The organism is Pseudomonas sp. MSSRFD41, assembly GCF_014230245.1.
GTDB classification, from domain to species: domain Bacteria; phylum Pseudomonadota; class Gammaproteobacteria; order Pseudomonadales; family Pseudomonadaceae; genus Aquipseudomonas; species Aquipseudomonas piscis.
In genome coordinates this window covers 56,885-171,458 of the sequence record NZ_JACKZK010000002.1, presented here as the reverse complement: position 1 = coordinate 171,458, position 114,574 = coordinate 56,885, and the positions used below count along the sequence as shown (strand labels likewise).

The window sequence follows — 114,574 nt, the reverse complement described above, 5'->3', positions numbered from 1 at the left end:
CGGCATCTTCCAGCAGCTTGCCGTGATCGAAGAACAGCACCCGATCCGCCACTTCCCGGGCAAAGCCCATTTCATGGGTCACGCAGACCATGGTCATGCCTTCCACGGCCAGGGTCTTCATCACATCCAGCACCTCGCCGACCATCTCCGGGTCCAGGGCCGAGGTCGGCTCGTCGAACAGCATCACCTTGGGCTCCATGGCCAGGGCCCGGGCGATCGCCACCCGCTGTTGCTGGCCGCCGGACAATCGCGAGGGGAACTCGTGGGCCTTCTGCGCAATGCCGACCTTCTCCAGCAGGGCCAGGGCCTTGGCCTCGCGCTCGGCCTTGCCACGCTTGCGCACCACCTTCTGCGCCAGGCAGAGGTTGTCCAGCACGGTCATGTGCGGGAACAGGTTGAAGTGCTGGAACACCATGCCCACCTCGCGGCGGTAGGCGTTCACATCGGTCTTGGGATCGGCCAGTTGCAGGCCATCGATGCTCACCGAACCGGAGTCGAAGGTCTCCAGGCCATTGAGGCAACGCAGGAAGGTCGACTTGCCGGAGCCGGACGGCCCGATCACCACCAGCACTTCACCCTTGGCCACCTGGGTGGTGACGTTATCCACCGCGCGCACCACTTGGCCACGGGTGTCGAAGACTTTTACCAGATCGCGGACTTCAATCACTTTGCGCGAGCCTCCGCTCAAGCCGGCTGGCCATCTTCGACAGCGGCAGGTTGATCAACAGGTACAGGGCCGCCACGCAGAACAGGATCTCGAACGGCGAAAACGAAGTGGTGATGACTTCCCGGCCGCTCTTGAGCAACTCGGTGATGGCGATCACCGACACCAGCGAAGTGTCCTTGACCAGACTGATGAACTGCCCGGCCAGCGGCGGCAACACTCGCTTGAAAGCCTGGGGCAGCACCACATGGCGCATCGACTGGCTGGCGCTCAGGCCCAGGGAGCGGGCCGCTTCGTTCTGCCCCCGGGCAATGGACTGCACCCCGGCACGGACGATTTCCGCCACATAGGCCCCGGTGAACAGCGACAGCGCGGCGATCCCGGCGAACTCCCGGGACAGGTTGAGCACGGTGCCGATGAAGAAATAGAAGATGAAGATCTGTACCAGCAGCGGCGTGCCGCGCACCAGCTCGACATAGAGGGTCGACAGATCCCGCAGGGTCGGGTTGCTGGACAGCCGGCACAGGCCGGTGGCCAGGCCGATCATCAAGCCCAGCACGCCGGACACCACCGACAGCCACAGGGTGGTCCACAAGCCCCACAACAACGGCCCCGCCGCCCAATGCCGGGTCACCCCGACCACATCGCCTTCGGCCACGTCGTCGCCGCTGGCCACCTGCAGGCTGCTCTCGTCGACGCTCAGGTGCTGCTCGTTGCCAGAGTCGCCCTTGAGGATGACTTCAGCCTTGCCGCCCTTGCGCACGACCTCGGCGACGGTGGAGATTTCGGCCGCGCGCAGGGATTCCTCGGCCTGGTAGGCGAAGTACTGCGGGACGCGGTTCCAGCGCCATTCATAGGACATCAGCGAGGTGGCGTAGTACAGGGCGCCAGCCAGGCCGACCAGCACCAGCACGGTCAACACGTGCCAGGGCCATTGGGCTTTGTTCTGTTTCATTGGGTTTGCGGATTCCGAATGCTGGGTCGCCAGGGACGCCGCCTTGGCCGGCAAGCCTCGCGCCTACATGGATTGCGCAAGTCTGTAGGAGCGAGGCTTGCCCGCAAGCGGGGCAACCCGGTCTGTCTGAACGAGTGTTATTCCATGTCCTTGAGCCACTCGGAACTCTTGAACCACTTGTCGTGGATCCGATCGTAGGTCCCGTCTTCGTGGATCTGGTGCAGGAAGTTGTTGATGAAGTTGATGCTGTCGTAGTCGCCCTTCTTCAGGCCGAAGGCCAGCGGCTCGTAGGTGAACGGCTTGTCGAGGAAGACCAGCTTGCCGTTGCCGACCTTGTTGACCGCCACCACGTTGTACGGGGCGTCGTAGATGAAGGCATCGGCCTTGCCGTTGACCACGTCCAGCACCGCTTCCTGCTCGTTGTCGTAGCCGTGGTACTTGGCCTTGGCGATCAGCTTCTTGGCGACCATTTCCCCGGTGGTGCCCAGCTTGGACGTGATGCGGTAGTCGGCGCTGTTCAGGTCCTTGTAGGACTTGATGGTGCCTTCCAGGTCCTTGCGAATCAGCAGGGTCTGGCCGACCACGATGAACGGCTCGCTGAAGTTCAGGCGCAGGTTGCGCTCCTGGGTCAGGGTCATGCCGCTGCCGATCATGTCGAACTTGTCGGTGAGCAGGGCCGGGATGATACCGTCGTAGCCGGTGGAGACCATCTCCAGCTTGACCCCCATGGACTTGGCCATGGCCTTGAGCAGGTCGACTTCGAAACCGATGATCTCGCCGCGCTTGTTGGTCATCTGGAATGGCATGTAGGTCGGGTCCATGCCCACCTTCAGCGATCCACGCTTGACCGCGTCGTCGATGGCGCCGGCCTGGGCCGTGCTGACCGCCAGCATGGCTGCGGCCCCCGCCAGCAGCAGCGAAAAATACTTCTTCATCTCAAGTCCCCTGAAAGCCATTTTATTGTGGTGTCTGCGCGTCGCAGTCCATTGTTGGCGAACCTTCGGATACCAGTTCGTGGTCGATCACGCACCGAAATTTGCGGGTGCGATGCTAACGCACTCGGGTATTTGCACAAGGTTTTTATTGTCGGACGAAAGCGCCGGGGACGAGCGGGGGGCGCAGAAAGCAAAACGCCCCCGGGCATGAACCCGGGGGCGTTGGCATCACGCCGGTTGTGGCGTCGCGGCTAGCGGCTGCAACGGCAATAGCGGGGCATGGGGATCGGCGGTCACCGACTCGCGCCAGGCACCCAGCCATGGGCTGTGGCCTTCGCTCCAGACCAGCTGGTGCAGGCGCCCCAGGGCCACCGGATCGCTCAACAGCGCCAGGCGCTCGCTGTTGTTCAAGGCCGCAGGACCGACCTTGAGAGCATGGCGCACCCGTTCCTGGCGCAACCATTCGATCGGCTCGGCCTGGGTGTGGCGGGAGGTAGCCAGGGCACAGGCCAGGGCGTTCTGCTGCGGATCAACCACGGCCCGGATGAAGCCGTCGTTGAGCGCGTGCCAGCGGTTCTCGTGGGTGTACTGGTCCGTGGCCAGCAGCGCCTGGGGCGGGGCGTACTCCTCGGGAATCAGGAACAGGTTCTCGTCACGAGTCTTCAGGCCCAGGCCGACGCGGCTGGAGATCACCGACACCGGGATCGACAGCATCAGCGAACCGACGATCGGCACCAGCCACCAGAGGAAGCTGGGGTTCAGCCAGATCACCAGCAACGCCCAGCAGAAGCCCAGCAGGGTCTGCGGGCCATGGCGGCGCACCGCCTCGCTCCAGGGGGTGGAGTCGTCGTCACGCTGTGGCGAGTTCCAGGTCGCCGCCCAGCCGAGGAACGCAGCCAGCACGAAACGGGTGTGGAAGATCATTCGCACCGGCGCCAGCAGCATGGAGAACAGCATCTCCAGGAGCATCGACAGGGTCACCTTGAACTTGCCGCCGAACTCCTTGGCGCCCTTGGCCCAGATCAAAATGATGCTGAGCAGCTTGGGTAGGAACAGCAGCACGATGGTGGTGGAGAACAGCGCGATAGCCTTGTCCGGATGCCACTGCGGCCACAGCGGATACAGCTGCCGCGGCTCGAGGAAGTACTGCGGCTCCATCAGCGTGTTGACCGCCAGCAGGGCCGTGGACAACACCAGGAAGAAGAACCACAACGGCGCCGACAGGTAGGACATCACCCCGGTGAGGAACACCGCGCGGTGCACCGGATGCATGCCCTTGACCAGGAACAGGCGGAAGTTCATCAGGTTGCCGTGGCACCAGCGGCGGTCGCGCTTGAGCTCGTCCAGCAGGTTCGGCGGCAGCTCTTCATAGCTGCCCGGCAGGTCGTAGGCGATCCACACGCCCCAGCCGGCACGGCGCATCAACGCGGCTTCGACGAAGTCGTGGGAGAGGATCGCACCGGCGAACGCGCCCTTGCCCGGCAACGGCGCCAGGGCGCAGTGCTCGATGAACGGCTTCATGCGGATGATCGCGTTATGGCCCCAGTAGTGGGATTCACCCAGCTGCCAGAAGTGCAGGCCGGCGGTGAACAGCGGACCATAGACCCGGGTGGCGAACTGCTGCATGCGCGCATACAGGGTGTCCATGCCCGAGGCCTTGGGCGCGGTCTGGATGATCCCCGCGTCCGGCGTGGCTTCCATCAGGCGCACCAGGCTGGTCAGGCATTCGCCGCTCATCACGCTGTCGGCGTCCAGTACCACCATGTACTTGTAGTCGCCGCCCCAGCGACGGCAGAAGTCGTCGAGGTTGCCGCTCTTGCGCTTCACCCGGCGGCGACGGCGGCGGTAGAAGATCTTGCCGAAACCCTTGGTCTCGCGGCAGACATCCAGCCAGGCCTGTTGCTCGGCCACGCAGATATCGCTGTCGTTGCTGTCGCTGAGGACGAAGAAGTCGAAACGGTCCAGGTCACCGGTGGCCGCCACCGACTCGAAGGTGGCGCGCAGGCCGGCGAATACCCGGGGCACGTCCTCGTTGCAGATCGGCATCACCAGTGCGGTGCGCGCGTTCTCGGCGATCGGCTCGTTGCCGGCGCTGGCGCCGGAGATGCGGTACTTGTCGCGACCGGTCAGCAGTTCCAGGAAGCCCATCAGCGCAGTCCAGAAACCTGCCGAGACCCAGCAGAACAGGATGCCGAACAGGATCAGGATGCTGGTCTGCAGCGCATAGGGCAGTACTTGCTGCGCGGTCTGCATCAGCGGCTGGTGCACCACTTCTTCCAGGTCGACGAAGGCCCAACCCTGGTACGGCATGATGCCTTTCATGTACCAGCCGGCGACGATGGTCTGGCCAAGCATCAGTATCAGCAGGATATAGCGGCGGATCGAACCGACGGTGCGCCAGCGGGCAGCCGGCAGCACTCGCTCGTCCTTCTTCGGTGCCGGCGGGTTGGTGCGCCCGGTCAGGCGCCGCCAACCCCGTACCAGGATATTGGTACGCCATGGTTCGGGCACGACCCGGGTACGCCGGATGGGCGGTGCTGCCTTGAGGCAGATCCGCCCCTGGGCATCGACACCCAGCATCTCGGCAGCGCTGAGTTCGTCCGCGGTGCTCAGGGCCAGGCGCTCGCCCACCGAAGCCTGGGCGGCATCGGCGGGTTCATCGAAGGCCTTGGACGACAGGCGCTGGTGCAACTCGCTGAAGGATTGGCAGCTCGCGAGTTCCGCGCGCTGCTGGTCCGACATGGGCAGGTGGGCCAGGTACTCGGCAAACGACTCTGGCTGTAGTTGAGAGTTACTCATCGGCAGGCAACTGGTAGCTCCAGGTCTCGGTCAGGACTTGTTCGGTCTTGGCCGGTTCCGGCGTGGCAGGGGCCGCTTCGGCAGCAGCAGGCTGCTTGGCGTCTTTAGAATCCTTGTCCTTGGAATGCTTGGCCTCTTTGACATCCTTGACCGGTTTGGCTTCAGGCTGCTTGGTTTCAGCTTGTTTGGCCGCCGCGGCAGCGGCTTCCTTCTCTTTCTTCTCCTGCTGCTTGGCGGCGACCTTGTCGGCCTTGGCCACGGAGGAACTGGAGTTCGGCGTCGAGGCCTTGGCGGGTTCGGCTGCCGGGATGTCGCGCACCAGGGCGGCACGCAGCTCGGTGGCCTTGCTCGGGTCCTTGACCTTCAAGCGCAGGGTCAGGCGCCAGCCTTTGGTTTCCGGATTGTAGCGAACGTTGTTTTCCACCAGCTCGGCGTTGTCGCCGACGCTGACCTGGCTGCGTACTTCGGTGCTCCCAGGCAGGGCCGCCAAGGATGGGCCCTCGAAATCCACCAGGTAGGCAACGCTGCCATCGGGCTGGCGAATCAGGTTGGACTGCTTGACGTCACCGGTGGAACGCAGGGTCTGCTCGACCCAGGCGCTGTCAGGAGAATGCAGGGACGCTTCGTCCATGGTCCAGTGCAGGCGGTAGGCGAAATCCAGCGGCTGGCCAGGCTCTGGCTGCTTCTCCGGGTTCCAGAACGCCACGATGTTGTCGTTGGTTTCGTCCGCAGTCGGGATTTCCACCAGGTCGACGGTGCCCTTGCCCCAGTCGCCCTTCGGCTCGATCCAGGCGCTTGGGCGCTTGTCGTAGCGGTCGTCGAGGTCTTCGTAGTGACTGAAGTCGCGGCCACGCTGCAGCAGGCCGAAACCGCGCGGGTTCTCAACCGAGAAGTTGCTCACGGCCAGGTGTTTCGGGTTGTTCAGCGGACGCCAGATCCACTCGCCGTTGCCGGCGTGGATCGACAGGCCGCTGGAGTCGTGCAGCTCGCGACGATAGTTGAGGACCTTCGACGGCTGGTTGGCGCCGAACAGGTACATGCTGGTCAGCGGGGCCAGGCCCAGCTTGCCCACCTTGTCACGCAGGAACACCCGGGCCTTGACGTCGACGATGGTGTCGGCGCCCGGCCGCAGGGTCAGGCGATAAGCGCCGGTGGCCCGTGGCGAATCCAGCAGGGCGTAGATCACCAGGTGCTTGTCGGTAGGCTTGGGTTGCTGGATCCAGAACTCGCTGAAGCGCGGGAACTCTTCACCGGACGGCAAGGCGGTATCGATCGCCAGGCCACGGGCGGACAGGCCATAGACGTGGCCCTTGCCGACGACGCGGAAATAGCTCGCGCCCAGCATGGTCATGATCTCGTCTTGCTTATCGGCCTTGTTGATCGGGTACAGAACGCGGAAACCGGCATAACCCAGCTTCTCGGTGGCTTTTGGATCGAACGTGAGGTCACCGAAGTCGAAACGACTGGGATCGTACTTGATCTCGGAAACGCTGTTGGCGCTGATCTCGTTGATCTTCACCGGCGTGTCGAAGTGCATGCCCTGGTGGTAGAACGACAGCTTGAACGGGGTCTTCTGGTCGGCCCATTCGGCTTTTTCGCTGAGGAAGCGGATTTTCTGGTAGTCCGCGAACTTCATGTCGCGGAACTCGGCTGGCAGGTTACTGCGCGGAGCCTCGTACTTCTGCCCGGCCAGGTCCTTGGCCTTGGTCGATACGTCATCCAGGTTGAATGCCATGAGTGGACCGGCGCCGAGCAGGCAGACCAGAGCAGAGCCCGTCACCAGTACGTTTCGTAACCTCTTGGCAAACAAGTTTGGTGCATTACAGGGACTAACAATCACGAGCAACCCTCGCCGAAAACAGATCAAAAAACCAACGGCCAGCTATCTACATGCCAGGTTGGCGAGCATTGTTCCGACTCCGATGGGGCTAAATGATTCCCCAAACGGCCGTGGACAAGTCTCTACTTAAGTCAAAATGGACCAACGAACGCTGATCCCCGTAGCGCGCGATTATCTAGTAGGCCGCGTTACAACGCATCAGGGGTAACAAAGTATTTATCGTGAAAAACAGCGGTTTCCAGCCGAAATCGGTGGAAAAAGCTGTTTCGGACACCTTCAGGTCTGTAACAGGAAGGTCACTGGCCCATCGTTGACCAGATGTACCTGCATGTCCGCACCAAAGCGTCCTGATGCCACTTTGCCATGCAACTGCTGCGCCTTCACTACCAAGTAGTCGAAAAGCTCCTCGCCAAGGGCCGGAGGCGCCGCCGTGGAAAAGCTCGGGCGCAACCCGCTCTTGGTGTCCGCCGCCAGGGTGAACTGCGAGACCAGTAGCAGGCCGCCCTGCACATCGGCCAGGGACAGGTTCATCTTGCCCTCGGCATCACTGAACACCCGATAGTTAAGCAGCTTATGCAGGAGTTTGTCGGCGTTGGCCCGGGTATCCCCAGGCTCCACCGCCACCAGCACCAGCAGGCCCTGGTCTACCGCACCGACGATTTCACCGGCCACTTCCACGCGCGCGCCGGCCACGCGCTGCAACAGCCCCTTCATGCTTCTTCGGGCGGCAGGTCGAGCAGGCGCCGGGCCAACTGGTCGGTGGCCCGCACCAGGGCGTCGGTGATACCCGGTTCGGAAGCGGCATGGCCAGCATCGCGAATCACCTGCAGCTCGCTGTTGGGCCAGGCCTGGTGCAGCTCCCAGGCGTTATCCAGCGGGCAGATCACATCGTAGCGCCCATGGATGATGATCCCCGGCAGGTGGGCGATCTTGCCCATGTCGCGGATCAGCTGGTCAGGTTCGAGGAAGGCGTTGTTGATGAAGTAGTGGCACTCGATCCGGGCGATCGACAAGGCGCGCTGCGGTTCGGAGAAGCGGTCCACCACCAGCGGGTTGGGGCGCAGGGTCGCGGTGCGCCCTTCCCAGCCGGACCAGGCCTTGGCCGCGTGCATCTGGGCGATCTGGTCGTTGCCGGTCAGGCGCTTGTGGAAAGCGCTGACCAGGTCGTGCCGCTCCTCCAGGGGAATTGGCGCCACGTAGTCTTGCCAGTAATCGGGGAACAGGCGGCTGGCACCGCACTGGTAGTACCACTGGATTTCCTGGGGACGAGCCAGGAAGATCCCCCGCACGATCAGGCCAAGCACTCGATCGGGATGGGTCTGGGCATAGGCCAGGGCCAGGGTCGAGCCCCAGGAGCCGCCGAACAGCACCCACTTGTCGATCCCCAGGTGTTCGCGGATGCGTTCCAGGTCGGCCACCAGGTCCCAGGTGGTGTTGTTCTCCAGGCTGGCATGGGGACTGGAGCGTCCGCAGCCGCGCTGGTCGAAGGTGACGATGCGATACAGGGTCGGATCGAAGTAGCAGCGGCTCGCGCCGTCGCAGCCGGCCCCCGGGCCGCCATGAAGGAACACCACCGGCAAGCCTTCCGGCGAACCGCTTTCGTCGACATACAGCACATGGGGTTCGTCGACGGCCAGATCGTGCCGGGCATAGGGTTTGATCTGTGGGTACAAAGTCTTCATTACGCGCTCCGTGGAGGTCGGGATCATCCCTGAAGGGACTTCATTCATGCTGCCGTCCGGCATCATAAACCCGAATCACGCAATGAGCATGTCCTTGAGAAAAATGGGGTTGTTGGCCTTACCCACAGCTCGAGCCCGGCGCCGGGCCGGGCTCGCTCATGTCCTGGCAGCTCAGCGGCCGTAGCGCTCCCGGCCCCAGGCCAGCAGGCCTTGCAGCAGCTCCTTGAGCACCATCTGGGTCGGCGCCGCCAGGTCCTCGCGGTAACGGAAGGGTTCGCACTCCTCCATGTAGGTGCTTTGCGCCAGCTCCAGTTGCACCGCATGCACGTGCTCCGCCGGATCGCCGTAGTGACGGGTGATATGCCCGCCCTTGAAGCGTCCGTTGAGCACATGGGTGTAGTCGCCATGGCCGGCGCAGATGCCCTCCAGGCGCCCGGCCAGTTGCGGATCGCAGCTGGCACCGTTGAAGGTACCGAGGTTGAAGTCCGGCAGCTTGCCCTCGAACAGGTGCGGGATCAGCGAACGGATCGAGTGGGCATCGAACAGCAAGGCATAGCCGAATTCGGCCTTGAGCCGCGCCAGCTCGTCTTTCAAGGTCCGATGGTATGGCCCCCAGATCTGCTCCAGGTACTCGCCGCGCTCCGCCTTCGACGGTGCCTGGCCCTCGACGAACAGCGGCTCGCCATCGAACAGGGTCGCCGGGTACAGGCCGGTGGTGGCGCCGACATACAGCGGCTTGTCGTCGCACGGCCGGTTCAGGTCGATGACGAAACGCGAGTACTCGGCCGCCAGGACGCTGGCCCCCAATTCCAGGGCGAACTCGTACAACCGCGGGATGTGCCAGTCGGTGTCCGGCAGGCTCTGCGCCTGGGGTACCAGCCCGGCGGCCACCGCCGGGGTCAGGCGCGTACCGGCATGGGGCATGCTGATCAAGAGTGGCACTCGACCTTGTTTGAAGCTCAGAACCTTTTCCACAAGCCTTCTCCTACACAGTCACTTCGACGCCGTGGCGCACCACGCGCTTTTCCAGGTCGCCGCCCAGCCAGTAGGCCAGGTCGGCGGGACGATCTATTTGCCAGGCGACGAAATCCGCCACCTTGCCCACCTCCAGCGAACCGTGGGTCTTGTCCATTCCCAGGGCCTTGGCCGCGTGCAGGGTGACCCCGGCCAGGGCCTCCTCCGGCGTCATGCGAAAACAGGTGCAGGCCATGTTCAGCATCAGGCGTAACGACAGCGCCGGCGAGGTCCCTGGGTTGAGGTCGCTGGCCAGGGCGATCTTCACCCCGTGCTTGCGCAGCGCCTCCATCGGCGGTAGCTGGGTCTCGCGCAGGAAGTAGAACGCCCCCGGCAACAACACCGCCACGGTGCCAGAGGCGGCCATGGCGATGGCGTCGTCTTCGGTCATGAACTCCAGGTGATCGGCGGACAGGGCCTGGTAGCGCGCCGCCAGGCTCGAACCATGCAGCGAGGACAATTGCTCGGCATGCAGCTTGACCGGCAGGCCGAGTTTTTGCGCGGCGATGAACACCCGCTCCACCTGGGCCGGGGAGAACGCCAGGTATTCGCAGAAGGCATCCACGGCGTCCACCAGCCCCTCGGCCGCCAGGGCCGGAAGCATCTGGCTGCAGATGTGCTCGATATAGTCGTCGGCACGCTCGGCATACTCAGGCGGCAGGGCATGGGCCGCCAGGCAGGTGCTGCGCACGCTGACCGGCAGTTCCTCGCCGAGCCGGCGGATCACCCGCAGGATCTTGCGTTCGCTGGAAAGGTCCAGGCCATAACCGGACTTGATCTCGACGCTGGTGACGCCATCGCGCATCAGGCTCAGCAAGCGCTTGCGGGCACTGGCGAACAATTCGTCCTCGCTGGCCGCCCGGGTTGCGCGCACGGTGCTGGCGATCCCGCCACCGGCGGCGGCGATCTCGGCATAGCTCACCCCTTGCAGGCGCTGCTCGAACTCGCCGCTGCGATTGCCACCGAACACCGTGTGGGTGTGGCAATCGATCAAGCCGGGGGTCACCCAGGCGCCCGCCAGGTCGTGGACCTGCTGGTAATCGCTGGCCGGCAGCTGTTCGCGCCGGCCGATCCACTCGATGTGCGCCCCTGACGTCACGATGGCCGCATCCTCGATGATCGAGTAGCTACCCAGGGCCATGCTGGCGACGTTGCAGTGTTGCCAAAGAGTCTTCATCCAAGGCCTCCGTCAATGATCAATAGTTAAAGAAGACTGGCCGTCGCCGGAACGCGCCTGGCCAGCCACCGGCTTGACCCAGAGCTTGTAGGCCAGCACCAGCAGTACGATCCACACCACGCCCACCAGCAACGCCGCCTGGGTCTTGGGGAAGTAGCCCAGGACACCGAAGATGAACAGCATGAAGGCGATGGCCGCCGCCGGCGCCCAGGGCCAGAACGGTACCTTGAACTGCAGCCCGGCCACCTGCTCGGCGCTCATGGAGCGGCGCATGGCCACGTGGGTCAGCAGGATCATCAGCCAGACCCAGACCGTGGCGAAAGTGGCCAGGGAAGCGATCAAGAGAAAGATGTTCTCTGGAATCAGGTAGTTGAGCACCACGCCGATCAGCAGGGTCGCCGCCATCACCACCACGGTCATCCACGGCACCCCATGCCTGGAGACCTGGGCAAAACCCTTGGGCGCCTGTCCCTGCCGGGCCAGGCCATACATCATGCGGCCGGCACCGAAGATATCGCTGTTGATGGCCGACACCGCCGCGGAAATCACCACGATATTGAGAATGGTCGCCGCCGAGCTGATCCCCAGGCTATCGAAGATCTGCACGAAGGGGCTGCCCTGGGTGCCGATCTGCGGCCAGGGGAAGATCGCCATCAGCACCAGCAGCGTTAGCACGTAGAACAGCAGGATGCGCATGGGCACGGCATTGATGGCCTTGGGAATGACGCGCTGCGGGTCCTTGGCCTCGCCAGCGGTGACCCCGATGATCTCGATGCCGCCGAAGGCGAACATCACCACCGCGAAGGAGGCGATCACCCCGCTGACGCCATTGGGCATGAACCCGCCATGGCTCCAGAGGTTGCCGAGCCCTGTGGCCTGCTCCTGGCTCGCGCTGCCGATCCCGAACAGCATGATACCGACGCCGCCGAGGATCATCGCCACGATGGCCCCGACCTTGAGCAACGACAGCCAGAACTCCATCTCGCCGAAGACCTTGACGTTGCACAGGTTCAGCGCGCCGATGAATAGCACGATGGACAGCACCCAGATCCAGCGCTCGACCTCGGGAAACCAGAAGCCCATGTAGATGCCGAAGGCGGTCACGTCCGCCAGGCAGACAATCAGCATCTCGAAGGCATAGGTCCAGCCCAGGATGAACCCCGGCAACGGCCCCAGGTACTGGCTGGCGTAGTGGCCGAACGAGCCGGACACCGGGTTGTGCACCGCCATCTCTCCCAGGGCGCGCATCACCATGAATACCGCCGCGCCACCGATCAGGTAGGCCAGCAGCACCGCCGGCCCGGCCATCTGGATGGCCGAGGCGGAACCATAGAACAGCCCGGTGCCGATGGCCGACCCCAAGGCCATGAAACGTATGTGGCGCGCCGTCAGGCCGCGCCGTAATCCTGTTTCTTGCGATTGCATGTCTTCGTCCCTTTTATTGTTATGGACAGCCACCGCGCACCATGGTGCGCGATGGCTGAAGCAGACGTTCCGCGTCGGGCTGGACAGCGGCCCAGAGCCGCTGGCCGAGGTTACAGGCTCGGCAGCAGGCCAGCCGGCAGCAAGCCGGTCAGGCAGCGCGAGGCCAGCAAGTCACTGGCGGCATTGATATCCGGCGCGAAGAAGCGGTCCTTCTCGTAGTAGGCCACCTGCTCGCGCAGGGTGGCGCGGGCATGCTCCAGGGCCGGCGAGGACTTCAGGCCTTCGCGCAGGTCCAGGCCCTGGCAGGCGGCCAGCCATTCCACGGCGAGGATGCCGCGGGTGTTCTCGGCCATTTCCCACAGGCGCTTGCCCGCAGCCGGAGCCATGGACACGTGGTCTTCCTGGTTCGCCGAGGTCGGCAGGCTGTCCACCGAATGCGGATGGGCCAGGGCCTTGTTCTCGCTGGCCAGGGCCGCGGCGGTGACCTGGGCGATCATGAAGCCGGAGTTGACCCCGCCATTGGCCACCAGGAACGGCGGCAACTGCGACATGTGCTTGTCCATCATCAGCGAGATACGGCGCTCGCTCAGCGAGCCGATCTCGGAAATGGCCAGGGCCAGGTTGTCGGCGGCCATCGCCACCGGCTCGGCGTGGAAGTTGCCACCGGAGATCACGTCGCCTTCGGCGGCGAACACCAACGGGTTGTCGGATACGGCGTTGGCTTCCACCACCAGCACCTCGGCGGCCTGGCGCAACTGGGTCAGGCAGGCGCCCATCACCTGGGGCTGGCAGCGCAGGGAATACGGATCCTGGACCTTGTCGCAGTTCTGGTGCGAAGCGGACACCTCGCTGTGCTCGCCCAGCAGCGCGCGATAGGCCGCAGCGGCATCGATCTGCCCACGCTGGCCCCGGGCGGCATGAATCCGCGCATCGAACGGCGAACGTGAGCCCAACACCGCTTCCACGGTCAGGCCGCCACAGACCAGGGCCCCGGCGAACAGGTCCTCGGCTTCGAACAGGCCACGCAAGGCGAAGGCGGTGGATACCTGGGTGCCATTGAGCAGTGCCAAGCCCTCCTTGGCCGCCAGGGTCAGCGGCGCCAGGCCGGCGACTTTCAAGGCCGCCGGAGCGTCCAGCCACTGCCCCTTGTAGCGGGCCTTGCCTTCGCCCAGCAGCACCAGGGACATGTGCGCCAAGGGCGCCAGGTCGCCGGATGCACCCACCGAGCCCTTGAGCGGGATATGCGGGTAGACCTCGGCATTGATCAGTGCGATCAGGGCATCGATCACCTGGCGGCGGATACCGGAATAACCACGGCTCAGGCTGTTGACCTTGAGCACCATGATCAGGCGCACCAGGTCGTCGCTGATAGGCTCGCCGACGCCCGCGGCATGGGACAGCACCAGAGAACGCTGGAGGTTCTCCAGGTCGGCGCTGGCGATACGGGTCGAAGCCAGGAGGCCGAAACCGGTGTTGATCCCATAGGCGGTGCGTTTCTCGGCGAGGATCTGCTCGACACAAGCCACGCTGGCGTCGATCTGCGCCGAGGCGCTGTCGTCCAGGGTCAGGCTCAGCGGCTGCTGGTAGATGGCCCGCAGTTGGGCCAGGCTCAGTTGACCGGGAATCAGGTTTAGCGCAGTCACATTCATGCTCCTTTTGAGAGTTTTGTAATAACTACCAGTCGCTCCGGAAACATCCGTTATCCGTCGTCCCCCACCAAGTCGGGCAGGTGGCGCCTTGGCACGCTGGCTATGGGAAGAATCTTTTATTGCGTCTTGGAACAGTCTCCGGGAAGCGCTGCGGGCCCTGGAACAGGCTATCGCGCAAACGGCGCTGCCGACCATCCATCGAGCTGGAAGTGGCCAGGAGCGCCGGGCTTCGGTCACGTTGCATGCGGACTCAAACGGTAGCAGCGTGCCGGGTTGTCGCGGTTTTCTGCTCGTCGGGCAGGCCCTGCTCCGGCGGCAGGATCAGTTTTTCGGGCACCGCGCCATGCCATTTCCTGGCACAGACGTAGTACAGCGCCGCCGGCACCACCAGGCCGATGATCCAGGAGATATCCACGCCACCCAGCACCTCCACCAGTGGACCGGTATAGAACTTGGTGCTGATGAACGGCAGCTGTACCAGCACGCCGATCACATAGACGCTGATGCCCAGCATGTTCCACCGGCCATAGCGGCCATTGGGATCGGCCAGCGCCGGCACGTCGTAGTTCTCGCGGGTGATGCAGTAGTAATCCACCAGGTTCACCGCGCTCCACGGGGTGAAGAAGGCCAGCAGGAACAGGATGAAGGACTTGAACGCCCCCAGGAACGAATGCTGGCCGAGCAAGGCGATCAGGGTCGCGGCGCCGACGATGGCCAGCACGAACACCAGGCGCTGCAGGCGCGTCACCTCCAGGTGGCCACGCAAGCCGCTGATGATGGTGGCGATGCACATGAAGCTGCCGTAGGAGTTCAGCGTCGAGATGGTGATCTTGCCGAAGGCGATGCTGAAGTACAGCAGCGCCGCGGTGGCGCCACTGCCACTGAGGCCGACGATGTAGGCCACTTCGCGCCCGGCGAATTGCCCGTTGGCCATGGCCGCGGCGAACACACCGAGGATCATCGCCACCTGGGCGCCGATCACCGAACCGGCGCCCACGGCAAGGAAGGTCTTCACCGAGGAAGTCTTGCTCGGCAGGTAGCGCGAGTAGTCGGCCACGTAGGGGCCGAAGGCGATCTGCCAGGAAGCGGCGAGGGATACCGCCAGCAGGAAGCTGCTCCAGCTGAAGTGACGGATCTCCAGGAGCGCGCCGACATCGGTCTGGCCCATGAGGCGGCTGAACAGGTAGACGAAGGCGATGACGCCGATGACGCTGGCGACCCGACCGATGAAATGGATGACCCGGTAGCCGAGCACGGTGACCAGGACGATGACACTGGCGAAGATCAGGATACCGAGGCTGTCGCTGACGCCGAACAGCTGGCCCAGGGCCTGGCCGGACAGTACCGTGCCGGTGGCGGTGAAGCCCAGGTACATCAGGCATACCAGCACGATCGGGATCGCCGCGCCGTAGACGCCGAACTGCACCCGGCTGGAGATCATCTGCGGCAGGCCGAGCTTGGGCCCTTGCGCCGCATGCAGGGCCATGACGCCGCCACCGAGCAGCTGGCCGACGAACAGGCCGATCAACGACCAGAACACGTCGCCGCCCAGCACCACGGCCAGGGCGCCGGTGACGATGGCGGTGATCTGCAGGTTGGCTCCCAGCCACAGGGTGAACTGGCTGTAGAGCTTGCCGTGGCGTTCGGCTTCGGGAATGTAGTTGATCGACCGCCGCTCGATCAGGGGTTTGGAGCTATCACTGGCCGTGGACATCGTTATTGTTCTCCCGGGGGATTCTTGTCATGTCAAAGCTCTGCTACATGGACCGAACCGCCGCACTGCGAGGTGCGGCGGCTCCTTCCCTGGCCCTGGCGGCGAACCGCCGGAATGTCACTTGCCGGTGATCATCGGCAGGTTCAGGCCCTGTTCCTTGGCGCAGTCGATGGCGATCTGGTAGCCAGCGTCGGCATGACGCATGACGCCAGTCCCTGGGTCGTTGGTCAGCACCCGAGCGATACGCTCGGCGGCTTCGTCGGTACCGTCGCAGACGATGACCATGCCCGAGTGCTGGGAGAAACCCATGCCCACGCCACCACCGTGGTGCAGGGAAACCCAGGTCGCGCCACTGGCGGTATTGAGCAGGGCGTTGAGCAGCGGCCAGTCGGACACAGCATCGGAACCATCCTGCATCGCTTCGGTTTCACGGTTCGGGCTGGACACCGAACCGGAGTCCAGGTGGTCGCGACCGATGACGATCGGCGCCGACAGCTCACCGCGCCGGACCATCTCGTTGAACGCCAGGCCCAGCTTGGCGCGCTGGCCCAGGCCGACCCAGCAGATACGCGCCGGCAGGCCCTGGAAACTGATGCGCTCGCGAGCCATGTCCAGCCAGTTGTGCAGGTGGGCGTCGTCCGGGATCAGTTCCTTGACCTTGGCGTCGGTCTTGTAGATGTCTTCGGCGTCGCCGGACAGCGCCGCCCAGCGGAACGGGCCGATGCCACGGCAGAACAGCGGACGGATGTAGGCCGGAACGAAGCCCGGGAAGTCGAAGGCGTTGGCCACGCCTTCTTCCTTGGCCATCTGGCGGATGTTGTTGCCGTAGTCGAAGGTCGGGATGCCCTGCTTCTGGAAATCGAGCATGGCCTGCACGTGCACGGCCATCGACTGCTTGGCGGCTTTCACCACGGCAGCCGGTTCGGTCTGCGCGCGGTCGCGGTATTGCTCCCAGCTCCAGCCGGCCGGCAGGTAGCCGTTCAGCGGGTCGTGGGCGCTGGTCTGGTCGGTGACCATGTCGGGGCGCACGCCACGCTTGACCAGCTCGGGGAGGATTTCGGCGGCGTTACCGTGCAAGGCGATGGAGATGGCGCGACCTTCGGCGGTGTACTTGGCGATACGCGCCAGGGCGTCGTCCAGGTCCTTGGCTTGTTCGTCGACGTAGCGGGTCTGCAGGCGGAAATCGATGCGGCTCTGCTGGCACTCGATGTTCAGCGAGCAGGCGCCGGCCAGGGTCGCGGCCAGGGGCTGGGCACCGCCCATGCCACCGAGGCCCGCAGTCAGTACCCATTTGCCTTTCAGGCTGCCGTTGTAGTGCTGGCGGCCGGCTTCGACGAAGGTTTCGTAGGTGCCCTGGACGATGCCCTGGCTGCCGATGTAGATCCAGCTGCCGGCGGTCATCTGGCCGTACATGGCCAGGCCCTTGGCATCCAGCTCGTTGAAGTGCTCCCAATTGGCCCAGTGCGGCACCAGGTTGGAGTTGGCGATCAGTACGCGCGGGGCGTTGGCGTGGGTCTTGAACACGCCGACCGGCTTGCCGGACTGCACCAGCAGGGTCTCGTCATCATTCAGATGAGTGAGGCTCTCGACGATCTTGTCGTAGCACTCCCAGTTGCGCGCCGCGCGCCCGATGCCACCGTAGACCACCAGCTCCTTGGGATTCTCGGCGACTTGCGGATCGAGGTTGTTCATCAGCATGCGCAGCGGCGCTTCGGTCAGCCAGCTCTTGGCGGTCAGCTTGTTGCCACGCGGAGCACGGATTTCTACGTTCCGGTATTTGGTGAATTTGTTGTCAGCCACGGAAAACCTCCTCGACGATGAGCCCAAGGTGCGAAGAGGATGGCATCGACTCTTACGCACACATATTTACTTGTACATACAAGCATATGCAATCAAGCGGCCAACTCTGTCCAAGCCACCTGAAAAAATCCCCGAAAAAAGCCTGTAAACCTTCTAGACCGGGCTCCTCGGCCTTGAATGAATTTTCCCTCGGGCATCAATCGACGCTCCCGCTGATTGTTACCAGAGGCAGGTTTTGCCCACTGCTGGGGCATTCGGTAACAGATTGGTGCGCCGTCAGGAACAGGGACCGCTCCGAGGAACGGACAAGGGCCAGCCGCCTTGAGCAGGACGCCGAAGCGCGGATAAAAGAGTGATGGAGACTAGAAGGAAGCTGGCAGGCCACGCCCTGGCCCGCCAGCAAGGATGACTCAGATGCGGGTGAGTTCGATCACGCAGCAGCGCCCGTCGAGGGCGATTTCCAGCAGGCCGGCATTGTCGTCCAGGCGCAGGCAATCGTAGCGGCCCAAGGCCTGGACCGCGGCGCCGGCCACATCGACCCAGGCCTGTTCGGCGGCACTGAACACCAGCACCGTATGGGCCTGGGTGAAGAAGCGTTGCTGGCCATCGAACCACTGCAACCGCGCCATATAGCGCTCGGGGCTGTAGATCAGGTTGAAATCCCGGATGGCACCGTCCAGCAGGGTGCAACCGACCTGGCTGGCACCACTGAAGGCAAAGGGGTCCAGGGGCAGCAGCGGCCGCACATCCTGGCCGTCCACGCAAAGCTGCATGCCAGCGCCCTGCAGTACGGTGATGACCCGCTGGTAGCCGGCAAAGCTGGAAAAACCGCCGGATTCGCCGATGTCGGCGATCGACAGGCGCCAGCCGAAGCCTTCCAGGCCGGTCCCGCTGTCCCGGGTGATTTCCTCGGTACTGCCGCCGCCGTTCTTCCAGGGCATGCGCGGATAGTCGGCGGCGCGTAGCAGGCTAGACCGGATCATTTGTGAAAGCGTCCTTCCAGGCGATGACGGGAACCGGGGTGGATCAGCCGCGCGGCGGTCACCGGCTGGCGCCCGGACCAGGTGCGGCGACGGATCAGCAGGCAAGGCTCGCCACGCTCGATCTGCAGCAACTTGCATTCTTCAGGTTCGGCGAGGATCGCCTCGACCACATGTTCGCCCTCGGTCAGGGGTGCGACCTGGGACAGGTAGGCATAAGGCGTCTGCAGGGTGAAGTCTTGCTTGAGGTATTCCGGCGCCACCAGGGCGTTGACGAAGCGATCCTCGATCTGCACCGGGATGTCGTTCTCGAAATGCACGATCAGCGAATGGAAGACCTTCTGCCCTTCGCGCATGTCCAGGGCCAGGGCGCGCTCGGAACCCGCGGCCTCCTCGCCCAGGGTGATGACCTGGCAGGTGTGGCGATGACCACGGGCGGCGATCTCGTCGGCGATGTTGTGCACCTCGAACAATGCCGACTGGGTCTTGGGCTCGGCGACGAAGGTACCCACGCCCTGCATGCGCACCAGCATGCCTTCGGCGGTCATCTCGCGCAGCGCACGGTTGATGGTCATGCGGCTGAAGCCCAGCTGGCTGACCAGTTCGCTTTCCGAGGGCACGCGATAGTGCGGCGGCCAGTTTCCGCTCTCGATCTGCTGGGTAATCATCTGTTTGACGCGGGCATACAAGGGCGCCGGACTATCGCTCAGGTGGGCGGCCAGCGGCGAGTTGGCAGTCGGGGTCGGCACGGGAAATCCTTGAGGGTCGGTGAAAGTGGTCAGGGTCGGTCGACGCCTGGCGACGAAAGCCTAGCTTGCCGGAGTTTACCGGGCAGGCAAACGTCTGTATATGTATATACAAATAACACACAATGGGGTAATCGAACCATGTCCGCCTTCTTTGCCGAACGCGCGCTGCTGCCTGACGGATGGGCCAATGATGTACGTCTTGAAGTCGATGCCGACGGCCAGCTGACCCACATCCAGGCCAACGCAGGCGCAAAGGGCGCGGAACGACTCAAGGGCCCGCTCTTGCCGGGCATGCCCAACCTGCACTCCCATGCCTTCCAGCGGGCCATGGCCGGCCTGGCGGAAGTGGCCGGCAACCCCAATGACAGCTTCTGGACCTGGCGCGACCTGATGTATCGCCTGGTGGGCAAGATCCGCCCCGAGCAGCTGGAAGTCATCGCCCGCCAGCTGTACATCGAAATGCTCAAGGCCGGCTACACCTCGGTGGCCGAATTCCACTACGTGCACCACGACACCGACGGCCAGGCCTACGCCGACCCGGCCGAGCTGTCGCGCCGCATCAGCCAGGCCGCCACCGACACCGGCATCGGCCTGACCCTGCTGCCGGTGCTGTACAGCCATTCGGGCTTCGGTGGCCAGGCGCCCAACGACGGCCAGCGCCGCTTCATCAACAGCACCGAGCACTACCTCGAGCTGCAACGTCAACTGCGTCCCCTGCTGGCCAAACAAGCCAACCAGCACCTCGGGCTGTGCTTCCACTCGCTGCGCGCGGTCACGCCACAGCAGATCAGCGAAGTACTGGCCGCCAGCGATCCGGACTGCCCGGTGCACATACACATTGCCGAACAGCAGAAGGAAGTCGATGACTGCCTGGCCTGGAGTGGCCGCCGGCCCTTGCAATGGCTGTATGAAAACGTCGCGGTGGACCAGCGCTGGTGCCTGGTCCACGCCACCCATGCCACCCCCGAGGAAGTCAGCCTGATGGCCAGGAGCCGGGCCATCGCCGGTCTGTGCCTGACCACCGAGGCCAACCTCGGCGACGGTATCTTCCCAGCGGTGGATTTCCTGGCCCAGGGCGGCCGCCTGGGAATCGGTTCCGACAGCCATGTCTCGTTGAGCGTGGTGGAGGAATTGCGCTGGCTGGAATATGGCCAGCGCCTGCGGGATCAGCGCCGCAATCGCCTGTACCGGGCAGACCAGCCCATGGTCGGCCGCACCCTCTACGACGCAGCCCTGGATGGTGGCGCCCAGGCCCTGGGACAAGCGATCGGCGCGCTGGCGGTAGGCAACCGCGCCGACTGGCTGGTGCTCGACGGCAACGACCCTTACCTGGCCACCGCCAATGCCGACGGGATTCTCAACCGCTGGTTGTTCGCCGGTGGCGATCGCCAGGTGCGGGACGTGATGGTTGGCGGGCGCTGGGTGGTGCGCGAAGGCCGACATGCCGCAGAGGAAACCAGCAGCCGGGCCTTCGCCCAGGTCCTGCGCGACTTGCTGGGCTGAGTCCCGGCGGCTAACCACCAGGCAGCAGGCCCGCCTTGCGGGCCAATGAGCGAGGCGCCTGCTCACCACGGCACCTTGCCAACGGGGATCTTGTCACAGCGAGCCCCGCCTCGATGAAACCGGACTACCTGGAGGTCTTGGCCATGGCCGAGTCCGAGACCCGCCAGATCAACCGCGTGGTGTCGTAGCCCTGCTGGCGGGCCTTGCTCAGCAACTCCTCGCGTACCGTCTCGTTGACTTCCTTGGTCCGCGACAGCAGCCACAGATAGCGCCGGTTCGGGTTGCCGACGATCGCCGTCTTGTAGTCATCGCTGACATACAGCACCCAGTACTCCCCCTTGGCCACTCCCGGCAGCAAACGCGTGAACCAGTTGTCGAAGCGCACCCAGAGCTTGTCGGTCTGGCCCGGCACCTGGGGCGTGGCGGTGCCTCGGGCTTCTTCCCACGTCCATTGCGGAGTCAGGCAGCGGTTGAGCACCGCCATCGTCGCATCCGGCAACAAGGTGTAGCGGGCTTCGGATTGCGCACAATTGCGCTGGAAGTACATCGGCAGGCGCGCCAACTCGTACCAGGTCCCCTGGTAGCGCTTGAGTTCGACATGGCTAGCGGTCTTGGGCGCCAGCGAATCGTCCCGGGACGTGGCGCAGCCGACCAAGAGCAGGCCGGCCAGAAGAGTGACAACGAAACGCATCATTATTTTTCTCCCGTGGGCCCCAGGCCCCGGTCTTTACTTCAGGCCTTGCCCGGAAAACATCAGGACCTTGTCACCGGCATACTGCACGCTGATAAAGCTGTTCTTGTCGCCCCAGGTGCAACTGGACATACCCAATGCGCCCGAACAGTCGGTCGGCGTGCCCAGGAGTTTTTCGACATCGGCCTTGGGCATGCCCGTCGAGAGCTTGGAATAGTTTTCCTGATTGACCTTGCTGCATGCGGCCAGCAGCACGCAGAACGACAACAGAGCGATGGAACGCAGGGACATGGTGAACTCCTGAACGAAAGGGGGAAGGCCTGTCAGCCAACCAGAAGCTTAGAAGAGAAAAGCCCCTTCTGGTTCCCCGCCAGGCTGGGTATTTCTTGCCGATCCACGAGGCATTTCCCTCGCAAATCAATCACCTTCGCACGGCATCCGGTTATTCGTCGGTTTTGTGCCGGTGGGGCTCATTTTCACTGATGGCCAGTCGACATAACTGCAGCGCAAAGACCACCACTGTGGCAAATTGACGCCCCTCGTTGACCACCCCCTCGCGGTAGTTCACTTAATGACCAGTCATATGAAGTTCAGCCACAAGATCCTGCTTGCTGCCGCCCTTGTGGTCGCCGCCGCGTTCGCCTGTTTCATTCTGTTCAACGACTACCGCCAGCGCGAAGCCTTGCGCGGCAGTACCGAATCCTCGATGCAGGAACTGGGCGGCCTGAGCGCCAGCAACATCCAGACCTGGCTGGAAGGCCGCATCCAGCTCCTGCAATCCCTGGCCCAGCAGATCACCGTGGACGGCAGCGGCGCCGACAGCCTCAAGCGCAGCGTCGGCCTGCCCGCCTACACTGGCAATTTCCAGCTCACCTACTTCGGCGGCCAGGACGGCATGATGTTCTCGGTCCCGGCCGGTAACCGCGCGGCCGACTACGACCCCCGCAGCCGTGGCTGGTACAAGGCGGCCAACGCGGCGCAGCAGACCATCGTCACCGAGCCCTACGTCGCGGCCTCGTCGGGCAAGCTGGTGATCACCGTCGCCACTCCCGTGCAGCACCAGGGCCGGATGATCGGCGTCGCCGGTGCCGACATCGACCTGTCGAGCATCAGCGCCATCATCAACTCGCTGAACTTCGGCGGCCATGGCCACGCCTTCATCGTCGGCGCCGATGGCAAGATCCTGATCCACCCCGACAACAAGCTGGTGCTCAAGAGCCTGGCAGAAGCCTACCCGGACGGCGCACCGCGGGTGAGCCCCGGGTTGCAGGAAGTACAGCTGAACGGCAAGACCCAGTTCATCTCCTTCACTCGCGTCAACGGCGTGAACTCGGCCAACTGGTACGTGGCCCTGGTCCTGGACCAGGACGCGGCCTTCGCCATCCTCGGCGAGTTCCGGACCTCGGCGCTGATCGCCATGGCGATCGCCGTGGTGAGCATCATCGGCCTGCTGGGCATGCTGATCCGCTTGCTGCTGCAACCCCTGCACCTGATGGGCCGGGCCCTGCACGATATCGCCGAAGGCGAAGGCGACCTGACACGGCGCCTGGCGATCCACAACCACGACGAATTCGGCACCCTGGGCGTGGCCTTCAACCGCTTCGTCGAACGCATCCACAGCTCCATCCGCGAAGTTTCCTCGGCCACCGGCCAGGTCAACGAAGTGGCCCTGCGCGTGGTCGCCGCCTCCAACTCGTCGATGCTCAACTCCGACCAGCAAGCCTCGCGCACCAACAGCGTGGCCGCGGCCATCAACCAGCTGGGCGCGGCCGCCCAGGAAATCGCCCAGAACGCCGCCCTGGCGTCGCAGCATTCCAGCGAGGCGCGCAACCTGGCACAAGATGGACAGCAAGTGGTGGACCGGACCATCGACGCCATGCACCAGCTGTCGGCCAAGATCAGCAACTCCTGCGAGCACATCGAGACCCTCAACAGCAACACGGTGAACATCGGCCAGATCCTCGAAGTGATCACCGGTATCTCCCAGCAGACCAACCTGCTGGCGCTCAACGCCGCCATCGAGGCCGCCCGCGCCGGCGAGGCCGGACGTGGCTTCGCCGTGGTCGCCGACGAGGTGCGCAACCTCGCCCACCGCACCCAGGACTCGGCGCAGCAGGTGCAGAAGATGATCGAGGAGCTGCAAGTAGGCGCCCGCCAGGCAGTCGGCACCATGACCGAAAGCCAGCGCGAGAGCGAAAGCAGCGTCGGCATCGCCAACCAGGCCGGCGAGCGCCTGGGCAGCGTGACCCAGCGTATCGGCGAGATCGATGGCATGAACCAGTCGGTGGCGACCGCGACGGAAGAACAGACCGCCGTGGTGGAGTCGATCAATGTCGACATCAACGAGATCAACACCCTGAACCAGGAAGGCGTGGAAAACCTGCAAGCCACCCTGCGCGCCTGCGCCGACCTGGAACAGCAGGCCCAGCGCCTGCAGCATCTGGTGGGCAGCTTCCGGATCTAAAAAGCATCGCGGGCAAGCCTCGCTCCTACAGATGCAGATGCGCGCATACCTTTGTAGGAGCGAGGCTTGCCCGCGATAGCGATCTGCAGGATATAGAAGGATTAAAAGCTGGAACCCGGCTCACGCAGGAACGCCAGTTCTTCCGGCGTCGATTCGCGCCCGAGGATCCGGTTGCGATGGGGAAAGCGCCCGAAACGAGCGATGATCTTCTGGTGCCGCTCGGCATAGCCCAATTGGCTGGCGAAGACCGGACGGTCCTGCTCCGGCTGTTCGTCATGCAGGGCCACGAAACGTGAAACGGCTTCGTTCTGCACCGCCAGGTGCTCGCAATGCTCGAACACCAGGTAGATGAAGCTACGTTGCATGGGGGGCAGGCGCCGGTCGAGATCCGCCGCGATGCCTTGGGCCACCAGGGCCTGGGCCCGGGCATCGCCGGAGAATGCCCTGGGGGTGTCGCGGTGGATCATGCGCGGCAGCTGGTCCAGCAACAGCACCAGGGCCAGCCAGCCTTGGGGGCTTTGCGCCCACTCGGTCAAACCACCAGCCAGGGCCTGCTCCACCAGGTCGCCAAAACGCTCCTGCGCTTCACGATCCTGGCTGTCGCGCTTGCCGAACCACAAGCCACCCTTGGCAGCGACGATCCGTGCCGGCGTCTCGGCGTCGCCGAACCACCAGTCGAGCAGGGGCTGCCAGGGTGCGCTCATGAACTTACTCCTGGTGGTAGGCGGTAACCCGGGCCACTTCTTCCTTGGAGCCGAGGAACACCGCTACGCGCTGGTGCAGGCCTTCAGGCTGGATATCGAGGATGCGCTGGTGGCCGTTGGTGGACGCGCCGCCCGCCTGCTCCACCAGGAACGACATCGGGTTGGCTTCGTACATCAGGCGCAGCTTGCCGGGTTTTTCCGGCTCGCGGCTGTCGCGTGGGTACATGAACAGGCCGCCACGGGTCAGGATGCGGTGCACGTCGGCCACCATCGCGGCGACCCAGCGCATGTTGTAGTTCTTCTGCAGCGGACCGGTATCGCCGGCCAGCAGCTCGTCCACGTAGCGCTTGACCGGTGCTTCCCAGTGACGCTCGTTGGACATGTTGATGGCGAATTCCTGGGTGCTTTCAGGAATGGTGATGTTCTCGTGGGTCAGGACGAAGCTGCCCATCTCGCGGTCCAGGGTGAAACCCTTGACGCCGTCGCCCAGGGTCAGCACCAGCATGGTCTGCGGGCCGTAGATCGCATAGCCGGCGGCCACTTGCTTGGAACCAGGCTGCAGGAAGGCCTTTTCATTCAGCGCTTCGTTCTGGCTCAGGTATTCGTTGGGGCAACGCTGTACCGAGAAGATGGTGCCGACCGGGGCGTTGATGTCGATGTTCGACGAGCCATCCAGTGGGTCGAATACCAGCAGGTAGGCACCCTTGGGGTACTTGCCGGGGATCTGGTAGGCGTTGTCCATTTCTTCGGACGCCATGCCGGCCAGGTGGCCGCCCCATTCGTTGGCCTCGAGCAGGATCTCGTTGGAGATCACGTCGAGTTTCTTCTGCACTTCGCCCTGCACGTTTTCCGTGCCCATGCTGCCCAGCACGCCGCCCAGGGCGCCCTTGGAAACGGCATGGCTGATTTCCTTGCAAGCACGCGCCACCACTTCGATCAGGAAGCGCAGATCGGCAGGAGTGTTGTTGCTGCGGGTCTGCTCAATCAAATAGCGACTCAGGGTAACGCGGGACATGGAAGGCTCCGGAAGGATGGGGGGGCTTGAAAAACCCGCGCAGTTTAACGCGAGTCGAGGCGCATTTCCTCCTCTGAGACAGGGAACGGGCAGATAGAGTTCAGGCGCCGGGTTCAGCGTAGTCGCAAAACCACGGGCACGGGTGGCGAGGGAGCGAACCCCCTCGCGCCGGGTTCAAGCCTTGGCTTGAGGCTTGCGCAGGAGACTGAAGGCCATCCCGCCCAGGGCCAGCACGCCCAGCAGCAGTACCGCCCACAGGCCGATCTTCTTCCAGTCCGGCCCGGGGGCTGCGGGCGCCGCGGCATCGCCAGGAGCGGATGCGCTCGGTTGCACATCACCCTCGATCCGGGCCTGGCCCAACTGCTTGAGGCGCTGTGGGCTGTAGTCGGGAATCAGGGTGGACAACGGCAGGTTGGCCGCGCTCACCCCGGGGTTGCCCAGCGCCAGGGTGTAAGGACCGTCCCCACGCGCCAGGAACACCAGCTGCGCGCCACGCACGGCGAACTCCAGGGCCGGCGCCGCCGCTCCCAGGCCACCACCACGCTCATCCACCACCAGCTTGAGTTGCTGTACGGTCTGCCCGGGTAATTGCAGTTCGTTCTGCTGCACGTCCTGGCCGTTCTGGGTCAGGCGATACAACAGGCCATTGCCCAGCGGCTGCCAAGGCAGGCTGCTGTCGCCGCGCCCGTAGAGTCGGGCCGGAGCCAAGCTGTTGGCCTGCTTGAGTTCGACCCGTACCCGCTCGACGTTCAGGCCCATGGGCAATTGCCAGCTGTACTCGCCCGCCTTGGCCGCAGTGCCGGCCAGCGGCTGCGACCAGACCAATGGCGATGGCTGGTTGCTGGTGGTGCTGCTCTGCAACTGCGCGGAAGTCAGCGTCGGCGCCACCTGCGCAGACGTCCACAACAAACGCAGGTAACGCGCCGACTGCCCGGGCAACGCCACCTCATGCTGCTCGACCCGCTCGTCGGCGAACGACAAACGCGCCACCTGCCCTTCGCCCCAGGCCTGCCAGTGCCGCAGGTCGTCGCTGGCCTCGATGCTGAAACGCTGGAAACCGTCCTGCTCGCTGCGCCAATCCAGGACCAGCTGCTGAAGCGGTGCCTTGATCGCGCTGGCATCGAGCAACCAGCCGCGCAGCACCTGCTGCTCCGCTTGCGCCCGCGCATCGGGTTGCACCTCCACCAGGGTGCCGTTGGTGCCCGACTGCACCCGCACGCTGGTCGGGCTGTCGCCGGCCTGGGTGGAGCTGTACAGCGGGAACCACTTCACCGCGCTGAGGCTGCGCTGCTCGCTGACCTGGGCCTGTTGGCGGGCCAGGGCATAAGCCTGGGGCTCGCCAGCGGCATTGAAGACCCGGATGTCCCGCAGGTCGGTCTGGCTGGCGCGCATCTGCACCGCCAGGGGCAACTCCAGGCGGTACCAGGGGCCCTCGCCGCTCAGGCTCAACGGCACCCGGGACTTGAAGTCCCCCGGTTGTTCCTGGGCCACGGCGGACAGCGCCACACACAGGCCCATGGCCCCCCACCAGCGCAGGTTCAGCTTATGACTCAAGGCGACACTCCTTCATTCAACGACTTGCCGGCCTCAGGCTCGGCCTCCGCCCGCTTGGGCGGCAATGGGGCGAAATAACCCACCACCAGCAGCAACGCCCCGACCCCGATGAACGAGACGATCCGCGCCAGGCCGCCACGGTTGCTCAGTTCCACCAGGAACAGCTTGGCCACCACCACCGCGATCAACGCCGCGCCGATCAGCCAGATCTCGCGGCGATGACGCAGGTGCCCGCCGATCATCAGGCCCAGGGCGATCAAGGTCCAGACGATGGACAGCCCGGCCTGGACCATCATCGAGGCCAGCAGGGCATCGGGATGGAACGGCACCCCGCTCCAGTGATGGGCAGCGCGCATCACCATGACGGTGAAGAAGGCGAACAGCGAGGCCCCGGCCACCCACTGCGTGCCACGCTCGGCGTAGTCACTGCGAATCGCCAACTCCAGTGCCGCGCTACGGGACCAGACGTAGACCCCGAACAGGGCGAACAGCAGCCCCAGCTCCAGCGGGTTGAGCAACGGCAGGTAGGGCAGCGGATCGGCGCGTCCGTCGCTGAACAGGTTGGCCAGCCAAAACCAGCCAAGCATCAGCGCCGCCAGGGGCAGCGCGGCATACAGGCGATACTCCCGGGAGTGGCCGGCCACCGGCCACGGCCAGTTGCGCGGCGCGGCCATCGCCACCAGGTACAGGCTCGGCAGGATCGCCCAACCCAGCCAGCGCCAGGCGTTGTACTGCTCGGACAACAGCAGCAGGCCATAACGCAACTGCAGCGCCAACACGCCAATCAACAACCAGCAACCCAGCACATGGGCGACGCTTGCCACCCGCGCCGGCAGCAGCGCAGCCAGGCGCCGCAGGCTGAAGAAATGCACGGCGAACAGCGCCGTCCAGGCCAGCCAGCCGAAATCTGCCGCCGGGTTATAGCGGCTGGTCCAGCAAGCCACCAGCACCAGCCCGCCAGCCGGGATCAGCAGGCTCCCCAGCAAGCCCAGGGACTTCCATTGCAAACGTACCGCCAGCAGCGTAGCGAGCAACACGCTGGCCGTGGCCAGCGCCAACAGCAACGCCGGCTGCCAATGCACGGGAGCGAAACGCAGTACTTCCTTGATCCAGGTGAACGCCCACCAGCAGGCGCCCCAGGCCAGCAGCAAATCGGCCAGGTGGCCCAGGGCCAGGGCGTCGAACGCCGAGCCATGGTTGCCCCGCTGCAGGCGCCAGGCCCCCACCAGCGCCGCCAGGGCCAGCACCATCGGCGTCCAGAAGTCGCCATTGGCCAGGGGCCGCACGCCTTCGGCCACTGCGCCATGGAACCAGTCCGAACCGACCAGCAGGAAGGCGCTGCCGCCGATCACCTGCAACGCCAGGCCGAAGAAGAAACTCACCCGCTGCTGCAGGTACAGGCTCAACCAGATGATCAACAAGCCACTGGCGGCCCAGACGCCGCTGGCGGTGCGCCACGGCAGGACGAACAACACCGCCAGGTTGATCAGCACCAACCCCGCCAGCAGCACCAGCGACAGGCCACGCAACAGGCGCGGATCGTCGCGCACCATGGCATCGCGCGAGGCCACCAGCATGCCGCCGATCAGCGCCAGGCCGATCAGCGAAGCGCTCATCAATCCGCTCCAGCCACTACCGAACACCCCATCAGCCCCGGCATCCGCACCTTTGAGGCCCGTCAGGAACAATGCCCCACCGAGCAACTGGATGGCGAATGCGCTGAACAGGAACGTCCGCGATTGCAGGCGCAGGCCGACGAACAGCGTCGCCAGCCCTGCCAGGGCCCAGGCGATGGCCGTGCCCTGGACGGCGAAGAACAGCGGCGCCAGCAGATACAGGAAGCCCAGGCCTGCCACCGCCAACAGCGGGCGGATGCCTTCCTTCAGCCAGTTCGGCAGTTGCTCCTGCGGCGTGCGCCGCAACTGGTCGAAGCTGAACAGCAGGGCCCCACCGAGCAGCAACGCCCCCAGGGGCGCACCGGACAGCAGGCTGGTACTAGCAAAGCGCAGTTCATTGAGGAAAGCCGCGGCAGAACCTGCTTGCAGCAGCAGGGCGAAGGCCTGGGCCAGCGAGCGCCGCTGGCGCATGCCGAGCCAGAAGATCCCGGCGCCCTCCACCGCCCAGGCGGCGGTGGTCCAGCGCGCATCCAGGCCCAGGGGAATGGCCAGGCTGGCGAAGATCACGCCCAGGGCCAGGCAGGTCTCGCCCAGCAGCAGGGCCCGGCCGCCCATCAGCAAGCGGGCCAGCAGCATGTACACCAGGCCCAGGGCCAGGGCGCTGAAGGACGCGGCCAGCTCCAGGTGCTGGACCAACGCCAGTTGCAGGCCGAAACCCACCAGTGGCGGGCCGAAGAGCATGCTGCCGTCGACGTAGTCGCCCTTGCGCGCCGACCATTGCAGCAGCGCCTGGCGATCACCGTCGGCCGGTGCATCGGTCATGTCCAGCAGCTTGCGCCGGGTGAACAGCAGGCCGATGGCCAGGTACATGAGGAAGAACAGGACCAGGAACGGCTCGGTGCTCCACAACAGTTCCGGGGTGTAGGAACGCATGCCCCAGGCGAAACCGATGCCGAAGGTACCGACGAAACCGATCAGGTTGAGCAGGCGCCAGGCCTTGAACCAGGCGATGGCGAGGATGCCGGCGTTGAGCAGGGCGAAGTAACTGAACAACGCCACGTGACTGCCTGCGCCGGTGGAGGTGAGGATCGGCGCCGCGAACCCGCCTAGCGCCGCCGCGGCGGCCAGGCCCAGGGCATCCTGGGTGATGGCCAGGATCGCCGAGAACAGCGTCACCGCCACCAGCAGGCCCAGGGCCGCGGAAGGATCGAGCAGCGGGTGCAGGCGCATGGCCGCGAACACGGTCAGGTACAGCACCGCGATCCCCGTGCCCTGGAGCATCAGCGCATAGGCACCGTTACGTCGGCGCAGCCACCAGCCCAGGCCCAGCAAGCCCAGGGAACAGGCCGCGACCCCGGCATAGCGCAACTCGATGGGCACCACCACGCCTTCGGTGGCGTAGCGCAGGAGGAATGCCAGGCCGAGGAACAACAGCACCACCCCGACCCGCAGCACGGTGTTGCCCCCGAACAGCCAATTGCGCGCACCGCTGATAGCGCGCTCGATCAGGCTCGGCTCGTACTCCACGGGTGCTGCCGGCGAAGGTGCCGGCTGCGGTTCGGCTTGCCGCTGCGGCTGCGAACGCCAGGCCGAGTCCGGCAGCGGCTCGCTGACGGCAGCCGGGGTGGCGGCGGGAGGCAGTTCCCAGACCAGGTCCGTAGCGGCGGGCGCCGGCTGCACGGGGAGGATCTCGTCGAGGACGAACCGCGGCGGCGCGACCGGCTCGGGAACCGGAGCACTGGCGACCTGGACCTCGGGAACCGGGGCGCTGCCGGCCTGGGGCTGGGCCACAGGTTCGGCCAGCGGGCCGCTGCCGGCTTCCAGCAGTTCCAGGCGCTGGCCCAGCCGGGACAAGTCCTGCCTGGCTTGCTGCAGCTCAAGCTGCTGGCCAGCCACCTGCTTGTGCAGCAGGCCGAGACGAACAGCCAGGCCAACCGCCAGGCCGAGGAAAGCGCCAATCAGCGCATCGCTGAAAGACTCATCGACAATCCACCCCAGCACCGCGCCCAGCAGCATGAACATCCATTGCATGTGTCGACATCCCTAAACAGTCCGGTAACGGACAGGTCCAGCTGTTGTTTTACCGTTTCGGCTGCGGCCCTGCCTGTGCGGGGCCGTCATTGCCATTGGAAGCCGGGCACGAGCGACGAGGCACGGGCCGGGACAAAAACGCCGCCCAGTATATCGACAAGGCCCGGCGAACGCCGGGCCTTGCTCACAGTTCCAGCGCTTGGCCGGCGGGCTTACTCCAGGGCCTTCCAAATGTCCGTGGCGTACTCGCGAATGGTCCGGTCCGAGGAGAACCAGCCCATCCGCGCACTGTTGAGCACCGCCGAGCGCCACCATTCCTTGGAATCGTGCCAGTGCTCCTCGACCCGCGCCTGGGCGTTCCAGTAGGCATCGAAGTCGGCGCAGACCAGGAACCGGTCATGGTCCACCAGCGAATCCACCAGGCCGGTGTAGCGCGACGGATCGTCCGGGGAGAACACCCCGCCACGGATCGCCTGCAGGACATCGTTGAGCCGGTGGGAGGCGGCGATATCCGGCGCCGCGCTGAACTCGCCGTTGCGCTTGCGTGCCTCCACCTGCTGGGCGGTGAGGCCGAAGATGAACATGTGCTCGGCACCGACCCGCTCGCACATCTCGACGTTGGCGCCATCCAGGGTGCCGATGGTCAAGGCGCCATTGAGGCCGAACTTCATGTTGCTGGTACCCGAGGCCTCGAAACCGGCAGTGGAAATCTGCTCCGACAGGTCCGCCGCGGGAATGATGCTTTCCGCCAGGCTGACGTTGTAGTTGGGCAGGAACACCACCTTGAGCAAACCACGCACCGTAGGGTCGTTGTTCACCGTGCGGGCGATATCGTTGGCCAGCTTGATGATCAGCTTGGCCTGGTGATAGCTGGCGGCGGCCTTGCCGGCGAAGATCTTCACCCGCGGCACCCAGTCGGTTTCCGGCTCGGCGCGGATCGCCTGGTAGAGCGCCACGGTATGCAGCAAGTTGAGCAACTGGCGCTTGTACTCGTGGATACGCTTGACCTGCACATCGAACATCGCCGCCGGGTTGACCGCGATCCCCAGGCGCTCATGGATGATCGCCGCCAGGGCCCGCTTGCTGTGCAGGCGCTGCTCGGCGAACTGCTTGCGAAACGCCGGCTTGTCGGCCAGGGGCTCGAGCGCCAGCAGCCGGTCCTCGGGGCTGTCGAGCAACTCGGGGCCCAGGGCGTCCACCAGCATCTGGGTCAGTTGCGGGTTGGCCTGGTACAGCCAGCGGCGGAAGGTGATGCCGTTGGTCTTGTTGTTGATCCTTTCGGGATACAGCTTGTGCAGTTCGGAGAACACCGTGCTGCGCATCAGCTGGGTATGCAGGCCGGAAACGCCATTGACGCTGTGGGAGCCGAGGAATGCCAGGTTGCCCATGCGCACCCGGCGGCCGTTGTCCTCTTCGATCAGCGATACCGCCCGCAGCACGTCGAAATCATGCAGGCCCTTGGCCCTGAGCGAATCGATGTGCTGGGCGTTGATCAGGTAGATGATCTGCATGTGCCGTGGCAGCAGGCGCTCCATCAGGCCCACCGGCCAGGTCTCCAGGGCCTCGGGCAGCAGGGTGTGGTTGGTGTAGGCCAGGGTTTCCACGGTGACCTGCCAGGCCGCATCCCAGGCGATGCCGTGCAGGTCCACCAATTGGCGCATCAGCTCGGCCACCGCGATCGACGGGTGGGTGTCGTTGAGCTGGATGGCCGCATGCTCGCCGAGGCTGAGCACCGAGTCGTGCATGTTCTTGTGCCGGCGCAGCAGATCCTGCAGGGACGCCGAGACGAAGAAGTATTCCTGGCGCAGGCGCAGCTCCTGGCCGGCCTCGGTGCTGTCGGCCGGGTACAGCACCCGCGAGATACTCTCGGCCCGCGCCACTTCGGCGACGGCTCCCAGGTGGTCGCCGGCGTTGAAGCGCTCCAGGTGCAACTCTTCCATGGCCCGCGCCCGCCACAGGCGCAAGGTGTTGACGCTGGCACCGCGCCAACCCACCACGGGGGTGTCATAGGCCACCGCCCGCACGGTTTCCGCCGGCCACCAGACCTGGCGGGTCGCGCCGTTCTCGTCGACCAGGGTCTCGACACCGCCGCCGAAACCTATGGAGTAGATCACCTCGGGACGCTCGAACTCCCAGGGGTTGCCGAAGTCCAGCCAGTGCTCGGTCTGCTCCTGCTGCCAGCCGTCGACTATGGCCTGGCGGAACAACCCGTGTTCATAGCGGATGCCATAGCCATGGCCGGCAATCCCCAGGGTCGACATGCTCTCCATGAAACAGGCCGCCAGGCGCCCGAGGCCACCATTGCCCAAGGCCGCGTCGGGCTCCAGCAGGCGAATGCGCTCCAGGTCCACGCCCAGGTCCGACAGGGCTTCGCGGGCCACATCCAGCAGCCCGAGGTTGCTCAGGCTGTCGATCAGCAAACGGCCGATCAGGAACTCCAGGGACAGGTAGTACACCCGCTTCTGGCCCCGGCGGTAGATCTGCCGGGTGTGGTCCATCCAGTGATCGACCATGCGGTCCCGGGCCGCCAGGGCGATGGCTTCGAACCAATCATGGTCGAAGGCGTGGTCCGGGTCCTTGCCGACCGCGTAGGTGAGTTTGGTCAAGACGGCTTCACGAAAAGCCGCTACCTCCGTGTCGCGAACATGGGATTCCTGAGTCATCGTTAAGACCTCTGACGAGATACACAGTGAGCATGGAATTGACTGAGCCTAGTCGGTCTGACACGAGGTAAAGGCTCTGGTTCGGCCCTGATTCAAATGACCGGGCAAAAGGCGCTGTCCCCGCTCCAGCAGGGAAAAAACAAGCAGAGGTCGTACCAGCATGAAATTACTGGCACGTCAGCGCGAAAAATCCGACGCAAAGTTGTTCAAAAATCCAGCAGTCCCGGTATGATCGCGCGCCCCCGAAAACATGCCGGAACCCCCTCGATGAAGTCCAACCTGATCGCCGCCGCGGAAATCGACCGTCTCGATACCTGGGCCAAGTACTCCGCGCCCATGTGCGGCTCCTGCATGTCCAGCTGCTGCACCCTGCCGGTGGAGGTGAAACTCAAGGACCTGATCCGCATCGGTGTGGTCGATGAGTTCGAACGGGGCGAACCGGCGAAGAACATCGCCAAGCGCCTGCAAAAGGAAGGCATCGTCGAACGCTACAATCAGAAGTCGGAAATCTTCACCCTGCAGCGCATGAGCAACGACGACTGCCTGTACCTGGATCGCAAGAGCCGCCTGTGCACCATCTACGACAAGCGTCCCGACACCTGCCGCAATCACCCGAGGGTCGGCCCGCGCCCGGGCTATTGCGCCTACAAGCCCAAGCCGCTGGAACGCCCGAGCAACACCAGCAGCCGGACCCTGGAACGCTTCTGATCCCATCCCCCGTAGCGCTGTAGCCCCCTGGCCACTGCCGGGCCCCGGCGAGGCTGCGGCTACAGGCGGTCATATCAGGCAGCAGCTTTTTCGCAGGCGAAAAAAACGCCCCCGGCCTTGCGACCGGGGGCGTTTTTCATTCAGCCAGCCTTAGTTGGCCTTGGCTTTCTTGGCAGCGCGGGTACGCTCGCCTTCGTCGAGGATCTTCTTGCGCAGACGGATCGACTTCGGAGTCACTTCGCACAGCTCGTCGTCCTGGATGAATTCCAGGGCCTGTTCGAGGGTGTGGCGAACTGGCGGTACCAGGGCGATGGTCTCGTCCTTGCCGGAAGCACGCATGTTGTCGAGCTTCTTGCCTTTGGTCGGGTTCACGCCCAGGTCGTTGTCACGGCTGTTCAGGCCGATGATCTGACCGTTGTAGATCTCCTGGCCGTGCTCGACGAACAGCTTGCCGCGCGCTTGCAGGGTTTCCAGGGAATAGGTCAGGGCCTTGCCGGTTTCAACCGATACCAGAACACCGTTCAGGCGGCCGGACATGTGGCCGGACTTCATGGTGTCGTAGCGATCGAAGATCGAGGTCAGGATGCCTGCACCGTTGGTCAGGGTCAGGAACTGGTTACGGAAGCCGATCAGGCCACGGGCCGGAATGTTGTATTCCAGGCGTACACGGCCCTTGCCATCCGGCGCCATGTTGGTCAGGTCGCCCTTACGCAGGCCCATTTCTTCCATGACCTTGCCCTGGGATTCTTCAGGGATGTCGATGGTGACGTTTTCGAACGGTTCCTGCTTGGTGCCGTTCACTTCGCGAATGATCACTTCCGGACGGCCTACAGCCATCTCGAAGCCTTCGCGACGCATGGTTTCGATCAGGACCGACAGGTGCAGCTCACCACGGCCGGAGACCTTGAACTTGTCGGCCGAGTCGCCTTCTTCAACGCGCAGGGCAACGTTGTACAGCAGTTCCTTGTCCAGACGCTCCTTGATGTTACGGGAGGTCACGAACTTGCCTTCTTTACCGCAGAACGGCGAATCGTTTACCTGGAAGGTCATGGAAACGGTCGGCTCGTCGACGGTCAACGGCTTCATCGCCTCGACGTTGTTCATGTCGCACAGGGTGTCGGAGATGAACAGCTCGTCGAAACCGCTGATGCAGACGATGTCGCCGGCGGCGGCTTCTTCAACGTCCACGCGGTGCAGGCCGTGGTGGCCCATCAGCTTGAGGATACGACCGTTGCGCTTCTTGCCTTCGGTGTCGATGGCCACTACCGGGGTGTTCGGCTTGACGCGGCCACGAGCGATTCGGCCAACGCCGATCACGCCCAGGAAGCTGTTGTAGTCCAGGGCCGAGATCTGCATCTGGAACGGACCGTCACGGTCGACGCTTGGCGCAGGTACGTTGTCGACGATCGACTGGTACAGCGGGGTCATGTCCTCGGCCATATCGGTGTGGTCCAGACCGGCGATGCCGTTCAGGGCCGAGGCGTAGACCACTTTGAAGTCCAGCTGTTCTTCGGTGGCGCCCAGGTTGTCGAACAGGTCGAAGATCTGGTCCAGAACCCAGTCAGGACGCGCGCCCGGACGGTCGACCTTGTTGATCACCACGATCGGACGCAGGCCGGCTTCGAAAGCCTTCTTGGTCACGAAACGGGTTTGTGGCATCGGGCCGTCCTGGGCATCGACCAGCAGCAGCACGGAGTCGACCATGGACATTACGCGCTCAACTTCGCCGCCGAAGTCGGCGTGGCCGGGGGTGTCCACGATGTTGATGTGGTAGCCGTTCCAGTTGATGGCGGTGTTTTTGGCCAGGATGGTAATGCCGCGCTCTTTTTCCTGGTCGTTGGAGTCCATCACGCGCTCGTCGTTGAGCTCGTTGCGCTCCAGGGTGCCGGACTGGCGCAGGAGTTTGTCTACCAGGGTGGTCTTACCATGGTCAACGTGGGCGATGATGGCGATGTTGCGTAGATTTTCGATCACTTGTGTATCTCGATCAGAGGATTCGGTGTGCTGACCCATGCGGTCAGCGATGGACAGTAGATTCAGGCCTTGCCATTACAGCTTGACGGCGGCGTCGGGGGGCCGATGACGCAAGCCACAGGCGAACAGCCCCGGGCATTTAGCTCGGTCTATAAACGCGCACATTGGCATGTCCCTCGCTGAGCAGATGGTGAGCATGCAGGCGACTCATGACGCCTTTGTCGCAATACAGCAGGTACTGGCGGTTGGGGTCCAGTTCCTTGAAACGAGCGTTCACCGCATAGAACGGCAGCGCTTGCACCTCGATCCCCGGCAGCTCCAGCGGATCGTCTTCCTGGGCATCCGGATGACGGATGTCGATGACGATCTGGCCGGCCAGGGCTTCGTTGACTTCCTCGACCTTGAGGTCCTGGCCCAGCTCGTCGATCACGCGATCGATCGGCACCAGCTTGGCCCGCTCGATAGCCCGCTCGAGCACGGCCATGTCGAATTCTTTCTCTTCATGCTCGACGCGGTGGCGCTTGGCATTGGTCTTGGGGTTGACCGAGATGACCCCGCAGTATTCCGGCATGTGCCTGGCGAAATCGGCGGTGCCGATCTGGTTGGCCAGGTCGATGATGTCCTGCTTGTGGCTGGCGATCAGCGGTCGCAGCACCAGCTTGTCGGTCACGCAGTCGATCACCGACAGGTTCGGCAGGGTCTGGCTGGAAACCTGGGAGATCGCCTCGCCGGTGACCAGCGCGTCGATGTGCAGGCGCTCGGCGATGCTGGAGGCGGCACGCAACATCATACGCTTCAAGATGACGCCCATATGACTGTCGTCGACCTTGCCGAGGATCTCGCCGAGCACTTCCTCGAATGGCACGCTGACGAACAGCACGCGCTGGGAGCTGCCGTACTTCTTCCAAATATAGTGCGCGACTTCCATCACGCCCAATTCGTGGGCACGACCGCCCAGGTTGAAGAAGCAGAAATGCCCCATCAGGCCGCGGCGCATGATCTGGTAGGCCGCCACGGTGGAGTCGAAGCCGCCGGACATCAGCACCAGGGTCTGTTCCAGGGCACCCAGCGGGTAGCCGCCGATGCCATTGTGCTGGCTATGGATCACGAACAACCGTTGGTCGCGAATTTCCATCCGCACTTCGATTTGCGGCTCTTTCAGGGATATTCCCGCCGCACCGCACTGCCGGCGCAACTGGCTGCCGACGTACTTTTCCACATCCATGGAGCTGAATTCATGCTTGCCGGCACGCTTGCAGCGCACGGCGAAGATCTTCCCTTCCAGGGTCTGGCCGAAGTGCTGCTTGCACTTGGCGACGATGTCGTCGAAATCCCCCAGGGGGTACTCATCGACCTGCAGGAAATGCGCGATACCGGGCATGCAGCGCAGGCGCTCGGTCATCTCCTTGAGGGCCTTGGGCTCGCTGACGGCGGTTTCCAGCTCGAGGTTGTCCCACACACCATTGACCACCACGGCCGGGTCCAGGTCGCGGAGCACGGCACGGATGTTCTTGGCCAGCTGACGGATGAAACGCGTCCGTACCGGGCGGCTCTTGATGGTGATTTCCGGGAAAACTTTAACGATTAGTTTCATGAAAACAGCGCGCGCTGGGCCAGCCGAAAAAGGGGGGCGCGGATTATAGCGGAAATTGCTCAAGGTTTAACCAGTTAATGTACAGAAGGTTTTCAATGCACCAAAACAGGTCATTCATCCAAATAAGCGCTACATTGCAGTGCGCAAAAAGCCGGCGTTCGTTGCCATGGGTCGCACAAAGCGTGGTTTTGGAGCACAAAACCCATCCCAGGGCACTGGCATGCAATTTGCTCCCTTGTGAGGCAGGTTGCCATGGCAGAGTATTCGCGCCGGCATCACCCACATTCTAAGGGCACTCCAACATCAAGCCCGAAGCCACCCCGGAGGACACTATGTCGAAGTCGGTTCAACTCATCAAAGATCATGACGTCAAGTGGATTGATCTGCGCTTCACGGACACCAAGGGCACTCAACATCACGTGACCATGCCGGCTCGTGATGCGCTGGATGAGGACTTCTTCGAAGCGGGCAAGATGTTCGATGGTTCCTCCATCGCTGGCTGGAAAGGCATCGAAGCCTCCGACATGATCCTGATGCCGGACGACGAGACCGCCGTGCTCGACCCGTTCACCGAAGAGCCGACCCTGATCCTGGTGTGCGACATCATCGAGCCTTCGAGCATGCAAGGCTACGACCGTGACCCACGGGCGATCGCCAAGCGCGCCGAAGAGCACCTCAAGGCCACCGGCATCGGCGACACCGTATTCGCAGGTCCGGAGCCTGAGTTCTTCATCTTCGACCAGGTGAAGTTCAAGTCCGACATCTCCGGCTCGATGTTCAAGATCTACTCCGAGCAAGGCTCGTGGATGTCCGACCAGGACGTGGAAGGCGGCAACAAGGGCCACCGTCCAGGCATCAAGGGCGGCTACTTCCCGGTTCCGCCGTTCGACCATGACCACGAAATCCGTACCTCCATGTGCAACGCACTGGAAGAAATGGGCCTGACCGTCGAAGTCCACCACCACGAAGTGGCGACTGCCGGCCAGAACGAAATCGGCGTCAAGTTCAACACCCTGGTGAAGAAGGCCGACGAAACCCAGACCCTGAAGTACGTGGTGCACAACGTGGCCGACGCCTATGGCCGCACCGCCACCTTCATGCCAAAACCGCTGTACGGCGACAACGGCTCGGGCATGCACGTACACATGTCGATCTGGAAAGACGGCAAGAACACCTTCGCTGGCGAAGGTTATGCCGGCCTGTCCGATACCGCCCTGTACTTCATCGGCGGCATCATCAAGCACGGCAAGGCCCTGAACGGCTTCACCAACCCGGCCACCAACTCCTACAAGCGCCTGGTGCCAGGCTTCGAAGCTCCAGTGATGCTGGCCTACTCGGCCCGTAACCGCTCCGCTTCGATCCGCATCCCATACGTGTCGAGCCCGAAAGCCCGCCGTATCGAAGCACGCTTCCCGGACCCGGCCGCCAACCCTTACCTGTGCTTCGCCGCACTGCTGATGGCCGGCCTGGACGGTATCCAGAACAAGATCCACCCAGGCGATGCCGCGGACAAGAACCTGTATGACCTGCCGCCGGAAGAGGCCAAAGAAATCCCGCAAGTTTGCGGCAGCCTGAAGGAAGCCCTGGAAGAGCTGGACAAGGGCCGTGCGTTCCTGACCAAAGGCGGCGTTTTCAGCGACGACTTCATCGACGCCTACATCGCCCTGAAAAGCGAAGAAGAGATCAAGGTCCGCACCTTCGTGCACCCACTGGAATACGAGCTGTACTACAGCTGCTGATCCGGTAGCGCTCGCGCAAGCGGCGTGATCGAAAGGCCTCCTTCGGGAGGCCTTTTTCATTCCCGGCACAAACGCCCCAGGGATTTTACCGTGGGCGTCCCGCCAGCTTGCAGGCATCATGGCCAGCCCATTACCCACCCGGAAGCCCGCCGATGACATCTTCCCTGAGCCTGTGTCTCGCCTTCGCCTGTGCCTTGTCCGCCAGCCTGGCCCGGGCCGATGACACCCCGGCCAGCCTCGCCCCGCTACTGGGCAGCATCGCTGAACGCCTGGACATCGCCGAGCAAGTGGCCCTGAGCAAGTGGGACAGCCACAAGGCTGTGGAGGACCGGCCTCGCGAACAGCAAGTGATCGCCGCCGCCACGGCCCAGGCTGCCAGCCATGGCCTGGATGAAGCCACGGTGGAACAGTTCTTCGCCGCGCAGATCGAAGCCAACAAGCTGGTGCAATACGCCAGGCTCTCGGCCTGGAACCTGCAAGGCCGGGCTCCGGACACTCCCCGCCAGGACCTGGCCGGACAGATCCGCCCGCAACTGGACCAGCTGCAAAAGCGCCTGCTGCAACAACTGGCCAGCTTCGCCCCCCAGCGCAGTGACCCGCACTGCCCGCAATGGCTGGCCCGGGCCAACCAGGCCAGTGCCGGCGAACCGCTGCGCCAGCTGGCGATGATCCGCGCCACCGCCGAATTATGTGTGTTCAAAGGTTAACCACGCCTGCTCCCTGCCCGGTGCGCCCCTATGCTGAGGGCTTGCCAGGAGGACCCGGACCATGCGTATCGCTGCTTTATGGCTGCTGTGGATAACCCTGCTGCCGGCTGATGCGGCCCCCTATCACCCCGCCGCCGGCCGTTGCACCGGCAGCGACCGAGGATCCAGCGACTGGCCGCCTTCGAACAGGGCACCGGCCGCCTGCCAGACCAGCCAAAGGCAGGTCTACCGCCGCCTGCAGCTCAACGGAGTGCCGGAGCAGGGCGCGCTGCGGGCCAACAACGGCAGCTTCAGCGTCCAGGTAGACCTGCACCCGCCGCTACAGCCGTCACATCGCCTGCGCCTGCTGCTGGATGGCGAGCCTCACGGCGCCCCTGGCCGTGGCCCGCAGTTGCATTTGTCGAACCTCGACCGCGGCCTTCATCGCCTAGCGGTGCAAGTCCTTGAGGGCGAGCAAGTCCTGCAGCAAAGCGCGGAAATCAGTTTCTTCCTGCTGCGCGCCCACCGCTGAACGACTCCTGGGCCTGCACTGGTTGTTCCCGTCCAGCCAAGTGCATGCGGCGCTCATGCTCCAGCAGCCAGCGCTTGCGCCATAGGCCACCGCCATAACCGGTGAGCGAGCCATCGGCGCCGATCACCCGATGGCAGGCGATGACGATGGCGATCTGGTTGGCGCCATTGGCCCGGGCCACGGCGCGCACCGCCGTCGGCGAGCCGATATCCCGCGCCAATCCGGCATAACTGCAGGTGCTGCCCAGGGGAATGGCCCGCAGCGCCTGCCATACCGTGCGGGTGAAGGCCGAGGCCTGCATCGCCAACGGTGTCTGGAAAGACACCGGCTCACCGGCGAAATAACGGCGCAGTTCGGCCTCGATCTGGTCGATGGGGGCAAAACGCCCGAAGCCGATGCTCGAACCACTGCTGTCCTGCAATTTGCGCAGCTCCCCGGCCAGGGCCGGGCGGTCGAAGAACTCCAGCAGATGCAGGACCTGGGCATCGGCCACGGCCAGCATCACGCCGATGGGGGTCTGCAACCAATCCGCCTTGAGCAGCTCGCGCCCCCGCCAGTTCGAGGGTGGCTGGCCGACCAGCCGGCCGAAGGCCTTGCGAAAGCCGCTGTCGGAGTCGAAGCCGGCACTGAGCTGGGCCTCGATCACCGGCTGGCCCGACGCCAGTTGCTGCATGCCCCGGCCCATGCGCCGCAAGCGAGCCATCTCCAGGAAGGTCACGCCGAAGTAGCGCTTGAAGGCACGCCGCACGGTGGACGGGTCCAGCCCCAGGCGCACCAGGTCATCCTCGTACCAGCGGCGCTCGGCATCCGCGTGCAGTTGCTCGAGCAAGGCCTTGACCCAGGGCTCCTGGACTCCCGCCTCGGCCAGTGGGCGGCAACGCAGGCAGGGGCGAAAACCCGCTTCGACACACCCCTTGATGGAGCTGAAGAACACCGTGTTATGGCGCTTGGGCTTGCGGGCGGCACAGGTCAGGCGGCAGAACACTCCGGTGCTTTTCACCCCGACATAGGCAAAACCTTCATAGGCCGGATCGCGATCCAGCAGTGCCTGGTACAGGGTGTCGTCGTCAGGGAGGCGAAACAGCAGGGGGGCGTGGTCCATGGTGCATCCTGGATCTTCGAGCATCGGGTCCGGCACTCTAAACCCGCGCCCGGCTGGTTGCCGCTGAAAAACGGGCGTCGATTCACACTCCAGCGACGGATCATGCACGGGCGCAGATCATGCACTATATTGGTGCGCAACCTTGCACCCATGGCGCATCGACCACCCATTTTGGGTCGAAAACCTTCGCCAGGGCTGGCAGCCCGCCAAACGGGCGTCGTTCAAACGCCTGTTTCAGGGGCTCGGACGCTTCTTTTCGGAGCCTTGGTTTGGTTTTTGCATTTTCCCCATGACAGCGCTTCAACCCGTGCACGATCCGCGACCGGCCGCGGATCGCCCTGCTCCAAAAGAGGTCCGAATGACCATCAGCGACCCACTGCATCGCCTGCTACTGGACAACCTGACCACCGCCACCATCCTGCTCAACGCTGACCTGCGCCTTGAGTACATGAATCCGGCAGCGGAGATGCTCCTGGCCATCAGCGGCCAGCGCAGCCATGGGCAGTTCATCAGCGAGCTGTTCACCGAGTCGGCCGAAGCCTTGAGCTCCCTGCGCCAGGCGGTGGAACAGGCGCACCCCTTCACCAAGCGCGAAGCGATGCTCACCGCCCTGACCGGCCAGACCCTGACCGTGGATTACGCGGTGACACCGATCCTCAGCAACGGCGACACCTTGCTGCTGCTGGAAGTCCATCCCCGGGATCGCTTGCTGCGCATTACCAAGGAAGAGGCCCAGCTGTCCAAGCAGGAAACCAGCAAGATGCTGGTGCGCGGCCTGGCCCACGAGATCAAGAATCCCCTGGGGGGAATTCGTGGCGCGGCCCAGTTACTGGCCCGCCAGTTGCCTGAAGAAGGCCTCAAGGACTACACCAACGTCATCATCGAAGAAGCCGATCGCCTGCGGAACCTGGTGGACCGCATGCTCGGCTCGAACAAGCTGCCGGTCCTGGCGCCGACCAACATCCACGAAGTGCTGGAACGGGTCTGCAGCCTGGTGGAAGCCGAAAGCCAGGGCTGCATCACCCTGGTCCGGGACTACGATCCGAGCATCCCCGACGTGCTGGTCGACCGCGAGCAGATGATCCAGGCAGTCCTGAACATCGTGCGCAACGCCATGCAGGCCATCAGTACCCAGAACGAACTGCGCCTGGGCCGCATCACCTTGCGCAGCCGCGCCATGCGCCAGTTCACCATCGGCCACGTACGCCACCGGCTGGTGACCAAGATCGAGATCATCGACAACGGCCCGGGGATTCCCGCCGAACTGCAGGACACCCTCTTCTTCCCCATGGTCAGCGGCCGTCCGGACGGTACCGGGCTGGGCCTGGCCATCACCCAGAACATCATCAGCCAGCACCAGGGCCTGATCGAGTGCGACAGCCATCCAGGCCACACCACGTTCTCGATCTTTCTGCCACTGGAACAAGGAGCCCCATCGACATGAGCCGAAGTGAAACCGTGTGGATCGTCGATGACGACCGTTCAATCCGCTGGGTCCTGGAAAAAGCCTTGCAGCAGGAAGGGATGACCACCCAGAGCTTCGACAGCGCCGACGGCGTGATGAGCCGCCTGGCACGCCAGACCCCGGACGTGATCATCTCCGACATCCGCATGCCCGGGACAAGCGGCCTCGACCTGCTGGCACGGATTCGCGAGCAGCACCCGCGCCTGCCGGTGATCATCATGACCGCCCACTCGGACCTGGACAGCGCCGTCGCCTCCTACCAGGGCGGCGCCTTCGAGTACCTGCCCAAGCCATTCGACGTCGACGAGGCGGTCTCCCTGGTCAAGCGCGCCAACCAGCACGCCCAGGAACAGCAAGGCCTGGAAGTGGCCCCGAGCCTGGCCCGCACCCCGGAGATCATCGGCGAGGCGCCGGCGATGCAGGAGGTATTCCGCGCCATCGGCCGGCTGAGCCACTCCAACATCACCGTGCTGATCAATGGCGAATCCGGCACCGGCAAGGAACTGGTGGCCCATGCCCTGCATCGCCACAGCCCCCGGGCGAGTTCGCCGTTCATCGCCTTGAACATGGCGGCCATCCCCAAGGACCTGATGGAGTCCGAGCTGTTCGGCCATGAAAAAGGCGCGTTCACCGGCGCGGCCAACCTGCGGCGCGGACGCTTCGAGCAGGCCGACGGCGGCACGCTGTTCCTCGACGAGATCGGCGACATGCCGGCCGACACCCAGACCCGGCTGCTGCGGGTGCTGGCCGACGGCGAGTTCTACCGGGTCGGTGGCCATACCCCGGTCAAGGTCGACGTGCGGATCATCGCCGCCACCCACCAGAACCTGGAAACCCTGGTCCATGCCGGCAAGTTCCGCGAAGACCTGTTCCACCGCCTCAATGTGATTCGCATCCATATTCCACGCCTGTCGGATCGTCGCGAGGACATCCCGACCCTGGCCAAGCACTTCCTCGGCCGCGCGGCCCAGGAGTTGGCGGTGGAACCCAAGCTGCTCAAGCACGAGACCGAGGAATACCTGAAGAACCTGCCCTGGCCGGGCAACGTGCGCCAGTTGGAGAACACCTGCCGCTGGATCACCGTGATGGCTTCCGGGCGCGAGGTGCATATCGGCGACCTGCCACCGGAACTGCTGAGCCTGCCCCAGGACTCGGCGCCGGTGACCAACTGGGAACAGGCATTGCGCCAGTGGGCCGACCAGGCCCTGGCCCGCGGCCAGTCCAACCTGCTGGACAGCGCGGTCCCGAACTTCGAGCGGATCATGATCGAGACCGCGCTCAAGCACACCGCGGGTCGGCGCCGCGATGCCGCGGTCCTGCTGGGCTGGGGCCGCAATACCCTGACCCGCAAGATCAAGGAACTGGGCATGAAGGTCGACGGCGGCGACGAGGAGGACAGCGACGAGGCTTGAGCGGCTGTTCTGTAGACCCTATCGCGAGCCAGCCTCGCTCCTGCGGATCTTGTGTTTCGTAGGAGCGAGGCTGGCTCGCGATGCTTTTCGTGCACCGAAATGGTGAGCCTGCACCGCCAAAAGGCTCGGCCAGACGGAGATCCGCTACCGAACGGCCGCACCAGGCCAGGCAAGAAAAACTCAACAAAACGGCGAAAGCCCCGAGAACCGGGGCCTCCAGCTTGACCCTGCAATTAACTGAAGCGTTTAAGCCTGAATTGGCACGCCCCCTGCAATAACAAGATCACGAGCGCCACCGCTCACCCGTTTTGGGGACCTTGGTACAGGCAGGCCAGGAATCCCCCTCTTTAACACCCGGTCCGCCCGCGCCAAGCGAGCCGGCCAGAGTTTTGGGGACCCTGGTACAGGCAGGCCGGGAATCCCCTTCTTTACACCTGGGCTCGTCGCCGACAAGACGACCAGCCCTTCCCTTTTGGGGGCCTTGGTACAGGCAGGCCGGGGTTTCCCTCTTTTATTGCTCGCGCAGGCGGACTTCCAGGCGCCAACGCCCGTCCACCTCGCTCCCGCTCCATTCACCCCGCAGCGGGCGAGCGGCCACCAGGTTCAGCAACAAGCCCTGGTCCGCCAGGCGTATCCGCCAGTTCGCGGTCCGCTGGTTGACCTGTAATTGACCCTGTTGCGCCTGGCCCGTGGCATCGAACAGCAACGCCACCGCCCCCTCGATATGTTCGCCATGGACCTTGGGCTCACGGTCGAACCACACCACCAGGCCCTCGGCCACGCCTTCGACCTTGAGCAACTGCACCGGCTCGGTCTGGGTCAGGCGTCCGATCATCAAGCCAACCATCAACCCGACTATGGCCAGGGAGCCGAACACCCGCAGCATTAGCTTCGGCCGCGGGTCTTCTTCAGGCGTAGAATGCTGCCTGTCTTTCTCTTCGGAGCCGTGCATGTTTCACGTCATCCTCTTCCAACCAGAAATTCCGCCGAATACCGGCAACGTTATCAGGCTGTGCGCCAACAGCGGCTGCCACCTGCACTTGATCGAGCCGCTGGGTTTCGAAATGGACGACAAGCGCCTGCGTCGCGCCGGCCTCGACTATCACGAATACGCCACCCTGCAACGCCACCCCGACCTCGCCAGCTGCTTGCAGAGCCTCGGCCATCCACGCCTGTTCGCCTTCACCACCAAGGGCTCGCGGCCTTTCCACGACGCCAGCTTCCAGGACGGCGACGCCTTCTTGTTCGGCCCGGAAAGCCGTGGCTTGCCGGCCGAAGTACTGGACGCCCTGCCCGGCGAGCAGCGCCTGCGCCTGCCCATGCGCGAAGGCTGCCGCAGCCTGAACCTGTCCAACACCGTGGCGGTGGCGGTCTATGAAGGCTGGCGCCAGCTGGGCTTCAAATAAGCGCCTGCTTGTGCAGGAGCCAAGCGTGCTCGCGATGAACGGTAACGCGGTGCACAGGCATTTCGCCTCGCCCCTGTCGCGGGCCAGCCTCGCTCCTACCTGAAGGTTTCTCCCGAGCAAGAAAAAAGCGCCATTGACGGCGCTTTTTTCATGGCTGGACGAAGCACTTACTGAACGGTGTTCTCGCCGGCCTGTACGCGTTGCAGCTCCTGGGCGTACAGCGCGTCGAAGTTCACCGGAGCCAGCATCAGGGCCGGGAACGAACCACGGGTCACCAGGCTGTCCAGCGCTTCGCGAGCGTACGGGAACAGGATGTTCGGGCAGAAGGCACCCAGGGTGTGGCTCATGGAAGCCTCGTCCAGGTTCTTGATCAGGAAGATACCGGCCTGCTGCACTTCAGCGATGAAGGCCACTTCGTCGCCGTTCTTCACGGTCACGGACAGGGTCAGCACCACTTCGTGGAAGTCTGCTTCCAGGGCTTTCTGGCGAGTGTTCAGGTCCAGGGAGACGCTGGGTTCCCACTGCTGGCGGAAGATCGCCGGGCTTTTCGGCGCTTCGAAGGACAGGTCACGCACATAGATGCGCTGCAGGGAGAATTGCGGTGCGCTTTCGTCTTCGGCAGCAGCAGTGTTCTGTTGGTCAGTCATCTCGGATCCTTCTTGATCTCGGGGGTCTATAGGGAAGTTTCAGGCCGCCAGCAACGCGTCGAGCTTGCCGGCGCGCTCCAGGGCGAACAAATCATCACAACCACCTACGTGGGTGGCGCCGATCCAGATCTGCGGCACGGACGTACGTCCGGCTTTCTGGGCCATGTCGGCGCGCACCTGCGGCTTGCCATCGACCTTGATCTCTTCGAAGGCTACGCCTTTGCTTGCGAGCAGGTGCTTGGCCCGCGAGCAATAAGGGCAGTAATCACTGGAATAGACGATGACCTGGGACATTACTTCACCAATGGCAGGTTATCGGCCTTCCAGCTGGCGACACCGCCGGACAGCTTGGCCGCGGTGAAGCCGGACTTCATCAGCTCGCGGGCGTGGGTGCCGGCGTGCTGGCCCTGGGCATCCACCAGGATGATGGTCTTGGCCTTGTGCTTTTCCAGCTCGCCGATGCGGGCTGCCAGCTTGTCCTGGGGAATGTTCAGCGCGCCGACGATGTGGCCCGCGGCGTATTCCTTGGATGGACGGATATCGATCACCACGCCCTGCTCGCTGTTGACCAGCGCGGTCAGCTCACCGGTGCTGAGGCTGCGGCCACCGCGGCTCAGTTCATGAGCGATCAGCAGGGCCAGGAGAATGACGAAGGCGCCGACGAGCAAGTAGTGTTCAGTAGCGAATTGAATCAGGTGAGCAACCATCTAAGGAGGTTCCAGGGCGTGAAAATGCCGGCCAGTATACACAGCCCTCAAGGTCGGCCAAACCCCGCCCGGCGGTGACGCCGATGGAACTTGCCTTTAAACTGCCACTCCCTTTTTCAACACCTCCTTTTCCAGCCACGAGTGGACGCCATGACTACCACGCCTAAACCTTTGGTCCTGATGATTCTGGATGGCTTCGGTCACAGCGAGAGCCACGAATCCAACGCCGTCTATGCCGCCAACACGCCTGTACTGGATCGCCTGTGCGCCAGCGTGCCCAACGGCCTGATCTCGGGTTCGGGCATGGATGTCGGCCTGCCGGACGGCCAGATGGGCAACTCCGAGGTCGGCCACATGAACCTCGGGGCCGGCCGCGTGGTGTACCAGGACTTCACCCGGGTGACCAAGGCCATCCGCGACGGCGAATTCTTCGACAATCCGACCCTCTGCGCCGCCGTGGACAAGGCCGTGGCTGCCGGCAAGGCCGTGCATATCCTCGGCCTGCTGTCGGACGGCGGCGTGCACAGCCACCAGGATCACCTGGTGGCCATGGCCGAGCTGGCCTTCAAGCGTGGCGCCGAGAAAATCTACCTGCACGCCTTCCTCGACGGTCGAGACACCCCGCCCAGGAGCGCCCAGTCGTCCATCGAACTGCTGGACGAAACCTTCAAGACCTTGGGCAAGGGCCGTATCGCCAGCCTGGTCGGCCGCTACTTCGCCATGGACCGCGACAACCGCTGGGACCGCGTGGCCCAGGCCTACAACCTGATCGTCGAGGGCCAGGGCCAGTTCAGCGCCGCCAGCGCCCAGCAAGGCTTGCAAGCGGCCTACGAGCGCGATGAAAGCGACGAATTCGTCAAGGCCACCACCATCGGCGAGCCGGTCAAGGTCGAGGACGGCGATGCCGTGGTGTTCATGAACTTCCGCGCCGACCGGGCCCGCGAGCTGAGCCGGATCTTCGTCGAGGATGATTTCAAGGAGTTCGAGCGTGCGCGCCAGCCGAAACTGGCCGGTTTCGTCATGCTCACCCAGTACGCGGCGAGCATCCCGGCCCCGGCGGCCTTCGCCCCCAGCAGCCTGGAAAACGTACTGGGCGACTACCTGGCCAAGAACGGCAAGACCCAGCTGCGCATCGCCGAGACCGAGAAGTACGCCCACGTGACCTTCTTCTTCTCCGGCGGCCGCGAAGAGCCATTCCCGGGTGAGGAGCGCATCCTCATCCCATCGCCGAAGGTCGCCACCTACGACCTGCAGCCGGAAATGAGCGCCCCGCAAGTCACCGACAAGATCGTCGACGCCATCGAGCACCAGCGCTATGACGTGATCATCGTCAACTACGCCAACGGCGACATGGTCGGCCACAGCGGTGTGTTCGAGGCCGCGGTGAAAGCCGTCGAATGCCTGGACCTGTGCGTCGGGCGCATCGTCGACGCCCTGGAGAAGGTCGGTGGCGAAGCACTGATCACCGCCGACCACGGCAACGTCGAGCAGATGTCCGACGAAACCACCGGCCAGGCCCACACCGCCCACACCACCGAGCCGGTGCCCTTCATCTATGTCGGCAAGCGGCCGCTGAAGGTCCGTGAAGGCGGCGTCCTGGCGGATGTGGCGCCGACCATGCTCAAGTTGCTGGACCTGCCGCAACCTGCGGAAATGACCGGTAAATCGATCCTGGTCTGATAGCAAATGGCCCAATAGCGGGCCGCAAACGGCCTTTTATGACGAACGCCTCAAAGCAGTTGGCTTTGAGGCGTTTTTTTTGCCGCGAGGGGCGGGCATACTAGGCCGTCCCTTTCCCTGGTGTCGCCCGCCTCTATGCTTCGCGCCTTGATTGCCCTTGCCCTGACCTGCCTGCTCCAACCGGCTTTCGCCGATGAGCGCGCGCAAACCCAACAACAGTTGGACGCCACGCGTCAGGACATCGCCGAGCTGAAGAAACTGCTGGGCAAGCTGCAGGAAGAGAAATCCGGAGTGCAGAAGGAGCTGCGCGGCACCGAGACCGAGATGGGCAAGCTGGAGAAGCAGGTCGAGGCCCTGCAGAAAGAGCTGAAGAAAAGCGAATCCGAGCTGCAGCGACTCGATGAGGAGAAAAAAAAACTCCAGAGCGCGCGCACTGAACAGCAACGGCTGATCGCCATCCAGGCCCGCGCGGCCTACCAGAACGGGCGCCAGGAATACCTCAAGCTGCTGCTCAACCAGCAGAATCCGGAAAAATTCGCCCGTACCCTCACCTATTACGACTACCTGAGCCAGGCCCGCCTGGAGCAGTTGAAGAACTTCAACGAGACCCTGCGCCAGCTGGCCAACGTGGAAAAGGACATTTCCCTGCAGCAGGCCCAGCTGCTGGTGCAGAAAAGCAGCCTCGACACCCAGCGCGAGGAGCTGGCCAAGGTCCGCAAGGAGCGCCAATTGGCCCTGGCCAAGCTCAACGACGACGTCAAGGCCCGGGACCAGAAGCTGCAGCAGCGCGAACAGGACCAGGCCGACCTGGGCAAGGTTCTCAAGACCATCGAGGAAACCCTGGCACGCCAGGCTCGCGAGGCGGAAGAGGCGCGCCAGAGAGCGCTGATCGCCCAGCAGGAAGCCGAAAAAAAGCGCTTGCGTGAAGCCCAGGCCGACACCAGCGATGCACCGCGCAAGCCGGTCCACTCCACCCCTGGAGCCCTGGTTTCCAGCAGCGGGCCATCCTATGGCGGGGCATTCGCCTCGGCACGGGGCAAACTTCCATGGCCAGTCGATGGTCGATTGCTGGCACGCTTTGGTGAAACCCGTGGCGACGATGCCCGCTCCAAGTGGGACGGGGTGATGATCAGCGCTGCCGCCGGCAGCCAGGTCCATGCCGTGCATGGGGGCCGGGTGGTATTCGCCGACTGGCTGCGCGGTGCCGGGCTGTTGGTGATCCTCGACCACGGCAACGGCTACCTGAGCCTCTACGGACACAACCAGACGCTGCTCAAGGAAGCTGGCGACGTGGTCAAGGCCGGAGAGTCCATCTCCACAGTCGGTAATAGTGGCGGACAGGACACTCCTGCGCTGTACTTTGCCATTCGTCAGCAGGGCCGCCCCAGCGACCCGGCACAGTGGTGCCACGCGCAAGGATAAGCGCTGCATCTAAATTAGGAGTTCGTTCGACATGCTGCATTTGTCCCGCCTTACCTCGCTGGCCCTGACGATCGCCCTGGTGATCGGCGCGCCCCTGGCGTTCGCCGCCGAAACCGCCCAGGCGACCAGCGCCGCGACCACCAAGGCGCCTTTGCCGCTGGAAGAGCTGCGCACCTTCGCCGAGGTGATGGACCGCATCAAGGCCGCGTATGTCGAACCTGTCGATGACAAGACCCTGCTGGAAAACGCCATCAAGGGCATGCTCAGCAATCTCGACCCGCATTCGTCCTACCTGGGGCCGGAAGACTTCGCCGAACTGCAGGAAAGCACCAGCGGCGAGTTCGGTGGCCTGGGCATCGAGGTCGGCGCCGAGGACGGCTTCATCAAGGTGGTGTCGCCGATCGACGATACCCCGGCCTCCAAGGCCGGGATCCAGGCCGGGGACCTGATCGTCAAGATCAACGGCCAGCCGACCCGTGGCCAGACCATGACCGAGGCCGTGGACAAGATGCGCGGCAAGATCGGCCAGAAGATCACCCTGACCCTGGTCCGCGACGGCGGCACGCCATTCGACGTGACCCTGGCCCGCGCCACCATCCAGGTCAAGAGCGTGAAGAGCCAGTTGCTGGAGTCCGGCTATGGCTACATCCGCATCACCCAGTTCCAGGTCAAGACCGGCGAGGAAGTCTCCAAGGCCCTGGCCAAGCTGCGCAAGGACAACGGCAAGAAGCTCAACGGCATCATCCTCGACCTGCGCAACAACCCGGGCGGCGTGCTGCAGGCGGCGGTGGAAGTGGTCGACCACTTCATCACCAAGGGCCTGATCGTCTACACCAAGGGCCGGATCGCCAATTCCGAGCTGCGCTTCTCCGCCACCGGCAAGGACGAGAGCGAAGCCGTGCCCATGGTGGTGCTGATCAACGGCGGCAGCGCCTCGGCCTCGGAGATCGTCGCCGGCGCCCTGCAGGACCAGAAGCGCGCCGTGCTGATGGGCACCACCAGCTTCGGCAAGGGCTCGGTACAGACCGTGTTGCCGCTGAACAACGACCGCGCCCTGAAGATCACCACCGCGCTGTACTTCACCCCCAATGGCCGCTCGATCCAGGCCCAGGGCATCGTCCCGGACATCGAGGTGCGCCGCGCCAAGATCACCAGCGAGTCCCAGGACGGCGAGTACTTCAAGGAAGCCGACCTGCAGGGTCACCTGGGCAATGGCAACGGCGGCGCCGACAAGCCAAGCGGATCTGCCGGCAAGGCCAAGCCGATGCCACAGGACGACGACTACCAGCTGGCCCAGGCCCTGAGCCTGCTCAAGGGGCTGAGCATCACTCGCGGTAAATGATTGAACCCTCGCCGGCCAGCCGACTCCCAAGCAGGGAGCCGGCTAGCCGGCGAAGCGTCCGCCAGGGCGTCCATTGCCAAGGCCATTGCTGATTCCCATGCTGCGCTTTCCTTCGATGCACAACCGCCAGCCATTCTCCCGGCTGCTCGGCGGCCTGCTGCTGGCCCTGCTCTGCTGCCTCCCGGTCCAGGCCGCCGCCCCGCAGGCACCCAAGGCCTACCTGAGCCTGATCATCGACGACCTGGGCCAGAACCTGCCCCGCGACCGCCGCGTGCTGGGACTACCCGGCCCGGTGACCACGGCGATCATGCCCGATACGCCCCATGCCGCCGAATTCGCCCGGGAAGCCCACCGCGCCGGCAAGATCGTCATCCTGCACATGCCCATGGACCCGGCCACCGGGCCGTTCGCCTGGCACCCGGACCTGCCGCAGGAAGAACTGCAGAAGCGCCTGGAAGCGGCGTTCCAGGCCGTGCCCTACACCAGTGGCATCAACAACCACATGGGCAGCCGCATGACGTCCCAGCGACCGGCCATGGCCTGGCTCATGAGCGAGTTGCAACGGCGCAACAAGTTCTTCGTCGACAGCCGCACCAGCGCCCAGACCGTGGCCGCCGCCGAAGCGCAGAAGATCGGCCTGGCCAGCGTTTCCCGGGATGTGTTCCTCGACGATGAACGTACCGAGCCGGCGATTGCCCAGCAGTTGCAGGCGGCGATCAAGCTGGCACGCAGGCAGGGCTCGGCGGTGATGATCGGCCACCCGTATCCGCAGACCCTGGCGGTGCTGGAGCGCGAACTGCCCAAGCTCAAGGCCCAGGGCATCGACTGGATAGACATCAAGTTGATGATCAGCGTGCGTAGCAACAAGGCCATGAGTGGGCATGGCAAGGATGGGGTGTACCGCTGAAGCAGCTGCAAGCTGCAAGCCTCAAGCCACTTGCAGCTCCAAGCTTGCAGCTTGCGGCTGCCCCTCTACAGGTAGCGGCCCATGATCTCTTCCACCAGGCCTTCCTTGCGCATCTCGTCCAGGGCGGCCTGGAGCTTGGCCACCACCTCGTCGGACACGTCCTTGTTCAAGGCCAGGTACAGCTCGGCGCTGTTGAAGCGCAGCACCGTCTTGAGGCCGGTGATGCCTTCCTGCTTGGCCAGGTAGCGCCCGGCGGGATCACCGGTGGCCCAGAGATCGATCTGCCCCGCCACCAGCTTCCTGGCGTTGTCCTGGTCACGCAGCACCACTTGCGGGTCCAGGCCCTGCTTGGCCAGGGTCTCGGCGATGGCATCGCCTTTATAGGCGCCGATCTTGTACTTGCGCGCCTGCTCCAGGGATTGGAGGGTGATCTTGCTGCCGGCCTTGGCCAGCATGATCCAATCGTCCGGGCCGATGGGGCCGACCCATTTGAACAGCGACTCGCGGTCCGGCAGCCGGGCCGTGACGAACACGCCATAACCCGGTTGCTCCAGGGCCATCTTGTAGATGCGTTCCCAGGGAAAGCGCAGGGTCAGGCTGTAGTTGACGCCGGCGCGCTTGCACATTTCACGGACGATATCCACGGCGATACCGTTGATGTTCTCGCCCTGGGCGAAGTTCTTACCGTTGATGGCCATGTTGTAGGGAGGGAAGTTTTCCGTCAGCAACACCAGGGAGGTGTCGGCGGGTTCGGCGGCGCGGGCGAGGCCACCGAGCAGAAAACCGGCGCTGGCGACAACCACAAGAAGACGTTTGAGCATGACGGGTTACCGGGAACCATGGCGAACTCCAGAGTGCCGCGAGCCCGCCATGCTGTCCAGTGGCTATCGCACCACGATCCCGCGCTGGGCCATGTAGGCCTTGGCCTCGGGAACGGTGTACTCGCCGAAGTGGAAGATGCTGGCCGCCAGCACCGCACTGGCGTGGCCCTCGATGATGCCATCGGCCAGATGTTGCAGGTTGCCGACACCGCCGGAGGCGATCACCGGGATACCCAGGGCATCGCTGATGGCCCGGGTGACGCCCAGGTCGAAGCCATTCTTCATGCCATCCTGGTCCATGCTGGTCAGCAGGATTTCCCCGGCCCCCAGGCCTTCCATCTTCTTCGCCCACTCCACCGCGTCCAGCCCGGTGGGCTTGCGCCCGCCATGGGTGAAGATTTCCCAGCGCGGCTCTTCGCCCGGGCCGGAGACCTTCTTGGCATCGATGGCGACCACGATGCACTGGGACCCGAAGTGTTGTGCGGCTTCGCCGACGAACTCCGGGTTGAACACCGCGGCGGTGTTGATCGAGACCTTGTCCGCGCCGGCATTGAGCAGGTTGCGGATGTCCTGCACGGTGCGCACGCCACCGCCCACGGTCAGCGGGATGAACACCTGGCTGGCCATGCGCTCGACGGTATGCAGGGTGGTATCGCGGCCATCGACGCTGGCGGTGATGTCCAGGAAAGTGATCTCGTCCGCACCCTGTTCATCGTAGCGCCGGGCGATCTCCACCGGGTCGCCGGCATCGCGGATGTTCTCGAACTTGACGCCCTTCACTACCCGACCGTTGTCCACGTCCAGGCAAGGGATGATGCGCTTGGCTAGCGCCATAGACTTAATCTCCGATTAAGAAGCTTCAAGCTTCAAGCTGCAAGCAAGAGCAGGCCGAGACCGTGCTTTTAACTTGCAGCTTGCAGCTTACGGCTTGTAGCTGTCGCAGAACGCCTGGGCCTCGGCGACGTCGAGGGTGCCTTCGTAGATGGCGCGACCGGTGATGGCGCCGATGATGCCCGGTGCCTTGGCGTCCAGCAGGGCCTTGATGTCGCCCAGGTTATGGATGCCGCCGGAGGCGATCACCGGGATCGAGGTGGCTTCGGCCAGGGCCTTGGTGAAGGGTACGTTGCAGCCCTGCATCATGCCGTCCTTGGCGATGTCGGTGTAGACGATCGCCGAGACGCCATCGGCCTCGAAGCGCTTGGCCAGGTCGATGACCTGTACCGAGCTGACTTCGGCCCAGCCGTCGGTGGCGACGAAACCGTCCTTGGCGTCCAGGCCGACGATGACCTTGCCCGGGAAGGCGCGGCAGGCCTCGGCGACGAACTCCGGCTCCTTCACCGCCTTGGTGCCGATGATCACGTAGCTGACGCCAGCCTTGACGTAGTGCTCGATGGTTTCCAGCGAACGGATGCCACCGCCGATCTGGATCGGCAGGGTCGGATAGCGCTTGGCGATGGCGGTAACCACTTCACCGTTGACCGGCTGGCCTTCGAAGGCACCGTTGAGGTCCACCAGGTGCAAGCGACGGCAGCCACCCTCGACCCATTTGGCGGCCATGCTCACCGGGTCGTCGGAGAATACGGTGGAGTCTTCCATGCGACCCTGGCGCAGGCGCACGCAGGCGCCGTCTTTGAGGTCGATTGCGGGAATGATCAGCATGCTTTTTCCTTCGTCAAAAGAGCTGCAAGCTGCAAGCCATAAGCTGCAAGCGCGCACGCGTGTCTACTTCTTGCAGCCTGCAGCTTGAAGCTGGCCGCTGCCTTAATTCTTTTCGAGCGCCCACAGGTCGCTTTCGATGCTCTCGAACCGCTCCTTGAGGTGCAGCTGAACATCGGCAATCGCCCTGTTGTAGTAGTGGGGGGCAATTTCCTTGCCGAACAATTCGAGGATCTCGGCCACCTCGAACGACCCCAGTTGCAGGTCGAAGCGGTCTTCGAGCAAGCGCTTGAGCTTGTCCAGCGCTTCGCGCTCCTGCTCGGGGGTCAGCGTCAGTATCGGCGCCTTGCTGCGCGACCTGTTCATTTACCAGCGACCGTCCCAGGCCGCGAAGTTCTGCAACAACTGCAGGCCATGGGTATGGCTCTTCTCGGGGTGGAACTGCACGGCAAAACGCGAGCCCTCGGCCAGCGCCGCGGCGAAATCCACGCCGTAGTGGCCGCTGCCCACCACCTGCCGGGCATTGCCGGCGGTGATGTAGTAGCTGTGCACGAAGTAGAAGCGCGCCAGGTCCGGGATGCTGTGCCACAGCGGATGGTCCACGGCCTGCTTGACCTCGTTCCAGCCCATGTGCGGCACCTTGAGATGCTCGCCCTCTTCCACCAGGCCCTTGCCGAAGAACTTCACCTGGCCGGGAAACAGCCCGATGCAGTCCACGCCGTCGTTCTCTTCGCTGTGCTCGAGCAGGGCTTGCATGCCCACGCAGATTCCCAGGAACGGACGGTCCTGGCTGACTTCACGCACCAGGGCATCGAAGCCCAGGCGGCGGATCTCGGCCATGCAGTCGCGGATCGCGCCCACGCCGGGAAACACCACCCGGTCGGCTTCGCGGATCACGCTGGCGTCGCTGGTGATCAGCACCTTGCCGGCGCCCACGTGCTCCAGGGCCTTGGCCACGGAGTGCAGGTTGCCCATGCCGTAGTCGATGACGGCTACCGTCTGCATTACAGCACGCCCTTGGTGGAAGGCATCTGCCCGGCCATGCGCTCGTCCAGCTCCACCGCCATGCGCAGCGCGCGCCCGAAGGCCTTGAACACGGTCTCGATCTGGTGGTGGGTGTTGTGGCCGCGCAGGGTGTCGATGTGCAGGGTCACGTTGGCGTGGTTGACGAAGCCCTGGAAGAACTCCTGGAACAGGTCGACATCGAAGCCGCCGACGGTGGCTCGGGTGAAGGGCACGTGCATCTGCAGGCCGGGACGGCCGGAGAAGTCGATCACCACCCGGGACAGGGCTTCATCCAGCGGCACATAGGCATGGCCATAGCGGCGGATGCCTTTCTTGTCGCCGATGGCCTGGCTGAACGCCTGGCCCAGGGTGATGCCGACGTCTTCCACGGTGTGGTGGTCGTCGATATGCAGGTCGCCCTTGCTTTCGATATCCAGGTCGATCAGCCCATGCCGGGCGATCTGGTCCAGCATGTGCTCGAGGAAAGGTACGCCGATATCGAATCGGGCCTTTCCGGTGCCATCCAGGTTGATCGAGGCTTTGATCTGGGTTTCCAGAGTGTCGCGCTCGACAGACGCCTTACGTTCGGCCATCACCAGCTCCGCAAAATCATTGGGCGAAAAAGGCGAGCAGTATAGGCCCGGGGAGGGCCAAACAGGAACACGTCGAACGACATCCTGACGGGCGCGAACCAATGGCTACGAGGCTGTACCTGTCATGACAAGCAACCCCGCGCGCGAAAGCGAGCGACCTCGCTCCCGCGCCAGGCAGGGTCCTAGTGGAACAGCACTGCGGTCTTCTGCAGGGTTATCCACACGCCCCATGCCAGGGGAATGCCCACCACCAGCCAGGCGGCGATCGCCAGCGGCACGCTGCCGGGCGAGGCTTTCCACTCCAGCACCGTGGCGCTGTCGGCGCCCTTGTCGTGGCCCAGCGCCTGCTCGGCCGCCAGTTGCTCGTCGCTCATGAAGTACTTGTCAGCCACCGGGCGCACCAGCAGGTTGCACAGGAAACCCAGCACCAGCAGGCCGGCGAGGATGTACAGGGTGATGTCATAGGCCGCGGCGCGCTCGACGCCGATGCTCAGCTGGTATTCGCGCAGGTAGTTCACCAGCACCGGACCCAGCACGCCGGCCGCCGCCCAGGCCGTCAGCAGGCGACCGTGGATCGCTCCCACCATCTGGGTGCCGAACAGGTCCGCCAGGTAGGCCGGGACCGTGGCGAAACCGCCGCCGTACATCGACAGGATGATGCAGAACGCCGCCACGAACAGGGCGACGTTGCCCAGGTGGCCGAGGTTCGGTATCAGCGCATACAGGGCAAACCCGAGGGCGAAGAACACGAAGTAGGTGTTCTTGCGGCCCAGGTAGTCGGAGAACGACGCCCAGAAGAACCGGCCACCGATGTTGAACAAGCTCAGCAGGCCAGTGAAGCCGGCGGCGATGGCGGCGATCTGCGCCAGTTGCCCGGCGTCCAGCTGGCTGAAGCTCAGGTCGTTGCCCAGCAGCTTGCCGGCGAACACTTCCTGCAGCAGTGGCGAGGCCATGCCGAGGATGCCGATACCGGCCGACACGTTCAGGCATAGCACCAGCCACACCAGGCGGAACTGCGGGGTCTTCCAGGCCACGTTCACATGCACGTGGCGGTGGGTGATCATCGCGTTACCGGCTTTTTTCACCGGCGCGCTCCAGCCCTCGGGCTTCCAGCCGGTGGGCGGTACGCGATACGCCAGGGCGCCACCGATCATGAACACGAAATAGATCGCGGCCATCACCAGGAAGCTCTGCCAGACGCCGACGCTGGTGGGGGTAGCGAAGTGGCTCATCAACGCGGCCGCCAGGGGCGCACCGACCATCGCGCCGCCGCCGAAACCCATGATCGCCATGCCGGTGGCCATGCCACGCTTGTCCGGGAACCACTTGATCAGGGTCGACACCGGGGAGATGTAGCCCAGGCCCAGGCCGATCCCGCCGATCACCCCGGAGCCGATCCACATCAGCCAGATCTGGTGGGTGTAGACCCCCAGGGCGGAAATCAGCAGGCCGCCGCACCAGCACAGGGCGGAGACCACCCCAGCCTTGCGCGGACCGGCGTGTTCCAGCCAGCCGCCCCAGATCGCCGCCGAGCAACCCAGGAAGATGAAGAACAGGGTGTAGATCCAGCCGAGCATGGAGATCGGCCAGTCACACTGGGACGAGAAGACCTGGGCGATGAAGCCCATGCCCGGCTCGCAAGCCACGGGGGCGCTGATACCCAGCGCCTTGGACAGTGGCAGCCAGAACACCGAGAAGCCATAGGCCATGCCGATGCACAGGTGGATGGCCAGGGCGGCCGGTGGAACCAGCCAGCGGTTGAAACCGGGCTTGGCGATGATGCGTTCTTTGGACAAGAACGCTGGCTGGGCGGCCGGGTTGGCGGCCGCGATGCTAGAGCTCATGGATGTTCCCCCAATTATTGGAATTGTTCACCGGCCACTCCCCTGCGACGACCTTGGCACGCAGGCATGGTCGTTCTGATTGAGTAAAGCTTCCCTTGGGCGGGCGCGACATTAAGTCGCGGAAGGACGGACGAACCGCCAGAGGTTACCATTTGCAAAACATTAAGAAAGCAAACTGCTACCACCTTTTTTGTCGCGACTGCTCTGGTGGTCGCCGCCCACCCTCTCCCCAGGAACCCCCATGCCCATCGTTGTCCAAGCGCTGTACGACGCCAGCCCCCAGGACCAGCAGGACCTGCGCAAGATCTACCAGGACGCCCCGGACTGGCTGTTCGCTCCCCATGCCGATGCCCCGCAGCTGATCGCCCATGCCCTGGGGGACGCCAGCCTGCTGGCGGCGCGCTTCAACGACCGCTTGCTGGGAGCCGGGTATCTGCAACGGCACTCGGACGGCTGGTCCCTGTCCCACCTTTGTGTGCGCCAGATCACCCGGCGCCGCGGCGTGGCCGAACGCCTGGTGAGCCAGGCCCGGGAAATGGCCCGGACCGAGGGGGCGAACCTGTACCTGCTGGCTCCGGCCGGGCATCTCGAGGCCCAGGCCCTGGCGGCCAAGCTGGGGCTTGAGCTCAAGCACCCCTAGACGGTTTGGGTCAACAGTCGCCAGGTCCGGGGCGTTATACTGCCCCGCTAAATTTTGAATTCGACATACAAGGACTCGCCCATGAAAGCGCTCGGCAAAATCCTGGGTCTGGTAATTCTCGGGCTGTTACTGATCATCGTGGCTCTGGGCTTCGCCCTGACCCACCTGTTCGACCCCAACGACTACAAAGACGAAATCCGCCAGATTGCCCGGGACAAGGCCCACATCGAGCTGACCCTCAATGGCGACATCGGCTGGAGCCTGTTCCCCTGGCTCGGCCTGGAACTGCACGACGCCGGGGTGGCCACCCTGGCCAACCCCACCCAGCCTTTCGCCGACCTGCAGATGCTGGGCCTGTCGGTTCGCGTGCTGCCATTGCTGCGCCGCGAAGTACAGATGAGCGACGTCCGGGTCGAGGGGCTGAACCTGCGCCTGGCCCGCGACAAGGACGGCCACGGCAACTGGCAGGACATCGGCAAGGCTGCGCCGGCCGACCGCCAGGCCGAGACGCCTGCCACCAGCACCGGCGAAACCGGCGAGGCTGCGGCCAGCGCGGAAAAACCCGCGCAGCCGATCCGCCTGGATATCGACAGCCTGACGGTGAACAACGCCCGGGTCGAATACAACGACGAACAGACCGGCAAGCAGTTCACCGCCGAGAGCATCCAGCTCAGCACCGGGCCGATCCACGAAGCCACCAACACTCCGGTCAAGCTCACCGCCTTCCTGGCCAGCAGCCAACCGGCGGTGCGCGTGCGCACCGAGCTCAACGGCGAACTGCGCTTCGACCGTGCCCTGCAGCGCTATCAGTTCGAGGACATGCGCTTGTCCGGCGAGGCGGCCGGCGACCCCTTGCAAGGCAAGACCCTGACCTTCTCCGCCCAGGGCCAGTTGCTGCTGGACAAGGCCGCCAACGTCGGCCAGTGGACCGGGCTGAAGCTCTCCCTCAACCAGCTGCGGGCCCTGGGCGAACTCAAGGTCAATGACCTGGACAAGACGCCGCAGATCAGCGGCGGAATCTCCATCGCCCAGTTCGACCTGGCGAAATTCGTCGACAGCATCGGCCAGACCCTGCCGGCCATGGCCGAGGGCAGCCTGAGCAAGGTCGAGCTGGCCAGCCGCCTGCAAGGCACCCCCACCAGCCTGGCCCTGGAAGATCTCGCCCTGAAGCTCGACGACAGCACCTTCAGCGGTCGCCTGGCCATCGAGGACTTCGCCAAGCAAGCCCTGCGAGCCCAGCTCAAGGCCGATACCTTCAACGTCGACCGCTACCTGCCGCCCAAGTCCGCGGCAGCCAACAGCGCCGCCGCGGCCCGCAAGGCCGAAGTACAGGGTAGCGAGGCGGCTGCCGCGGGCGGCACCACGCCGCTGCCCGACGCACCGACCAAGGGCGCCTGGAGCACCGACCGCCTGCTGCCGGTGGAACGCCTGGCCCAGCTCGACGTCGACGCCGACCTGAACTTCGGCCAACTGACCCTGGACAAGCTGCCGATCCAGAATGCCGCGCTCAAGGCTTCCGGCCAGGATGGCCTGCTGAAACTCGCCAACCTGCGCGGCGAGCTGTTCAACGGCAGCTTCGAGGCCAATGGCACCCTGGACGTGCGCCAGAGCACCCCGAAACTGAGCCTGCAGACCCGGATCAACCGGGTGCCGGTGGAGCGCATCCTGGAAAACCAGGGCCAGAACCCTCCGGTCAAGGGCCTGGTCACCCTGAGCAGCAACCTCACCGGCAACGGCAACAGCCAGAAGGCGCTGATCGACAGCCTCAACGGCACCGCCAGCTTCGCCATCAACAACGGTGTGCTGCTCAACGCCAGCATCGAGCAACAGCTGTGCCAGGGTATCGCCGTGCTCAACCGCAAGAACCTGACCAGTACCCCGCGCGGCAAGGACACCCCGTTCCAGGAGCTCAAGGGCAACCTGACCTTGCGTAATGGCGTGGCCAGCAACCCGGACCTGAAAGTGCGCATCCCCGGCATGACCGTCAACGGCAACGGCGACATCGACCTGCGCGTGCTGGGCCTGGACTATCGCGTGGGCATCGTCGTCGAAGGCGACCTGAGCGATAACCCGGACCCGGCCTGCCAGGTGGGCGAGCGCTTCCGTGGCATCGAGCTGCCGCTGCGTTGCCGTGGCCCGCTGGAGCTGGGCGCCAAGGCCTGCCGCCTGGACAAGGACGGCCTGGGCCAGGTGGCCGCCAAGCTGGCCGGCGACCGCCTCAAGGAAAAGATCGACGAGAAACTCGGCGACAAGGTCAGCCCGGAACTGAAGAACGCAATCAAGGGGCTGTTCAAGCGATGAGAGCCGAGGCTTTTTCCAGCGCGGTGCTGGATTGGTATGACCGTCACGGGCGCCACGACCTGCCCTGGCAACAGGACATCAACCCGTATCGGGTCTGGGTCTCGGAGATCATGCTGCAGCAGACCCAGGTCAGTACCGTGCTCAACTACTTCGACCGCTTCATGGCCTCCCTGCCCACGGTGCAGGCCCTGGCCGAGGCACCGGAAGACGAAGTGCTGCACCTGTGGACCGGCCTGGGCTACTACACCCGGGCGCGCAACCTGCAGAAGACCGCGAAGATCGTGATGGCCGAATACGGCGGCGAATTTCCCCGCGACGTGGAAAAACTCACCGAGCTGCCAGGCATCGGGCTGTCCACCGCCGGGGCCATCGCCAGCATCAGCATGGGCCTGCGGGCGCCGATCCTCGATGGCAACGTCAAGCGGGTCCTGGCGCGCTTTACCGCCCAGGAGGGCTACCCGGGGGAACCCAAGGTGGCCAAGCAGTTGTGGGCGACCGCCGAACGCTTCACGCCCCACTCGCGGATCAACCACTACACCCAGGCAATGATGGACCTGGGGGCGACCTTGTGCACCCGTAGCAAGCCCAGCTGCCTGCTGTGCCCCCTGGAGCGGCACTGCGAAGCGCACATGCTCGGCCTGGAAACCCGCTATCCGGTGCCCAAGCCACGCAAGGAAGTCCCCCAGAAACGCACCCTGATGCCCATGCTGGCCAACCGCGAAGGCGCCATCCTGCTCTACCGCCGCCCTTCCAGCGGCCTCTGGGGCGGGCTCTGGAGCCTGCCGGAACTCGATGACCTGGACGACATCCAGCACCTGGCCCTGCAACACTCCCTGGAGCTGGGTCAACACCAGCAGATGCCCGCCCTGGTACACACCTTCAGCCACTTCCAGCTGGCCATCGAACCCTGGCTGATCCGGGTCGAAGAGTCGGCCCTGCACGTCGCCGAGGCCGACTGGCTCTGGTATAACCTCGCCACCCCGCCGCGCCTGGGCCTTGCCGCCCCGGTGAAGACACTGCTCAAACGCGCGGCTGAAGTATTGAATGCAGGAGAGTCGTCATGACCCGCACCGTAATGTGCCGCAAATACCAAGAAGAACTGCCAGGCCTGGAACGTCCGCCGTACCCGGGCCCCAAGGGCCAGGATATCTACGAGCACGTCTCGGCCAAGGCCTGGGGCGACTGGCAGAAGCACCAGACCCTGCTGATCAACGAAAAGCGCCTGAACATGATGAACGCCGAGGATCGCAAGTTCATCCAGGCGGAAATGGACAAGTACTTCTCCGGCGAGGAATACGCCAAGGCCGAAGGTTACGTGCCGCCAGCGGAGTAAAACCGCTGCAAATCCGGGGGCGGATCGTAAGCGGCGGTAATAATTAAACTTTTTTTCAAAACTTGCTTGACGCCCCCCTGAAAAACCCGTTTAATGCGCCCCGTTGCCCAGATAGCTCAGTCGGTAGAGCAGGGGATTGAAAATCCCCGTGTCGGCGGTTCGATTCCGTCTCTGGGCACCAAATACCGAAAACCCTGAATCGAAAGATTCAGGGTTTTTTTTATGCCCGGCATTCGGCGCCATCAGGCTCAGGCCTCAAGACTGCGCTCAATAGCTATCCCAATGAACGTTGAGATCGCGCCGGGCGCTAGCGGCGACATCGATAGTGCTACGCCGCTCCAGGCCCTTGCGGGTAGTGACGACCTGGAACTTGCCGGGGGGCAGCTGCACATAGACGATCGGCCCTACCCCGGCCAGGTTCAGCAGGGAATGCCCCTGGGCATTCTCGATCGCCACGTCCACATCCGAGGTGTACTGGTTCTGCGGGCCGACGGAAAACGTCAGGTGCAGGTTGTAGCCCGTCACCTGCTGGATGGCCCGCGACTCATCCAGGCCGATCCCGCCGTTGAGGTAGGCGATGCCGTTTTGCTGTTGCGGCACCAACTGGACGCCGGCCGGATCGATCGGCTCGCTGCTGGCGACAGCGCCCAGTACGCTGGACGATGCCAACGCAAGCAGCAACACGGCGAGCGCCGACATGATACGAATGGAAGAGCATTTCATGATGACCACTCCCGGGTTCGTTACGAACCACTGCAATGGGACGCCACCATCAAGCCTCCAGCCCCAGGATCGGTAGCGCCCGGGTCTCCCCTATTGCATCTCGAATGGCCGCGCCACGGCAGCCTTGCACAGCCGGCCCGCCTCAAGCTCCCAAGCCCCAGTGTACGCCCCGATGCCGATGGCTTTAGACCGATTCGGCACCACGGCTTGAGCAAAGAAGCCTAAGGCCGCCTCAGTCCGCCCCTGCCTCCATCAGCCCCTGGAGCGCCGCGTCGGCCTCGGCCCGCTGCACCGGGGTCGGCCCGGCGGCGAACCGGCTGCGCCCTTGGTCCAGGGCCAGGTAGGCGTTGTCGCCATCGCCCCAGATGTAGGAGTAGATGAACAGGAAGCTGTCGGAGTCGGGCTGGCAGAAGGCGGCGACGCCACGCAAGGGCGCCAGCAGCTGGATCATCTCGCCATAGTTGTCGGTGAATTCCAGCAAGGCGAACTGCCAGCGGCCAGCCTTGGGGTCATAACGTGAATACGCACCGGGGCCCATCCAGATCTCCACCGCTTCCTGCAGGCTCCGCGCCCCGGAGTCGCGCAACGACTCGGCATCCACCAGGCCCGGGCCGTACATCTGCTTGCTGTTGAACCATTGCTGCCAGTCGCCATAGGCCAGTGCCGGGCGCGGCGTCGCTGCCATGGCCTTGGCATAGTCTTCCGGCGTCATGTTGCAGCGCAGATAGACCGAAGACGGCTCGTTCGCCCGCACCTGTCCGCCAGCGGTCATGAGCACCGCCAGCACCAGCCCCTTCCATGAGCACCACCGCATCATCGTCATTCCCGATCCTTGCAAAAAAAGAGCGCCAGCATACCTTTGCGCCGCCAATGACAGGCCACGGCGTTATCACGAAGGGCCTCTCGCAGAGTAAAGTGACCATCGCCTCGCAAAGGAACGGCCCGCAGTGAACCAGAAACGAACCCGCATCCCCCTGCCCCACCCCAAGCCCGGAAAGACCGGCAAGGGCGCCTGGGTATTCCTGCTGATAGGCAGCGTGCTGCTGGCAGTCACCGCACTGCTGGGCTGGACCCTGGCGAGCGCGCTGCAGGACGGCCTGATCGTCACCCGCAACCGCGCCGGACCGAAACTCGCCTACAGCCAGGCACAACAGCCCACCCAGTTCTATGGCGAGCTGCTCTGGCAATGCGCCAGTACCCTGTTGCTGGGCGCACTGGCAGTAGCCACGCTGTGGATCGGCCGGGTATTAATGGGCACCGACAAACGCCGCCGCTGAACCTGAACCCCTCACTTCGGCCATCCAGGAACAACCTCCCATGTCCCTGTTGTCATCCCCCGAACTGCCCGTCTCGGCCCCCGCCAAGGTCGAGCCTGCCAGCGGTCCCAGCGAGAGTTTCAACGAACCTGCCGCAGACGGCTTGCTGATTGGCGGCTTTGCCTGGCGCCATGCCCAGCCTGATCCTCGGCGCCCGGTGGTGATCATCAGCGCCGCCACCTCGGTGCGCTGCCGCTACTATTTTCGCTTCGCCGATTATCTGTTCGCCCACGGCTTCGACGTCATGACCTATGACTACCGTGGCATCGGCGAATCGCGACCAGCCTCGCTCAAAGGCTTCAAGGCTTCCTGGTCGGACTGGGGCACCCTGGATTTCGAAGCCATGCTGCAACGCGCCCAGCGTGAATTCCCCGGCCAACCGATCGACGTCGTCGGCCATAGCTTCGGCGGTTGCGCGGCGGGCCTGGGCACCTCGGCGGGATTGATCCGGCGCATGGCGACCATGGGCGCGCAATTCGCCTACTGGCGAGACTACGCCCCGGCGGAACGCTGGCGGATGCTGGGCAAATGGCATGTGGCGATGCCCCTGCTGACCCGCCTCTATGGCTATTTTCCCGGCAAGCGCCTGGGGTGGATGGAAGACACCCCGGCCGGGGTGGTCCGCGACTGGAGCACCCCGCACCCACGCTACGAAGGGCGCCCCAGTGGCCGCAAGATCGCCGCCCAACGCAATGGCCAGCCTTTCGCCCATGTCACGGCACCGATCCTGGCCATCAGCCTCAGCGACGATCCGTTCGGCACCGTGGCCGCCATCGAACGCCTGCTGGGCTATTTCCACAACAGCCCATGCACTCACCTGCGCATTACCCCGCAAGACATCGGCGAAACCGAAGTCGGCCACTTCGCGTTCTTCCACAGCCGTTTCGAGACCCGGCTGTGGCCGATCATCCTTGGCTGGCTACGCCACGGCGAACTGGATAGCCGCAGCCCGGGGCGCATCATCCCCAGGAACTGAGCCCCGGCAGGCACCGCCTCCCGGCCGAAGGCAGGTGCCCCACCGCCGATTTACTGGCATCCTTGCCCGCCTCACCGACCGCCACTGCACGGCGGCCATGCGATACACCTTCAGGCAACCAGGTAGCACGCCCATGGCATCTGCGAACAAGCAACACAAAAGGGCCCAGCGGGCGAAAACCAAGGCCAAGCAAAACCGCGCCAAGCGCACTGCACCGGCCTCGGAACTGGACCTCGATCCCAACGACAGCCGCATCGACTTCGAATCGGTGGACCTGACCGAGCTGTTCGTGAAAATGCGCGACGCCGAGAAAACCAGCCAGCAGGCCATGTGCGCGGCGTTCCTGGCGGACCCGTTGCTGGAACTGGTGTATGAGCAGGAGGGCGAACAAGGCGCCACCGACTTCATCCTCGCGGCGCTGATCGAATACCGTAACTGGTCCACCGAGGCCGACGAAGCCACTGCGCTGGCCTGGATCGAATCCGAGGCCTTCCAGGTCGACTACCTCGCCGCTTCCCAGGCCCTGTTCAGCAAGGAAGGCTGAACGAGCGGCAAGAAAAAAGGGCGCATCCTGTGGATGCGCCCTTTTGCATTTCAGCTACTAGAGCTACCTGATACTCAGGCCGCTTCCAGCCGTGGGATTTCCATGCCGATGCGCGAGCTGGCGAAATTCAGGTCACCGCTGGCGATGGACTGGGCCTTGAAGCCGGCGCCGATCAGGTCACGGACGAACAGCTTGTTGTAGATGAACATGAACACCAGGTTGCTCAGGCCGAAAGTGAACATGGACAGCAGGAACATGATCGCTGCCCATTTCCAGTCGGCGCGAAACAGGGCCGGGATGAAACCGAAGAAGAACACGGTCCAGGAGAAACCGACTGGCGCTTCCTTGATGGCCCCGGTGTTCGGGTTTTTGAAGATGATTTTGGTGAACGCCATGTGCGTCTCCTTGCCGCCCCGTTATGAGGAACCAATGACCGGGCGATCACCATTGGAACCAGTGCTAGGTTCTTCGGGCAGGGACCATCGACCACGCCAAGGGCGAGTGCAAACCGGTCAAGAGCTGGAAAGGCGAGGCGTTTCAAGGGAAAGCGGCGGATCCGCAGGTTCCGACAAGCGTTCAATCCCTTGTACAACAGCGCTATTCCATAGCTCCTCTCACGCTGGCACGCAAGAGCTCTTATCGAAGAGCGCGCAGGCTACTATTTCACCTGCATGCTGTCCATGAAACCTCATGTAACAAGTCACAAATCCAATAAAAACGGCCTCTGTCTATGTCGACAGCGGTCTTTTTGACTTCCAGGCGATCAATTGATCCGCCCCGGCGCCCAGGCTCGACCGGCGCGTCCCCGAATACCGCTACAGCGACGCCGACAGCCCCACGCCGGACCCGGTGCTGGGGGTCCTCGCTTCCAGGAACAAGAAAAGACTAACTCCACCCGGCCCGGGTTCGTTCTCGCAAAAAGGCGGTCTCGCAGCACGCCTTGATTACCCAGGCCATAAAGGCAGGTACAGAGCCAACAGCCCGGGACCACACCTTTCCGAAAAGATCGGCAACCCATTGAACTCGATGGCTTTTTTCCAGGTCATTGCTCGGCATTACAGCCATCAGCCGCCCTCGTCCGGCAAAAACACGGTCAAAACGCGTGGGATACCCAATTAACCGACAGATCCATGACCTTTGGCCCGTTAACCCTTCCAACACCCGGCCAAAGCTGGCACCATCGCGCCTTTTTTTACGCGACACCCGCCGGATCCAGGGTTCAAACGGGCGTTCGGTTGTTGATGGGGCGACAGTCAGCTGTGCCGATGCGACAACCTGCCACACGTCGCTCGTTTACCTCCGGCAGCGCTGTTGGCTGCGATTCGAACCCTATGCTAGCTTGGCGCCTCGCCAGGAAGGCCGCCCAACAGCAGGAGCACATTGAACTCTATGAGGACCGCACATGGCTGAGGCCACGCCCGCGCTTGAAATCCGCAACTTGCACAAACGCTACGGCTCACAGGAGGTACTCAAGGGTATCTCGCTGACCGCTCGCGACGGTGACGTGATATCGATCCTGGGTTCCTCCGGTTCCGGCAAGTCCACTTTCCTACGCTGCATCAACCTGCTGGAAAACCCGCACCAGGGCCAGATCCTGGTAGCCGGCGAAGAGCTCAAGCTCAAGGCCGCGAAGAACGGCGAGCTGATCGCCGCCGACAGCAAGCAGATCAACCGCCTGCGCAGCGAAATCGGTTTCGTATTCCAGAACTTCAATCTCTGGCCGCACATGAGCGTGCTCGACAACATCATAGAGGCACCGCGTCGCGTGCTGGGCCAGAGCAAGGCCGAGGCCATCGAGGTGGCCGAGGCCCTGCTGGCCAAGGTCGGCATCGCCGACAAGCGCCACGCCTACCCGGCCCAGCTCTCCGGCGGCCAGCAACAACGCGCCGCCATCGCCCGGACCCTGGCGATGCAACCCAAGGTCATCCTGTTCGACGAGCCGACCTCGGCCCTGGACCCGGAAATGGTCCAGGAAGTCCTCAACGTGATCCGCGCCCTGGCCGAAGAAGGCCGCACCATGTTGCTGGTCACCCATGAAATGAGTTTTGCCCGCCAGGTCTCCAGCGAAGTGGTGTTCCTGCACCAGGGTCTGGTAGAAGAGCAAGGTTCGCCCGAGCAGGTCTTCGAGAACCCGCTTTCGGCACGCTGCAAACAATTCATGTCCAGCAACCGCTAACGGAGCTAAACGCATGCAGAGCTATAAGAAAGTCCTCCTGGCCGCTGCCGTCACCCTGGCCTTCAGCGCCAGCGCCGCCGCCGAGACCCTGAAGATGGGCATCGAGGCAGCCTACCCTCCCTTCAACAACAAGGACGCCAGCGGCCAGGTCGTCGGTTTCGACAAGGACATCGGCGACGCCCTGTGCGCCAAGATGAAGGTCGAGAAATGCGAAGTGGTCACCTCCGACTGGGACGGCATCATCCCGGCCCTGAACGCCAAGAAGTTCGACTTCCTGGTGTCCTCGCTGTCGATCACCGACGAGCGCAAGCAGGCGGTGGACTTCACCGATCCGTACTACTCCAACAAGCTGCAGTTCATCGCACCGAAGAAAGTCGATTTCAAGGTCGAGAAGTCCTACCTCAAGGGCAAGGTGATCGGTGCCCAGCGCGCGACCCTGGCCGGTACCTGGCTGGACGACCGCAACATGGAAGACGACTACGGCGTCAGCATCAAGCTCTACGACACCCAGGAAAACGCCTACCTGGACCTGCTCTCCGGTCGCCTGGACGGCATCCTGGCCGACAAGTACGTGCAGTACGAATGGCTCAAGAGCAAGGACGGCCAGAACTTCGAGTTCAAGGGCGAGCCCGTGGTCGAAAGCGACAAGATCGGTATCGCCGTGCGCAAGGGCGACCCGCTGCGTGAGCGCCTGAACAAGGCCCTGGTCGAGATCAAGGCCGACGGTACTTACAAGAAGATCAACGACAAGTACTTCCCTTTCAGCATCGAATGATCCTGCATTGCCCGGCCGGCGCACTCCCCTGAGTGCGCCGCTCTCCTGCAACGCCTTGCGATATGACTAGACCATGAATCTCGACCTATACGGATTCGGCCCGGCGCTCGCCGCCGGTGCGCTGATGACCGTCAAACTGGCCCTGGCCGCCCTATGCCTGGGGCTGGTGCTCGGCCTGGCCGGCGCACTGGCCAAGACTTCGCCCTACAAGCCCCTGCAATGGCTGGGCGGTGCCTATTCGACCGTGGTGCGCGGCGTTCCGGAATTGCTCTGGGTCCTGCTGATCTATTTCGGCACGGTGAACGGGATGCGCGCCCTGGGCGAGTTCCTCGGTTACCCCGAACTCGAACTCAACGCCTTCGCCGCCGGGGTCATCGCCCTTGGCCTGTGCTTCGGCGCCTATGCCACCGAAGTGTTCCGTGGAGCGCTGCTGGCGATTCCCAAGGGTCATCGTGAGGCCGGCATGGCCCTGGGCCTGTCCAAGCGGCGTATCTTCACCCGGCTGATCATGCCGCAGATGTGGCGCATCGCCCTGCCGGGCCTGGGCAACCTGTTCATGATCCTGATGAAGGACACCGCGCTGGTCTCCGTGATCGGCCTGGAAGAGATCATGCGTCACGCGCAGATCGGCGTGACCGTCACCAAGCAGCCCTTTACCTTCTTCATGGTCGCGGCCTTCATGTACCTGGGCCTGACCATCATTGCCATGACCGCCATGCACTTCCTGGAAAAACGTGCCGCTCGCGGCTTTGCGAGGAGCACGCAATGAACTGGGAAGTGATCATCAAGTGGCTGCCGAAACTGGCCCAGGGCGCCACCCTGACCCTGGAACTGGTAGCCATCGCCGTCATCGCCGGCCTGCTACTGGCCATTCCCCTGGGCATCGCCCGCTCGTCCCGCCTGTGGTACGTGCGCCTGCTGCCCTACTGCTACATCTTCTTCTTCCGCGGTACTCCGCTGCTGGTGCAGCTGTTCCTGGTCTACTACGGCCTGGCGCAGTTCGACAGCGTGCGTGAAAGCGCCCTGTGGCCCTACCTGCGCGATCCGTTCTGGTGCGCCACCGCCACCATGACCCTGCACACCGCGGCCTATATCGCCGAGATCCTGCGGGGTGCGATCCAGGCCGTACCGCCGGGTGAAATCGAAGCGGCGCGGGCCCTGGGCATGTCCAAGTCCAAGGCACTGTTCTACATCATCCTGCCGCGCGCCGCGCGGATCGGCCTGCCGGCCTACAGCAATGAAGTGATCCTGATGCTCAAGGCCAGCGCCCTGGCCAGCACCGTGACCTTGCTGGAACTGACCGGCATGGCCCGGACCATCATTGCCCGGACCTACCTGCCGGTGGAGATCTTCTTCGCCGCGGGGCTGTTCTACCTGCTGATGGCCTACATCCTGGTGCGCGGCTTCAAGCTGCTGGAGCGCTGGTTGCGGGTCGAGGCCTGCCAGGGCCGTTGAGCCCTCCCGCTCCCGCCAGGGAGCGGGCCTGCCCCGGATTCGTCACCATGCCCGCCATCCTCCAAGGCCCTGCACTACTGAACCGCTTCCAGGCCTTGGATGCCTTTCTCCTGGAGCACCAGGGGCTCTGGCGCCCACGCCCGTTCCAGCATCTGCAACTGCCCTGGGAAGCCCGTTATCCCGAACTCGCCCTGTGGCTGCGCCAGCGCTCCCTGGCAGACGCCGAAAGCGCCCACAATCACCCGGAACAGCTGGACGCGCCCGCCCCCTTCGCCCAGTTGGCGGCCCAGTCGCGGGCCCTGGCCGAGCTGACGGAGCTGCCCGCCAGCGACCTACCGGCCATGCGAGCGCGGCTGAATGTCGATGTGCCCGGACGCAAATGGCAGCAGATCGAAGCCTTCGCCGCCCGCCTGCAATTCGACCAGACTCCGGCCCACTGGCTCGACTGGTGTTCCGGCAAAGGCCACCTGGGGCGGCGCCTGCTGCAACCGGGGCAATGCCTGACCTGCCTCGAATACGACCCGGCGCTGGTGGCCAGCGGCGAACGACTGAGCCGCCACCATGGCCTGGCCGCCCGCCATGTGCAGCAGGATGTGCTGGCCGATACGGTCGCCGCGCAGTTGGGTGCCGAGCACAGCCCGGTGGCGCTGCATGCCTGCGGCGACTTGCACGTGCGCCTGATGCAGCTCGCCAGCCAGGCCGGCTGCCGCCAGCTGGCCATCGCCCCGTGCTGCTACAACCGCACCAGCGCCAGCCAGTACCAGGGTTTATCCACAGCCGGCCAGGCGTCCGTCCTGCAACTGTCCCTGGACGACCTGGGCCTGCCCATGAGCGAGACCGTGACCGCCGGCGCCCGGGTCCGGCGCCAGCGCGACCAGTCCATGGCCTGGCGCCTGGGCTTCGACCTGCTGCAACGCCAGTTGCGAGGCGTCGACGATTACCTGCCGACGCCGTCGCTGCCCAGCCACTGGCTGGACAAGCCGTTCGCCGAATACTGCCGCGACCTGGCGGCTCTCAAGGCGTTATCCACAAGCGGTGCGCAAGACTGGCCGGCACTGGAAGCCGCCGGCTGGCAACGCCTGGCCCAGGTGCGCAACCTGGAACTGCTGCGCGGCTTGTTCCGCCGGCCGCTGGAGCTTTGGCTGGTGCTGGATCGGGGGATGTTCCTGGAGGACCAGGGTTACCAGGTACGCCTGGGGACCTTTTGTCCGGCGCCGCTGACCCCGCGCAACCTGCTGCTCCTGGCCCAGCGTTGAAGCCCTGCGACAGCCCGTCGCGACCTGTGGATAAGTCTGTTGATTAATGCCAGGCAAGTCCCGGTAAAACAGGGCGTGGAGCCCCCGCATGCAACTGGTCATTTTTTATTCACGAAAATAAACCATCGAAAAAACAGCCAGTTGCAAAAAGATGAGAATGACTTCACAGATTCGTCATCTGCCCGGTCGGAAAACCCATCCATTGTGCATAAGCGCCTGAGCGAAGCGGCATAACACCCCTCGCCCAGGCTGCGGCGGCTACTCGTCGGCCCGCGCCGGAATCCACCATTCCTCGCCCCGCGCCGTGCTGATGTATTCCGGCCAGCGGAAGTCGTGGGGCACCTGGAAGTCCTTGGGCAACAACGGTGCCTGCCAGCGACTGCCACCGATCCCGCCACCCGTGCGCTCGACGAACTCGGCCTTGGCCGCCGCCAGCAATGCCTCGTCGGTGAGCAAGTCCACCAGAGTCGCGGCGATGGTCTTGGCCGCCACTTCGATCATCGGGTCGATGGTCTGGCGAATCCCGCCCAGGGCGTTGGAGACCCAGTCCGGATAGACCACTCCCGGCGGCGCGCTGAGCATCGGCCGGGCCACCAGCAAGCGCACGGTCGGGCAGTGCCAGGTGTATTCCGGGTAGTCGTCGGAGGTCAGGTGTTTCTGCCAGGCTGGCATTTGCAGGCGCAGCTGGCGCTCGCACTCCTGGGGTTCGATCAGCGCCTCGGTGGCCGGCAGAAAGGGCCGTTCCATGGCCTCAAGGCCCAGATTGCGCTGGATCTGGCGGGCGATCTCCCGGGCTTCTTCGTTCCACTGCGGGGCCCCCACCGCCGCCAGGTTGGCGTAGGTGGCCTGGGCCATGACATGGTTGGGCAGGCCACCGCGAGACTTGCACACCCAGGTCTTCTTCCAGCGGCAGCCGGTGGCCATGGCCGCCGCGGCGGCGTTATTGTCCATGACCTGGGAAATGGTCTCGGCCTGCTCGATGGAGTCGCAACGCAGCAGGTACTGGATCTGCGACAAATGCGGCGGCAGGTTGTCGGCCGTGGCTTGGCCTGCGGTGAGGATCGCCTCGTTGTAGCTCCACAACCCGGTGAACGGCAGGGTCGAGCGGCGCAGGCTTTCGTTGAGGGTGTAGAAATGCACCAGGGCATCGTTGGCCCCCGGGGCCCGGGCCGCCAGGTGGTTCTGCGGGATCGGGCTGTAGCGATCGGCGGCGATCCACTGCTCCGGCTCTTCGCAGGTGAAGCTGTAGATGTAGGCGTATGCAATGCCGCAATGGGTGTCCCAGGTGGTGGTGTTGTTCAGCGGCAGCATGTAGGTCGGATGGAAGCTGATGGCCGCATCCAGGTCGTCGTAATAGCCCTTGGCAGCATGGACCGGCTTGGAGGCGCGGAGTTTTTCTGCCGGCTCGCCGAAGAAGCGGATGCTGCCCTGCAAGCCGAATTCCTGCATGGCCGCCTTGGCCGCCAGGGCCCCGCCCAGGGCACTGATGCCCAGGGCCGAGTGCGGGTCGGTATGCCCCGGGGCGAAGCGCGACAGGCCATCGCGGGGTTGCTTGCAGGTGGTGGCGGCCTGGCAGTTGCCCGGTACCGCATCGTACTCGCCATAGGTGGCCAGCAGCGGCCCCTGGCCCTGGCTGAAGGTGGCGCAGAAGGCGGTGGGCATGCCGCCGCTGCCACGCTCGACGGTGAAACCCTCGGCCTCCAGCAACGCCATGTACCAGGCACTGGACTTGTACTCGCGAAACGCCGGCTCGGCGTAGTGCCAGATCAGCTGGTGCCAGTCCGACAATTGCTGGCGGTGGCGTTCGACCCAATCCAGCGCGAATTCTTTGTAGCGCGACATCCTCGGCACTCCTGGTTATCCAGGTCCCGGCCAGTCACGAACTGGGCACATCGGCATCCACCCAGGCCGGCCGGACCTGTTGTCGTTATGGGAATGGTCCGGTTGGCTCAGCCCGGATCGAGGGCCAGTATTGGTGAAGCGCTGGCTACATCAATCAAATTATTTCGCCAGCAATGGCCAAAAAAACTAACCAATTCCACGCTGCCGCGACCCATACTTCGGCGCGGCCTGGTGCATCCCAAGCATCTGTACACACCAGCCCGGATGCCTTCGAAAACCCGTTCTCCCGCCCCGGAGGTTGTATGCGTTTTCCCACGATCAGCGCCTTGCGCGCCCTCGATGCGGTCGCCCGGCTGGGCAGCGTGACCGCCGCCGCCCAGCAGTTGAGCCTGACCCGCAGCGCCATCAGCCACCAGATCATCAGCCTGGAACAGAGCCTGGGCTTCGCCCTGACCGAACGGGTCGGGCGCGGCATCGGCCTGACCCACCAGGGCCAGTGCTATGCCCGCGAGGTACGGCGCATCCTCGCCGACATCCAGGACGCCGGCCGGCTGTTCGATGGGCCGGCGGTGTCCGGCAAGTTGCGCATCAGTTGCAACCCGGGGTTCACCAGTTTCTGGCTGTGCAATCACATCAACAGCTTCCAGCGCCAATATCCCCAGGTACGGCTGCATGTGGTCAACCCGAGCTCCTGGGACGACACCCGCGACCCCGAGGCCGACCTGTTCATCACCTACGGTATCGGCGACTGGCCCGGGCTGCTGGTGGAGCCGATCTTCACCCTGCATTTCTCACCGGTGTGCAGCCCGCGCCTGGTCAACGCCATCGGTGGTTTGAAGACGCCCCAGGACCTGGCCGGCCTGCCCCTGATCCACATGAACGACACCAGCGACTGGCGCGCCTGGCTGGCCGCTGCCGGGGTCGACCAGGTCGACGCGGACAGCGGCATCACTTTCTCCGACGCCCACTGCGCGCAGTCGGCGTGCATCGCCGCCCAGGGCGTGGCCATCGGCGACAGCCTGCTCAGCGGCAACGCCCTGGCCCGGGGGCTGCTGGTGCGGCCGTTCAATATCGCCATCAGCGCCCGGCGCGGCTACTTCCTGGCGATCGATCCGGCCAAGGCTGAAAGGCCTGCGGTGCGGGCCTTCTCGTCGTGGCTTAAATACCAGCTGCAAAACACCACCCAAGGCATCACCGACAGCTTGCTGATCAAGCCTTGAACCTGGGCGAAGGCAGCAGCGGCAACTTGGCCAATGGATAATTTCACTCACCAATGACGCAAAAATTATTCCATTGATGTGCCGTTGCTTTTGCCAATAATGAGCCGACCGCCTGCTGTTCCAACAATAAAAACTCCACAGCGCAGGTCGGCTTTTGCGGGAGAACTCTGTCGTGTCCAGCAGTCCTTCGACTCAACTCAGCGCCCAGGGAATCAGCCAGTACTACGGCAACTTCACGGCCCTGGACGGCATTGACCTCGACGTTCGCCAAGGCGAATTCCTCACCCTCCTGGGCCCCTCCGGCTCAGGCAAGACCACCCTGCTGATGATCCTCGCGGGCTTCCTTTCACCCAGCGCCGGCAAGCTCATGGAGCGTGGCATCGACATCAGCCGGCGCCCGGCGGAAAAACGCAACTACGGCATGGTGTTCCAGGGCTATGCGCTGTTCCCGCACATGAGCGTGGCCGACAACGTCGCGTATCCCTTGCGCATCCGTGGGGTCAAGGCCGAGGAACGCCAGCGCCGGGTCAAGCACATCCTCGAAGTGGTGGGCCTGGGCGCCCACCTGCACAAGAAACCGTCCGAGCTCTCCGGTGGCCAGCAGCAACGGGTGGCCATCGCCCGGGCCCTGGTGTTCGAGCCGGACATGCTGCTGCTCGACGAGCCGCTCTCGGCCCTGGACAAGAACCTGCGCGAACAACTGCAAGCCGAGTTGCAGCGCATCCATCGCCAGGTGGGCACCAGCTTCGTGTTCGTCACCCACGACCAGGGCGAAGCGCTGGCCCTGTCGACCCGCATCGCCATCTTCAACCAGGGGCGCCTGGCGCAGATCGACTCGCCCCAGGACATCTACGACCGCCCCAGCAACCGCTTCGTCGCCGAATTCCTCGGCAAGATGAACCTGTTCCCGCTGCGCGACATTGCCCGCAATGGCGGCCACGCCAGCGGCCGCTGCGGCGACGTCGCCCTGCATGCCGCGCTTCCCGGGGAACTGAGCAGCCAGCCACAGTTGCTGGCGGTACGCCCCGAGCACATGACGCTGCACACCGAACGACCGCAAGCAGGTGAGCACAACGTGCTGCCGGCGCACCTGGGCGAACGGGTGTACCAGGGCTCCAGCACCCACCTGGCACTGAACATCGCCCCGGAGCTGGCACCGGTGAACCTCTCGGTCCCCGGCGATCACCCCGGCGCCCGATTGCCCAGCGGCACCCCGGTGTGGCTGAGCTGGCCGGTACGCCACAGCTTCCTGCTGGAAGCCTGAGCCCCGCGATCAGTCAGGCAATTGCAGGAGCGAGACTTGCCCGCGATGGATTTCAGGGCGCTGGGTTGACCCCGTAACGCTCACGACCGTCGCGAGCAATCGAGCGTCGACCGGCTGCTCCTACAAAGGATCACCACCCCGGTTTTCGTACAGAACAACAACAATCAACGGCTGGCGCCTCGGGCACCGGCCTGGCGAGGACTTGCCCCCATGAGCCAGCACCACCAGCGCGACTGCATCGACATCCTCATCGAAAAAACCCGTGGCGGGCAGATCAGCCGCCGCACCTTCGTCCAGGCCATGGGCCTGCTGGCCGCCGTACCCCTGGCCCTGCGCAGCGGGATCGGCTGGTCGGCGGGCAAGCCCCTGGTGCTGGTCAACTGGGGCGGCGATGCACTGAATGCCTTCCGCGCGGCCTGGGCCGACAGCTTCACCAAGAGCACCGGCATCCCGGTGCGCATCGACGGCGCCGGCCCCACCGAAGGCGCGGTACGCTCGCAACTGGCCAGCGGCCAGCCCAGCTGGGACGTGGTGGACATGGAAGGCTACAGCGCCTTGAACCTGGGCCGCGAGAAGATCCTGCAACCCCTGGACTACAGCGTGGTGCAGCGCGACCAGGTAGCCCCCGGGCTGTCCCATGACTACGGGATCGCCGGCTACATGCTCAGCTACGTGCTGGCCTGGGACAGCGAAAAATACGGCGACAACGGCCCTAGGGACTGGGCGGACTTCTGGAACGTGGAGAAATTCCCCGGCAAGCGCACCCTCTACAAGTGGATGAACGGCATGCTCGAGGCCGCCCTGCTGGCCGACGGCGTGCCCGCCGACCAGTTGTATCCGCTGGACGTGCCACGGGCCCTACGCAAGATCGACGAACTCAAACCCCACGTCCTGTCGTTCTGGGGCTCGGGCGCGGAAAGCCAGCAACTGATGATCGAAGGCGAAGCCTCCATGGGCGTGCTCTGGCACACCCGCGCCACCTTGCTGCGCGAAGACAGCGGGGGCCGGATCAAATGGGGCTATGACAACGCCTTCCTCACCAACAGCAGTTGGAGCGTGCTCAGCAACAACCCGGCGGGTACGGCTCCGGCCATGCAGTTCATCCAGCATGCCCTGCAACCGGAAGGCCAGTTCAAGCTGTTCGAGATCCTCGGCAACGGTCCATCCAACCCGGCCACCCAGAAGCTGATGAGCCCCGAGCAACTGGAGCTCAACTGTGCCTCCGAAGCCAACATGAAGAAGCAGATCCTGCTGGACACCCAGTGGTACGCCGATCACTACTCCAGCACCCTGGAGCAGTACCTGACCCACCTGTCCAAGTGAGGCGCCGACCATGAGTGCGACCCAAACCGCGCGCCTGGAACGCAGCCTGCTGCTGGTACCGCTGCCGCTGTTGCTGGTGCTGTTCTACCTGTTGCCCTTCGTCGGCGTGGTGAGCTGGAGCTTCACCCTGCCCGAACCCGGCATCGAGCAGTACCAGCGCATCGCCAGCGACCCGGCGATCCACGACATGCTGCTGCGCACCCTGCGCCTGTGCCTGACCGTGAGCCTGCTGGCCCTGGTCATCGGCTACCTGCTGGCCTACTGCTGGGTCTTCAGCCCGCCGTTCTGGCAGCGCATGGTGGAGATCTGCGTGTTCATCCCATTCTGGATCTCGGTGCTGGTGCGGGCCTTCGGCTGGCTGATCGCCCTGCGCAGCAACGGCGTGATCAACGACAGCCTGTTGTCCCTGGGCTGGATCGAGCATCCGCTGCAACTGACCCGCAACGAACTGGGGGTGGTGATCGGCATGCTCCACTTCATGATCCCCTATGCCTTGTTCCCGCTGCTGTCGAGCATGCGCCAGCTGGACCAGCGGGTCCTCTTGGCCTCGCGCGGGCTGGGCGCCGGGGCCCTGCGGACGTTCTGGCAAGTGCTGCTGCCGCAGACCCTGCCGGGGCTGCTGGGGGCCTTCATCATGGTCTTCGTGTTCTGCCTGGGCTTCTTCATCACCCCGGTGCTGCTGGGTGGCGGACAGACCGTGATGATCGCCGAGTACGTGTTCCTGCAGATGTTCCAGACCAGCAACTGGGGGCTGGGCGCAGCCCTGAGCCTGGTGCTGCTGGCCCTGGTCAGCGCGCTGATCTGGCTGCTGATGCGCATCACCCGTGTCAACCGACTGGTGGGTTGAGGTCACTATGAATACACATCGCACTGCCTTGAGTACCCGGCTGATCGCCGTGGTCGCCATGGCCTTCATGCTGTTCCCGTTGCTGACGGTGATCCCGGTGTCCTTCACCGCCAAACGCTACCTGTCGATGCCCGAGGGCAACTGGTCGCTGCGCCACTACCAAGCCTTGCTGAGCAATCCCGACTGGCTGTCGAGCATCGGCCAGAGCCTGGCCATCGCCACGGCCACCAGCCTGATCGCCACCTTGCTGGCGGTGAGCTTCAGCCTGGGCATCTGGTACCTGCGCTCGCGCCTGGCGACCCTGCTGATCGGCCTGGTGCTGCTGCCCATGGCGATCCCGCCGGTGATCTCGGCCCTGGTCCTGTACTTCATGGAAACCAAGCTGGGCAGCATCGCCCCGGGCTGGGGCTACGACAGCCTGCCCGGGGTGGTGATCGCCCATGTGGTGATGGTGGTGCCCTACGGCGTAGTGACCATGCTGGTGGCGCTGAGCCAGGTGGACCGGCGCATCGAGCTGGCCTCGCGCAACCTGGGGGCCAGCCTGATGCAGACCACCTTCCTGGTGATCCTGCCGAACCTCAAGCTGGGGATCTTCTCCACCGCGCTGCTGAGCTTCGCCCTGTCCTGGGAAGAGGTGGCCGTGACCCTGTTCATCACCAGCATCGACGTCAACACCCTGCCCCGGCGGATCTGGAGCGGCTTGCGGGACAACGTCGACCCCAGCGTGGCGGCCATTTCCGTGCTGCTGATCAGCCTGACCCTGCTGGTGCTCATCGGCCGCCTGGTGCTGCAGTACTACGCCCAGCGCCGCGCCCGTTACTGACCCACCTTCTGGTGGCGGGGGCGCTTGCTCGCGCGGGATGGCAGCGTCGGTCCAATACCTGGGTCCCGCTTGCCACCGACGCGCCGTGGAGCCAGGTTCTACGGCCGCTGCGCGCCCGAGCGGAAGCAAGCTCCCTCGCTACAACCGCCTCCGATCACCCGGATTATTCGGCCAGGAACTGACCGAAGTCACTTCTGGCCCCATGGGTTTGGTTCCATAGTGCGCGGCTCGTCCCACGGGCTTGCACCGTCTCTTCTAGACTCAATGGAGAGTCGCTTTCGGAACTGAGCAAGTCGCTTTGGGGCGGAGCAATCAGAGGCAGCGTGTCAAGCTGCCCTTTATGCCCTGAACAGGTGCGGCGACGACCGCACCGGGTACGACAAGATACCCATCCAGGGTGCATGGCTACCGGCCGGATCGCCGCGCTACCGTGACGTGGCAACCAGGGCCGCAGCCGGGACTTTCGGACAACCGACAACCACCAGGTGTGTCCGTGACCGTGAGGAATGCTGTATGCCTGATGAATCGCTGCACCTGCCTGTGATCCACACCCTGCTGGAGCGCCACAAGGACGTTCCCGGGGCGTTGCTGCCGCTGCTCCACCAGATCCAGGAAGAGCTGGGCTACATCCCCGACCTGGCCATCCCCGCCATCGCCCATGGGCTCAACCAGAGCCAGGCCGAAGTGCGCGGCGTGATCAGCTTCTACCATGACTTTCGCACCGCACCGCCCGCGCGGCACATCCTGCGCCTGTGCCGGGCCGAATCCTGCCAGAGCCGGGGCGCCGAGCAACTGGCGGCGCAGCTGCGCGAGCGCCTGCAACTGGACGACCATGGCAGCAGCGCCGATGGCCGCATCAGCCTGCGACCGGTGTACTGCCTGGGCGCCTGCGCCTGCTCGCCGGCCCTGGAGCTGGACGGCCAGTTGCATGCCCGGCTCAGCGCCGAACGCCTGGACGCGTTGCTCGACAGCTGCCGGGAGGAGGCGTGATGAACCTCTACCTGTCCTGTGATTCCCTGGCCCGCGCCGTGGGCGCCGACCAGGTGGCCGATGCCTTGCTGGCCCAGGCCGGCCAGCGCCAGCTGCCGCTGCAATTGCAACGCACCAGTTCCCGTGGCCTGTACTGGCTGGAACCGCTGCTGGAAGTCGATACCCCCGAAGGCCGCCTGGGCTTCGGTCCGCTGAGCGTGGCCGACGTGCCGGCGCTGCTGGACGCCCTGCAAGCCGATCCGGCCAGCCATCCCCTGGCCCTGGGCCTGGTGGAGCAGATTCCCTACCTCAAGAGCCAGCAGCGCCTGCTGTTCGCCCGCGCCGGCATCACCCGGCCGCTGTCCCTGGAGGACTATCGGGCCCACGGCGGTTTCGCCGGCCTGGAGCGCGCCATCGCCCTGGGCGGCGAGCAGACCGTGGCCGCGGTGCTCGACTCCGGCCTGCGTGGCCGGGGCGGCGCGGCCTTCCCCGCCGGGATCAAGTGGCGCACGGTGCGCGAGACCCCGCCGCAGCAGAAGTACGTGGTGTGCAACGCCGACGAGGGCGACTCCGGGACCTTCGCCGACCGCATGCTGATGGAGGGCGACCCCTTCCTGCTGATCGAGGGCATGGCCATCGCCGGCATCGCCGTCGGTGCCAGCCAGGGCTATATCTATGTGCGCTCGGAATATCCCCAGGCAGTGGCCACCCTGCGCGCGGCCCTGGACCTGGCCCGGGACGCCGGCTACCTGGGGGCCGATGCCGGCGGGAGCGGCCAGCCCTTCGACCTGGAAGTGCGGGTCGGCGCCGGGGCCTACATCTGTGGCGAGGAAACCGCGCTGCTCGACTCCCTGGAAGGCAAGCGCGGGATCGTCCGCGCCAAGCCGCCGATTCCGGCCCTGCAAGGCCTGTTCGGCCGGCCGACCCTGGTGCACAACGTGCTGACCCTGGCCTCGGTGCCGCTGATCCTGGCCAAGGGCGCGCCCTTCTATCGCGACTACGGCATGGGCCGCTCCCTGGGCACCATGCCCTTCCAGCTAGCGGGCAATGTCCGCCATGGCGGCCTGGTGGAACGGGCCTTCGGCCTGACCCTGGGCGAGCTGCTGCATGACTACGGTGGCGGTACCGCCAGCGGCCGGCCACTGAAGGCGGCCCAGGTCGGCGGCCCTCTCGGCGCCTGGGTCCCGCCCGCGCAGTTCGATACACCGCTGGACTACGAGGCCTTCGCCGCCATGGGCGCGATGCTCGGCCACGGCGGCGTGGTGGTGGCCGACGACAGCCTCGACCTGGCCCACATGGCACGCTTCGCCCTGCAGTTCTGCGCCGAGGAATCCTGCGGCAAATGCACCCCGTGCCGTATCGGCTCGACCCGTGGCGTGGAGGTCATCGACCGCCTGCTGGCGGCTCCCGGCCCCGAGGAGCGCCAGCACCAGGCGCTGATCCTCAAGGACCTGTGCGACACCCTGCAATACGGCTCGCTGTGCGCCCTGGGCGGCATGACGTCCTACCCGGTGGCCAGCGCCCTCAAGCATTTCCCTGCCGACTTCGGTCTGCACACCACGGAGGCCGACCAATGATCACACTCTTCGACCCCGCCAAGGACATTGACCTCAACGCCGTGGACCTGGGGACCCCGGCCCGCGACAGCCAGGTACAGGTCAGCCTGAGCATCGACGGGCGCAGCATCAGCGTGCCCCAGGGCACCTCGGTGATGCGCGCCGCCGCGCTGCTGGGCACCAGCATTCCCAAGCTCTGCGCCACCGACAGCCTGGAGGCCTTCGGTTCCTGCCGCATGTGCCTGGTGGAAATCGACGGCATGCGCGGCTACCCGGCCTCCTGCACCACCCCGGTCAGCGAGGGCATGGTGGTGCATACCCAGACGCCGAAACTCGCGAGCCTGCGCCGCAATGTGATGGAGCTGTACATCTCCGACCACCCGCTGGACTGCCTGACCTGTTCGGCCAACGGCAACTGCGAGCTGCAGACCGTGGCCGGCCAGGTGGGCCTGCGCGAAGTACGCTATGGCTACGACGGCGCCAACCACTTGAGTGACCAGAAGGACAGCTCCAACCCCTACTTCGACTATGACCCGAGCAAGTGCATCGTCTGCAACCGCTGCGTGCGCGCCTGCGAGGAAACCCAGGGCACCTTCGCCCTGACCATCAGCGGCCGGGGCTTCGAATCCCGGGTGGCGGCGGCCGGCGGCGACAACTTCCTGGATTCCGAATGCGTGTCCTGCGGCGCCTGCGTGCAGGCCTGCCCCACCGCGACCCTGATGGAAAAGAGCGTGGTGGAAATGGGCCAGCCGGACCGGGCGGTGATCACCACCTGCGCCTACTGCGGCGTGGGCTGTTCATTCCGCGCCGAGATGAAGGGCGAGCAGCTGGTGCGCATGGTCCCGGACAAGAATGGCCAGGCCAACCATGGCCATTCCTGCGTCAAGGGCCGCTTCGCCTGGGGCTACGCCACCCACCCGGACCGCATCACCAAGCCGATGATCCGCAAGCACATCAGCGACCCGTGGCAGGAGGTCAGCTGGGACGAAGCCGTGCAATACGCCGCCAGCGAGCTGCGGCGCATCCAGCTCAAGTACGGTCGCGACTCCATCGGCGGCATCACGTCCAGCCGCTGCACCAACGAGGAAACCTACCTGGTGCAGAAACTGGTGCGGGCGGCCTTCGGCAACAACAACGTCGACACCTGCGCCCGGGTCTGCCATTCGCCCACCGGCTACGGCCTCAAGCAGACCCTGGGAGAATCCGCCGGGACCCAGAGCTTCGATTCGGTGATGCAGGCCGACGTGATCCTGGTGATGGGCGCAAACCCCAGCGATGCCCACCCGGTGTTCGGCTCCCAGCTCAAGCGCCGCCTGCGTGAAGGGGCGCGGCTGATCGTCATCGACCCTCGGCGCATCGACCTGGTGGACTCGGTCCACGCCCGCGCCGAGCTGCACCTGGCCCTGCGCCCGGGGACCAACGTGGCCATGCTCAACGCCCTGGCCCACGTGATCGTCACCGAGGGCCTGGTGGACCAGGCGTTCGTCGAGGCCCGCTGCGAGCCCGAGGCCTTCGCCCTGTGGAGCGCCTTCGTCAGCCGTGCGGACAACTCGCCGGAGGTGCTGGGCGCCATCTGCGGGGTCCCGGCGGCCGACATCCGCGCCGCGGCCCGGATCTACGCCACTGGCGGTAACGCGGCGATCTACTATGGCCTGGGCGTCACCGAGCACAGCCAGGGCAGCACCTCGGTGATGGGCATCGCCAACCTGGCCATGGCCACCGGCAACATCGGCCGCGAAGGGGTCGGGGTCAACCCGCTGCGGGGCCAGAACAACGTCCAGGGTTCCTGCGACATGGGCTCCTTCCCCCACGAGCTGCCAGGCTACCGGCACATCTCCAACCAGACCGTGCGCCAGGAGTTCGAGCAGGCGTGGAACGTCAGCCTGCAACCCGATCCGGGCCTGCGCATTCCCAACATGTTCGAGGCGGCCCTGGGCGGCAGCTTCAAGGGCCTGTACTGCCAGGGCGAGGACATCGCCCAGAGCGACCCCAACACCCAGCACGTGACCGCCGCCCTGTCGGCCATGGAATGCGTGGTGGTGCAGGACATCTTCCTCAACGAAACCGCCAAGTTCGCCCATGTATTCCTGCCTGGGGCCTCGTTCCTGGAAAAGGACGGCACCTTCACCAACGCCGAGCGCCGCATCTCGCGGGTGCGCAAGGTCATGGAGCCGCTGGGCGGCAAGGCCGACTGGGAAGGCACCCTGGCCCTGGCGGCGGCCCTGGGGTACCCGATGCACTACGAGCATCCGTCGCAGATCATGGATGAGATCGCCCGCCTGACCCCGACCTTCAACGGCGTCAGCTATGCCAGCCTGGACCGTCACGGCAGCCTGCAATGGCCGTGCAACGCCCAGGCCCCGGACGGTACGCCGACCATGCACATCGACGAGTTCGTGCGCGGCAAGGGGCGCTTCATGCTCACCGGCTACGTGCCCACCGACGAGAAGGTCAACAGCCGCTATCCGCTGCTGCTGACCACCGGGCGCATCCTCAGCCAGTACAACGTCGGCGCCCAGACCCGGCGCACCGACAACGTCGCCTGGCACGCCGAGGACCGCCTGGAGATCCACCCCACCGACGCCGAGAGCCGCGGCATCAGCGAAGGCGACTGGGTCGGCATCGGCAGCCGCGCCGGGCAGACCGTGCTACGTGCCCGGGTGACCGAGCGGGTGGCGCCGGGAGTGGTCTACACCACCTTCCACTTCCCCGAGTCGGGCGCCAACGTCATCACCACCGACAACTCCGACTGGGCCACTAACTGCCCGGAGTACAAGGTCACGGCGGTGGAGGTCAGCCGGGTCTACCATCCGTCCGAATGGCAGAAGCGCTACCAAGCCTTCAGCGACGAGCAGCAGCGCCTGCTGCAAGCCCGCGACCGGTCCCGGAGCCACAAGGCGGAGGTGCGCCGATGAGCACCGCCAACCTGGTCAAGATGGCCAACCAGATCGCTTCGTACTTCGCCAACGAGCCGGACCAGGCCCAGGCGGCAAGCAGCGTGCGCAACCACATGCAGCTGTTCTGGACCCCGGCCATGCGCCAGGAGCTATTGGCCTGGCACCGGCAGCAACAACAAAGCGAGCTGCATCCGCTGGTGCGCCAAGCCATCGACTCCTCCGGCCAGCCCACCTAGCCCAGCCACGCCCTGGCCTGCCATCAGCACAGGCCCGGGCGTGATCCCCTCACCGACCGGAACAGCGCTGCTGCGCCGGCGCGCTGGTCTGCAACGCCAAAGGCATGCTGGCCCCCGGCTTGCTCAGGGGCAGCAGCTGGTACACGGTGAATACGCACATTGCCTCCACCTCGCCGCCGGCCACCGGAATGTAGTTCAGGCCGACATAGGCCTCGTAGCTCTTGCCCGGTTCGAACACCACCACCTTCTGTACCTGCGGGCAGGTGCGGTAGGCGTTGCCGGTTCCCCCGGCCGCCACCCCGCCGCCCTCCAGCAGGAACGGGCGTCCGGCGGGAACCCGGTATTCGGTGGCGACCTCGGAATATTCGCCCTCACCGCGGCGAATGGCCCCGGGGTAGTCCGGCAGCTTCGGGGCGAATCGCGGCAGCATGTCGATCTGCCGAGGGGCCTCGGGAAACTGTGGATAGTTGACGTTCGGCCGGTGCTCGCTGCCGAAACGCCCGGCCTTGGCCAGGCGCTGGTTGTCGCCGATGCAGCCGGCATAGGCCCCACCGCGCACTTCACCGTTGGTGATCACCCGCAACTGCGCCACCGACGCGCCCAGGGGCGGCTCCGAATAGGGCTCCACTGGCTTGACGCTGCACGCGCCAAGCGAGCCCAACAACGCCACCAGGGCCAGACTTCTGACATTCATCGCTACTGCTTCCTTTGACTGATTGCGCCGCGTGGCCCGGGCAGGCTATCGGCAGGAATGGCGCAGACTTCATGGCGGCCCGGGCAAAACCACGCCACCGGGCCACTTGCGTGAAAACACAAGCCAGCTTGCGCCTGCCGGGATGTATCCCGGCCAATCCACGATCTACCCTGCGCTCACCTGCCTGCACAACAAGAACAACCAGGGAGCACCGGTTATGGCACTCGATTATGCGGTCATGTTGGTCTACGTCCTGCTGATGGCCGGCCTTGGCTGGTGGGGCATGCGCAAAGTGCGCAACCAGGACGATTTCCTGGTGGCCGGGCGACGCCTGGGCCCGGCGCTGTACCTGGGCACCCTGTCGGCGGTGATGCTCGGCGGCGCCTCCACCATCGGCTCGGTACGCCTGGGCTACAGCCATGGAATCTCCGGGTTGTGGCTGGTGTTCATGCTGGGCCTGGGGATCATCGTCCTGAGCCTGGTGCTGTCCCGGCAGATCGCCCAGTTGCGGGTATTCACCGTGACCCAGATCCTCGAACAGCGGTACCAGGCCTCGTCGCGCCTGATCGGCGGCTGCGTGATGGTGGCCTACGACCTGATGGTGGCGGTCACCGCGACCATCGCCATCGGCTCGATCACCGAGGTGGTGTTCGACATCCCGCGCATCCCGGCGATTCTCTGCGGCGGCACGCTGGTGATCTTCTACTCGGTGATCGGCGGCATGTGGTCGCTGACCCTCACCGACATCATCCAGTTCGTGATCATGACCCTGGGCATCTTCTGCGTCCTGCTGCCCATGAGCGTCGGCCAGGCCGGCGGCCTCGAAGCCATGCAGGCGAGGTTGCCGGCGGGGTTCTTCGAGTGGGGCAACATCGGCCTGGACACCCTCCTCGCCTACTTCCTGCTGTACTTCTTCGGCGCGCTGATCGGCCAGGACATCTGGCAGCGGCTGTTCACCGCCCGCAGCGAACGGGTGGTGCGCTACGCCGGCCTCGGCGCCGGGGTCTACTGCATGTTCTACGGCGCCGCCTGTGCCCTGGTGGGGGCCGCCGCCAAGCTGCTGCTACCGGACCTGGCGGTGGCCGAGAACGCCTTCGCCGAAGTCACCCGCAACGTACTGCCGGCCGGACTGCGCGGACTGGTGGTGGCCGCCGCCCTGGCCGCCATCATGTCCACCGCCAGTGCCTGCCTGCTGGCCTCGGCCACGGTGCTCAAGGAAGACATCTACAGCCGCTTCCTGACCCGCGGCCGGGAAAACCACCTGGCCAGCAGCCGCTGGATCACCCTCGGCCTGGGGGTGGCGATGCTGCTGATGGCCTGTCTGGTCAACGACGTGATCGCCGGCCTGAGCATCGCCTACAACCTGCTGGTGGGCAGCCTCTTGGTGCCGATCATCGGCGCCTTGCTGTGGCGCCGGGCCTCGGCTGCCGGGGCCATCGCCTGCATGGTCAGCGGCAGCCTGACGGTGATCGGCTGCATGGCCCGCGACGGCATCCTGGCCAACACCCCGATCTACTACGGCCTGGGCGTCAGCCTGCTGACCTTCGTCGCCGTCAGCCTGATGAGCCAGCCGGCACCGACTCTGCGCAGCAGCGCCGATTGATCCCTGAATCCACAACGAGGAATCGCCCATGTCCCAGTCTTTCCCGCAGCCGATAGACGCTGCCCTGGTCCCGCGCTTCGCCGGTATTCCAAGCTTCATGCGCCTGCCGCTGTTCGACGACCCGGCGCAGGTGCAGATCGCCCTGGTGGGGGTGCCCTGGGATGGCGGCACCACCAACCGCGCCGGCGCCCGCCATGGCCCGCGCGAGGTGCGCAACCAGTCGAGCCTGATGCGCAAGGTGCACCACGTCAGCCGTATCGCCCCCTATGACCTGGTGCGGGTCGGCGACCTGGGCGATGCCCCGGTCAACCCCATCGACTTGTTGGATTCGCTGAAACAGATCGAGGGTTTCTTCAGCCAACTGCACCAGGCCGGCGCGGTGCCGTTGTCGGTGGGCGGCGATCACCTGGTGACCCTGCCGATCTTCCGGGCCCTGGCCCGCCAGCGGCCGATCGGCATGGTGCACTTCGATGCCCATTCCGATACCAACGACCGCTACTTCGGCGACAACCTCTACACCCACGGCACGCCCTTTCGCCGGGCCATCGAAGAGGGCCTGCTGGACCCCAGGCGCACGGTACAGATCGGCATCCGCGGCTCGATCTACTCGGCCGACGACGAAGACTTCGCCAAGGACTGCGGGATCCGCGTGATCCACATGGAGGAATTCGCCGACCTGGGCGTCGAGGCGACCCTGGCCGAAGCCCGGCGCGTGGTGGGCGCCGAGCCGACCTACATCAGCTTCGACATCGACGTGCTCGACCCGGCCTTCGCCCCCGGCACCGGCACCCCGGAGATCGGCGGCATGACCACCCTGCAGGCCCAGCAGCTGATCCGCGGCCTGCGCGGCCTGAACCTGGTGGGCGCCGACGTGGTGGAAGTCTCGCCGCCCTTCGACCTCGGCGGCGCCACCGCCCTGGCCGGCGCGACCCTGATGTTCGAGCTGCTGTGCATCCTGGCCGAGTCGGTGGCGAACCGGGGTTGAAACGCGCCCATGAAAAAACGCCGTGCCCGGCGACGAGCGATCGCCGCCGGGCACGGCGCCTTGGGTGCCGCGATCAACCTTGCAGGGCTTGCTTGAGCGCTGCCAGGCCATCGGCGTAGATGGTAGTGAACAGCTCGATGGCTTGTGCGTCGCTGATGCCGGCTGGCACGAACGAGCCGGACCACTCGACGCGCGAGCCCTTGCCGCTCTCTACCACGCGCAGGGTCGACTGGTAGTCGCGCACGGGGGCTGGCCCCTGGAGGATGGTGTAGCTGTAGCTGCGACCGGCTTCGTTGAAGTCCAGCAGGCGCTCGATGATGGTGTCGCCTTCGGCGCTCTTGAGGCTGCGGACCCGGCCGCCTTCGCTCAGGGCGCTGTGGGGGATGAAGGGCAGCCAGTCGGGCAGCGAGTCGAAGCCGCCGATCAGTTGCCAGACGCGCGCAGCGTCAATGTTCAGTTCGATGGAAGCTTTGGCCTGGGCCATGATGATTTCTCCTGGGGCTACAGCCCCTTCAATAAGGTCGCAAACGCTTGCGACAGGGCCGCCAGGCGGCCCCGCGCGGGTAGGATCACTGGGCTGGAACAGGCGCCACTGGGTTGATCAGGCCCTGCTCGCGCAGGTTCTGCCAGAAGGCGGCCGGGATCACCGCGCTGATGGCGGCGTGGTCTTCATTGGCGTGCAGTGGGCGGGTCGAACCGGGGATCACCGAGACCACCGCCGGATGGGCCAGGGCGAACTGCAGGGCCGCAGCCTTGACGTCCACATCGTGGGCACGGGCAACGGCGCGGATGCGCTCCAGCTTGGCCAGCACTTGCTGGTTGGCCTGCTGGTACTCGAAGTGCTCGCCACCGGCGGTGACACCCGAGCTGTAAGGACCGCCGACGACGATGCCGACACCTTGCTCCACCGCTTGCGGCATGACCCGTTGCAGGGCGCGGTCGTGGTCCAGCAGCGAGTAACGGCCGGCCAGCAGGAAGCCATCGGGACGGGGTTCGTCCAGGTCCAGGGTCAGTTCGATCGGCTCGACGCGGTTGACGCCCAGGCCCCAGGCCTTGATCACGCCTTCTTCACGCAGGCGGGAGAGCACGCGGAAGGCGCCGGTACGGGCGATTTCGAACTGGGTCAGCCATTCGTCGCCGTAGAAGTCCTGGGCGATGTCGTGGATCCAGACGATGTCCAGGTGGTCGGTGCCCAGGCGCTCGAGGCTGTCTTCGATGGAGCGCAGGGTGGCATCGGCGCTGTAGTCGTTGACGATGCGGTTGCGGTTGCCGTGTTCGAACAGGCCGCTCTTCTCGCCCAGTTCACGGGCGGCAGGGTCTTCCAGTTCGTCGAGGATGATGCGGCCGACCTTGCTGCTCAGTACGTATTCGTTGCGTGGACGCTTGGCCAGTGCGGCGCCCAGGCGGCTTTCGGAGAGGCCGGCACCGTAGAAGGGGGCGGTGTCGAAGTAACGCACGCCGTTGTTCCAGGCGGCATCGACGGTGGACTGTACTTCTTCGGCGGATACGGCGCGGAACATGTTGCCCAGTGGGGCGCTGCCGAAACCTAGGCGGGTTGGGATCAAGGATTTGAGGCTCATGGATTGCTCCGGGTTGGGGGGAGTCGCTTGTGAACTCCAGTGAGCGCATCCTAAAACCGGCCAAACGAGACCGTCCAAGTCATAATTCGACAGACTTAAGACTATAAAGGTCAAATCGCCCTAGGACCGCTCCCCGCCCCCAGCCAGGCCCCTCCAAGTTCAGCTTGCCGCCCCCGCCAGCACCATCTCGCGGAAATCCCCGACGATCGGCCGCAGGTCGACACGGTGCCAGGCCGCCCACAGGCCGGTGCTCTGCTGCAACCAGGGCAGCTCGCGCAGGACCACGTTCGGGTTGCCTTCGCCATGGATGCTCTGCTGGATCAGCGCCAGGCCCAGGCCGGCGGATACCAGGCCCAGGGCGCTCAGCGGCTCGGCGGCTTCCAAGCGGATCTGCGGGGTGAAGCCCGCGGCCACGCAACTGGCCAGGAAGCGCTCGCGCCGGCTGGGCTGCAACTGGCCTTCGACCATGATCCAGTCCTGCTCGTGCAGGTCGGCCGGTTCGATGCTGGGCTTGTCCGCCAAGGGATGCCCCAGGGGCAAGGCCAGGCGCAGCGGGTCGTCGAACACCTGGGCGGCCACAAGCTCCGGATCGTCGGTGGCCGGCGGTTCGCAGACCAGGGCGATGTCCAGGCTGCGTTGGCGCAACCCTTCGAACTGCTCCTGGGCCGACAGGTTGTACAGCGCGATATGGATACCCGGGCGCTCTTCACGCACATGGCGCAAGGCACCGGGCAGCACCCCGGCATGGATCGCATGGCTGACGTAGCCGATGCACAGCCCGCCCGTCTCGCCACGCCCCAGGCGCCGCCCCAGGGACTCCAGGCGCTCGGCATGCTTGAGCAGGGCCCGGGCTTCGTGGAGGAAGGTGCGACCGTCGGACGTCAGGCGCAGGCGTTGTTGGCTACGCTCGAACAGTTGCAGGCCGAGGCGTTCTTCCAGCTGGGCGATCTGCCGGCTCAGCGGCGATTGGGAAATGTGCAGTTGCTCGGCCGCCTTGCCGACGTGCTCGACTTCGGCGACGGCGACGAAATAACGCAATTGTCTAAGATCCAGCATATGACCCTCAGGGACTCAAGTCTGACCAATTAAGTCATATGCGATCTTACTGGCGATGTTTAGGATCTCGCCATATCGAATCGATCACCGGCACAGGTCTCGTGCCCCCAAGATGAGGAATCCGAACATGCAAATCGATCTGGGCGGCAAGACCGCCATCATCAGTGGCTCCACCGGCGGCATCGGCCTGGGCATCGCCCGAAGCCTGGCGGCCTCCGGCGCCAGCGTGGTCATCGTCGGCCGCAACGCGGCCTCGGTGGCGGAAGCCGTCGCCGGCATCCACGCCAATAACGGCAGCGCCCGGGGCGTGGTCGCGGACCTCGGCACCGCGGCCGGCGCCGATATCCTGTTCGCCGCCGCGCCCCAGGCCGACATCCTGGTGAACAACCTGGGCATCTACAACGATGTCGACTTCTTCGACACCGACGACCAGCAATGGATGGATTTCTACGAAATCAACGTGCTTTCCGGCGTGCGCCTGTCCCGCCACTACACCCCGGGCATGGTCGAGCGCGGCTGGGGCCGGGTGATCTTCCTGTCCTCGGAATCGGGCGTCGCCATCCCGGCGCAGATGATCAACTACGGCGTCACCAAGGCCGCCAACCTGGCCGTCTCCCATGGCCTGGCCAAGCGCCTGGCCGGCACCGGCGTGACCGTGAACGCGATCCTGCCGGGCCCGACCTTCACCGAAGGCGTGGCCAACCTGGTGGCCGACGCGGTGCGCCAATCCGGTCGCAGCGCCCGGGAAGAAGCCGACGCCTTCGTGCGCCGCGAGCGCCCCAGCTCGATCATCCAGCGCGTGGCCGAAGTCGAGGAAGTGGCCTCCCTGGTGACCTACATCGCCTCGCCATTCTCCTCGGCCACCACCGGTGCGGCCCTGCGCGTGGACGGCGGCGTGGTGGACAGCCTGGCGATCTGAACCGCCACACCAGGCGCCCGGCCCCGCAACCACGACAGGTTGCGGGCCCATCCGGCGCTGAGGCCCGGGCAAAAATAGTCAGTTTTCAGGGGTTTACAGAACCCCGCCAATCGCTATAATCGTCGCCCTGACACGCCGGTATAGCTCAGTTGGTAGAGCAACTGACTTGTAATCAGTAGGTCCCGGGTTCGATTCCTGGTGCCGGCACCATATAAGACAAAGCCCTCGCAGCGATGCGAGGGCTTTGTCGTTTCCAGGATCAAGAAATCCTCTCCCAATGCCTTGAGCAGGGTTTCTCGGTTCCCGGGAGCTTCAGACTCGCTTCCTGCCCCCTCGCCAGCTTCTGGCTTCACCTGAGTTCGCGCACTGGCCTCATGCTTCTTGCAGCCGCGCCCTGCCTGAAGCCACGCTGATATTGTGGCGGGTTCGCCCCTTATGGTGCTGCGCGGTCGTCGGTACGACTGGGTCGAACGTTTTGCGCTAGTGTTTCCCTGCGGACCAGGACGGTCCTTCGACGCAGGTGCAAACGCTCATGACCCACCCAACGTCCTCCATCAAACTCAGCATGCTTCAGCAAATAGCGCCCTACCTGAGCATGCATGGGGTATCGCCGCAGGAGTTCTTTCGAGGTTACGGTATTTCCCCTCAGGTTTTTCAATACCCGGATGCCTGGATGCCCCGGGCGACCTGCTTTCGTATAGCCAGTGAAATGACCGCGCTCACACAGGACCCCTTCGCGGGTGCAACGGCGGGGTATTTGATCGAAGTACGCTCCCTCGGCGCCTGGGGCGAGTTGATCCTGGGTTCGTCCAATCTCGCTCAGACGTGCGCAGTGGCGGCGATCCATACGAACTTACTGCATCAAGGAAGCGACGTAAGAATCGTCACCGAAGGCCGTACGCTGAAACTGATCCGACAATCCACCGGACAGCACGGGGCGAATCCGAAGCAGGCCATTCTCGGCACCCTGGCGCTGCTGAGAAAAGTACCGCTGATGTCCGGAGAGCCATGCGCCATCCGTGTGCATTTGCAAAACCCGAGGCAACGAGGGAATGAGGCACTGGAAAAGTACCTGGGGCCGAATCTGCACATGAACGCGCAGCACAACATGATCGAATTCGATCGTGAGTTACTCGACATCTCTGTGCAGCTCGGCCGGGATGACGCCTGGAAAGTCGCCGAGGCCTTGAGGTCGACCGCGAAAGCCGCCGGCATGCTTATCGAACGGATCGGGGATCAGAATCGATCCACACTGACCGCCATATCAAGAAACCTGGGCTTGTCTTCCCGAACGCTACAGCGTCGCCTCAAATATTGCGGCATCGACTTCGAAGACCTGCGGGACAACACTCGTCGCAACGAAGCGCTACAACTGATTGCCAGCGGCAAGTACAGCGCAACCGAAATTGCCTACATGGTGGGCTACAGTGATCAAGCGCACTTTACCCGAGCTTTCAAGCGCTGGACCGGAAGTTCACCAGCGCGCTACCGCTCGCTCTTGAAAGTTGATCGCTAAGCTCTTCGCCTGCCCCTTCCCGCAACTAGCGGGCGCCTTCCAATGGCGCCCTTCTCGACACTGGCTTGTTGTACTTTTGGCACCAAATGGCAAGTTTCCAGAAGGAGGGGCTTATACAGTCTGAAAGAAAGTGCCCACTTGAAAGAGCCAGAGGTCTACATGCCCGAATCATCCATGGCCTGCATCGTCGCCTTGACGCTGGCCACTTTTGCCAATGCACACGCTCAGTCATCCGCTGACGCAACGGTGCGGGTAGATGGCGATAACTTTGCTCGTGCCGAGTCCGATCTTTATATGAGGTGGGCTCAGGCGAGCCAGATACAAGTGCGTGATGCCCTGGCTGTTCTGGGTTCGCCCATTCCCGGCTACAACCAGTCCTTTGGCTCTAAAGGCAGGGTCGATCCGAGCCACCACTTGATCGGTGGATGCGACGTAAAGACCGTTAACTGTCTGGTTACGACACCCGGCTGAACTATAGCGCCAGGCTCTACCTACCAAGCAACAAAATACTGCGCGGCAAAGGAGGCGTCCAAAACCACAATCCGTCGATTTATAAGTTTGATTACTCGAGCAAAAGTGAGTTTGCCTGATCGATAGGCCACGGCCATCGGTGTTAATAATGAAAGGAGTTCATCATGAAGAAAGTAATGCTTTGTTTCGCCTTGTTATTTAGCTTTACATGCAGCTTTGCCATGGCAGCAGGCCGTCCCAGCTATCCCTTTAATGATAAAATCGCCAGCGGCTTGTCGCGTCACCATATTATTCCATGGGAAGAATTGGTCGAATTTGGCACCGACAATTTCACCAGCGATACAGACAGAACGAACTTGATCAATGCCATTATCGGTACCCGTACTGTCAATCTCGGCTCATTCCAGGGCAATGTACCGCTGTTGGTCGCCGGACTGCATACGCCGCAAAATCCCGAGGCCGTAGAAGTCTGGCAATCATTACTGGCTTGGACTCAGGGGAATCTGGTCGTGGGAACCAATACTCGCCCAGATGACCCCGGCAGCAAGTTTGATCAGGTTGCCTATAACTGCCTGAAAGTTGTTAACCACGATGCGACCTATACCGTTATTTTTGCTGACTGGGAAGCGCCGACAGCGACTCCAGCAGCGAAAAAACAGTATTTCCTGACCATGGCAGCGCATGACATTGCGGATGCTGCAGGCCAGCCATGCTGGAAACCTTGATCTCATTCATCATGACGCGCAGGAAAAAATCATGGCTAATATTATTACCGTAGGCAGCATTACAACCCCTAACCCTTTTCTTTGGTTGAATCCGGATACATTGGGCCTGCCCGATGTCGTCTACATCATTCAATCAAGTGCTCCCAAAGGCGACTGGGTAGATGTAGGGCAGTTCTGCGCTGTGCTATCCAGCGCCTGGCTCAATGATGCCAAACATCCGGCAAAGTTCGATATTCGCAACTTTGACGATCCGGGCAAGATCCAGTTGGCTCAGCAAGTGATTGAGGCATCGAATAGCTTGGCCTCCCAAGTAAAAGCGGCGGAGCAGGCGATACACGGCAAGTCCAAGTCGAAGGACCAGGTTACCAAGGACTTTTCGACATACAACACCGGCACTAAAATCTGGGCGGGAAATGATAGGCATGTCATTGGCATCTACATCATTAGCGCCACGGAAATGCAGGTTTATGATTCGAATCTAGGCACCGCAACCAAAAAGCCGCGCACCGCCTTTGCGCAAGTAGTGGCGGATTATCAATTGAACGCTTTTGTAGTAGCTACCGCTTAATGTTGGCAGGCGATGCGCATCAAGTGCGCATCGCCTGCCTGTTTTACATGATTGGGTTAGTGTTTGAACGGGCTTGAATTCATGTAAAACGCAACTACCCAAAAATCAAATACTGCCTATCAACTCAACAATGGCTCTGAACTAAAAAGCTCACACCAAGGCCGGAAGTTCCTGTCGGGCTTTTCGGCGTTGGCCGGCGACCGGGTCACGGGGTCAATTATCGCCAGGACGGGTGTGTCTACGACCTTGTCCAGAAGGGCCCGCCACTGGGTATTCAGTGGGCGCTTGCGAGCCTTGCATGGCAAGGCTCCCCCCAGGCATGCGCTTCATGCTCCAATAGCCGCCGACTCCAGCTGCACGCAGGCCTCCATGAAACCCATCGCCGTATCCATCCTCGCCCTGTTGCTCCACTCCATGCTGTTCAGCGCCCCGGTCGTGGCCGGCGATGCCGAAGCCGGCGCCAAACTGTTCAAGCGCCTGTGCAGTGGTTGTCACAATATCGGGCCTTCGGTGCGCAGTTCGTTCGGGCCCGAGCTGAACGGCATCATCGACCGCCCGGCCGGCAGCGCCCAGGACTACCAGTATTCGACGGCGATGAAGTCCTCGGGCATCGTCTGGACCCGGGACAAGCTCACCCAGTACCTGCAAGATCCCAAGGGCGTGGTGCCCGGCACCCGGATGATTTTCTGGGGCTTGAGCGACGAAGAGAAAATCGACAACCTGCTGGCCTATCTACAGACCTTCACCAATCCCTGATCCCGTTTCGCTTCCCTACAAGGATGTTTCGATGAAGCTTTCCCTGCTGTCCCTGGCGACCGCCGGCCTGACCCTGGCCGTGCTCGCACCGCAAGCGGGCGCCGCCGGTTTCGACTGTGCCAAGGCCTCGACCTCGGTCGAGAAGGCGGTTTGCAACGCGCCGAAGCTCTCCGCCCAGGACGATGAATTGAATCGTCGCTACAACGAGCTCAAGCACCTGCAGGTGTTTCGCCTGCTGCAAGTGCGCTGGCTGCGCGAGGTTCGCGATACCTGCACGTCGGACGACTGCCTGGAGGGGGCCTACCGCGCCCAGTTGAAGATGCTCGCGCCGCTGCCGATCCCCCCGGCCCCGGGCCAGAACCAGTTGCTGCCCATGGACCCGACGCGCCAGTACCGTCTGGATGAAGCCGAGCATTGGCAGCGCTTCCCGTTGGCGGCCTTCCCTGCCGTACCCCCTCGGGGCGACAAGCAGATCGTCGACGCCCAGGTGATCGATGGCGTGTTGCGCGTGGTGCTGTTCACCGGCCTGTACCAGCGGGACCAGGGCGGCTTTGTCGGGACCCTGTATGAATATGCCGATGACCAGCCGGGCCTGTATCCCATCGCCCGGGACATCGCCTTCACCGGCTGGGCCGCCCAGGGCAACAACGACCAGGGCCTGCGCTTCGCCGGGTTCGACGGTGGGTTGCTGTACTACCGCCAGCGTATCGGTGGCGACTTGCAGCAAAGCATGACCTACCGCCTGGGTTCACGCAGCGCGCCCGAGGCCAGCCTGAAGTCGTACCAGACGCCCTCCAATACCCTGCGCCATGCCCGGGCGCGGGTGGGCCAGGACCTGAATGCAGACAATTCCAGCCTGTCCCTGGACTACGACCAGCAGAGCCACAATACCTACAGTGAAAATGTCACCGCGCACAACGACACCGAGGAGGGCTGGAGCATCGTCAACCCGACCTGGAGCGCTACCCGCCCGATCATGTACTTCGACAACGAAGGGCCGCGGGCCTGTATCTGGCGAGTCGACACGCAGTACAAGACCTTGTTCAAGATCGTGCCCGAGCATGAAGCCGTCTCGGCACGCCCGATCGACCTGCATGGCCGCGAGGCGGTGGTCTACCTGGAAGGTGACCAGCTGAAGTTCGCCTTCAAGTACGACGACTGAGGGCAGGTGCCAGGGCAAAAAAAGGCTCGTCAATGACGAGCCTTTGTTTCATGGTGCGACCCGCCTCTGCCTCAGGGCAGGCTGATCTTGTACTGGGCCAGCTTGGCCTGGTGCTGGGGCTCGACGTACTTCTGGTTCACCAGCTTGGCGAACTTGCTGAAGTCGCTGCGGGCATCGTCGGTCAGGCCCAGTTTGTCGTAGGCAAGACCGCGGTGATAGAAGGCCCAGGCATAGTCTGGCTGGCGTAGCAGGCCGGTGCTGTAGGCTTCGGCGGCCTCGCGGTATTGCCCCAGGTCGTAGAGCGTCTGGCCCAGGTGGTAGTAGGTCGGCATGTTGAAGCCGCCGCCCTTGCCCGTCTCGCCCAGGTTGGCGTCGAGGTTGGATTGCACCAGTTCCAGGGACTTCTGCGGGTTGCCCGCCTCACGATACAGGCGGCTCAGGTCCAGCACCGCACGGGCATCGGGCTTGCCTTCCAGGGCGATGGACTTTTCCTTGGCGGCAATCGCTTGCGGATAGCGCTTGAAGCTGGCGTAGGCATCGGACTTGAGCCAGTACACCAGGCTCTGCATGCCCGGCGGCAACTGGTTCTTCTCCAGGCACAGGTCGGCCTGTTGCAGCACCACGTCGAATTTCTCGGCCTTGGCGGCCTGGCCCACCATGCGGCAATGGGCATAGTTGATCTGGTCCTGGCTCTGCAGGCCGGCACAACCGGTCAACAGCACGGATCCCAGGAGCAATAGCGCTCCACGAACAGACGATGAAGGCATGGCGTTCAATCCAGCAGATGGGCGTTGAGGTCAGGGCGATAGACTTGCAGCAACGGCGCGGTGACGGTGCCCTGCAAGCTGCAGAAGATCGTGGTGCGGCCGGCGATCGGCTCCTTGTCGATACCTTTGTCGATGCTCAGGACCCGCTCGACGAAACCGAACGGCGTCGCCACGCCACCACCGGCCTGGCCCTGGGTCCGCCATTGCTGGATCGGATCACCGACCCGGCGAATCTCCACCCGGCTGAAAGCACCGCGGTCGTCCTTCAAGCGGGCGTTATCCGCCAGCAGCGGCTTGAGGCGCGCGGCCACGTCCTGGGGCATGCCCTCGGCGACGAACCCCCAGAACAGCATATTGCCCACCGACTTCATCGACATGGCTTCGTTGTAATAACCCACCAGGCGCACGCCCTTGACCACCAAGGGCTGCGCGAACGGCTGGTAGCGACCGCCTTCCTGCAGCGGGTTCATGACCTGGGGCGCCTTGACCGCGCCGTACTGGGCCAGGCTCAAGGTACCGGCCGGCAGTTGGGCGGTGTTCAGGCTCTGGAAGAACTGCGCGTCGCAACGGGAGAAATCACTCAGCAACTGCTCGGGCGAGGTCGCTTGCTGGCCCTGGGCGATGCTGGCGACACCCAGCAGGCACAGGCCGGACAACAGGGAACGGAACATCAAGATCATCCGTGAAGGGGAAAGGGGGGACGGAATTTAGCAAGATCGATATCAAACGGCCACAAGTCGCCCGCGACCTTATAGGCACAAAAAAGCCCCGAACCAGTCGGGGCTTCTTGCATGGCGCCACCTGTCGCCAGGTGGTGATCAGGCGTTCATCAGAACACGTTGATCGGGTAGTCGACGAATACCCGCAGTTCGTTGCCACCCACGTTGTAGTCGGAAGACTTCTGCGATACGCGCAGGACCGAACTGCGAACCTTCACACTCAGGTCCTTGGCCGGGCCGCTCTGTACCACATACTTGAACTGGTTGAAGATTTCGCGCTCGCTGCCGCCGGAAGACGTCGCGGTGGTGATGTTGTCGCCACGCACATAGGCCACGTTGTAGGTCAGGCCCGGTACGCCGAAGGCGCCGAAGTCCAGGCCGTAGCCCAGCTGCCAGCTGCGTTCGTCTTCGGCGTTGAAGTCGGACCAGTAGGAGTTGGCCAGGTAGATGGTATTGCCGCCATCGCCCACGCGACCTTGATCACGCTGGTAGCCGCCATAGGCATAACCCAGGTGGCTGTCGCCGGTGCTGCGCTGGTGCGCCAGGGTGAAGGAGTGCGGGCCGGTGGCGTAGGTGGCCGCCAGGCTCCAGATCTTGTTGTCCTGGCCGCCGGCCTTGGCCTTGTTGGCGTAGGACTTGTCCAGCTTGGTGCGGTAGCCGTTGAAGTCCAGGGTCAGGGACTGGTCGGTGGCCAGCGGGAACACGTAGTTCAGGTTCATGTACTGCTTCTTCAGCACGTCTTCGACGTCGGAAGCGTACAGGGCGCCCTTGAACTGCTCGGTGAACTGGTAGCTGCCGCCCAACACGTTGATGGACTTCAGGCCACCGCTGTCACGACCTTCGTCGCTCTTGCGCGATTCGGCGGTGAAACGACCGGCGTTCAGCTCCAGGCCCTTGATCTCCTTGGAGGTGATCAGGGTACCGGTGTAGCTTTCCGGCAGCAGGCGCGCATTGTCGTAGTTCAGCACCGGCAGGGCCGGCATCTGGTCGCCGTAGGTCAGCACGGTGTTGGAGATGCGGAACTTGACCGCGGCGCCAGCCTTGGCCAGGTCGTTGGCGGCCTTGCCGCTGTTGTCTTGCTTGAAGAAGTCGATGCCGCCGGCACCGCTGCGGCCCTTGCCGCCGTCCAGGCGCAACGCGTACAGGCCGAAGGCGTCGACGCCCACGCCCACGGTGCCCTGGGTGAAACCGGAGGAGAAGGTACCGATGAAGCCTTGGCCCCACTCGGCCTTGTCCTTGTTACCGTCCTTGTAGTCACGGTTGATGTAGGCGTTGCGCAGCAGCACTTTCAGGCTGCTGTCTTCAACGAAACCCTTGGCGTCGGCCTGGCCGTCGGCCATGGCTTGTGTAGCGCTCAAAATCCCCAGTGCAATCAAGCAGATCCGCTGTTTAGACATTTTATTTTCCTTATTACGGTTTGATGACGCGCTGTGAGCTTGTGCGGCTATGGCGTTTGAACGCTCTTCTACCGTCGAAACAAAAAGCCCGCCCACATGGGATGGTGGCGGGCCTTTTATCATTCTGAAATATGGCTCTGAGCCACAGGCGTTGGGGCGAATCCTATCTGCGCCCTCAACAACGTGTCAATTTCGTGAATCGTCTTTGAATAGCTGAAAATGTTCTAAGAATAGCGGGCTAGAGCATCGCCCGTTGCACGCTGTGACTGTCCACGAACTGCTCGAAATGGGTCACTTTGCCATCCTTTAGCGTCCACAGGTGGGCGACCCGCACATCGATAGGTTTACCCGAGGCCTTATAGATGCCCCGGTAGTTGCCATAGGCGAAGACCTTGTCACCCTGGGCCACATAGTTCTCGACCTTGAAGGTGAAGTCTTGCCACTCGCTGCCAAGGCGCTTGAAGACATGCTCCAGCACTTCTTCGAAACCGATATAGGTACCGGCATAGGGGAAGCCCGCCGCTTCGGTCCAGCGCGCATCGGGGGCCAGGGCCGCCGCGGTATTGCGCGCGTTTTCCTGGGAGTTGGCACCTTCGTAGGTGCTTTTGATCAACGCAAGGTTATCCATGGGTGACTCCACTGGGTTCAGGTGAATTCAGGGTGTGCAACCGTCCAGGCCACAGGTTGGGGTCGCACCGGCGCGCACGCCGCTGTCCAGGCCCAGTGAATCCTGCAGCCATCGGGCGAAGGCCTCGGGCTTGCCCAGCCAGGGGCTGAGGTCAAGCAACTGATAGTGCCCGTCGCGCTCCAGGGCCAGGGTCGGGAAGCCCTGGCCGCCAACCTCGGACAGCAGTGCCCGGCTGGCCTTTATATGTTCGTCCACCTCGTGGGCCAGCGCCTGGTCGAAAGCCGTGGCAAAAGCTTCCCGGGCAAAACCCAAGGTTTGCGCCAGCTCCAGCAGCACCTCGCGCTCGGCAATCCGCCGCCCCTCCACGTAGTGGGCGGTTTGCAACCGGCCCAGCATTTCCAGGCCACGGCCAGCCAGGGCCTGGGCCGCCAGCACGGCGGCAATCGGTGGCGCCGAATCGAAGATCGCCGTGTGATCGCGCAACAGGCCTTCGAAATAGGCTTCACCGAACGGTTGCCCGGTGTACTCGGCAATACGTCGGTCATGGGGCATGACGTAGTCGCGCAATTGCGGCGATACCGGCTGGCGGTTGCGGCCGCTCATCATGCCGCCACCATGGGCCACCACCGGCAGCACCGCCTGGGCGGCCTGGACCAGTGGCTTGGCGCCATAGCACCAGCCGCACAGAGGGTCATGAATGTAATGAAGGGTGGCCGAGGACATACGCAGGCTCCAGCAGGATCGTGAAAATTCGACAGCTGCAGCCTATGCCCCCACGGCTTGGGAAAAAACCTCGAAATGCCTTCCAGACTGTTTCAGGATCCGGTCGAATCGCGCCGTTGGATGCGCAAGACAGGGCCGGTGGACGGCAAGAGATGAATCGCTACAGCTTTGACATAATTAGAAACAACAGATGTGAAATGGTTTTAGCAAATAGTTAACACAAGCAAATAGCAACCATTACTATTCGCGCCTTCCCGAATCACCCCCTCTCGGATGCGCGACAACCATGCCTGCCCATTTCCGCCTCACTCCCCTGTCCCTGGGACTTTGTACCCTGCTGACCGCCGGTTTCGCCTGCGCCGCCGGTACCACCCTGCCGACGACTTCCATTCGTGCCGAAGCAGGGGCCGACCCCGATGATCCGCGGGTCCGGGAAGTCAGTACCGCAACCCGCACTTCGACGCCTGCACGCTACGTGCCCCAGGCCATCGACACGGTCAAGACCGCCAACCTGCGGGACTACGGCACCAACGACCTGGGCAGCGCCTTGAGCGGCATCCCCAACGTCAGCAGTGGTGCCGACACCCGCTTCGACAGCGTGCGCATCCGTGGTTTCGACGCGAGCAACGACTTCTACCTGGATGGCATCCGCGACGACAGCCAATACGTGCGCGACCTGCACAACATCGAGCGGATCGAAGTGCTCAAGGGTCCTGCGGCAGTGCTCTATGGCCGGGGCAGCCAGGGCGGCATCATCAACCGGGTGAGCAAGCTGCCCGAGGCCGGTCGCCGTTCCAGCGTCGAAGTCCAGGGCGGCAGCCAGGACCTGCGCAGCCTGTACGCCGATCTCAGCGCCGACCCGACGGACAACATCAGCCTGCGCCTGAACCTGGGCAACGAAGACAAGAACAGCTTCCGCGATGGCATCGACGGCAATCACCGCCAGCTGTTCGCCCCCTCGATGAGCTGGCAACTGACACCGGAGCTGAACTGGCTGGTGCAGTACGAGTACAGCCGCTACGACCGCACCCCGGATCGTGGCATCCCGGGCAACCCGCTGACCGGACGCCCCGCCGACGTCAGCCACAAGACCACCTACGGCGATACCCAGCGCGACTACATCAACGACCGCGCCCAATCGCTGCGTTCGCGGCTGAACTATGAGCTGAACGAGCAGTGGCAACTGCGCCATACCTTCAGCCTGTTCAAGCTCCAGAGTGATTTCGACAATACCTACCTGACCACCTACAAACCGGCGACGGGCCAGGTGGACCGCCAGCGCTGGCAACAGGACCTGAGTACCCGCAACCTGTACAACACCGTCGAGCTCGAAGGCCATGTCCAGACCTACGACATCGAGCACACCTTGCTGGTGGGCCTGGAGATGGGCGAGCAGCGCCGCCACTCGCTGCTCAACCAGGGAGTGGGCGTGCCCTCGGTGCCATTGAGCGGTTCCACGCCAGGTAGCCAGCACAAAGGCACAATGAAGGCGTTCAGCAACAACCTGACCCAGGTCGAGAGCACTGGCCTGTACCTGCAAGACCAGATTCGCCTGAACGATGAGTGGCAACTGCTGGCCGGTGTACGCTTCGACCGTTTCGAAGTGGACACCACCAGCAGGCTTTCAGGCCTGCGCGAGAAGCAGGACAGCACCAGCACCAGCCCGCGCGTGGGCGTGGTCTACACCCCCTGGAAAGATCACTCGTTCTACGCGTCCTGGAGCAAATCCTTTGCCCCGGTCGGTGGCGGCCTTATCGGTATTACCCCGGGCGCCAAGGGCAACACCAACCAGACCGATCCGGAGCTGACCCGGCAGAAGGAAATCGGGGTCAAGAGCGAGTGGCTCGACGAGCGCCTGGGCACCACCCTGGCCCTGTACGAAATAGAACTGTACAACCGTCGTACCGAGGATCCGCTGAACAAGGGGACCTACCTGATGACCGGCCTGCAGCGCTCGCGAGGCATCGAGCTCACCGCCACCGGCAATGTGGTCGGCAACTGGTATGTGCGCGGCGGCATGGGCCTGCAGGACGCGACTATCGTCAAGGACGACAACGGCAACCAGGGCAACCGTGTCAATGATGTGGCCAAGCGCAATGCCAGCCTGTTCGTCACCTGGAAGCCGGAACTGGGCTGGTATGCCGAGACCGGCCTGACCCTGGTAGGCGACCGCTATGCCGATCCGCAAAACAAGTTCGTACTCCCCGGCTACGGCCGCTGGGACGCCCTGGCCGGCTACCGGCACAAGGACTGGGATGTACGCGCGGCGCTGAACAACATCGCCAACCGCGACTACTACAGCTCCGCCACCAGCGCTTCCCAGATCCAGCCGGGCGACCCGCGCAGCCTGGTGGTCACCGGGACCTACAGTTTCTGATCCGTGCGGATCACCGGCGAAAAAAAAAGCGCTGCCATCCCGGCAGCGCTTTTTCACGATCCTTGTCTTTCTATCCTTTCACCACGTCCCACAACGCTTGCAGTTCCGCCTCGCTGAGCAAACCAGCGGGGTAACGCTCAATGATGATCCGGCGCGGATCAGGTTCCCTGATCTGACGCGTTCCATTGGATTTCAACCATTGCACCAGAACTTGCAGCGCTTCGTTACTCATTGCCAAGGGATGCGATGCCCGCTCGCTGACCATATTCATTCCAGCGCTCTCTCCCGGTTTCTGAGCGGCCTAACTTATCCAAGGTTTATGACAGAACATCAGAGTTCCACATGTCTCAGAATCACCACCAGGCAGATACAAGAGCTATGCCAATATGCCTGGCGCGACGACGTGCGGTCATGAAAAAGCCCGCGGCCCATCTGGGCCGCGGGCTGGCTGGAAGTCCCCGGGGCAAGCCCGGGGTCGAGCCCGTCGAACCGGCGACAAGTTCTGTTACAACGGCACTCAAACTCGGCGCGGAGCAGGCTGTTGTTGGGTAAGGCAGTGGATATTCCCGCCGCCCAGTAACAGTTCGCGCCCGGGCACCATCACCACTTCGTGCTCGGGGAACAATTGCTGCAGGATCGCCTTGGCGGGTGCATCCATCGGATCATCGAAGCTCGGGGCGATGATCCCACCGTTGACGATCAGGAAGTTCACGTAGGAGCCGGCCAGGCGCACCGACGGGTTGCGTTCCTGGCTGCCGGCCACCACATCGACCCCGGCGCACTCTTCCTCGGTGGCGAACAGCGGCCCGGGGATCGGCATCTTGTGCACCTTGAAGGCGCGCCCCTTGGCGTCACGGGTGTTTTCCAGCACCTGCATGGCCGCCTGGCAACGCGGATAATTCGGGTCCTGCGGGTCGTCGGTCCAGGCCAGCAATACTTCACCCGGGCGCACGTAGCAGCAGAAGTTATCCACGTGGCCATCGGTCTCGTCGTTGTACAGCCCATCGGGCAGCCAGACGATCTGCTCCACCGCCAGGTGATCGCGCAGAACGGCTTCGATCTGCTCGCGGGACAGGTGTGGATTGCGGTTGTGGTTGAGCAGGCATTCCTCGGTGGTGATCAGGGTGCCTTCGCCATCGACGTGGATCGAACCGCCCTCGAGCACGAAGCCTTCGGTGCGGTATTCCTGGCAACGCTCGATCTCCAGCACCTTGCTGGCTACCTGCTCGTCGCGGTTCCAGGGCGCGTACAGGCCGCCCTCGAAGCCACCCCAGGAGTTGAAGCCCCAGTGCACGCCACGCACTTCGCCGCTGTCGTTGATGACGAAGGTCGGGCCAGTATCGCGGACCCAGGCGTCGTCGCTGGACATCTCCACCACACGGATATTGGGTACGTCCAGGCGCGCCCGGGCGTTTTCATATTGGGCCGCGGAGACTGCCACGGTCACCGGTTCGAAGCGGGCGATGGCCTTGGCCACCGCGGCATGGGCTGCCTGGGCCGGCTTGCCGCCCAGGCGCCAGTTGTCCGGACGCTCGGGCCAGATCATCCAGGCCTGGGTCTGGGGGGCCCACTCGGCCGGCATGTAGAAACCGTCGGCGCGCGGCGTGCTGTGCAAAGTACTCATAGTGTTCAGGACTCCAGGGAACCGTCGAGGGTTTTCAGGGCGCCATAGAGGTTCGGACGGCGGTCACGGAAACTGCCCCAGGCGCTGCGGATGTGCTCGAGCTCGTCGAGGTCGAAACTGTGCACAAGGATACCTTCTTCGGTCTGGTTGAGCTCCTGGACCTTCTCGCCGAACGGGTTGGCGATGAAGGACGAGCCGTAGAAGGTGATGTCGTAGCCGTCCTGCTCCTCGTTGCCGATGCGGTTGCTGGCCACCAGCGGCATCAGGTTGGCGCCGGCATGGCCCTGTTGCACCCGCTGCCAGTGGTCGCGGGAGGAAATGCTCGAATCGTGGGGCTCGCTGCCGATGGCGGTGGGGTAGAACAGGATTTCTGCCCCCTGCAAGGCCATGCTGCGCGCACACTCGGGGAACCACTGGTCCCAGCAGATGCCCACGCCGATCCTGGCGTAGCGGGTGTTCCATACCTTGAAGCCGGTGTCCCCCGGGTTGAAGTAGTACTTCTCGTGGTAGCCGGGGCCGTCCGGGATATGGCTTTTACGATAGATCCCGAGGTTGCTGCCATCGGCGTCGATGATCGCGACGCTGTTGAAACGTGCCCGGCCGGCCAGCTCGAAGTAGCTCACGGGCAACACCACCTGCAGCTCCCGGGCAAGCTTCTGGAAATGCGCGATGGCCACGTTGGACTCGGTCGGCGTGGCCAGTTGCAGATAGTCCGGATTGGGTTTCTGGCAGAAGTACGGGGTCTCGAACAACTCCTGGACCAGGATGATCTGCGCGCCCTTGGCGGCGGCTTCGCGCACCAGTTTCTCGGCGGTGTCGAGGTTGGCCTCAAGGTCCCAGGAACAGGCCATCTGGGTAGCGGCGACGGTAACGGTACGGCTCATGGATCAACTCCTGGACGAATGGGCGCAGTCGATGACGACGGTAATGGGCAGGACGCAGCGGCGCCTACCCGACAACGGCCATTTTATATCCGATAAAAATCGACTTTAAAAGCGTATAAATCATTTCAACAAACAAATAATCGACATAAAACCGATATAAATCGACTTATCAGGCCAAATAGTTGCGGGATAAAGCACTTGGCCGGCCTCCTTTTCCACAGGCTGGACACTGCGGACGGATGGCCGGCCAAGGGAGGACCGCAATGAGCAGCGATCCTAGAGGTCTTCGTCGAGCACCTTGGACAGCATGTCGACGAAGAAATCGACGCTCTGCCGGGTGGTGACCATCGGCGGCTTGATCTTGAGGATATTGAGATAGTCGCCGGTGGGCTGCATGAAGATCCCCAGCTCGCGCAGGCGCTCGCAGAGCAGGGCGGTTTCCTCGGTGGCCGGCTCCAGGGTCTGGTGATCGCGAATCAGCTCCAGGCCCAGGTAGAACCCCGAGCCATGCACCGCGCCCACCAGCGGATGCCGCTCCTTGAGCGCCTCCAGGCGCTGGCGGAAATGCTCGCCCACCACCCGCGCGTTGTCCCAGAGCCCTTCGTCGCGCATCACATCCAGCACCGCGATGCCGATACGGCAGCTGACCGGGCTGCCGCCGGACGAGGAGAAGAAATACCCCTCGGCCTCCAGCGCCTCGGCGATCTCGCGCCGGGTGATCACCGCGCCCAGGGGCTGGCCGTTACCCATGCCCTTGGCCATGGTGATGATGTCCGGCACCACGCCTTGCTCCTGGAACCCCCAGAAGAATTCGCCCATGCGGCCATAACCCACCTGGACCTCGTCGGCGATGCACACCCCGCCCCGCTCCCGGACCCGCTGGTAGACCTGGTGCAAGTACCCCTGGGGCAACGCGATGCCGCCAGCGTTGCCATATACCGGCTCGCAGATGAAACCGGCCAGCTGGCGCCCTGCCTCGTCGAGCTTGGCCAGTTGCTGGTCGACGCTGCGCAGGTACTGCTCCGTGGTGTCCGGGCCACGGAACTGGCCACGGTAGGTGTTGGGTGCGGTCACCGGGTGGACCCAGTCCGGACGGCTGTCCAGGGCCCGGGGGTTGTCGGCGATGGAGGTGGAGACCGCATCGGCGGCTACCGACCAACCATGGTAGGCCTCCAGCACGCTGAGCATGTCGCGACCGCCGCTGTAGGCCCAGGCCAGGCGGATCGCCAGGTCGTTGGCCTCGGTGCCGCTGTTGACCAGGAATACCCGGTCCATGGAGTCCGGTGCCAGGGCCAGCAGGCGCTCGGAAAACTCGGCGATGGCCGCGTAGTGAAAGCGTGAATTGGTATTGAGCAACGACCACTGGCGCGCGGCCTCGGCGGCCATGCGCGGGTGGCCATGGCCAAGCACCGCGACGTTGTTGAGCATGTCCAGGTAGGAACGCCCTTGCATGTCGATCAGGTGGTTGCGCCAGCCGCGCTCGATCCGTGGCGGATCGACGTAATAATGCTTCTGGGTGCGGGCAAAACTGGCGTCGCGCCGAGCCAGCAGGGCCTGGGCGTCCACTTCCGGCTCGGCATCGCAGGCCAGCCCCAGCAGCGCCGCCGGCGACGGGCACAAGGCCTGCCAGGCCGGGGCCCGTGAGGGGCTGCAGAACAGCGGCGGCGTAAGTTCGGTACTGCGGCAGAGCTGGACCTTGAGCCGGCCGTCGGCGGCCACCGCTCCCAGCACCTGGCCCTTGACCAGCGCCGCCCCTGGATGCAGCGAGGCCTCGACGCCCCACAGGCGCAGGCTCGCCCCCGGGCCGTCCAGGCGCAGCACGCCGTCCGCGGCCGTGTGCAGGACGCCGGCGAACGGCGCCTCCACCGTGGTGCCAGCAGGCACTTGCAACTGCACATGCAACGGGCAGGTCTGGGGTTCGTGCGCGCAGTCGGGCTGGGTCCGGGACAAGCGGTACTGACCGTAGCGGCTCGCGGCCAGGCCATGGGCAGCCCCGGCTTCGGCCAGCAAGCGGTCGTCGATGCCCGGCTGCTCCCAGTTGCCCGCCTCGAAATGCGGGCTGAGCACCCCCAGGTCGATCAGGGCGAACTCACGCCCCACCAGGCTCGGCAACAGCGCAGCGAAGCCTTCGCTGGCAATGGCCGGCAGTGCCTGGCCAACGGCGCTGAGAATGGCCGCCTCCATCAGCTCGAACGGCACCGAGACGGCGACCCGGAAGATCTCCCATTCGTGGCTCAAGTTAGCGCGACTGTAGGGGTTGTCCGGATCGATAGCCACCTGCTGCTCGCCACTGAGCACCAGCACCGCGGCCCGGGCCACGATCAGTGGCCAGAGCGCCAGCAGCTCCGCCCGTTGCAGCGGATTGACCTGGTGATAAGCCTGGATCGCCGGCAGGATACGCAGCGGATCGCCCTCGACGTGGTGCAACAGCGAGGCACAGGTCACCGACAGGTCGGTGATGCGCCAGGTGCGAACCAGGTCGCCGAAGTCGATCACTCCCTGCAACTGCCAGTGGCGCGTCGCGTCACGCTGCCAGACCACGTTGTCGTCGGTGATGTCCATGTGGATCGCTTGCACTGGCAACTGCTCGACCAACGGGCGCAGGCGTCGCTCGGCACGCTGTGCCGCAGCGGCGACCTGGGCACGCCGCTGGGGGTTCTCGATGACCGGGAGCAGGTGTTCGGTCAGTGCCTGGGCGTGCCGGGCGTCCCATTGCAAGGTGCGCTCCAGCCCCGGGTGCTGGAAATCCGCCAGGGCCAGGTCCATTTGCCCACAGAGTCGGCCCAGGCCGGCCACCAGTTCCACTCCCAAGTGCGGCAGGTGAGTCAGGGAGCGGCCGTCTATATAGTCGAGCAGGCGCACATGCAGGGCTTGCCCGGCAATCTCCAGGGTCAGCAGCTCTTCGCCGTCGCTGGCCGGGATGACCCTGGGAACCCGTAGCCCGGGATGTTGTCGCAGATGCCTGAGACCTTCGTGCTGGGCCTGCAACTCCAGGGCGGCGTACTCGCCACGGCAGATCTTCAGGACAAAACGGCCTTGGGCAGTATCGACGCGGTAGTTGAGGTCCTGCTGGCTGCCCAGGGACTGCAGGGTGCCGTGCAGCCCATAGTGGGCCTGCAGCAACTCCAGCGCCTGCTGCGGGGTAACCTGCGGACTGGGCAGGCTGGCACGGTGGATCAAGGTGGCGAGCAACATACGGCGATCCCTGGAAATTGTTATTGGCCGCCTATATCGCCACTGGCCGAGGCGTTGCGCAACCCCTTGTGGAGCACGGAACAGAAAGTAATCACGACGGCGGCGCGATGCATCTTCAGAATTCTCAGACCATTCGTGATGTAATCAATGGTCGATGGCTATTGCACCACCGACTTCATGCCGACAAGCTATGCTGCTTTTCTTGCAGCAACCGATCTACTCAAGGATACAGGCCACTTCACATGCGCATTCTTGTCACCGGCGGAGCCGGTTTTATCGGATCGGCCCTGGTCCGCCACCTGATCCAGCACACGGAACATGAAGTCCTGAACCTGGACAAGCTGACCTATGCAGGCAACCTGGAATCGCTGCACAGCATCGCCAGCAACAGCCGCTATGAATTCGTCAAGGCCGACATCGTCGACCAGGCCACCGTCAGTGCCGTGCTGGCCCGCTTCCAACCCCACGCCATCATGCACCTGGCGGCCGAGTCCCACGTGGATCGCTCCATCGACGGACCGTCGGACTTCATCCAGACCAACATCGTCGGCACCTACAGCCTGCTGGAAGCGACCCGCGCCTACTGGCAGCGGTTGCCCGAGGCGGAAAAAGCCGCCTTCCGTTTCCACCACATCTCCACCGACGAAGTCTATGGCGACCTGCATGGCGTCGACGACCTGTTCACCGAGTCCACGCCCTATGCCCCCAGCTCGCCCTACTCCGCGAGCAAGGCCGCGTCCGACCACCTGGTCCGCGCCTGGCAGCGCACCTACGGCCTGCCGGTCCTGATCACCAACTGCTCCAACAACTATGGCCCGTTCCACTTCCCCGAAAAGCTGATCCCGCTGGTGATCCTCAACGCGCTGGCGGGCAAGCCACTGCCGGTCTATGGCAACGGCCTGCAAGTGCGCGACTGGCTGTACGTCGAGGATCATGCCCGGGCGCTGCTCAAGGTGGTCACCGAGGGCGTGGTGGGCGAGACCTACAACATCGGCGGCCATAACGAGCAGAAGAATATCGACGTGGTGCGCGGCATCTGCAGCCTGCTGGAAGAGCTGGCTCCGCAGAAGCCCCAGGGCGTGGCCCACTACGCCGACCTGATCACCTTCGTCCAGGACCGCCCCGGCCACGATCTGCGCTATGCCATCGACGCCGGCAAGATCGAACGCGAGCTGGGCTGGGTACCCGAGGAAACCTTTACCAGCGGGCTGCGCAAGACCGTGCAGTGGTACCTGGAAAACCTCGAATGGTGCCGGCGGGTACAGGACGGCAGCTACCAGGGCGAACGCCTGGGCTCCACCGACATCAAGGACCTGATTGCATGATCAAGGGCATCGTATTGGCAGGTGGGTCCGGTACCCGCCTGCATCCCATCACCCTCGGCGTTTCCAAGCAGCTGTTGCCGATCTACGACAAACCGATGATCTACTACCCGATCTCGGTGCTGATGTTGGCCGGCATCCAGGACATCCTGATCATCTCCACCCCCCAGGACCTGCCCCAGTACCGCAACCTGCTGGGCGACGGCAGCCAGTTTGGCGTGCGCTTCAGCTACGCCGAGCAACCTTCGCCAGATGGCCTGGCCCAGGCCTTCCTGATCGGCGAGCAGTTCATCGGCGATGACCCGGTCTGCCTGATCCTGGGCGACAACATCTTCCACGGCCAGCATTTCAGCGACCAGTTACTCAACGCCGTAAAACGCACCAAGGGTGCCACGGTGTTCGGTTACAGGGTCAAGGATCCGGAACGTTTCGGGGTCATCGACTTCGACAGCGCAGGCCGGGCCTTGTCCATCGAGGAAAAGCCCAAGAAACCCAAGTCCAGCTATGCCGTCACCGGCCTGTACTTCTATGACAACGACGTGGTGCAGATCGCCAAGCAGGTCACGCCTTCGCCACGGGGCGAACTGGAGATCACCGACGTCAACAACGCCTACCTCAAGCGCGGCGACCTGCATGTGGAATGCTTCGGCCGTGGTTTCGCCTGGCTCGATACCGGCACCCATGACAGCCTGCTGGAGGCCTCGCAGTACGTGCAGACCATCGAGCACCGCCAGGGCCTGAAGGTTGCCTGCCTGGAAGAGATCGCCTACGAAAATCGCTGGATCAGCCGCGAGCACCTGCTCGAACGCGCGGCCTATTTTGGCAAGACCGGCTACGGCCAGTACCTGTTCACCCTGGCCGGAGAAGCCCAATGAAGGTCATTGCCACCGAACTGCCCGGCGTGCTGATCCTCGAGCCCAAGGTGTTCGGCGACGAGCGCGGTTTCTTCTACGAAAGCTTCAATGCCAAGGTCTTCGCCGAAGCGACCGGGGTCGATGTGCAGTTCGTCCAGGACAACCACTCGCGCTCGCAGAAGGGCGTGCTGCGCGGCCTGCACTACCAGTTGCAGAACACCCAGGGCAAACTGGTGCGCGTGACCCAGGGCGAAGTACTCGACGTCGCCGTCGATATCCGGCGCAGCTCGCCGCACTTCGGCCGCTGGGTGGCGGTGCGCCTGTCGGCGGCCAATCATCGCCAGTTGTGGGTACCCGAAGGCTTTGCCCATGGTTTCGTGGTGCTAAGTGACTTCGCCGAGTTCCTCTACAAGACTACCGACTACTACACGCCATCGGCAGAGCGCAGCATCCGCTGGGACGATCCGACGCTGGCCATCGACTGGGAGCTCACCGAGCCCCCACAACTCTCCGCCAAGGACCAGGCAGGAAGCCTGTTGACTGAGGCCGACCTGTTCCCATGAATACGCCCTTGAAGATCCTCATCAGCGGCCAGCACGGCCAGGTTTCCCGCGAGCTGCAAAAGCGCCTGGGCGACCTGGGCGAACTGCTGGTGCCGGGCCGCGCCCAGTTGGACCTGAGCCATCCGGAGCAGATCCGCCAGCAGGTGCGCACACTGCGCCCCGACCTGATCATCAACGCCGCCGCCCACACCGCGGTCGACCAGGCCGAAAGCGAGGCGGAACTGGCCTACGCGATCAACGCCACCGCGCCCGGGATCTTCGCCCAGGAAGCCTTCGACCTGGGCATCCCCTTGATCCACTACTCCACCGACTATGTATTCGACGGCAGCAAGGACAGCCCCTACGTCGAGGAAGACGAGCCCAATCCGCTGAGCGTCTATGGCCAGAGCAAGCTGGCCGGCGAACGGGCCATCAACCTGGTGCAGGGCCAGCACCTGATCCTGCGTACCAGCTGGGTCTATTCCAGCCATGGCAAGAACTTCCTCCTGACCATGCAACGCCTGTTGCAGGAGCGCCCGGAACTGCGCGTGGTGGCCGACCAGATCGGCGCCCCGACCTGGGCCGGCACCATCGCCAATAGCACCCGGGCCCTGATCGAGCGCTGGCAGGCAGGAAACCCCGGAGCCTGGGGCACCTACCACCTGACCGCTCATGGCCAGACGTCCTGGTTCGGCTTCGCCCAGGCCATCGGTGAACAGCTGCTGGCCCTGGACAAGCCCTGCGCGATACTGGAAGCCATTCCCTCCAGCGCCTACCCGACCCCGGCGCCACGACCGCTGAATTCGCGCCTGGACTGCAGCCGCCTGGAGCGGGAGTGGGGCGTGACCCAGCCGGACTGGCACACCGCATTGCGCGAGTGTCTTGCCGAGCAGGGCTAGGCATAATGCGCCTGTAACCACAGGCGCCGTTTCCATGACCCCACCCCTTCCCCGTCGTCCTCGCTGGCGCAGCCTGGCCCTGCTGGCGCTGTGCCTGGCACCGCTGCTGTGGCCACTGCAGCACTTGGCGGAACGCTACTACCGCAATGAGCTGGCCGGGCAGAACCGCCAGACCCTGGACCTGTACGTGGCCAACCTGCTGGGCACCCTGCACCGCTACGAGGTGCTGCCACAGATCCTCGGCGACCTGCCCGCACTACGGGCGGTACTGGGCGCCCCGGACGATGGCGTGACCCAAGGCAACGCCAACCGCCTGCTGAAGAACATCAGCGCCCAGACCGGTGCCGAGGTCATGTACCTGATGGACACCAGCGGCAACACCCTGGCGGCCTCCAACTGGGACAAGCACGACAGCTTCGTCGGGCGTAACTTCGCCTTCCGCCCCTATTTCAGCGAGGCCATGGCCGGGCGCCTGGGGCGCTTCTTCGGCCTGGGCACCACCTCGGCCAAGCGTGGCTATTTTTTCGCCGCCGCGGTGCGCGACGGCGAGCGCATGCTCGGCGTGCTGGTGGTCAAGGTGGACCTGGACCACACCGAGCGCCTCTGGGGCAAGACCCCGGAACAGTTGCTGGTGACCGACCACAATGACGTGGTGATCCTGACCTCGCGCCAGGAATGGCGATTTCGCGCGACCCGGGCCCTGAGCGAACAGGAACACCAGGCGATCGACGCCATCCAGCCCTACCCGACCCGCGACCCGCGTCCGTTGAACCTCAATCCCGATGCCTGGCTGACCCAGACCCAGAAGATCGAGGAGACCGGCTGGAGCGTCAGCATCCTCGCCCCGCGGACACTCATCGACCGCCCAGTACGAACCGTGGTGGCGGTGGGCGCCGCCGCGCTGCTGGTGCTGATGCTGCTGCTCGGGCTGATGATGCAGCGGCGCCGGCACTACCTGGAGCGGATCGCCTTCGAAGGCAAGGCGCGACGCGAGCTGGAGATGCGCGTGGCCGAACGCACCAGCGACCTGGAAAACCTCAACCGGCGCCTGAAACAGGAAGTGCTGGAGCGTGAGAACGCCCAGCAGGAGTTGGTGCGCGCCCAGGACGACCTGGTCCAGGCCGGCAAGCTCTCGGCGCTGGGCACCATGTCCGCCAGCATCAGCCACGAACTCAACCAGCCCCTGGCGGCGATCCGCAGCTATGCGGAGAACGCCGAGGTGCTGCTGGACCATCAACGCACCGACGATGCCCGGGCCAACCTCAAGCTG

The 114,574-nt window shown here is 64.2% G+C and carries 102 protein-coding genes and 2 tRNA genes (2 of these 104 cut by a window edge); 51 read left to right on the top strand and 53 right to left on the bottom strand.

What is annotated here, in order from left to right:
* The 15 genes from H7A76_RS04460 to hutC all read right to left on the bottom strand — a co-directional run.
* Positions 1–667, bottom strand: partial view of an amino acid ABC transporter ATP-binding protein gene (locus H7A76_RS04460; protein ID WP_185697391.1) — the 5' portion only. The gene continues 68 nt to the left of window position 1, outside the view; 667 of the gene's 735 nt are visible here — the first part of the coding sequence; it begins with the start codon at positions 665–667; its stop codon lies off the left edge, out of view.
* Positions 660–1,619 (bottom strand): amino acid ABC transporter permease, encoded by a 960-nt coding sequence (locus tag H7A76_RS04455; RefSeq protein ID WP_185697390.1) that lies wholly within the window; start codon positions 1,617–1,619, stop codon positions 660–662. Before H7A76_RS04455 ends, H7A76_RS04460 begins: the two co-directional genes overlap by 8 nt.
* A gap of 137 nt (positions 1,620–1,756) precedes the next feature.
* On the bottom strand, positions 1,757–2,554 hold the full coding sequence (locus H7A76_RS04450) for a transporter substrate-binding domain-containing protein (RefSeq protein WP_022639542.1): 798 nt from the start codon (positions 2,552–2,554) through the stop codon (positions 1,757–1,759).
* Between the two features lie 228 nt (positions 2,555–2,782).
* Positions 2,783–5,353, bottom strand: coding sequence for a glucans biosynthesis glucosyltransferase MdoH (gene mdoH / locus H7A76_RS04445; protein ID WP_185697389.1), 2,571 nt, complete (start codon positions 5,351–5,353; stop codon positions 2,783–2,785).
* Complete coding sequence (locus H7A76_RS04440) at positions 5,346–7,193, bottom strand: glucan biosynthesis protein G (RefSeq protein ID WP_185697388.1); 1,848 nt, start codon at positions 7,191–7,193, stop codon at positions 5,346–5,348. The genes mdoH and H7A76_RS04440 overlap by 8 nt, the downstream gene beginning before the upstream one ends.
* Before the next feature lie 276 nt (positions 7,194–7,469).
* A complete protein-coding gene (dtd, locus tag H7A76_RS04435; protein WP_185697387.1) occupies positions 7,470–7,907 on the bottom strand; it encodes a D-aminoacyl-tRNA deacylase in 438 nt (145 codons plus the stop codon).
* Positions 7,904–8,875, bottom strand: a complete 972-nt coding sequence (gene pip, locus H7A76_RS04430) for a prolyl aminopeptidase (protein WP_185697386.1) — start codon at positions 8,873–8,875, stop codon at positions 7,904–7,906. Before pip ends, dtd begins: the two co-directional genes overlap by 4 nt.
* A 171-nt stretch (positions 8,876–9,046) precedes the next feature.
* Positions 9,047–9,850 carry an N-formylglutamate deformylase gene (hutG, locus tag H7A76_RS04425; protein WP_185697385.1) on the bottom strand — a complete coding sequence of 268 codons (804 nt, stop codon included), beginning with the start codon at positions 9,848–9,850 and terminating at the stop codon, positions 9,047–9,049.
* A 10-nt stretch (positions 9,851–9,860) separates the two neighbouring features.
* Entirely contained in the window at positions 9,861–11,066 is a 1,206-nt protein-coding gene (hutI, locus tag H7A76_RS04420; protein ID WP_185697384.1) for an imidazolonepropionase, read from the bottom strand.
* Positions 11,067–11,078: 12 nt separating this feature from the next.
* On the bottom strand, positions 11,079–12,491 hold the full coding sequence (locus tag H7A76_RS04415) for an amino acid permease (RefSeq protein WP_185697383.1): 1,413 nt from the start codon (positions 12,489–12,491) through the stop codon (positions 11,079–11,081).
* Positions 12,492–12,601: 110 nt separating this feature from the next.
* Entirely contained in the window at positions 12,602–14,140 is a 1,539-nt protein-coding gene (gene hutH / locus H7A76_RS04410) for a histidine ammonia-lyase (protein ID WP_185697382.1), read from the bottom strand.
* Positions 14,141–14,390: 250 nt separating this feature from the next.
* Positions 14,391–15,854 carry a cytosine permease gene (locus H7A76_RS04405; RefSeq protein WP_185697381.1) on the bottom strand — a complete coding sequence of 488 codons (1,464 nt, stop codon included), beginning with the start codon at positions 15,852–15,854 and terminating at the stop codon, positions 14,391–14,393.
* Positions 15,855–15,971: 117 nt separating this feature from the next.
* On the bottom strand, positions 15,972–17,654 hold the full coding sequence (gene hutU, locus H7A76_RS04400; protein WP_185697380.1) for a urocanate hydratase: 1,683 nt from the start codon (positions 17,652–17,654) through the stop codon (positions 15,972–15,974).
* 410 nt (positions 17,655–18,064) lie between these two features.
* On the bottom strand, positions 18,065–18,637 hold the full coding sequence (locus tag H7A76_RS04395; protein WP_185697379.1) for a HutD family protein: 573 nt from the start codon (positions 18,635–18,637) through the stop codon (positions 18,065–18,067).
* On the bottom strand, positions 18,634–19,302 hold the full coding sequence (gene hutC / locus H7A76_RS04390) for a histidine utilization repressor (RefSeq protein ID WP_260497915.1): 669 nt from the start codon (positions 19,300–19,302) through the stop codon (positions 18,634–18,636). The genes H7A76_RS04395 and hutC overlap by 4 nt, the downstream gene beginning before the upstream one ends.
* 219 nt (positions 19,303–19,521) lie before the next feature.
* Between hutC and H7A76_RS04385 the strand changes: the two genes are divergently transcribed.
* Positions 19,522–20,886 (top strand): formimidoylglutamate deiminase, encoded by a 1,365-nt coding sequence (locus H7A76_RS04385; RefSeq protein ID WP_185697377.1) that lies wholly within the window; start codon positions 19,522–19,524, stop codon positions 20,884–20,886.
* 124 nt (positions 20,887–21,010) lie between these two features.
* Here H7A76_RS04385 and H7A76_RS04380 read toward each other — a convergent pair whose 3' ends face one another.
* Together H7A76_RS04380 and bamE are read right to left on the bottom strand one after the other, a co-directional pair.
* Positions 21,011–21,580 carry a lipocalin family protein gene (locus H7A76_RS04380; RefSeq protein ID WP_185697376.1) on the bottom strand — a complete coding sequence of 190 codons (570 nt, stop codon included), beginning with the start codon at positions 21,578–21,580 and terminating at the stop codon, positions 21,011–21,013.
* A 33-nt stretch (positions 21,581–21,613) separates the two neighbouring features.
* Complete coding sequence (gene bamE / locus H7A76_RS04375) at positions 21,614–21,868, bottom strand: outer membrane protein assembly factor BamE (RefSeq protein WP_185697375.1); 255 nt, start codon at positions 21,866–21,868, stop codon at positions 21,614–21,616.
* Positions 21,869–22,148: 280 nt separating this feature from the next.
* On the opposite strand from bamE, the gene H7A76_RS04370 reads away from it, so the two are divergent.
* Positions 22,149–24,041 (top strand): methyl-accepting chemotaxis protein, encoded by a 1,893-nt coding sequence (locus H7A76_RS04370; RefSeq protein ID WP_221775106.1) that lies wholly within the window; start codon positions 22,149–22,151, stop codon positions 24,039–24,041.
* 101 nt (positions 24,042–24,142) lie between these two features.
* Here the strand turns inward: H7A76_RS04370 and H7A76_RS04365 are convergent, their stop codons facing one another.
* The 5 genes from H7A76_RS04365 to H7A76_RS04345 all read right to left on the bottom strand — a co-directional run bounded on the left by H7A76_RS04365 (position 24,143) and on the right by H7A76_RS04345 (position 33,624).
* A complete protein-coding gene (locus H7A76_RS04365; protein ID WP_185697373.1) occupies positions 24,143–24,745 on the bottom strand; it encodes a DUF924 family protein in 603 nt (200 codons plus the stop codon).
* A 4-nt stretch (positions 24,746–24,749) separates the two neighbouring features.
* Positions 24,750–25,760, bottom strand: coding sequence for a class 1 fructose-bisphosphatase (locus H7A76_RS04360; RefSeq protein ID WP_022639522.1), 1,011 nt, complete (start codon positions 25,758–25,760; stop codon positions 24,750–24,752).
* 174 nt (positions 25,761–25,934) lie between these two features.
* The gene (locus tag H7A76_RS04355; RefSeq protein WP_185697372.1) at positions 25,935–27,314 is read right to left on the bottom strand and encodes a DUF3999 domain-containing protein; all 1,380 of its coding nucleotides are present in this window, start codon (positions 27,312–27,314) and stop codon (positions 25,935–25,937) included.
* A complete protein-coding gene (locus tag H7A76_RS04350) occupies positions 27,311–30,961 on the bottom strand; it encodes a DUF2339 domain-containing protein (protein ID WP_185697371.1) in 3,651 nt (1,216 codons plus the stop codon). Before H7A76_RS04350 ends, H7A76_RS04355 begins: the two co-directional genes overlap by 4 nt.
* A 212-nt stretch (positions 30,962–31,173) precedes the next feature.
* Positions 31,174–33,624, bottom strand: coding sequence for a glycogen/starch/alpha-glucan phosphorylase (locus tag H7A76_RS04345; protein WP_185697370.1), 2,451 nt, complete (start codon positions 33,622–33,624; stop codon positions 31,174–31,176).
* 267 nt (positions 33,625–33,891) lie between these two features.
* Between H7A76_RS04345 and H7A76_RS04340 the strand changes: the two genes are divergently transcribed.
* Complete coding sequence (locus H7A76_RS04340; RefSeq protein ID WP_185697369.1) at positions 33,892–34,332, top strand: YkgJ family cysteine cluster protein; 441 nt, start codon at positions 33,892–33,894, stop codon at positions 34,330–34,332.
* A 150-nt stretch (positions 34,333–34,482) separates the two neighbouring features.
* Here the strand turns inward: H7A76_RS04340 and typA are convergent, their stop codons facing one another.
* Both typA and thiI read right to left on the bottom strand, forming a co-directional pair.
* Complete coding sequence (gene typA / locus H7A76_RS04335) at positions 34,483–36,306, bottom strand: translational GTPase TypA (RefSeq protein WP_185697368.1); 1,824 nt, start codon at positions 36,304–36,306, stop codon at positions 34,483–34,485.
* A 139-nt stretch (positions 36,307–36,445) separates the two neighbouring features.
* Entirely contained in the window at positions 36,446–37,900 is a 1,455-nt protein-coding gene (gene thiI / locus H7A76_RS04330; protein WP_185697367.1) for a tRNA uracil 4-sulfurtransferase ThiI, read from the bottom strand.
* A gap of 332 nt (positions 37,901–38,232) precedes the next feature.
* Between thiI and glnA the strand changes: the two genes are divergently transcribed.
* From glnA to H7A76_RS04315, 3 genes are all read left to right on the top strand, one after another.
* Complete coding sequence (glnA, locus tag H7A76_RS04325; RefSeq protein WP_053132545.1) at positions 38,233–39,639, top strand: glutamate--ammonia ligase; 1,407 nt, start codon at positions 38,233–38,235, stop codon at positions 39,637–39,639.
* A gap of 152 nt (positions 39,640–39,791) precedes the next feature.
* Entirely contained in the window at positions 39,792–40,346 is a 555-nt protein-coding gene (locus H7A76_RS04320) for a chorismate mutase (protein ID WP_185697366.1), read from the top strand.
* Between the two features lie 61 nt (positions 40,347–40,407).
* Positions 40,408–40,857: a DUF4124 domain-containing protein gene (locus tag H7A76_RS04315; protein WP_185697365.1), complete on the top strand. Its 450-nt coding sequence runs from the start codon at positions 40,408–40,410 to the stop codon at positions 40,855–40,857.
* Here H7A76_RS04315 and H7A76_RS04310 read toward each other — a convergent pair.
* A complete protein-coding gene (locus tag H7A76_RS04310; protein WP_185697364.1) occupies positions 40,826–41,959 on the bottom strand; it encodes a bifunctional transcriptional activator/DNA repair enzyme AdaA in 1,134 nt (377 codons plus the stop codon). The two genes, H7A76_RS04315 and H7A76_RS04310, sit on opposite strands and share 32 nt — an antisense overlap.
* A 358-nt stretch (positions 41,960–42,317) precedes the next feature.
* Between H7A76_RS04310 and glnL the strand changes: the two genes are divergently transcribed.
* Positions 42,318–43,403 (top strand): nitrogen regulation protein NR(II), encoded by a 1,086-nt coding sequence (glnL, locus tag H7A76_RS04305; protein WP_185697363.1) that lies wholly within the window; start codon positions 42,318–42,320, stop codon positions 43,401–43,403.
* A complete protein-coding gene (ntrC, locus tag H7A76_RS04300) occupies positions 43,400–44,836 on the top strand; it encodes a nitrogen regulation protein NR(I) (protein WP_185697362.1) in 1,437 nt (478 codons plus the stop codon). The genes glnL and ntrC overlap by 4 nt, the downstream gene beginning before the upstream one ends.
* A 511-nt stretch (positions 44,837–45,347) precedes the next feature.
* On the opposite strand, the gene H7A76_RS04295 is transcribed toward ntrC, so the two are convergent.
* A complete protein-coding gene (locus H7A76_RS04295) occupies positions 45,348–45,788 on the bottom strand; it encodes a hypothetical protein (RefSeq protein ID WP_185697361.1) in 441 nt (146 codons plus the stop codon).
* Here H7A76_RS04295 and H7A76_RS04290 point away from each other — a divergent pair.
* Positions 45,787–46,242 (top strand): tRNA (cytidine(34)-2'-O)-methyltransferase, encoded by a 456-nt coding sequence (locus H7A76_RS04290; RefSeq protein WP_185697360.1) that lies wholly within the window; start codon positions 45,787–45,789, stop codon positions 46,240–46,242. The genes H7A76_RS04295 and H7A76_RS04290 overlap by 2 nt on opposite strands.
* 167 nt (positions 46,243–46,409) lie before the next feature.
* Here H7A76_RS04290 and secB read toward each other — a convergent pair whose 3' ends face one another.
* The 3 genes from secB to H7A76_RS04275 are packed head-to-tail and all read right to left on the bottom strand — an operon-like array spanning position 46,410 to position 47,596.
* Positions 46,410–46,889 (bottom strand): protein-export chaperone SecB, encoded by a 480-nt coding sequence (secB, locus tag H7A76_RS04285; protein ID WP_185697359.1) that lies wholly within the window; start codon positions 46,887–46,889, stop codon positions 46,410–46,412.
* Positions 46,890–46,928: 39 nt separating this feature from the next.
* The gene (gene grxC / locus H7A76_RS04280; protein WP_185697358.1) at positions 46,929–47,183 is read right to left on the bottom strand and encodes a glutaredoxin 3; all 255 of its coding nucleotides are present in this window, start codon (positions 47,181–47,183) and stop codon (positions 46,929–46,931) included.
* Positions 47,183–47,596, bottom strand: coding sequence for a rhodanese-like domain-containing protein (locus tag H7A76_RS04275; RefSeq protein ID WP_185697357.1), 414 nt, complete (start codon positions 47,594–47,596; stop codon positions 47,183–47,185). The genes grxC and H7A76_RS04275 overlap by 1 nt, the downstream gene beginning before the upstream one ends.
* A 150-nt stretch (positions 47,597–47,746) precedes the next feature.
* Between H7A76_RS04275 and gpmI the strand changes: the two genes are divergently transcribed.
* From gpmI to H7A76_RS04255, 4 genes are all read left to right on the top strand, one after another.
* The gene (gpmI, locus tag H7A76_RS04270; RefSeq protein WP_185697356.1) at positions 47,747–49,276 is read left to right on the top strand and encodes a 2,3-bisphosphoglycerate-independent phosphoglycerate mutase; all 1,530 of its coding nucleotides are present in this window, start codon (positions 47,747–47,749) and stop codon (positions 49,274–49,276) included.
* 135 nt (positions 49,277–49,411) lie between these two features.
* Positions 49,412–50,698, top strand: a complete 1,287-nt coding sequence (locus H7A76_RS04265; protein ID WP_185697355.1) for a murein hydrolase activator EnvC family protein — start codon at positions 49,412–49,414, stop codon at positions 50,696–50,698.
* Positions 50,699–50,729: 31 nt separating this feature from the next.
* Positions 50,730–52,040, top strand: coding sequence for a S41 family peptidase (locus H7A76_RS04260; protein WP_185697354.1), 1,311 nt, complete (start codon positions 50,730–50,732; stop codon positions 52,038–52,040).
* Positions 52,041–52,137: 97 nt separating this feature from the next.
* On the top strand, positions 52,138–52,947 hold the full coding sequence (locus tag H7A76_RS04255; RefSeq protein ID WP_260497907.1) for a divergent polysaccharide deacetylase family protein: 810 nt from the start codon (positions 52,138–52,140) through the stop codon (positions 52,945–52,947).
* A 65-nt stretch (positions 52,948–53,012) separates the two neighbouring features.
* Here the strand turns inward: H7A76_RS04255 and H7A76_RS04250 are convergent, their stop codons facing one another.
* From H7A76_RS04250 to H7A76_RS04220, 7 genes are all read right to left on the bottom strand, one after another.
* On the bottom strand, positions 53,013–53,768 hold the full coding sequence (locus H7A76_RS04250; RefSeq protein WP_185697353.1) for an ABC transporter substrate-binding protein: 756 nt from the start codon (positions 53,766–53,768) through the stop codon (positions 53,013–53,015).
* A gap of 63 nt (positions 53,769–53,831) precedes the next feature.
* Positions 53,832–54,602 (bottom strand): imidazole glycerol phosphate synthase subunit HisF, encoded by a 771-nt coding sequence (gene hisF / locus H7A76_RS04245; protein ID WP_022639244.1) that lies wholly within the window; start codon positions 54,600–54,602, stop codon positions 53,832–53,834.
* 87 nt (positions 54,603–54,689) lie between these two features.
* Positions 54,690–55,427: a 1-(5-phosphoribosyl)-5-[(5-phosphoribosylamino)methylideneamino]imidazole-4-carboxamide isomerase gene (gene hisA / locus H7A76_RS04240; RefSeq protein ID WP_185697352.1), complete on the bottom strand. Its 738-nt coding sequence runs from the start codon at positions 55,425–55,427 to the stop codon at positions 54,690–54,692.
* Positions 55,428–55,529: 102 nt separating this feature from the next.
* Positions 55,530–55,790: a DUF2164 domain-containing protein gene (locus H7A76_RS04235; RefSeq protein WP_185697351.1), complete on the bottom strand. Its 261-nt coding sequence runs from the start codon at positions 55,788–55,790 to the stop codon at positions 55,530–55,532.
* Positions 55,791–56,429: an imidazole glycerol phosphate synthase subunit HisH gene (gene hisH / locus H7A76_RS04230; RefSeq protein WP_068589465.1), complete on the bottom strand. Its 639-nt coding sequence runs from the start codon at positions 56,427–56,429 to the stop codon at positions 55,791–55,793.
* On the bottom strand, positions 56,429–57,022 hold the full coding sequence (hisB, locus tag H7A76_RS04225; protein WP_185697350.1) for an imidazoleglycerol-phosphate dehydratase HisB: 594 nt from the start codon (positions 57,020–57,022) through the stop codon (positions 56,429–56,431). Before hisB ends, hisH begins: the two co-directional genes overlap by 1 nt.
* A gap of 182 nt (positions 57,023–57,204) precedes the next feature.
* Positions 57,205–58,866 carry an OFA family MFS transporter gene (locus tag H7A76_RS04220; protein ID WP_185697349.1) on the bottom strand — a complete coding sequence of 554 codons (1,662 nt, stop codon included), beginning with the start codon at positions 58,864–58,866 and terminating at the stop codon, positions 57,205–57,207.
* Positions 58,867–59,107: 241 nt separating this feature from the next.
* Here H7A76_RS04220 and H7A76_RS04215 point away from each other — a divergent pair, with 241 nt between their 5' ends.
* The 5 genes from H7A76_RS04215 (at position 59,108) to H7A76_RS04195 (ending at position 63,321) form a co-directional block, all read left to right on the top strand.
* Positions 59,108–59,506 (top strand): acetyl-CoA sensor PanZ family protein, encoded by a 399-nt coding sequence (locus H7A76_RS04215; protein ID WP_185697348.1) that lies wholly within the window; start codon positions 59,108–59,110, stop codon positions 59,504–59,506.
* Between the two features lie 81 nt (positions 59,507–59,587).
* Positions 59,588–61,807, top strand: a complete 2,220-nt coding sequence (locus H7A76_RS04210) for an AsmA family protein (RefSeq protein ID WP_185697347.1) — start codon at positions 59,588–59,590, stop codon at positions 61,805–61,807.
* Positions 61,804–62,871: an A/G-specific adenine glycosylase gene (mutY, locus tag H7A76_RS04205; RefSeq protein WP_185697346.1), complete on the top strand. Its 1,068-nt coding sequence runs from the start codon at positions 61,804–61,806 to the stop codon at positions 62,869–62,871. Before H7A76_RS04210 ends, mutY begins: the two co-directional genes overlap by 4 nt.
* Complete coding sequence (locus tag H7A76_RS04200; protein ID WP_185697345.1) at positions 62,868–63,140, top strand: oxidative damage protection protein; 273 nt, start codon at positions 62,868–62,870, stop codon at positions 63,138–63,140. Before mutY ends, H7A76_RS04200 begins: the two co-directional genes overlap by 4 nt.
* 105 nt (positions 63,141–63,245) lie before the next feature.
* Positions 63,246–63,321, top strand: a tRNA-Phe gene (locus H7A76_RS04195).
* 86 nt (positions 63,322–63,407) lie between these two features.
* Here H7A76_RS04195 and H7A76_RS04190 read toward each other — a convergent pair.
* The gene (locus H7A76_RS04190) at positions 63,408–63,863 is read right to left on the bottom strand and encodes a carboxypeptidase regulatory-like domain-containing protein (protein WP_185697344.1); all 456 of its coding nucleotides are present in this window, start codon (positions 63,861–63,863) and stop codon (positions 63,408–63,410) included.
* 232 nt (positions 63,864–64,095) lie between these two features.
* Positions 64,096–64,686, bottom strand: coding sequence for a hypothetical protein (locus H7A76_RS04185; protein ID WP_260497906.1), 591 nt, complete (start codon positions 64,684–64,686; stop codon positions 64,096–64,098).
* Between the two features lie 124 nt (positions 64,687–64,810).
* Here H7A76_RS04185 and H7A76_RS04180 point away from each other — a divergent pair, with 124 nt between their 5' ends.
* The 3 genes from H7A76_RS04180 to H7A76_RS04170 all read left to right on the top strand — a co-directional run bounded on the left by H7A76_RS04180 (position 64,811) and on the right by H7A76_RS04170 (position 66,699).
* Positions 64,811–65,140 (top strand): hypothetical protein, encoded by a 330-nt coding sequence (locus tag H7A76_RS04180; protein ID WP_185697343.1) that lies wholly within the window; start codon positions 64,811–64,813, stop codon positions 65,138–65,140.
* Between the two features lie 40 nt (positions 65,141–65,180).
* Positions 65,181–66,155 (top strand): alpha/beta fold hydrolase, encoded by a 975-nt coding sequence (locus tag H7A76_RS04175; protein ID WP_185697342.1) that lies wholly within the window; start codon positions 65,181–65,183, stop codon positions 66,153–66,155.
* 133 nt (positions 66,156–66,288) lie between these two features.
* Positions 66,289–66,699, top strand: a complete 411-nt coding sequence (locus tag H7A76_RS04170) for a hypothetical protein (RefSeq protein ID WP_185697341.1) — start codon at positions 66,289–66,291, stop codon at positions 66,697–66,699.
* Between the two features lie 74 nt (positions 66,700–66,773).
* On the opposite strand, the gene H7A76_RS04165 is transcribed toward H7A76_RS04170, so the two are convergent.
* The gene (locus H7A76_RS04165) at positions 66,774–67,094 is read right to left on the bottom strand and encodes a hypothetical protein (RefSeq protein WP_068589502.1); all 321 of its coding nucleotides are present in this window, start codon (positions 67,092–67,094) and stop codon (positions 66,774–66,776) included.
* A gap of 1,007 nt (positions 67,095–68,101) precedes the next feature.
* On the opposite strand from H7A76_RS04165, the gene H7A76_RS04160 reads away from it, so the two are divergent.
* From H7A76_RS04160 to H7A76_RS04140, 5 genes are all read left to right on the top strand, one after another.
* Positions 68,102–68,875 (top strand): ABC transporter ATP-binding protein, encoded by a 774-nt coding sequence (locus H7A76_RS04160; protein ID WP_022639226.1) that lies wholly within the window; start codon positions 68,102–68,104, stop codon positions 68,873–68,875.
* A gap of 13 nt (positions 68,876–68,888) precedes the next feature.
* The gene (locus tag H7A76_RS04155; RefSeq protein WP_185697340.1) at positions 68,889–69,650 is read left to right on the top strand and encodes an ABC transporter substrate-binding protein; all 762 of its coding nucleotides are present in this window, start codon (positions 68,889–68,891) and stop codon (positions 69,648–69,650) included.
* 73 nt (positions 69,651–69,723) lie between these two features.
* Positions 69,724–70,419: an ABC transporter permease gene (locus H7A76_RS04150; protein WP_185697339.1), complete on the top strand. Its 696-nt coding sequence runs from the start codon at positions 69,724–69,726 to the stop codon at positions 70,417–70,419.
* On the top strand, positions 70,416–71,105 hold the full coding sequence (locus H7A76_RS04145) for an ABC transporter permease (RefSeq protein ID WP_185697338.1): 690 nt from the start codon (positions 70,416–70,418) through the stop codon (positions 71,103–71,105). The genes H7A76_RS04150 and H7A76_RS04145 overlap by 4 nt, the downstream gene beginning before the upstream one ends.
* A 47-nt stretch (positions 71,106–71,152) precedes the next feature.
* Positions 71,153–72,361 carry a methyltransferase gene (locus H7A76_RS04140; protein WP_185697337.1) on the top strand — a complete coding sequence of 403 codons (1,209 nt, stop codon included), beginning with the start codon at positions 71,153–71,155 and terminating at the stop codon, positions 72,359–72,361.
* A gap of 258 nt (positions 72,362–72,619) precedes the next feature.
* On the opposite strand, the gene H7A76_RS04135 is transcribed toward H7A76_RS04140, so the two are convergent.
* Positions 72,620–74,203: an amidohydrolase gene (locus H7A76_RS04135; protein ID WP_185697336.1), complete on the bottom strand. Its 1,584-nt coding sequence runs from the start codon at positions 74,201–74,203 to the stop codon at positions 72,620–72,622.
* A gap of 302 nt (positions 74,204–74,505) precedes the next feature.
* Between H7A76_RS04135 and H7A76_RS04130 the strand changes: the two genes are divergently transcribed.
* The 9 genes from H7A76_RS04130 (at position 74,506) to H7A76_RS04090 (ending at position 85,338) form a co-directional block, all read left to right on the top strand.
* The gene (locus tag H7A76_RS04130) at positions 74,506–75,423 is read left to right on the top strand and encodes a LysR substrate-binding domain-containing protein (RefSeq protein WP_185697335.1); all 918 of its coding nucleotides are present in this window, start codon (positions 74,506–74,508) and stop codon (positions 75,421–75,423) included.
* A 172-nt stretch (positions 75,424–75,595) separates the two neighbouring features.
* The gene (locus H7A76_RS04125) at positions 75,596–76,687 is read left to right on the top strand and encodes an ABC transporter ATP-binding protein (protein ID WP_185697334.1); all 1,092 of its coding nucleotides are present in this window, start codon (positions 75,596–75,598) and stop codon (positions 76,685–76,687) included.
* Positions 76,688–76,897: 210 nt separating this feature from the next.
* A complete protein-coding gene (locus tag H7A76_RS04120) occupies positions 76,898–78,010 on the top strand; it encodes an ABC transporter substrate-binding protein (protein WP_185697333.1) in 1,113 nt (370 codons plus the stop codon).
* 10 nt (positions 78,011–78,020) lie between these two features.
* A complete protein-coding gene (locus H7A76_RS04115) occupies positions 78,021–78,857 on the top strand; it encodes an ABC transporter permease (RefSeq protein WP_185697332.1) in 837 nt (278 codons plus the stop codon).
* Between the two features lie 7 nt (positions 78,858–78,864).
* Positions 78,865–79,680: an ABC transporter permease gene (locus tag H7A76_RS04110; RefSeq protein WP_185697331.1), complete on the top strand. Its 816-nt coding sequence runs from the start codon at positions 78,865–78,867 to the stop codon at positions 79,678–79,680.
* 513 nt (positions 79,681–80,193) lie between these two features.
* The gene (locus tag H7A76_RS04105) at positions 80,194–80,670 is read left to right on the top strand and encodes a formate dehydrogenase subunit gamma (RefSeq protein ID WP_185697330.1); all 477 of its coding nucleotides are present in this window, start codon (positions 80,194–80,196) and stop codon (positions 80,668–80,670) included.
* Positions 80,670–82,226: a formate dehydrogenase beta subunit gene (locus tag H7A76_RS04100; protein ID WP_221775103.1), complete on the top strand. Its 1,557-nt coding sequence runs from the start codon at positions 80,670–80,672 to the stop codon at positions 82,224–82,226. Before H7A76_RS04105 ends, H7A76_RS04100 begins: the two co-directional genes overlap by 1 nt.
* Positions 82,223–85,120, top strand: coding sequence for a formate dehydrogenase subunit alpha (gene fdhF, locus H7A76_RS04095; protein WP_185697328.1), 2,898 nt, complete (start codon positions 82,223–82,225; stop codon positions 85,118–85,120). Before H7A76_RS04100 ends, fdhF begins: the two co-directional genes overlap by 4 nt.
* Positions 85,117–85,338, top strand: coding sequence for a formate dehydrogenase subunit delta (locus tag H7A76_RS04090; protein ID WP_185697327.1), 222 nt, complete (start codon positions 85,117–85,119; stop codon positions 85,336–85,338). The genes fdhF and H7A76_RS04090 overlap by 4 nt, the downstream gene beginning before the upstream one ends.
* A gap of 49 nt (positions 85,339–85,387) precedes the next feature.
* Here the strand turns inward: H7A76_RS04090 and H7A76_RS04085 are convergent, their stop codons facing one another.
* The gene (locus H7A76_RS04085; RefSeq protein ID WP_185697326.1) at positions 85,388–86,032 is read right to left on the bottom strand and encodes an amidase; all 645 of its coding nucleotides are present in this window, start codon (positions 86,030–86,032) and stop codon (positions 85,388–85,390) included.
* Positions 86,033–86,249: 217 nt separating this feature from the next.
* Between H7A76_RS04085 and H7A76_RS04080 the strand changes: the two genes are divergently transcribed.
* Both H7A76_RS04080 and speB read left to right on the top strand, forming a co-directional pair.
* A complete protein-coding gene (locus H7A76_RS04080) occupies positions 86,250–87,635 on the top strand; it encodes a sodium:solute symporter (RefSeq protein WP_185697325.1) in 1,386 nt (461 codons plus the stop codon).
* A 28-nt stretch (positions 87,636–87,663) separates the two neighbouring features.
* Positions 87,664–88,620, top strand: a complete 957-nt coding sequence (gene speB, locus H7A76_RS04075) for an agmatinase (RefSeq protein ID WP_022639209.1) — start codon at positions 87,664–87,666, stop codon at positions 88,618–88,620.
* A gap of 73 nt (positions 88,621–88,693) precedes the next feature.
* On the opposite strand, the gene H7A76_RS04070 is transcribed toward speB, so the two are convergent.
* The 3 genes from H7A76_RS04070 to H7A76_RS04060 all read right to left on the bottom strand — a co-directional run bounded on the left by H7A76_RS04070 (position 88,694) and on the right by H7A76_RS04060 (position 91,256).
* Complete coding sequence (locus H7A76_RS04070; RefSeq protein ID WP_185697324.1) at positions 88,694–89,104, bottom strand: SRPBCC family protein; 411 nt, start codon at positions 89,102–89,104, stop codon at positions 88,694–88,696.
* Positions 89,105–89,189: 85 nt separating this feature from the next.
* Positions 89,190–90,200, bottom strand: coding sequence for an aldo/keto reductase (locus H7A76_RS04065; protein ID WP_185697323.1), 1,011 nt, complete (start codon positions 90,198–90,200; stop codon positions 89,190–89,192).
* A gap of 159 nt (positions 90,201–90,359) precedes the next feature.
* Complete coding sequence (locus H7A76_RS04060) at positions 90,360–91,256, bottom strand: LysR substrate-binding domain-containing protein (protein ID WP_185697322.1); 897 nt, start codon at positions 91,254–91,256, stop codon at positions 90,360–90,362.
* 127 nt (positions 91,257–91,383) lie between these two features.
* Here H7A76_RS04060 and H7A76_RS04055 point away from each other — a divergent pair, with 127 nt between their 5' ends.
* The 8 genes from H7A76_RS04055 to H7A76_RS04020 all read left to right on the top strand — a co-directional run bounded on the left by H7A76_RS04055 (position 91,384) and on the right by H7A76_RS04020 (position 97,373).
* Positions 91,384–92,175, top strand: coding sequence for an SDR family NAD(P)-dependent oxidoreductase (locus H7A76_RS04055; protein WP_185697321.1), 792 nt, complete (start codon positions 91,384–91,386; stop codon positions 92,173–92,175).
* A gap of 134 nt (positions 92,176–92,309) precedes the next feature.
* A tRNA-Thr gene (locus tag H7A76_RS04050) sits at positions 92,310–92,385 on the top strand.
* A gap of 322 nt (positions 92,386–92,707) precedes the next feature.
* A complete protein-coding gene (locus tag H7A76_RS04045) occupies positions 92,708–93,691 on the top strand; it encodes an AraC family transcriptional regulator (protein WP_185697320.1) in 984 nt (327 codons plus the stop codon).
* 159 nt (positions 93,692–93,850) lie between these two features.
* A complete protein-coding gene (locus tag H7A76_RS04040; RefSeq protein WP_260497905.1) occupies positions 93,851–94,162 on the top strand; it encodes a hypothetical protein in 312 nt (103 codons plus the stop codon).
* Positions 94,163–94,326: 164 nt separating this feature from the next.
* The gene (locus H7A76_RS04035) at positions 94,327–94,887 is read left to right on the top strand and encodes a hypothetical protein (RefSeq protein ID WP_185697319.1); all 561 of its coding nucleotides are present in this window, start codon (positions 94,327–94,329) and stop codon (positions 94,885–94,887) included.
* The gene (locus H7A76_RS04030) at positions 94,856–95,455 is read left to right on the top strand and encodes a hypothetical protein (RefSeq protein ID WP_185697318.1); all 600 of its coding nucleotides are present in this window, start codon (positions 94,856–94,858) and stop codon (positions 95,453–95,455) included. Before H7A76_RS04035 ends, H7A76_RS04030 begins: the two co-directional genes overlap by 32 nt.
* Before the next feature lie 369 nt (positions 95,456–95,824).
* On the top strand, positions 95,825–96,211 hold the full coding sequence (locus tag H7A76_RS04025; RefSeq protein ID WP_185697317.1) for a c-type cytochrome: 387 nt from the start codon (positions 95,825–95,827) through the stop codon (positions 96,209–96,211).
* 31 nt (positions 96,212–96,242) lie between these two features.
* Complete coding sequence (locus H7A76_RS04020) at positions 96,243–97,373, top strand: lysozyme inhibitor LprI family protein (RefSeq protein ID WP_185697316.1); 1,131 nt, start codon at positions 96,243–96,245, stop codon at positions 97,371–97,373.
* Between the two features lie 71 nt (positions 97,374–97,444).
* On the opposite strand, the gene H7A76_RS04015 is transcribed toward H7A76_RS04020, so the two are convergent.
* The 5 genes from H7A76_RS04015 to H7A76_RS03995 all read right to left on the bottom strand — a co-directional run bounded on the left by H7A76_RS04015 (position 97,445) and on the right by H7A76_RS03995 (position 101,607).
* On the bottom strand, positions 97,445–98,110 hold the full coding sequence (locus H7A76_RS04015) for a tetratricopeptide repeat protein (protein ID WP_022638839.1): 666 nt from the start codon (positions 98,108–98,110) through the stop codon (positions 97,445–97,447).
* Between the two features lie 35 nt (positions 98,111–98,145).
* Positions 98,146–98,811, bottom strand: a complete 666-nt coding sequence (locus H7A76_RS04010; protein WP_260497904.1) for a hypothetical protein — start codon at positions 98,809–98,811, stop codon at positions 98,146–98,148.
* A gap of 158 nt (positions 98,812–98,969) precedes the next feature.
* On the bottom strand, positions 98,970–100,256 hold the full coding sequence (locus H7A76_RS04005) for an OprD family porin (RefSeq protein ID WP_185697314.1): 1,287 nt from the start codon (positions 100,254–100,256) through the stop codon (positions 98,970–98,972).
* Positions 100,257–100,494: 238 nt separating this feature from the next.
* Positions 100,495–100,884 carry a nuclear transport factor 2 family protein gene (locus tag H7A76_RS04000; protein ID WP_185697313.1) on the bottom strand — a complete coding sequence of 130 codons (390 nt, stop codon included), beginning with the start codon at positions 100,882–100,884 and terminating at the stop codon, positions 100,495–100,497.
* A 27-nt stretch (positions 100,885–100,911) separates the two neighbouring features.
* Entirely contained in the window at positions 100,912–101,607 is a 696-nt protein-coding gene (locus tag H7A76_RS03995; RefSeq protein ID WP_185697312.1) for a DsbA family protein, read from the bottom strand.
* Positions 101,608–101,893: 286 nt separating this feature from the next.
* Here H7A76_RS03995 and H7A76_RS03990 point away from each other — a divergent pair, with 286 nt between their 5' ends.
* On the top strand, positions 101,894–103,984 hold the full coding sequence (locus tag H7A76_RS03990; protein WP_185697311.1) for a TonB-dependent siderophore receptor: 2,091 nt from the start codon (positions 101,894–101,896) through the stop codon (positions 103,982–103,984).
* 70 nt (positions 103,985–104,054) lie between these two features.
* Here the strand turns inward: H7A76_RS03990 and H7A76_RS03985 are convergent, their stop codons facing one another.
* The 4 genes from H7A76_RS03985 to H7A76_RS03970 all read right to left on the bottom strand — a co-directional run bounded on the left by H7A76_RS03985 (position 104,055) and on the right by H7A76_RS03970 (position 109,687).
* Complete coding sequence (locus H7A76_RS03985; RefSeq protein ID WP_185697310.1) at positions 104,055–104,255, bottom strand: hypothetical protein; 201 nt, start codon at positions 104,253–104,255, stop codon at positions 104,055–104,057.
* A gap of 246 nt (positions 104,256–104,501) precedes the next feature.
* The gene (aguA, locus tag H7A76_RS03980; protein ID WP_185697309.1) at positions 104,502–105,608 is read right to left on the bottom strand and encodes an agmatine deiminase; all 1,107 of its coding nucleotides are present in this window, start codon (positions 105,606–105,608) and stop codon (positions 104,502–104,504) included.
* Between the two features lie 5 nt (positions 105,609–105,613).
* Positions 105,614–106,492, bottom strand: coding sequence for an N-carbamoylputrescine amidase (aguB, locus tag H7A76_RS03975; protein ID WP_185697308.1), 879 nt, complete (start codon positions 106,490–106,492; stop codon positions 105,614–105,616).
* 276 nt (positions 106,493–106,768) lie between these two features.
* Positions 106,769–109,687: an aminotransferase gene (locus H7A76_RS03970; RefSeq protein WP_185697307.1), complete on the bottom strand. Its 2,919-nt coding sequence runs from the start codon at positions 109,685–109,687 to the stop codon at positions 106,769–106,771.
* 242 nt (positions 109,688–109,929) lie between these two features.
* Here H7A76_RS03970 and rfbB point away from each other — a divergent pair, with 242 nt between their 5' ends.
* The 5 genes in view from rfbB to H7A76_RS03945 are tightly spaced (at most 34 nt apart) and all read left to right on the top strand, a layout consistent with a single transcriptional unit that may run on beyond the window.
* Positions 109,930–111,012, top strand: a complete 1,083-nt coding sequence (rfbB, locus tag H7A76_RS03965) for a dTDP-glucose 4,6-dehydratase (RefSeq protein WP_185697306.1) — start codon at positions 109,930–109,932, stop codon at positions 111,010–111,012.
* Positions 111,009–111,884, top strand: coding sequence for a glucose-1-phosphate thymidylyltransferase RfbA (rfbA, locus tag H7A76_RS03960; RefSeq protein ID WP_185697305.1), 876 nt, complete (start codon positions 111,009–111,011; stop codon positions 111,882–111,884). Before rfbB ends, rfbA begins: the two co-directional genes overlap by 4 nt.
* A complete protein-coding gene (gene rfbC, locus H7A76_RS03955; RefSeq protein ID WP_185697304.1) occupies positions 111,881–112,426 on the top strand; it encodes a dTDP-4-dehydrorhamnose 3,5-epimerase in 546 nt (181 codons plus the stop codon). Before rfbA ends, rfbC begins: the two co-directional genes overlap by 4 nt.
* A complete protein-coding gene (gene rfbD / locus H7A76_RS03950) occupies positions 112,423–113,304 on the top strand; it encodes a dTDP-4-dehydrorhamnose reductase (protein ID WP_185697303.1) in 882 nt (293 codons plus the stop codon). Before rfbC ends, rfbD begins: the two co-directional genes overlap by 4 nt.
* Positions 113,305–113,338: 34 nt before the next feature.
* A protein-coding gene (locus tag H7A76_RS03945) for an ATP-binding protein (RefSeq protein ID WP_185697302.1) crosses the window boundary here: on the top strand, positions 113,339–114,574 show its 5' portion. 573 nt of this gene lie beyond the right edge of the window; 1,236 of the gene's 1,809 nt are visible here — the first part of the coding sequence; its start codon is at positions 113,339–113,341; its stop codon lies beyond the right edge, outside the window.

Bases quoted from the DNA above. Each gene is read 5' to 3' on its own strand.
- H7A76_RS04040 (WP_260497905.1), top strand. From the start codon at position 93,851: ATGCCCGAATCATCCATGGCCTGCATCGTCGCCTTGACGCTGGCCACT.
- H7A76_RS04210 (WP_185697347.1), top strand. From the start codon at position 59,588: ATGAAAGCGCTCGGCAAAATCCTGGGTCTGGTAATTCTCGGGCTGTTA.
- H7A76_RS04365 (WP_185697373.1), bottom strand. From the start codon at position 24,745: ATGAGCGCACCCTGGCAGCCCCTGCTCGACTGGTGGTTCGGCGACGCC.
- rfbC (WP_185697304.1), top strand. From the start codon at position 111,881: ATGAAGGTCATTGCCACCGAACTGCCCGGCGTGCTGATCCTCGAGCCC.
- H7A76_RS04090 (WP_185697327.1), top strand. From the start codon at position 85,117: ATGAGCACCGCCAACCTGGTCAAGATGGCCAACCAGATCGCTTCGTAC.
- bamE (WP_185697375.1), bottom strand. From the start codon at position 21,868: ATGTCCCTGCGTTCCATCGCTCTGTTGTCGTTCTGCGTGCTGCTGGCC.
- aguA (WP_185697309.1), bottom strand. From the start codon at position 105,608: ATGAGTACTTTGCACAGCACGCCGCGCGCCGACGGTTTCTACATGCCG.
- H7A76_RS04130 (WP_185697335.1), top strand. From the start codon at position 74,506: ATGCGTTTTCCCACGATCAGCGCCTTGCGCGCCCTCGATGCGGTCGCC.
- hisF (WP_022639244.1), bottom strand. From the start codon at position 54,602: ATGGCGCTAGCCAAGCGCATCATCCCTTGCCTGGACGTGGACAACGGT.
- H7A76_RS04235 (WP_185697351.1), bottom strand. From the start codon at position 55,790: ATGAACAGGTCGCGCAGCAAGGCGCCGATACTGACGCTGACCCCCGAG.
- H7A76_RS04455 (WP_185697390.1), bottom strand. From the start codon at position 1,619: ATGAAACAGAACAAAGCCCAATGGCCCTGGCACGTGTTGACCGTGCTG.
- H7A76_RS03995 (WP_185697312.1), bottom strand. From the start codon at position 101,607: ATGTCCTCGGCCACCCTTCATTACATTCATGACCCTCTGTGCGGCTGG.
- H7A76_RS04105 (WP_185697330.1), top strand. From the start codon at position 80,194: ATGCCTGATGAATCGCTGCACCTGCCTGTGATCCACACCCTGCTGGAG.
- mdoH (WP_185697389.1), bottom strand. From the start codon at position 5,353: ATGAGTAACTCTCAACTACAGCCAGAGTCGTTTGCCGAGTACCTGGCC.
- H7A76_RS04215 (WP_185697348.1), top strand. From the start codon at position 59,108: ATGCCCATCGTTGTCCAAGCGCTGTACGACGCCAGCCCCCAGGACCAG.
- H7A76_RS04345 (WP_185697370.1), bottom strand. From the start codon at position 33,624: ATGACTCAGGAATCCCATGTTCGCGACACGGAGGTAGCGGCTTTTCGT.
- H7A76_RS04295 (WP_185697361.1), bottom strand. From the start codon at position 45,788: ATGCACGGCTCCGAAGAGAAAGACAGGCAGCATTCTACGCCTGAAGAA.
- gpmI (WP_185697356.1), top strand. From the start codon at position 47,747: ATGACTACCACGCCTAAACCTTTGGTCCTGATGATTCTGGATGGCTTC.
- H7A76_RS04035 (WP_185697319.1), top strand. From the start codon at position 94,327: ATGAAGAAAGTAATGCTTTGTTTCGCCTTGTTATTTAGCTTTACATGC.
- H7A76_RS04385 (WP_185697377.1), top strand. From the start codon at position 19,522: ATGTCCGCCTTCTTTGCCGAACGCGCGCTGCTGCCTGACGGATGGGCC.
- H7A76_RS04360 (WP_022639522.1), bottom strand. From the start codon at position 25,760: ATGTCCCGCGTTACCCTGAGTCGCTATTTGATTGAGCAGACCCGCAGC.
- H7A76_RS04020 (WP_185697316.1), top strand. From the start codon at position 96,243: ATGAAGCTTTCCCTGCTGTCCCTGGCGACCGCCGGCCTGACCCTGGCC.
- speB (WP_022639209.1), top strand. From the start codon at position 87,664: ATGTCCCAGTCTTTCCCGCAGCCGATAGACGCTGCCCTGGTCCCGCGC.
- ntrC (WP_185697362.1), top strand. From the start codon at position 43,400: ATGAGCCGAAGTGAAACCGTGTGGATCGTCGATGACGACCGTTCAATC.
- H7A76_RS04290 (WP_185697360.1), top strand. From the start codon at position 45,787: ATGTTTCACGTCATCCTCTTCCAACCAGAAATTCCGCCGAATACCGGC.
- H7A76_RS04190 (WP_185697344.1), bottom strand. From the start codon at position 63,863: ATGAAATGCTCTTCCATTCGTATCATGTCGGCGCTCGCCGTGTTGCTG.
- H7A76_RS04370 (WP_221775106.1), top strand. From the start codon at position 22,149: ATGACCAGTCATATGAAGTTCAGCCACAAGATCCTGCTTGCTGCCGCC.
- H7A76_RS04220 (WP_185697349.1), bottom strand. From the start codon at position 58,866: ATGAGCTCTAGCATCGCGGCCGCCAACCCGGCCGCCCAGCCAGCGTTC.
- hutH (WP_185697382.1), bottom strand. From the start codon at position 14,140: ATGAATGTGACTGCGCTAAACCTGATTCCCGGTCAACTGAGCCTGGCC.
- mutY (WP_185697346.1), top strand. From the start codon at position 61,804: ATGAGAGCCGAGGCTTTTTCCAGCGCGGTGCTGGATTGGTATGACCGT.
- H7A76_RS04310 (WP_185697364.1), bottom strand. From the start codon at position 41,959: ATGGACCACGCCCCCCTGCTGTTTCGCCTCCCTGACGACGACACCCTG.
- H7A76_RS04260 (WP_185697354.1), top strand. From the start codon at position 50,730: ATGCTGCATTTGTCCCGCCTTACCTCGCTGGCCCTGACGATCGCCCTG.
- hisA (WP_185697352.1), bottom strand. From the start codon at position 55,427: ATGCTGATCATTCCCGCAATCGACCTCAAAGACGGCGCCTGCGTGCGC.
- H7A76_RS04165 (WP_068589502.1), bottom strand. From the start codon at position 67,094: ATGGCGTTCACCAAAATCATCTTCAAAAACCCGAACACCGGGGCCATC.
- rfbD (WP_185697303.1), top strand. From the start codon at position 112,423: ATGAATACGCCCTTGAAGATCCTCATCAGCGGCCAGCACGGCCAGGTT.
- H7A76_RS04255 (WP_260497907.1), top strand. From the start codon at position 52,138: ATGCTGCGCTTTCCTTCGATGCACAACCGCCAGCCATTCTCCCGGCTG.
- H7A76_RS04170 (WP_185697341.1), top strand. From the start codon at position 66,289: ATGGCATCTGCGAACAAGCAACACAAAAGGGCCCAGCGGGCGAAAACC.
- H7A76_RS03970 (WP_185697307.1), bottom strand. From the start codon at position 109,687: ATGTTGCTCGCCACCTTGATCCACCGTGCCAGCCTGCCCAGTCCGCAG.
- H7A76_RS04055 (WP_185697321.1), top strand. From the start codon at position 91,384: ATGCAAATCGATCTGGGCGGCAAGACCGCCATCATCAGTGGCTCCACC.
- H7A76_RS04275 (WP_185697357.1), bottom strand. From the start codon at position 47,596: ATGGTTGCTCACCTGATTCAATTCGCTACTGAACACTACTTGCTCGTC.
- H7A76_RS04395 (WP_185697379.1), bottom strand. From the start codon at position 18,637: ATGATCCGGTCTAGCCTGCTACGCGCCGCCGACTATCCGCGCATGCCC.
- rfbA (WP_185697305.1), top strand. From the start codon at position 111,009: ATGATCAAGGGCATCGTATTGGCAGGTGGGTCCGGTACCCGCCTGCAT.
- dtd (WP_185697387.1), bottom strand. From the start codon at position 7,907: ATGAAGGGGCTGTTGCAGCGCGTGGCCGGCGCGCGCGTGGAAGTGGCC.
- hutC (WP_260497915.1), bottom strand. From the start codon at position 19,302: ATGATTACCCAGCAGATCGAGAGCGGAAACTGGCCGCCGCACTATCGC.
- H7A76_RS04250 (WP_185697353.1), bottom strand. From the start codon at position 53,768: ATGCTCAAACGTCTTCTTGTGGTTGTCGCCAGCGCCGGTTTTCTGCTC.
- H7A76_RS04010 (WP_260497904.1), bottom strand. From the start codon at position 98,811: ATGTTCCGTTCCCTGTTGTCCGGCCTGTGCCTGCTGGGTGTCGCCAGC.
- H7A76_RS04320 (WP_185697366.1), top strand. From the start codon at position 39,792: ATGACATCTTCCCTGAGCCTGTGTCTCGCCTTCGCCTGTGCCTTGTCC.
- hutI (WP_185697384.1), bottom strand. From the start codon at position 11,066: ATGAAGACTCTTTGGCAACACTGCAACGTCGCCAGCATGGCCCTGGGT.
- H7A76_RS04025 (WP_185697317.1), top strand. From the start codon at position 95,825: ATGAAACCCATCGCCGTATCCATCCTCGCCCTGTTGCTCCACTCCATG.
- H7A76_RS04185 (WP_260497906.1), bottom strand. From the start codon at position 64,686: ATGACGATGATGCGGTGGTGCTCATGGAAGGGGCTGGTGCTGGCGGTG.
- H7A76_RS04100 (WP_221775103.1), top strand. From the start codon at position 80,670: ATGAACCTCTACCTGTCCTGTGATTCCCTGGCCCGCGCCGTGGGCGCC.
- H7A76_RS04340 (WP_185697369.1), top strand. From the start codon at position 33,892: ATGAAGTCCAACCTGATCGCCGCCGCGGAAATCGACCGTCTCGATACC.
- H7A76_RS04450 (WP_022639542.1), bottom strand. From the start codon at position 2,554: ATGAAGAAGTATTTTTCGCTGCTGCTGGCGGGGGCCGCAGCCATGCTG.
- H7A76_RS04120 (WP_185697333.1), top strand. From the start codon at position 76,898: ATGAGCCAGCACCACCAGCGCGACTGCATCGACATCCTCATCGAAAAA.
- grxC (WP_185697358.1), bottom strand. From the start codon at position 47,183: ATGTCCCAGGTCATCGTCTATTCCAGTGATTACTGCCCTTATTGCTCG.
- H7A76_RS04315 (WP_185697365.1), top strand. From the start codon at position 40,408: ATGCGTATCGCTGCTTTATGGCTGCTGTGGATAACCCTGCTGCCGGCT.
- H7A76_RS04160 (WP_022639226.1), top strand. From the start codon at position 68,102: ATGGCTGAGGCCACGCCCGCGCTTGAAATCCGCAACTTGCACAAACGC.
- H7A76_RS04265 (WP_185697355.1), top strand. From the start codon at position 49,412: ATGCTTCGCGCCTTGATTGCCCTTGCCCTGACCTGCCTGCTCCAACCG.
- fdhF (WP_185697328.1), top strand. From the start codon at position 82,223: ATGATCACACTCTTCGACCCCGCCAAGGACATTGACCTCAACGCCGTG.
- H7A76_RS03990 (WP_185697311.1), top strand. From the start codon at position 101,894: ATGCCTGCCCATTTCCGCCTCACTCCCCTGTCCCTGGGACTTTGTACC.
- H7A76_RS04135 (WP_185697336.1), bottom strand. From the start codon at position 74,203: ATGTCGCGCTACAAAGAATTCGCGCTGGATTGGGTCGAACGCCACCGC.
- hisB (WP_185697350.1), bottom strand. From the start codon at position 57,022: ATGGCCGAACGTAAGGCGTCTGTCGAGCGCGACACTCTGGAAACCCAG.
- H7A76_RS04405 (WP_185697381.1), bottom strand. From the start codon at position 15,854: ATGTCCACGGCCAGTGATAGCTCCAAACCCCTGATCGAGCGGCGGTCG.
- secB (WP_185697359.1), bottom strand. From the start codon at position 46,889: ATGACTGACCAACAGAACACTGCTGCTGCCGAAGACGAAAGCGCACCG.
- pip (WP_185697386.1), bottom strand. From the start codon at position 8,875: ATGAAGACTTTGTACCCACAGATCAAACCCTATGCCCGGCACGATCTG.
- H7A76_RS04085 (WP_185697326.1), bottom strand. From the start codon at position 86,032: ATGAATGTCAGAAGTCTGGCCCTGGTGGCGTTGTTGGGCTCGCTTGGC.
- H7A76_RS04155 (WP_185697340.1), top strand. From the start codon at position 68,889: ATGCAGAGCTATAAGAAAGTCCTCCTGGCCGCTGCCGTCACCCTGGCC.
- H7A76_RS04175 (WP_185697342.1), top strand. From the start codon at position 65,181: ATGTCCCTGTTGTCATCCCCCGAACTGCCCGTCTCGGCCCCCGCCAAG.
- H7A76_RS04150 (WP_185697339.1), top strand. From the start codon at position 69,724: ATGAATCTCGACCTATACGGATTCGGCCCGGCGCTCGCCGCCGGTGCG.
- H7A76_RS04080 (WP_185697325.1), top strand. From the start codon at position 86,250: ATGGCACTCGATTATGCGGTCATGTTGGTCTACGTCCTGCTGATGGCC.
- H7A76_RS04200 (WP_185697345.1), top strand. From the start codon at position 62,868: ATGACCCGCACCGTAATGTGCCGCAAATACCAAGAAGAACTGCCAGGC.
- H7A76_RS04140 (WP_185697337.1), top strand. From the start codon at position 71,153: ATGCCCGCCATCCTCCAAGGCCCTGCACTACTGAACCGCTTCCAGGCC.
- H7A76_RS04060 (WP_185697322.1), bottom strand. From the start codon at position 91,256: ATGCTGGATCTTAGACAATTGCGTTATTTCGTCGCCGTCGCCGAAGTC.
- H7A76_RS03985 (WP_185697310.1), bottom strand. From the start codon at position 104,255: ATGAATATGGTCAGCGAGCGGGCATCGCATCCCTTGGCAATGAGTAAC.
- H7A76_RS04065 (WP_185697323.1), bottom strand. From the start codon at position 90,200: ATGAGCCTCAAATCCTTGATCCCAACCCGCCTAGGTTTCGGCAGCGCC.
- hisH (WP_068589465.1), bottom strand. From the start codon at position 56,429: ATGCAGACGGTAGCCGTCATCGACTACGGCATGGGCAACCTGCACTCC.
- H7A76_RS04005 (WP_185697314.1), bottom strand. From the start codon at position 100,256: ATGTCTAAACAGCGGATCTGCTTGATTGCACTGGGGATTTTGAGCGCT.
- H7A76_RS04030 (WP_185697318.1), top strand. From the start codon at position 94,856: ATGCTGCAGGCCAGCCATGCTGGAAACCTTGATCTCATTCATCATGAC.
- H7A76_RS04110 (WP_185697331.1), top strand. From the start codon at position 78,865: ATGAATACACATCGCACTGCCTTGAGTACCCGGCTGATCGCCGTGGTC.
- thiI (WP_185697367.1), bottom strand. From the start codon at position 37,900: ATGAAACTAATCGTTAAAGTTTTCCCGGAAATCACCATCAAGAGCCGC.
- aguB (WP_185697308.1), bottom strand. From the start codon at position 106,492: ATGAGCCGTACCGTTACCGTCGCCGCTACCCAGATGGCCTGTTCCTGG.
- H7A76_RS04115 (WP_185697332.1), top strand. From the start codon at position 78,021: ATGAGTGCGACCCAAACCGCGCGCCTGGAACGCAGCCTGCTGCTGGTA.
- H7A76_RS04045 (WP_185697320.1), top strand. From the start codon at position 92,708: ATGACCCACCCAACGTCCTCCATCAAACTCAGCATGCTTCAGCAAATA.
- H7A76_RS04000 (WP_185697313.1), bottom strand. From the start codon at position 100,884: ATGGATAACCTTGCGTTGATCAAAAGCACCTACGAAGGTGCCAACTCC.
- H7A76_RS04350 (WP_185697371.1), bottom strand. From the start codon at position 30,961: ATGCAATGGATGTTCATGCTGCTGGGCGCGGTGCTGGGGTGGATTGTC.
- H7A76_RS04380 (WP_185697376.1), bottom strand. From the start codon at position 21,580: ATGATGCGTTTCGTTGTCACTCTTCTGGCCGGCCTGCTCTTGGTCGGC.
- rfbB (WP_185697306.1), top strand. From the start codon at position 109,930: ATGCGCATTCTTGTCACCGGCGGAGCCGGTTTTATCGGATCGGCCCTG.
- H7A76_RS04070 (WP_185697324.1), bottom strand. From the start codon at position 89,104: ATGGCCCAGGCCAAAGCTTCCATCGAACTGAACATTGACGCTGCGCGC.
- glnL (WP_185697363.1), top strand. From the start codon at position 42,318: ATGACCATCAGCGACCCACTGCATCGCCTGCTACTGGACAACCTGACC.
- glnA (WP_053132545.1), top strand. From the start codon at position 38,233: ATGTCGAAGTCGGTTCAACTCATCAAAGATCATGACGTCAAGTGGATT.
- H7A76_RS04145 (WP_185697338.1), top strand. From the start codon at position 70,416: ATGAACTGGGAAGTGATCATCAAGTGGCTGCCGAAACTGGCCCAGGGC.
- H7A76_RS04415 (WP_185697383.1), bottom strand. From the start codon at position 12,491: ATGCAATCGCAAGAAACAGGATTACGGCGCGGCCTGACGGCGCGCCAC.